The 87,785-nt window shown below is 68.1% G+C and carries 82 protein-coding genes, 4 tRNA genes and 3 pseudogenes; 35 read left to right on the plus strand and 54 right to left on the minus strand.

Annotated elements, in window-relative coordinates; genetic code table 11:
* Positions 1–162: 162 nt before the first annotated feature.
* From VGU65_RS13365 to VGU65_RS13375, 3 genes are read right to left on the minus strand one after another with little or no spacing between them, the layout of a single operon-like run.
* The gene (locus VGU65_RS13365; RefSeq protein WP_327476487.1) at positions 163–666 is read right to left on the minus strand and encodes a DUF7931 domain-containing protein; all 504 of its coding nucleotides are present in this window, start codon (positions 664–666) and stop codon (positions 163–165) included.
* Positions 663–1,847 carry a ribosomal protein uL16 3-hydroxylase gene (locus tag VGU65_RS13370; protein ID WP_327476489.1) on the minus strand — a complete coding sequence of 395 codons (1,185 nt, stop codon included), beginning with the start codon at positions 1,845–1,847 and terminating at the stop codon, positions 663–665. The genes VGU65_RS13365 and VGU65_RS13370 overlap by 4 nt, the downstream gene beginning before the upstream one ends.
* A gap of 59 nt (positions 1,848–1,906) precedes the next feature.
* The gene (locus VGU65_RS13375) at positions 1,907–2,656 is read right to left on the minus strand and encodes a sulfite exporter TauE/SafE family protein (RefSeq protein ID WP_327476491.1); all 750 of its coding nucleotides are present in this window, start codon (positions 2,654–2,656) and stop codon (positions 1,907–1,909) included.
* A gap of 160 nt (positions 2,657–2,816) precedes the next feature.
* On the opposite strand from VGU65_RS13375, the gene VGU65_RS13380 reads away from it, so the two are divergent.
* The 3 genes from VGU65_RS13380 to VGU65_RS13390 are packed head-to-tail and all read left to right on the plus strand — an operon-like array spanning position 2,817 to position 7,112.
* On the plus strand, positions 2,817–4,688 hold the full coding sequence (locus VGU65_RS13380; protein ID WP_327476493.1) for an assimilatory sulfite reductase (NADPH) flavoprotein subunit: 1,872 nt from the start codon (positions 2,817–2,819) through the stop codon (positions 4,686–4,688).
* A 1-nt stretch (position 4,689) separates the two neighbouring features.
* Positions 4,690–6,393, plus strand: a complete 1,704-nt coding sequence (gene cysI / locus VGU65_RS13385) for an assimilatory sulfite reductase (NADPH) hemoprotein subunit (protein WP_327476495.1) — start codon at positions 4,690–4,692, stop codon at positions 6,391–6,393.
* Positions 6,390–7,112 (plus strand): phosphoadenylyl-sulfate reductase, encoded by a 723-nt coding sequence (locus tag VGU65_RS13390; protein ID WP_327476497.1) that lies wholly within the window; start codon positions 6,390–6,392, stop codon positions 7,110–7,112. Before cysI ends, VGU65_RS13390 begins: the two co-directional genes overlap by 4 nt.
* 37 nt (positions 7,113–7,149) lie before the next feature.
* Here VGU65_RS13390 and VGU65_RS13395 read toward each other — a convergent pair whose 3' ends face one another.
* Positions 7,150–8,142, minus strand: a complete 993-nt coding sequence (locus tag VGU65_RS13395) for a LysR substrate-binding domain-containing protein (RefSeq protein WP_327476499.1) — start codon at positions 8,140–8,142, stop codon at positions 7,150–7,152.
* A 292-nt stretch (positions 8,143–8,434) separates the two neighbouring features.
* Between VGU65_RS13395 and cysG the strand changes: the two genes are divergently transcribed.
* Together cysG and cysK are read left to right on the plus strand one after the other, a co-directional pair.
* Positions 8,435–9,919, plus strand: a complete 1,485-nt coding sequence (cysG, locus tag VGU65_RS13400; RefSeq protein WP_327476501.1) for a siroheme synthase CysG — start codon at positions 8,435–8,437, stop codon at positions 9,917–9,919.
* Between the two features lie 47 nt (positions 9,920–9,966).
* Complete coding sequence (gene cysK / locus VGU65_RS13405) at positions 9,967–10,947, plus strand: cysteine synthase A (RefSeq protein WP_327476503.1); 981 nt, start codon at positions 9,967–9,969, stop codon at positions 10,945–10,947.
* A 97-nt stretch (positions 10,948–11,044) separates the two neighbouring features.
* Here cysK and VGU65_RS13410 read toward each other — a convergent pair whose 3' ends face one another.
* Complete coding sequence (locus VGU65_RS13410; protein ID WP_327476505.1) at positions 11,045–11,479, minus strand: winged helix-turn-helix transcriptional regulator; 435 nt, start codon at positions 11,477–11,479, stop codon at positions 11,045–11,047.
* 103 nt (positions 11,480–11,582) lie between these two features.
* On the opposite strand from VGU65_RS13410, the gene gstA reads away from it, so the two are divergent.
* On the plus strand, positions 11,583–12,209 hold the full coding sequence (gene gstA, locus VGU65_RS13415; protein WP_327476507.1) for a glutathione transferase GstA: 627 nt from the start codon (positions 11,583–11,585) through the stop codon (positions 12,207–12,209).
* Between the two features lie 102 nt (positions 12,210–12,311).
* On the opposite strand, the gene VGU65_RS13420 is transcribed toward gstA, so the two are convergent.
* The 4 genes from VGU65_RS13420 to purB form a co-directional block, all read right to left on the minus strand.
* A complete protein-coding gene (locus VGU65_RS13420) occupies positions 12,312–13,583 on the minus strand; it encodes a hypothetical protein (RefSeq protein ID WP_327476509.1) in 1,272 nt (423 codons plus the stop codon).
* 114 nt (positions 13,584–13,697) lie between these two features.
* Positions 13,698–14,930, minus strand: coding sequence for a M56 family metallopeptidase (locus VGU65_RS13425; RefSeq protein WP_327476510.1), 1,233 nt, complete (start codon positions 14,928–14,930; stop codon positions 13,698–13,700).
* The gene (locus VGU65_RS13430; protein WP_327476512.1) at positions 14,927–15,304 is read right to left on the minus strand and encodes a BlaI/MecI/CopY family transcriptional regulator; all 378 of its coding nucleotides are present in this window, start codon (positions 15,302–15,304) and stop codon (positions 14,927–14,929) included. Before VGU65_RS13430 ends, VGU65_RS13425 begins: the two co-directional genes overlap by 4 nt.
* A 44-nt stretch (positions 15,305–15,348) precedes the next feature.
* Positions 15,349–16,716 carry an adenylosuccinate lyase gene (purB, locus tag VGU65_RS13435; protein WP_327476514.1) on the minus strand — a complete coding sequence of 456 codons (1,368 nt, stop codon included), beginning with the start codon at positions 16,714–16,716 and terminating at the stop codon, positions 15,349–15,351.
* Between the two features lie 100 nt (positions 16,717–16,816).
* Between purB and VGU65_RS13440 the strand changes: the two genes are divergently transcribed.
* The 6 genes and pseudogenes from VGU65_RS13440 (at position 16,817) to VGU65_RS13460 (ending at position 23,423) form a co-directional block, all read left to right on the plus strand.
* On the plus strand, positions 16,817–18,199 hold the full coding sequence (locus VGU65_RS13440; RefSeq protein ID WP_327476515.1) for a class II fumarate hydratase: 1,383 nt from the start codon (positions 16,817–16,819) through the stop codon (positions 18,197–18,199).
* 502 nt (positions 18,200–18,701) lie between these two features.
* Complete coding sequence (hutU, locus tag VGU65_RS13445; RefSeq protein WP_327476516.1) at positions 18,702–20,372, plus strand: urocanate hydratase; 1,671 nt, start codon at positions 18,702–18,704, stop codon at positions 20,370–20,372.
* Between the two features lie 47 nt (positions 20,373–20,419).
* Positions 20,420–20,485, plus strand: a pseudogene (locus tag VGU65_RS15685) (SEC-C metal-binding domain-containing protein); the annotation flags it as partial.
* Between the two features lie 63 nt (positions 20,486–20,548).
* A complete protein-coding gene (locus tag VGU65_RS13450; RefSeq protein ID WP_327476517.1) occupies positions 20,549–22,057 on the plus strand; it encodes a hypothetical protein in 1,509 nt (502 codons plus the stop codon).
* Positions 22,058–22,148: 91 nt separating this feature from the next.
* Positions 22,149–22,586 carry a hypothetical protein gene (locus tag VGU65_RS13455; RefSeq protein WP_327476518.1) on the plus strand — a complete coding sequence of 146 codons (438 nt, stop codon included), beginning with the start codon at positions 22,149–22,151 and terminating at the stop codon, positions 22,584–22,586.
* 693 nt (positions 22,587–23,279) lie between these two features.
* The gene (locus VGU65_RS13460; protein ID WP_327476519.1) at positions 23,280–23,423 is read left to right on the plus strand and encodes a hypothetical protein; all 144 of its coding nucleotides are present in this window, start codon (positions 23,280–23,282) and stop codon (positions 23,421–23,423) included.
* A 123-nt stretch (positions 23,424–23,546) separates the two neighbouring features.
* On the opposite strand, the gene VGU65_RS13465 is transcribed toward VGU65_RS13460, so the two are convergent.
* Positions 23,547–23,960 (minus strand): BLUF domain-containing protein, encoded by a 414-nt coding sequence (locus VGU65_RS13465; protein ID WP_327476521.1) that lies wholly within the window; start codon positions 23,958–23,960, stop codon positions 23,547–23,549.
* Positions 23,961–24,127: 167 nt separating this feature from the next.
* Here VGU65_RS13465 and VGU65_RS13470 point away from each other — a divergent pair, with 167 nt between their 5' ends.
* Together VGU65_RS13470 and VGU65_RS13475 are read left to right on the plus strand one after the other, a co-directional pair.
* Positions 24,128–24,883: a nucleotidyltransferase domain-containing protein gene (locus VGU65_RS13470; RefSeq protein ID WP_327476523.1), complete on the plus strand. Its 756-nt coding sequence runs from the start codon at positions 24,128–24,130 to the stop codon at positions 24,881–24,883.
* The gene (locus tag VGU65_RS13475) at positions 24,880–25,284 is read left to right on the plus strand and encodes a hypothetical protein (protein ID WP_327476525.1); all 405 of its coding nucleotides are present in this window, start codon (positions 24,880–24,882) and stop codon (positions 25,282–25,284) included. The genes VGU65_RS13470 and VGU65_RS13475 overlap by 4 nt, the downstream gene beginning before the upstream one ends.
* Before the next feature lie 262 nt (positions 25,285–25,546).
* On the opposite strand, the gene VGU65_RS13480 is transcribed toward VGU65_RS13475, so the two are convergent.
* Positions 25,547–26,491, minus strand: coding sequence for a DUF5996 family protein (locus VGU65_RS13480; protein ID WP_327476527.1), 945 nt, complete (start codon positions 26,489–26,491; stop codon positions 25,547–25,549).
* A gap of 254 nt (positions 26,492–26,745) precedes the next feature.
* Complete coding sequence (locus tag VGU65_RS13485; protein WP_327476529.1) at positions 26,746–27,291, minus strand: DsbA family protein; 546 nt, start codon at positions 27,289–27,291, stop codon at positions 26,746–26,748.
* A 301-nt stretch (positions 27,292–27,592) separates the two neighbouring features.
* Between VGU65_RS13485 and VGU65_RS13490 the strand changes: the two genes are divergently transcribed.
* On the plus strand, positions 27,593–28,885 hold the full coding sequence (locus VGU65_RS13490; protein ID WP_327476531.1) for a sensor histidine kinase: 1,293 nt from the start codon (positions 27,593–27,595) through the stop codon (positions 28,883–28,885).
* A gap of 51 nt (positions 28,886–28,936) precedes the next feature.
* Here VGU65_RS13490 and VGU65_RS13495 read toward each other — a convergent pair whose 3' ends face one another.
* Positions 28,937–30,256, minus strand: coding sequence for a hypothetical protein (locus VGU65_RS13495; protein ID WP_327476533.1), 1,320 nt, complete (start codon positions 30,254–30,256; stop codon positions 28,937–28,939).
* 568 nt (positions 30,257–30,824) lie between these two features.
* On the opposite strand from VGU65_RS13495, the gene chrA reads away from it, so the two are divergent.
* From chrA to VGU65_RS13515, 4 genes are all read left to right on the plus strand, one after another.
* The gene (chrA, locus tag VGU65_RS13500) at positions 30,825–32,210 is read left to right on the plus strand and encodes a chromate efflux transporter (RefSeq protein WP_327476535.1); all 1,386 of its coding nucleotides are present in this window, start codon (positions 30,825–30,827) and stop codon (positions 32,208–32,210) included.
* A gap of 336 nt (positions 32,211–32,546) precedes the next feature.
* A complete protein-coding gene (locus VGU65_RS13505) occupies positions 32,547–33,026 on the plus strand; it encodes a hypothetical protein (protein ID WP_327476537.1) in 480 nt (159 codons plus the stop codon).
* A 234-nt stretch (positions 33,027–33,260) separates the two neighbouring features.
* A complete protein-coding gene (locus VGU65_RS13510; RefSeq protein ID WP_327476539.1) occupies positions 33,261–35,912 on the plus strand; it encodes a bifunctional diguanylate cyclase/phosphodiesterase in 2,652 nt (883 codons plus the stop codon).
* 185 nt (positions 35,913–36,097) lie between these two features.
* Positions 36,098–36,595 carry a lipocalin family protein gene (locus VGU65_RS13515; RefSeq protein WP_327476541.1) on the plus strand — a complete coding sequence of 166 codons (498 nt, stop codon included), beginning with the start codon at positions 36,098–36,100 and terminating at the stop codon, positions 36,593–36,595.
* A 346-nt stretch (positions 36,596–36,941) separates the two neighbouring features.
* On the opposite strand, the gene VGU65_RS13520 is transcribed toward VGU65_RS13515, so the two are convergent.
* The 3 genes from VGU65_RS13520 to VGU65_RS13530 all read right to left on the minus strand — a co-directional run bounded on the left by VGU65_RS13520 (position 36,942) and on the right by VGU65_RS13530 (position 41,044).
* Complete coding sequence (locus VGU65_RS13520) at positions 36,942–37,976, minus strand: YncE family protein (protein ID WP_327476543.1); 1,035 nt, start codon at positions 37,974–37,976, stop codon at positions 36,942–36,944.
* Between the two features lie 167 nt (positions 37,977–38,143).
* Positions 38,144–40,150 (minus strand): S1 family peptidase, encoded by a 2,007-nt coding sequence (locus VGU65_RS13525; RefSeq protein WP_327476545.1) that lies wholly within the window; start codon positions 40,148–40,150, stop codon positions 38,144–38,146.
* Between the two features lie 399 nt (positions 40,151–40,549).
* Positions 40,550–41,044 carry a hypothetical protein gene (locus tag VGU65_RS13530; RefSeq protein ID WP_327476547.1) on the minus strand — a complete coding sequence of 165 codons (495 nt, stop codon included), beginning with the start codon at positions 41,042–41,044 and terminating at the stop codon, positions 40,550–40,552.
* Positions 41,045–41,391: 347 nt separating this feature from the next.
* Here VGU65_RS13530 and VGU65_RS13535 point away from each other — a divergent pair, with 347 nt between their 5' ends.
* Positions 41,392–42,102: a hypothetical protein gene (locus tag VGU65_RS13535; protein ID WP_327476549.1), complete on the plus strand. Its 711-nt coding sequence runs from the start codon at positions 41,392–41,394 to the stop codon at positions 42,100–42,102.
* A gap of 59 nt (positions 42,103–42,161) precedes the next feature.
* Here VGU65_RS13535 and VGU65_RS13540 read toward each other — a convergent pair whose 3' ends face one another.
* Entirely contained in the window at positions 42,162–42,506 is a 345-nt protein-coding gene (locus tag VGU65_RS13540; RefSeq protein WP_327476551.1) for a YciI family protein, read from the minus strand.
* A gap of 124 nt (positions 42,507–42,630) precedes the next feature.
* Complete coding sequence (locus tag VGU65_RS13545) at positions 42,631–43,179, minus strand: DUF805 domain-containing protein (protein ID WP_327476553.1); 549 nt, start codon at positions 43,177–43,179, stop codon at positions 42,631–42,633.
* 266 nt (positions 43,180–43,445) lie between these two features.
* Between VGU65_RS13545 and VGU65_RS13550 the strand changes: the two genes are divergently transcribed.
* Both VGU65_RS13550 and VGU65_RS13555 read left to right on the plus strand, forming a co-directional pair.
* Positions 43,446–43,802: an ArsR/SmtB family transcription factor gene (locus VGU65_RS13550; protein ID WP_327476555.1), complete on the plus strand. Its 357-nt coding sequence runs from the start codon at positions 43,446–43,448 to the stop codon at positions 43,800–43,802.
* Positions 43,799–44,287 (plus strand): SRPBCC family protein, encoded by a 489-nt coding sequence (locus tag VGU65_RS13555; protein WP_327476557.1) that lies wholly within the window; start codon positions 43,799–43,801, stop codon positions 44,285–44,287. The genes VGU65_RS13550 and VGU65_RS13555 overlap by 4 nt, the downstream gene beginning before the upstream one ends.
* A 64-nt stretch (positions 44,288–44,351) precedes the next feature.
* Here the strand turns inward: VGU65_RS13555 and VGU65_RS13560 are convergent, their stop codons facing one another.
* From VGU65_RS13560 to VGU65_RS13590, 7 genes are all read right to left on the minus strand, one after another.
* Positions 44,352–44,888 carry a DUF2894 domain-containing protein gene (locus VGU65_RS13560; protein WP_327476559.1) on the minus strand — a complete coding sequence of 179 codons (537 nt, stop codon included), beginning with the start codon at positions 44,886–44,888 and terminating at the stop codon, positions 44,352–44,354.
* Positions 44,878–45,543: an OmpA family protein gene (locus tag VGU65_RS13565; RefSeq protein ID WP_327476561.1), complete on the minus strand. Its 666-nt coding sequence runs from the start codon at positions 45,541–45,543 to the stop codon at positions 44,878–44,880. The genes VGU65_RS13560 and VGU65_RS13565 overlap by 11 nt, the downstream gene beginning before the upstream one ends.
* Positions 45,540–47,639, minus strand: a complete 2,100-nt coding sequence (locus tag VGU65_RS13570) for a DUF802 domain-containing protein (protein ID WP_327476563.1) — start codon at positions 47,637–47,639, stop codon at positions 45,540–45,542. Before VGU65_RS13570 ends, VGU65_RS13565 begins: the two co-directional genes overlap by 4 nt.
* Before the next feature lie 11 nt (positions 47,640–47,650).
* Positions 47,651–48,310 carry a DUF3348 domain-containing protein gene (locus VGU65_RS13575; protein ID WP_327476565.1) on the minus strand — a complete coding sequence of 220 codons (660 nt, stop codon included), beginning with the start codon at positions 48,308–48,310 and terminating at the stop codon, positions 47,651–47,653.
* Between the two features lie 203 nt (positions 48,311–48,513).
* Entirely contained in the window at positions 48,514–49,437 is a 924-nt protein-coding gene (locus VGU65_RS13580; protein ID WP_327476567.1) for a hypothetical protein, read from the minus strand.
* Between the two features lies 1 nt (position 49,438).
* On the minus strand, positions 49,439–50,005 hold the full coding sequence (locus VGU65_RS13585) for a cytochrome b (RefSeq protein WP_327476569.1): 567 nt from the start codon (positions 50,003–50,005) through the stop codon (positions 49,439–49,441).
* A complete protein-coding gene (locus VGU65_RS13590; RefSeq protein ID WP_327476571.1) occupies positions 50,002–51,039 on the minus strand; it encodes a cytochrome-c peroxidase in 1,038 nt (345 codons plus the stop codon). The genes VGU65_RS13585 and VGU65_RS13590 overlap by 4 nt, the downstream gene beginning before the upstream one ends.
* Before the next feature lie 321 nt (positions 51,040–51,360).
* Here VGU65_RS13590 and VGU65_RS13595 point away from each other — a divergent pair, with 321 nt between their 5' ends.
* Positions 51,361–53,412 carry a M13 family metallopeptidase gene (locus VGU65_RS13595; RefSeq protein WP_327476573.1) on the plus strand — a complete coding sequence of 684 codons (2,052 nt, stop codon included), beginning with the start codon at positions 51,361–51,363 and terminating at the stop codon, positions 53,410–53,412.
* Between the two features lie 385 nt (positions 53,413–53,797).
* Here the strand turns inward: VGU65_RS13595 and VGU65_RS13600 are convergent, their stop codons facing one another.
* Complete coding sequence (locus VGU65_RS13600; RefSeq protein WP_327476575.1) at positions 53,798–54,565, minus strand: SH3 domain-containing protein; 768 nt, start codon at positions 54,563–54,565, stop codon at positions 53,798–53,800.
* Between the two features lie 274 nt (positions 54,566–54,839).
* Positions 54,840–55,697 (minus strand): PA4780 family RIO1-like protein kinase, encoded by an 858-nt coding sequence (locus tag VGU65_RS13605; protein WP_327476577.1) that lies wholly within the window; start codon positions 55,695–55,697, stop codon positions 54,840–54,842.
* A gap of 343 nt (positions 55,698–56,040) precedes the next feature.
* Between VGU65_RS13605 and VGU65_RS13610 the strand changes: the two genes are divergently transcribed.
* On the plus strand, positions 56,041–56,184 hold the full coding sequence (locus VGU65_RS13610) for a hypothetical protein (protein ID WP_327476579.1): 144 nt from the start codon (positions 56,041–56,043) through the stop codon (positions 56,182–56,184).
* Between the two features lie 86 nt (positions 56,185–56,270).
* Here VGU65_RS13610 and VGU65_RS13615 read toward each other — a convergent pair whose 3' ends face one another.
* From VGU65_RS13615 to VGU65_RS13645, 7 genes are all read right to left on the minus strand, one after another.
* Positions 56,271–56,480, minus strand: a complete 210-nt coding sequence (locus tag VGU65_RS13615) for a cold-shock protein (protein ID WP_327476581.1) — start codon at positions 56,478–56,480, stop codon at positions 56,271–56,273.
* A gap of 284 nt (positions 56,481–56,764) precedes the next feature.
* Complete coding sequence (locus VGU65_RS13620) at positions 56,765–56,968, minus strand: hypothetical protein (protein ID WP_327476583.1); 204 nt, start codon at positions 56,966–56,968, stop codon at positions 56,765–56,767.
* Between the two features lie 168 nt (positions 56,969–57,136).
* Positions 57,137–58,018, minus strand: a complete 882-nt coding sequence (locus tag VGU65_RS13625; protein WP_327476585.1) for a diguanylate cyclase domain-containing protein — start codon at positions 58,016–58,018, stop codon at positions 57,137–57,139.
* Positions 58,019–58,150: 132 nt separating this feature from the next.
* Positions 58,151–59,824 carry a hypothetical protein gene (locus VGU65_RS13630; RefSeq protein ID WP_327476587.1) on the minus strand — a complete coding sequence of 558 codons (1,674 nt, stop codon included), beginning with the start codon at positions 59,822–59,824 and terminating at the stop codon, positions 58,151–58,153.
* An 87-nt stretch (positions 59,825–59,911) separates the two neighbouring features.
* The gene (locus tag VGU65_RS13635; RefSeq protein WP_327476589.1) at positions 59,912–60,058 is read right to left on the minus strand and encodes a hypothetical protein; all 147 of its coding nucleotides are present in this window, start codon (positions 60,056–60,058) and stop codon (positions 59,912–59,914) included.
* A 92-nt stretch (positions 60,059–60,150) separates the two neighbouring features.
* A complete protein-coding gene (locus tag VGU65_RS13640; RefSeq protein ID WP_327476591.1) occupies positions 60,151–60,519 on the minus strand; it encodes a hypothetical protein in 369 nt (122 codons plus the stop codon).
* Positions 60,520–60,559: 40 nt separating this feature from the next.
* Positions 60,560–62,713, minus strand: a complete 2,154-nt coding sequence (locus VGU65_RS13645) for a TIR domain-containing protein (RefSeq protein WP_327476593.1) — start codon at positions 62,711–62,713, stop codon at positions 60,560–60,562.
* Between the two features lie 187 nt (positions 62,714–62,900).
* Between VGU65_RS13645 and bla the strand changes: the two genes are divergently transcribed.
* Positions 62,901–63,803, plus strand: coding sequence for a subclass B3 metallo-beta-lactamase (bla, locus tag VGU65_RS13650; RefSeq protein WP_327476594.1), 903 nt, complete (start codon positions 62,901–62,903; stop codon positions 63,801–63,803).
* 65 nt (positions 63,804–63,868) lie between these two features.
* On the opposite strand, the gene VGU65_RS13655 is transcribed toward bla, so the two are convergent.
* From VGU65_RS13655 to VGU65_RS13665, 3 genes are all read right to left on the minus strand, one after another.
* Positions 63,869–64,522 (minus strand): glutathione S-transferase family protein, encoded by a 654-nt coding sequence (locus VGU65_RS13655; RefSeq protein WP_327476595.1) that lies wholly within the window; start codon positions 64,520–64,522, stop codon positions 63,869–63,871.
* Positions 64,523–64,649: 127 nt separating this feature from the next.
* Positions 64,650–65,129 carry a VOC family protein gene (locus VGU65_RS13660; protein ID WP_327476596.1) on the minus strand — a complete coding sequence of 160 codons (480 nt, stop codon included), beginning with the start codon at positions 65,127–65,129 and terminating at the stop codon, positions 64,650–64,652.
* A gap of 155 nt (positions 65,130–65,284) precedes the next feature.
* Positions 65,285–65,839, minus strand: a complete 555-nt coding sequence (locus tag VGU65_RS13665; RefSeq protein WP_327476598.1) for a hypothetical protein — start codon at positions 65,837–65,839, stop codon at positions 65,285–65,287.
* A gap of 262 nt (positions 65,840–66,101) precedes the next feature.
* Between VGU65_RS13665 and VGU65_RS13670 the strand changes: the two genes are divergently transcribed.
* A complete protein-coding gene (locus VGU65_RS13670) occupies positions 66,102–66,569 on the plus strand; it encodes a YybH family protein (protein WP_327476600.1) in 468 nt (155 codons plus the stop codon).
* 18 nt (positions 66,570–66,587) lie between these two features.
* Here the strand turns inward: VGU65_RS13670 and VGU65_RS13675 are convergent, their stop codons facing one another.
* The 7 genes and pseudogenes from VGU65_RS13675 to VGU65_RS13705 all read right to left on the minus strand — a co-directional run bounded on the left by VGU65_RS13675 (position 66,588) and on the right by VGU65_RS13705 (position 71,883).
* A complete protein-coding gene (locus VGU65_RS13675) occupies positions 66,588–67,247 on the minus strand; it encodes a thiopurine S-methyltransferase (RefSeq protein WP_327476601.1) in 660 nt (219 codons plus the stop codon).
* A gap of 528 nt (positions 67,248–67,775) precedes the next feature.
* A complete protein-coding gene (locus tag VGU65_RS13680; protein WP_327476603.1) occupies positions 67,776–68,132 on the minus strand; it encodes a DUF1428 domain-containing protein in 357 nt (118 codons plus the stop codon).
* A 154-nt stretch (positions 68,133–68,286) separates the two neighbouring features.
* The gene (locus tag VGU65_RS13685) at positions 68,287–69,360 is read right to left on the minus strand and encodes a sugar-transfer associated ATP-grasp domain-containing protein (protein WP_327476605.1); all 1,074 of its coding nucleotides are present in this window, start codon (positions 69,358–69,360) and stop codon (positions 68,287–68,289) included.
* 156 nt (positions 69,361–69,516) lie between these two features.
* Positions 69,517–70,023 carry a peptide-methionine (S)-S-oxide reductase MsrA gene (gene msrA, locus VGU65_RS13690; protein ID WP_327476607.1) on the minus strand — a complete coding sequence of 169 codons (507 nt, stop codon included), beginning with the start codon at positions 70,021–70,023 and terminating at the stop codon, positions 69,517–69,519.
* The gene (gene msrB / locus VGU65_RS13695) at positions 70,020–70,475 is read right to left on the minus strand and encodes a peptide-methionine (R)-S-oxide reductase MsrB (protein WP_327476609.1); all 456 of its coding nucleotides are present in this window, start codon (positions 70,473–70,475) and stop codon (positions 70,020–70,022) included. The genes msrA and msrB overlap by 4 nt, the downstream gene beginning before the upstream one ends.
* Before the next feature lie 158 nt (positions 70,476–70,633).
* Positions 70,634–71,110 carry an Hsp20 family protein gene (locus tag VGU65_RS13700; protein ID WP_327476611.1) on the minus strand — a complete coding sequence of 159 codons (477 nt, stop codon included), beginning with the start codon at positions 71,108–71,110 and terminating at the stop codon, positions 70,634–70,636.
* Between the two features lie 291 nt (positions 71,111–71,401).
* A pseudogene (locus tag VGU65_RS13705) lies at positions 71,402–71,883 on the minus strand (pyrimidine dimer DNA glycosylase/endonuclease V).
* A 128-nt stretch (positions 71,884–72,011) separates the two neighbouring features.
* On the opposite strand from VGU65_RS13705, the gene VGU65_RS13715 reads away from it, so the two are divergent.
* Positions 72,012–73,025: a methyltransferase gene (locus VGU65_RS13715; protein WP_327476613.1), complete on the plus strand. Its 1,014-nt coding sequence runs from the start codon at positions 72,012–72,014 to the stop codon at positions 73,023–73,025.
* A 109-nt stretch (positions 73,026–73,134) separates the two neighbouring features.
* On the opposite strand, the gene VGU65_RS13720 is transcribed toward VGU65_RS13715, so the two are convergent.
* From VGU65_RS13720 to gloB, 3 genes are all read right to left on the minus strand, one after another.
* A complete protein-coding gene (locus tag VGU65_RS13720; RefSeq protein ID WP_327476614.1) occupies positions 73,135–74,460 on the minus strand; it encodes an amidohydrolase family protein in 1,326 nt (441 codons plus the stop codon).
* A gap of 110 nt (positions 74,461–74,570) precedes the next feature.
* The gene (locus tag VGU65_RS13725) at positions 74,571–75,821 is read right to left on the minus strand and encodes a transglycosylase SLT domain-containing protein (protein ID WP_327476616.1); all 1,251 of its coding nucleotides are present in this window, start codon (positions 75,819–75,821) and stop codon (positions 74,571–74,573) included.
* Complete coding sequence (gloB, locus tag VGU65_RS13730) at positions 75,818–76,579, minus strand: hydroxyacylglutathione hydrolase (RefSeq protein ID WP_327476618.1); 762 nt, start codon at positions 76,577–76,579, stop codon at positions 75,818–75,820. The genes VGU65_RS13725 and gloB overlap by 4 nt, the downstream gene beginning before the upstream one ends.
* Positions 76,580–76,778: 199 nt before the next feature.
* On the opposite strand from gloB, the gene VGU65_RS13735 reads away from it, so the two are divergent.
* The 3 genes from VGU65_RS13735 to dnaQ are packed head-to-tail and all read left to right on the plus strand — an operon-like array spanning position 76,779 to position 78,646.
* Positions 76,779–77,459, plus strand: coding sequence for a methyltransferase domain-containing protein (locus VGU65_RS13735; protein ID WP_327476620.1), 681 nt, complete (start codon positions 76,779–76,781; stop codon positions 77,457–77,459).
* 15 nt (positions 77,460–77,474) lie between these two features.
* Positions 77,475–77,918, plus strand: a complete 444-nt coding sequence (gene rnhA, locus VGU65_RS13740) for a ribonuclease HI (protein WP_327476622.1) — start codon at positions 77,475–77,477, stop codon at positions 77,916–77,918.
* Positions 77,915–78,646 (plus strand): DNA polymerase III subunit epsilon, encoded by a 732-nt coding sequence (gene dnaQ, locus VGU65_RS13745; RefSeq protein ID WP_327476624.1) that lies wholly within the window; start codon positions 77,915–77,917, stop codon positions 78,644–78,646. The genes rnhA and dnaQ overlap by 4 nt, the downstream gene beginning before the upstream one ends.
* Before the next feature lie 45 nt (positions 78,647–78,691).
* Here the strand turns inward: dnaQ and VGU65_RS13750 are convergent, their stop codons facing one another.
* The 4 genes from VGU65_RS13750 to ppsA all read right to left on the minus strand — a co-directional run bounded on the left by VGU65_RS13750 (position 78,692) and on the right by ppsA (position 82,577).
* Positions 78,692–79,396, minus strand: a complete 705-nt coding sequence (locus VGU65_RS13750) for a PP2C family protein-serine/threonine phosphatase (RefSeq protein WP_327476626.1) — start codon at positions 79,394–79,396, stop codon at positions 78,692–78,694.
* Between the two features lie 155 nt (positions 79,397–79,551).
* Positions 79,552–79,914: an LrgA gene (locus VGU65_RS13755; protein ID WP_327476628.1), complete on the minus strand. Its 363-nt coding sequence runs from the start codon at positions 79,912–79,914 to the stop codon at positions 79,552–79,554.
* 114 nt (positions 79,915–80,028) lie between these two features.
* A tRNA-Ser gene (locus VGU65_RS13760) sits at positions 80,029–80,118 on the minus strand.
* Positions 80,119–80,204: 86 nt separating this feature from the next.
* A complete protein-coding gene (gene ppsA, locus VGU65_RS13765) occupies positions 80,205–82,577 on the minus strand; it encodes a phosphoenolpyruvate synthase (protein WP_327476630.1) in 2,373 nt (790 codons plus the stop codon).
* Between the two features lie 224 nt (positions 82,578–82,801).
* Here ppsA and ppsR point away from each other — a divergent pair, with 224 nt between their 5' ends.
* Positions 82,802–83,617, plus strand: a complete 816-nt coding sequence (gene ppsR, locus VGU65_RS13770; protein ID WP_327476632.1) for a phosphoenolpyruvate synthetase regulatory kinase/phosphorylase PpsR — start codon at positions 82,802–82,804, stop codon at positions 83,615–83,617.
* A gap of 16 nt (positions 83,618–83,633) precedes the next feature.
* Complete coding sequence (locus tag VGU65_RS13775) at positions 83,634–84,104, plus strand: DUF1249 domain-containing protein (protein ID WP_327476634.1); 471 nt, start codon at positions 83,634–83,636, stop codon at positions 84,102–84,104.
* A 132-nt stretch (positions 84,105–84,236) separates the two neighbouring features.
* On the opposite strand, the gene VGU65_RS13780 is transcribed toward VGU65_RS13775, so the two are convergent.
* The 3 genes from VGU65_RS13780 to VGU65_RS13790 all read right to left on the minus strand — a co-directional run bounded on the left by VGU65_RS13780 (position 84,237) and on the right by VGU65_RS13790 (position 84,512).
* Positions 84,237–84,313: transfer RNA gene (locus tag VGU65_RS13780), tRNA-Asp, on the minus strand.
* 38 nt (positions 84,314–84,351) lie between these two features.
* Positions 84,352–84,427 (minus strand) — tRNA-Glu (locus VGU65_RS13785).
* 9 nt (positions 84,428–84,436) lie between these two features.
* A tRNA-Ala gene (locus VGU65_RS13790) sits at positions 84,437–84,512 on the minus strand.
* A 147-nt stretch (positions 84,513–84,659) separates the two neighbouring features.
* Here VGU65_RS13790 and VGU65_RS13795 point away from each other — a divergent pair.
* The 3 genes and pseudogenes from VGU65_RS13795 to VGU65_RS13805 all read left to right on the plus strand — a co-directional run.
* Positions 84,660–86,414: a cation:proton antiporter gene (locus VGU65_RS13795; RefSeq protein WP_327476636.1), complete on the plus strand. Its 1,755-nt coding sequence runs from the start codon at positions 84,660–84,662 to the stop codon at positions 86,412–86,414.
* Between the two features lie 154 nt (positions 86,415–86,568).
* Positions 86,569–87,324, plus strand: a complete 756-nt coding sequence (locus tag VGU65_RS13800) for an FKBP-type peptidyl-prolyl cis-trans isomerase N-terminal domain-containing protein (RefSeq protein WP_327476638.1) — start codon at positions 86,569–86,571, stop codon at positions 87,322–87,324.
* Between the two features lie 224 nt (positions 87,325–87,548).
* A pseudogene (locus tag VGU65_RS13805) lies at positions 87,549–87,785 on the plus strand (UDP-glucose 6-dehydrogenase); the annotation flags it as partial.

The following is an 87,785-nucleotide window of genomic DNA, read 5'->3' on the forward strand; positions in this document are numbered from 1 at the left end:
ACGAGCAGGGCTCGACCTCGGGGCGTAAGACGGGCATGTTTATGCAGGTTCATCCGGGGCTCCTGGTGTGCTGGTTGGGTCGCACCTCCAGAATCCCGGGATCGCCCCGGGTGAACAACCTACTGAGAGATCACACCTAGCCTCCTGTCCGTCCCGGGCCGCCTACAGGTCCAGCGGCTGCAGCATGCCGGCGCGCTGGGCGCGTTCCCATCGTTCGTCGAACTGCTGGCGCAGCGGCGCCCAGCCGGGACGGTCGGCCAGCGCGGCGCGACCCTGCGGGCGCTCGGCATCGGGCTGGAACAGGTAGCCGCCGGCATCGATGAGCAGGCAGGCCGAGATGTCGCCCAGGTCGATCTCCTCGACGGGCATGCGCACCTTCAGCACGCTCGGCAGCCGCTGCATCAGCAGGAGCAGGCGGTGGCCGTCGCGCAGCGCGGCGGCCGGATCGTGCAGCAGCAGTCGGATCTGCGCGCCGCGGCCGGCCGTGGCGATGCGCCGCAGCTCGGCCAGTTCATCCGCGCTCGAATAAAGCGAGTCGTCCAGGCGCGGCAGCCGGATGTCCACCTGGCGGCGCGCCTGGGCAAGCAGCGTCAGCCGCGCCGCGGCCAGCTCGTCGGCGCTGCCGGCCGGCAACGTGCCGCTGGGGTCCGGCGCCTGGCCGGTCACCGGCGGGCCTTGTGCGGCACGAGATGGCCGTCGTTGACCAGGGCGGTGAGCAGGTCCAGCGCGGTGCCGCCGGGTACGTCGTCGAAGGCAAGCGTGCTTTGCGCGCACAGCCGCTGCGCCAGTTCGCCGGTCGCCGGGTAGGCGTGGCCGTTGGCGAACAGCGTGGCGCCGCGCCGGCCGCGGCTCCAGGCCAGCCGGGACCACGGATGGCGCAGCAGCGTGGCGCCGCCTTCCATGCGCTTGCGCAGCGCCGCCGGCGTCATCGGCCGGGCCGGCGGCGCGGGAGTCTGCGCGTTGCGGTAGCGGGTGATGAAGCGGCCGAACCAGTCGCGCAGGCTGTCCTCGTCCAGCGCGGCGGCGAAGGGCAGCGCCGCGCGCAGGCGGGCGAGCGCGGCGGCGTCGATCTCGCCGGCGGCGCGTGCCGGGGCGAGGTCGGCGTCGGTGTAGCGCTGCGCCTCGTCCAGCCGCTCGGCGAGGTAATCGGCCAGGTCGCCGGTCAGTTCCGCCTGTGAGGGCGCGCGCATGCCCACGGAAAGCGTCATGCAGGGACCGCCGAAGGCGACCCCGTCGTGCGGCACGCCGGGCGGCAGGTAGAGCATGTCGCCCGGCTCCAGCAGCCATTCGTGGGTGGGCTCGAAATGCGCCAGCTGTTTGAGCTCGACGTCGGGACGGAAGTCCTTGGGCGCCGCCGGATCGGTGCTGATCGCCCAGTGCCGCTGGCCCAGCCCCTGCAGCAGGAACACGTCGTACTGGTCCACGTGGGCACCGACGCCGCCGCCCGGTTCGGCGTAGGAAATCATGATGTCGTCGATGCGCCAGCTCGGCAGGAAGCGGAACTGTTCCAGCAGCTGCGCCACGTCGGCGTCCCACTTGTCCACGTCCTGCACCAGCAGGGTCCAGTCCGTGCTCGGCGTGCCGGCGAAGTCGGCTTCGTCCAGCGGGCCGGTCTTCACCGACCAGCGGTCGCGCGCCTGGTCGTGGACGATCAACCGCGACAGCACGCCTTCCTCGCAGGCCAGCCCTGCGAGGTCGTCCGGCTGCAGCGGCGGCTGGAAATCGGGGAAGGCGTTGCGGATCAGCAGCGGGCGCTTCTGCCAGTAGTCGCGCAGGAACTGCGCCGGCGGCATGCCCAGTGGCTGCCTGGCCGAGCCGCGGACTTCGATGGGGAGCTTGTCGTTCATCGGTCCATTGTACGGCCGGGTCTGCGCCAGGAGCCCGCAGCGCGCGATAAGCGCATGCCTCAGCCCATCAGCTTCACCACGTTGTTCAGTCCCAGGCCCAGCACGGCGATGGCCGCCAGCACCGTCGCCACGCGCGCGGGCAGCCGTCGCGCGAACAGTGCGCCTAAGGGCGCGGCGAGGACGCCGCCGGCGATCAGCCCCAGCACCGCGGCGCCATGGCTGAGCCCGACCAGGTAAAGGAAGCTCGCGCTGGCCGCCACGCTCACCACGCACTTGGCCAGGTGCACGGTGCCGATCACCGTGCGCGGCGTCGCGCCGCGGGCCACCAGGGTGGTCACGGTCAGCGCGCTCCAGCCGCCGCCGGCCACCGCGTCGGCGAAGCCTGCGGCCAGGCCCAGCACCGGCGTGCCGCGTGGCGTGTCCGTGCCGGTCGGGCGGTTGCGTACGCCGCGCACGAGCAGGAACAGGCCCACGCCGAGCAGGTAGGGCGTCAGCGCCATCCGCATCCAGCCTGCCGGCACGTGCACCACGACCATCGCGCCGGCCACGGCGCCAACCACGCCCGGCACCGTCAGCATCCAGAACAGCGGCCAGCGCACGTTGCCGGCCAGCCAGTGGCTGACGCCCGACGCGCCGCAGGTGAAGGCCTCGGCCTGGTGCACGCTCGCGGTGGCGGTCACCGGCGGCACGCCCAGGCCCAGCAGCATGGTCGCCGAAGCCACGCCGTAGGCCATGCCGAGCGCGCCGTCGACCAGCTGGGCCAGCGCGCCGACGCCAGCGAAAGTGAGGAACTCCGAGAGGGGAAGCATGGCGCAAAGGATAAAGGCGGAGGCCGGAGTATCGGCAGTGCCGTGCGCGCGCCGGAAATAAGGCCTCGGCATAACCACATGCCGAGCTGTCCTTTCCCTGCCGTGACGGCGCCGCCTAGATTGGCCGGAACCCACACCGGCCGTCCAAAGGAAAGACGTCGTGAATGCCCTGGTCGCCCCGGAGCCGTTGCCCATCGCGCTGAGCGCGGAAAAGAGCGCCTTGCTCGCCAGGCTGGCCGAGGGGCTGGCCGCTGAGGAGCTCTACTGGGTGGCCGCCTGGAGCGCCGCCCGGGCCGGCCAGGCGCAGCGCGGCGTTCGCCGTGCGGAGGCCACCCCGGCCGGCGCGCCGGACGCACCACGGCTGACCATCCTCTACGGCAGCCAGACCGGCAACGCCAAGCGCCTGGCCGAGCAGTTCGCCTCGCGCGGCGAGGCGGCCGGCCTGCCGGTGCGGCTGGTGCGTGCCGACGCTTATCCGCAGCGCGAGCTGGCCAAGGAAACCCACCTGCTGGTGGTGATCAGCACGCAGGGCGACGGCGAGCCGCCGGACGACGCGCGCGGCTTCGTCGAGTTCCTCGCCGGCAAGCGTGCGCCCAGGCTGCCGGGGTTGCGCTATGCCGTGCTTGGCCTGGGCGACTCGAGCTATCCGCGGTTCTGCGCTGTCGGCCGCCAGCTCGACCAACGCCTGGCCGAACTGGGCGCGGCCCGTTTCGCGCCGCTGGGCGAGGCCGACGTGGACGTCGGGGCGGTGGCCACGCCATGGTCGGCGAAGGCGCTGGAGAAGGCCCGCGAGGCACTCGGCAGTACCGCGCCGGCCGCCGCCCGCAGCGCCACCGTGCACGCCTTGCCCAGCCGCGGCACGCATTCGCGCGAGCAGCCGTTCGCCGCCCCCGTGCTGGCCAACCAGCGCATCGTTTCGCGCGACAGCGAGCGGGCCGTCCACCACATCGAGCTTTCGCTGGAGGGCTCCGGCCTGCGCTATGCGCCCGGCGACGCTCTCGGCGTCTGGCCGGTCAATCCGCCCGCGCTGGTGGCGCAGTGGCTGCAAGCGCTGCACCTGGACGGCGAGCAGGAAGTCGTCCACGAAGGCCGCAGCCTGCCGCTGGCGCAATGGCTCTCGCGCGAGCGCGAACTGACCCGGCTCACGCGCGCCTTCGTCGCCGCGCAGGCCGCCGCCAGCGGTCACGCCGACCTGATGCGCGTGCTGCGCAAGGAAAACGCCGCGCAGTTCGCCGAGTTGCTGGACAGCCACCAGCCGATCGACCTGCTGCGCCGCTACCGCGCGGCGTGGCGCGCAGAGGAACTGGTCGCCGCGCTGCGCCCGCTCACCCCGCGGCTGTACTCGATCGCCTCCAGCCCGCGCGCCGTGGGCGAGGACGAGGTCCACCTGACCGCGGCCAAGGTCGAGTACGCGGCCTTCGGCGTGCCGCACTGGGGCGCGGCCTCGGCCTTCCTCGCCGCGCAGGAGGAGGACGCCCGGGTGCCGGTGTTCATCGAGGCCAACGACCGCTTCCGCCTGCCGGCCGACGATGCGCGCGACGTCATCATGATCGGCCCCGGCACCGGCGTAGCGCCCTTCCGCGCCTTCGTGCAGGACCGCCGCGAGACCGGGGCGCGCGGCCGCAACTGGCTTTTTTTCGGCAACCGCCATTTCACCCGCGACTTCCTCTACCAGGTCGAATGGCAGGAAGCCTTGAAGAACGGCTCGCTGCACCGCCTCGACCTGGCCTTCTCGCGCGATGGCGGCGGGATTTGTGTGAAGAGTCCGCCCATGGATGGGCGGGGTTTTGCGCAGGATGCGCGAAAGACCTATGTCCAGGACCGCCTGCGCGAGCAGGGCAGGGAGCTCTACGCCTGGCTGCAGGGCGGCGCGCACCTGTACGTCTGCGGCGATGCCAGCCACATGGCCAAGGACGTGCATGCGGCGCTTATCGATATCGCCGTGGCGCACGGCGGCCACTCCCCCGACGACGCCAGGGCCTGGCTCGCCGATCTCCTCACCCAGGGCCGCTACGCCCGCGACGTGTACTGACATGCCCCCCAAGCTTTCCGAACTCGAACACATCAAGGAGCGCAGCCGCCAGCTGCGCGGCTCGATCGCCGCAGGCCTGGCCGACCCGGTCACCGGCAGCATCAGTGAGGCGGACACCAAGCTGCTGAAGTTCCACGGCAGCTACCAGCAGGACGACCGCGACCTGCGCGAGGAGCGCCGCAGGCAGAAGCTCGAGCCGCTGTACGCCTTCATGCTGCGCGCGCGCCTGCCCGGAGGCGTGGTCACGCCGGCGCAATGGCTGGTGTTCGACCGGCTCGCCACTGACTACGCCTCCAGCGGCCTGCGCATCACCACGCGCCAGACCTTCCAGTTGCACGGCGTCCTCAAGGGCAACCTCAAGCCCACCATCGCCGCGATCCACCACGCCATGGCCAGCACCATCGCCGCCTGCGGCGACGTGCTGCGCAACGTGGTGGCGACACCGCTGCCGGAGCAGTCCGGCCTGCACGCCCAGGCCTATGCCTGGGCAGCGAAGCTGTCGGCGGAACTGGCCCCGCAGACCACCGCCTACCTCGAGCTGTGGCTGGACGGCGAAAAGCTGGTCGGCGAACCGGAGCCCGAGCCGCTGTACGGCAAGATCTATCTGCCGCGCAAATTCAAGATCGGGCTGGCGATCCCGCCCCTCAACGACATCGACGTGTTCGCGCAGGACCTGGGCTTGATCGCCATCGAGGAGGACGGCCGCCTGGCCGGCTTCAACCTGGCGATCGGCGGCGGCATGGGCGCCACCCACGGCGATCCGACAACCTATCCCCGGCTCGCCGAGGTGATCGGCTTCGTCACGCCTGAGCAGCTGCGCGCGGCCGCCGAGGAGGTGATCGCGATCCAGCGCGACTGGGGCGACCGCAGCGAGCGCAAGCACGCGCGCCTGAAATACACGCTGGACCACCGCGGCACCGAGGTGTTCAAGGCCGAACTGGAGAGGCGCCTGGGCTTCGCGCTGCAGCCGGCGCGCGCGTTCCGCTTCGACCACAACGGCGACCGCTACGGCTGGACCGGGGGCGAGGACGGCCGCTGGCACCTCACCCTGCACATCGAGTCGGGGCGGCTGCTGGACCGCGGCCCGCAGCGCCTGCAGAGCGGCATGCGCGAACTGGCCCGCGTGCACACGGGCGATTTCCGCCTCACCTGCAACCAGAACGTGATCGTCGCCAACGTGGATGCGGACGACCGGGCGCGCATCGACGCCATCGTCGCCGCGCACGGCATGGACGGCTACCGCCGGCAGAGCGGGATGCGCCGCCACGCCATCGCCTGCGTGGCGTTGCCCACCTGCGGCCTGGCCATGGCCGAGAGCGAGCGTTACCTGCCGACGGTCCTGGAAAGACTCGAGGCGCGGTTGGAGCACCACGGCCTGCTCGATGCGCCGATCCTGCTGCGCCTGTCCGGTTGCCCCAACGGCTGCTCGCGTCCGTACCTGGGCGAGATCGCGCTGGTCGGGCGCGCGATCGGCCGCTACGACTTGCGCCTGGGCGCCGACTTCAGCGGGCAGCGCATGAACGTGACCTACCGCGAGAACGTGGACGAGCCAGCCATCCTGGACGCGCTCGATCCGTTGTTCGCCGCCTATGCCGCCGGCCGTGAGCCGGGCGAAGGCTTCGGCGATTTCCTGTGGCGCACCGGCGTGCTCGCGACGCCCGCGCCACGGCCTGAGCGCCGCATCGCGGCGCAGGTGCCGGCATGAACGCGCGCCCCGTCGTGCAGCCGGCCTGGGAGCCACGCAGTCTGGAAGCGATCAACGCCGAGCTTGCGCGACTGGGCGCCGAGGATCGCGTGGCCTGGGCGCTGGAACATGTGCCCGGTCCGCACGTGCTGTCCTCCAGCTTCGGCGCGCAGGCGGCGGTGTCGCTGCACATGGTGAGCCGGCAGAGCCCGCGCATCCCGGTGGTGCTGATCGACACCGGCTACCTGTTCCCCGAGACCTACCGCTTTGTCGACGAGCTCACCGAGCGGCTGGATCTGAACCTCAAGGTCTACCGCGCCGCGCTCAGCCCGGCCTGGATGGAGGCCCGCCATGGCCGCCTGTGGGAGCAGGGCGTGGCAGGCATCGAGCGCTACAACCGGATACGCAAGGTCGAGCCGATGCAGCGCGCGCTGGCCGAACTGGGCGCCGTCGGCTGGTTCGCCGGCCTGCGGCGAAGCCAGGCGCGCAGCCGCGCCGATACGGGGTTCGCCGAGTACCGCCACGAGCGCTGGAAATTCCACCCGCTGGCCGACTGGAGCGACCGCGACGTCTGGCTCTATCTCAAGCGCCACGACATGCCGTACCACCCGCTGTGGGACCAGGGCTACACCTCCATCGGCGACGTGCACACCAGCCATCGCTGGGAACCGGGCATGGATCCGGAGGACACGCGCTTCTTCGGCCTCAAACGCGAATGCGGGCTGCACGACCTCCTCTGAGGCGACAGTCTGCTTCGGCCTCCGGATGCGGGCGCGGCTAGGCCGCGTCCGGCAGCGCGAGCGGCCGCTCGCGCCAGTGCGGCGCATCGGACCAGGTCGGGGAAACGGCGGCGCCGGTCAGTGCGCGCACCACGTCGCGCCGGTCCAGGTGCGGCGCGAACCGCCCGATGAACTCCAGCACGTATTCGCGCAGCACGGTTTCCCGCCGCAGCACGATCCACGTCGTGCATTGCGGGAACAGGTGGTCGGCCGGCAGCACGCGCAGGTCGGCGTCCGCCGGCAGCATTGCCATCTCGGCCAGCACGCCGATGCCCAGCCCGGCGCGCACATAGGTCTTGATCAGGTCCGCGTCGCCGGCCGTCATGGCGATCTGCGGGTCCAGGCCGGCATTCTCGAAGGCGCGGCGCAGCGACGACTCGGGCTTGAGTGAGGAGTCGTAGCTGATCAGCGGCTGCGCGGCCAGTTCGGCCAGCGTAGGCGGCAGGCTGCGCCTGGCCAGCGCATGGCCCGCGGGCGCCACCACCACGCGGCGCCAGCGGTAGGCGGGCAGGGCGATACCCAGGGCGGGCGGTGCGCCGGCGGTGCTGACCACGGCCATGTCCACCCGGCCGGCCTCCAGTTGCGCCAGCACGTCGGCGTCGTGGCCCGGCTGCAGGTGCACGCTCACCTGCGGATAGGCGAGGTTGAGCGCGGCGATGGACGACGGCAGGGCGAAGCGCGCCTGGGTGTGCGTGGTGGCGATGCGCAGCTCGCCATGCGCCTCCTTGCGCAGGTTGGCGGCGATCGAGCGGATGTTGGCCGCCTCGGCGAGGATGGCGCGCGCGCGCTCGAGCACCTGGCGGCCGGCATGGGTCACCGCGTCCAGGCTCTTGCCCTTGCGTACGAAGAGCTTGAAGCCGAGCTCCTCCTCAAGCTGCTTGAGCTGCTTGCTCAGGCCGGGCTGGGTGGCGTGCACGCGCTCGGCGGCGACGGTGATGTTGAGGCCTGAGTCGGCGATCGCGACCAGGTAACGCAGTTGCACCAGGGTCATGGCTCGGTATCCGTGTTCGTTCGGCGGAAGGGGCGGCTGCGGACGGGGCGCAGCTACATCGCGCGGGCGCGCTGTGCGCCCACCCTTCGACCGGGACGTCGTGATCGCGGATGAGGTGTTTTTCTGTATCCATAATTTGGACGTCTATACGTCCAATACATTCGACTGTCAAGAAATGGTCGATGCGCCGCGGTCCACATAACGTGAATGCATATGGTCTTGGCGACAAATCATTTGTCGCCCGCAAGGCGGCCGCCTAGCGTGGCCCATCCCCGTCTTGCAGGCCGCTCCCTTGAGGCTCTACCCGTTGTTCGCCGATCTTTCGCGCCGCGCCGTGCTGGTGGTCGGCGGCGGCGTGGTGGCCGAGCGCAAGGTGGCGGCGCTGCTGCACGCCGGGGCGCAGGTGACGGTGAACGCGCCGGAGCTGACACCCGCGCTGCGGCGCTGGTTCGAGCAGGGAACCATCGCGCATCGGCCCGAGGCCTTCCGCGAGGCCTGGCTGGACCGGGTCTGGCTGGTGGTGGCCGCCACTTCCGACCGTGCGGCCAATGCGCTGGTGGCCGAGATGGCGGGGCTGCGGCGATTGTTCGTCAACGTGGTGGACGACGCGCAGCTTTCGAGCTTCCACGTGCCGGCGGTGATCGACCGCGCGCCGCTGACCATCGCGATCTCCAGCGGCGGCCACGCGCCGATGTTCAGCCGGCTCCTGCGCGAGCGGCTGGAGGCGCTGCTGGACGATTCCCTCGGCGCGCTGGCCGAGCTGGCTGCGAGGTTGCGCCCGCGCGTGCGCCTGCGTTTCCCGGCTGCGGCGGCGCGGCGGCAGTTCTACGAGCGGCTGTTCGCCGGCCCGGTGGCTGGCCTGCTGCGCCAGGGGCGCCAGCACGAGGCGCGCGCGGCCGCGGAACGCGAACTGGCCGGGGATCCCACCCCGGACGCCGGCTGCGTCGTGCTGGTGGGCGCCGGCCCGGGCGATCCGGGCCTGCTGACCCTGCGCGGCCTGCGCGCGCTCAACGAGGCCGACGTGATCCTGCACGACCGTTTGGTCAGCGCCGAGGTGCTGGCGCTCGCGCGGCGCGACGCCGAACGCATCGAGGTCGGCAAGCAGGCAGGCAACCACCACGCCACGCAGAAGCAGATCCATCGACTGCTGCTCGAGCATGCGCAGGCCGGCCGCCGCGTGGTGCGGCTGAAGGGCGGCGACCCGTTCGTGTTCGGTCGCGGCGGCGAGGAACTGGAATTCCTGCGCACCCACGGCATCGGCTACGAAGTGGTGCCCGGCATCACCGCGGCGCTGGCCTGCGCCGCCTATGCCGGCGTGCCGCTGACCCACCGCGACCATGCCCAGTCCGTGCGCCTGCTCACCGCGCACTGCCAGTCCTCGCAGGGCACGCTGGACTGGGCCGCGCTCGCACAGGAGCGCCAGACGCTGGCGGTCTACATGGGCGTGGGCGAACTGGCCACGCTGCAGGCGCGGCTGCTGGAACACGGCCGGTCGCCGGCCACGCCCTTCGCGCTGGTCGAGAACGGTTCGCGCGAGGGTCAGCGGGTGGTCACCGGCGCATTGGCCCAGCTTGCCGAACGCGCCCGAGCCCATGCGGTTCGTTCACCCGCGCTGCTGATACTCGGCGAGGTCGCCGCGCTGGCGCCCACGCTGGCGTGGTTCGGCATGCCTCCGCTGGGCGCGGCGGCCCATGACACCGGCGATGCGGGCAGGGCGGCCCGCGCCCGCCCGGCAGCGCGCCCGGATGACGTGCTCGCCGCGCTCCACCAGGGTTGAACCTTCACGCCGGCGTGTTCGCCGGCATCCATTGCAGGAGCACTTCCATGATCTACGACAGCATCCTGGACACCATCGGCCATACGCCGATCGTCAAGCTGCACCGCCTCGCGCCCAAGCACGTCGAGCTCTACGTCAAGGTGGAGGCCTTCAATCCCGCCGGCTCGGTGAAGGACCGGCTGGCGCTGGCGATCATCCTGGACGCCGAGCAGCGCGGCGACCTCAAGCCCGGCCAGACAGTGGTGGAGGCCACCTCCGGCAACACCGGCGTGGCGCTGGCCGCGGTGTGCGCGGCGCGCGGCTATCCGTTCGTGGCGGTGATGACCGAGACCTTCTCGATCGAGCGGCGCAAGCTGATCCGCGCCTACGGCGGCAAGGTGCTCCTCACCCCGGCGGCCGCACGCGGCACCGGCATGGTGGAAAAGGCCGCCGAACTGGCCAAGCAGCATGGCTGGTTCCTGGCGCGCCAGTTCGAGAACCCGGCCAATCCCGCCTACCACCGCCAGACCACCGCCGCCGAGATCCTGGGCGATTTCGCCGGCCGCCGGCTGGACTACTTCGTCAGCGGCTGGGGCACCGGCGGCACGCTGACCGGCGTGGGCGAAGTGCTCAAGGTGGCGCGGCCGGAAGTGAGGATCATCGGCGCGGAGCCCGCGGGCGCCTCGCTGCTGGCGGGCAAGGAATGGCAGCCGCACAAGATCCAGGGCTGGACGCCGGACTTCGTGCCGGCCGTGCTCAACCGCAAGGTGATCGACCAGTTGCTGGGCATCGACGACACCGTCGCCCGCGACACCTCTCGCGCGCTGGCGCAGCAGGAGGGCATCTTCGTGGGCCTGTCCTCCGGCGCCACGCTGGCGGCGGCGCTGCAGGTGGCCAAGGACGCGCCGGAAGGCTCGGTGCTGCTGGCGATGCTGCCCGACACCGGCGAGCGCTACCTGTCGACCTTCCTGTTCGAAGGCGTCAACGAGGGCTCGGACGAGGTGGAAACGCCCAATACATCGTTGGGGCAGAAGGTGGCGGCGGTCTGAGCCGCGTCACGTGACCCTTCCCCCCGCTTGCGGGGGAGGGTGTCCGGAGGGCGGATGGCGCGAACGGGGCGCGCGCCATACATCCCCAATGGACAAGCTAGGCGGCGCGCCGCGACCGCGGCCGCGCGCGCGACGATCCCAGCTCCCACTGGTCGATCAGCTTGCGCCCCACTTTCGCCAGCGCCTCGATCGCCGGCAACAGCTCGCGGCCGAGCGGGGTGAGCGCGTACTCGGCCGACGGCGGCGAACTGTCCAGCACGCGGCGGGTCACCAGGCCGCGCGATTCCAGCTCGCGCAGCCGCGCGCTCAGCACCCGCGCGGAAATGCGCGGGATGTCGTGGCGCAGTTCGCCGAAACGGCGCGGCTCGGCGCTCAGGTACCAGATCACGTTGGGCGCCCAGGCGCCGCGCAGCAGCGCCAGGCTCTCGGTGAGCGGACACGCCGGCGGTGGCGCGGCGACCTTGCTCTTGCGCAGCGGCAGGCCCATGGGCGGGTTTTCCTCGTGCATGCGGTAACCGTGGGGATACCACATTCTGGCACTAATTCCCGGTTAGGTGGTATCCATGAGTAACCGTCGCGGCTAGGATGCCGGCCACGTCCCAGCGACGTCCACCACCCCCACAAGGAGTTCCCGCATGAAGCTCTATTACTCTCCCGGCGCCTGCTCGCTCTCCCCGCACATCGTCGCGCAGGAGGCCGGCATCGCCCTGCAGCTGGTGAAGGTCGATACCAAGACCAAGCGCACCGAGAGCGGTGCGGACTTCCTGGCGATCAACCCGAAGGGCTACGTGCCCACGCTGGAACTGGACGACGGCGAAGTGCTCACCGAAGGCCCCGCGATCGTGCAGTACCTGGCCGACCTCAAGCCGGCCTCGGGCCTGGCGCCGGCCAACGGCACGCTGGCGCGCTACCGCCTGCAGGAAATGCTGGGCTACATCAACTCCGAGCTGCACAAGTCCTACAGCCCGCTGTTCAAACCCGACACGCCCGAGGCGACCCGTCAGGAGCGCAAGGAATACCTGCGCAAGCGCTATGCGGTGATCGATGCCGTGCTGGCCAAGCAGCCCTGGCTGCTGGGTGACCGGTTCACCGCTGCCGACGCCTACCTGTTCACCGTGACCAACTGGGCGCGCCACGTGGATCTGGACCTGTCCGACTTCCCGGCGGTCCTGGCGTTCCAGAAGCGCGCGGCCGAGCGGCCGGCGGTGCAGGCGGTGATGGACGCCGAAGGGCTGGCGCGCCGCGCCACCGCAGCGGCCTGAGGCAGACCTCGAAAATGCCGCCCGCTTGAGCGGGCGGCATTTTTTTCGGCATCGCCAGCCGCAGCTTCAGTCCGCCCCGCGCAGCGTTCGATGGACCGGCAGTCAGTGCGGCATATCGCCCGCGCGCCTGACCGCGAGATCGCCCTTGCGCGCCCCGGGCACCACCGTCCAGCCGGGATTGAGCTGCAGCCGCCAGCCGGCGCCCTTCAGACCCGCCGGATCGGCGCCGACGGCCGAGACGGTGGCACGGTGCCCATTGAGCAGGATGCCGTCCTCGACTTCCAGCACGCCCCAGTCGTCGGACAGGCGCATGGTGGGGTAGGCGGTTCCGAAGTCGCCCAGCGGCTGCAGGGTTTGCGGGTTGAACTGGTGGCGCTCGTGCAGCAGCGGCAGCGCCAGCACCGGACCATCGACCAGCTTGGCCTTGAGGGCCGCGAGCCGCGCCTGCCTGGCCTGGTCGCGACGTACCTCGCTGGCGCGAAGCGTGCCGTCGTCGTAGGCCTTCTCACGCGCGGCGAGCGTGTCGAACGCCGGCGCAGGCAGGTGCAGCGCCGTGGCCAGCAACTGGTCCAACCGCTGGCCCGAATGGAGCTTGCCGCGCCACGCGGGGTCGGCCTGGTCCAGCAGCAGGCCGTAGGCGGGGCCAGTCGCGTAGGCGAACGAACGCACGAAGGTGGGCGCTCCGACGAAGGCGGACAGGTCCTGCATGGCGTAGTCGTGCCTCGCCTGCGGCGTGTCCAGGCCCAGGCGCACGCCGGTGTACTCGGCCACGCCCTCGTTCGACTCCAGCGCGTTTTCGTTGTCTGCCGCGCCGGGAAAGCGGCGGTAGCGCTCCTGCCGGAACAGCAGGGCATCGCCGATCGCGCCGCGCCGCGCGGCAGTGCTCGGCGCGCGCAAGGCCTCGGCCAGCGCGCGCCATTCGAGTTGCAGCAGATAGCGTCCCTCGAGGGTGTCCAGATGCTGGTTGTCGCCTTCGTGCAAGGTCACGCCCAGCTCGGGCTGGATGCGGTGGAACATCTCGTGCGCCAGCATCACGTGGCGCTTGGCCGTCTCCTGCGGCAGCGGCCAGAGGATTTCGCTCCAGCGCACGCCCGACCAGGAGATGCTGGTATTGGCGATGATTTCCGAGGCCGGCAGGGTGCCCGTGAATACCTCACCGGTGGCCTTCAGCGCGCCGCTGTCGTCCGCCTGGTTGGCGACGATCGCGCGGTCGGCCGGGTCGACCAGCAGCATCGGACCGCACAGGCTATGACCCCACAGCGCGCCGGCATCGCGCTGGCAGATAGCCTTGGCTTCGCTGAAGACGCGCTCGGCGCCCGCGTGGTCGACGGCGCCGAGCGCCGGCGCCGACGCCACCGCAAGCGTGATGGACATGGCCAGGGCGCGGAGGCCGGAAGGGGATGTCGCATGCATGGGGGGACTCTACGATGATTGTCGTACGGTTTGTACGACGCGCATCGTAGAAGTGTCAACCCGACCCGGGAGGCCTCAGCGGCGAGCCGTCCATTCGATGCGGTCCTGCGGCGTGACGGTGAGCGCGAGGATAGTCGTCCGTTCCGCATCGAGCAGGGCGACGCGGCTGCCTTGCTGCCGGATCCGTTCGGGCGGCAGCGGCTGGCGTTCCACCGACGCGCCGATGACGCGTCCATGGCGTATCTGCAGCGCGAACGAGCCGGCGCCATCGTGCGCATAGACCCACAGCGTGGAACCAAAGGCGCTGGCGTGGCACAGGTCCGCCAGCGCCGGGTCGGCCTGTCCCAGCCGTGCGGCGCCGAGCGCCAGCAGGCAGCAGGCCGACAGCACCGCGGCGGCGGCGCGCCGGCGCAGCGACGGCATGTCGCGGCGGCGGGACCCGAGCAGGCCGTGGACGCGCTCGGCAAGGTTGCCCTGCGCCGCCACCGGCAGGCCGGCGGCCGGACGCGCCGGAGATTCGGCCAGGCACACCAGCGCCCGCGCCAGCCCCGCCGCGGAAGCGCCGTGGCGCACCGCCAGCGCGTCGCAGCACAGCTCCCGCTCGCGCGACACGCAGCGGTAGAGCATCCACGCCACCGGATGGAACCACAGCAGCGCCAGCACCAGCCGCTGCAGCAGGTTCCAGCCGAAGTCGCCGCGCTCCAGGTGGGCCAGCTCGTGCAGCAGCACCGCGTCGCGTTCGTCGGCGCCAAGGCGCGTGGCGAAGTCGGGCGGCAGCAGCAGCACCGGCCGCCACAGGCCGGACACCTGCGGCGAGGCGACCTCGGCAACCAGCACGCGCAGGCGCAGGGCGCGGACGCGCGCGCTCGCCAGCCGATCCACCGCCGCGACCCATGCCGCCGGCGCGGGGCCGCAGCGCAGCCGCGCGGCGTGGCCTGCATCCTTTGCCAGGCGCAGCAGCATGGCGGCGACGCCGGCCAGCCATGCGGCCGCCAGCGCCAGCGCCAGCCACAGCACCGTGCGATAGCCGGCCATCTGCGCGGCAAGCCCGGCCACCGGCGAGCCGCGCGGCGGCGGCACGCCCATCGTCGCCACCGTGGCATGGAGGATCACGAGGGCCAGCAGCGGCAGCGTGAGCAGCGCCGCGAAATGCAGGCAGGCCAGGCGATGGCGGGATGCCGCCGTGGCGCCCGCCGCCGTGCGCTCCCAGGCCAGCCACGACAGCGCCACCAGGGCGCCCTGCAGACCCAGGGCCAGCAGCCCCCATAGCCCGAGGCGGGCGAGGTAGGCGGCGGTGAAGAAGTTCACGACTTGCCTTCGAGCTTGCGGATCATCGCCTTGAGCTGCGCCAGTTCCTCCGGCGCGACCGGGCGCGCATCGAGCGCCTGCATCGCCAGCGCCAGCGACGATCCGGCGAAGGCGCTGTCCATCCAGCCTCTCACCAGGCGGTTCAGGGTCGGCCGTTCGGAGACCGCGGCGGCGTAGACGTGCTGGCGGGCGTCCTCGCTGCGCGTCACCAGCCCTTTGGCCAGCATGTTCTGCATGATCTTGAGCGAGCTGGTGTAGCCGATGTCGGTGTCGGCGTAGACCGCCTCGTGCACGTCGCGCACGGTGCACGGGCCCCGGTCCCAGAGCACGCGCAGGATCGCCAGTTCCGCAGCGGTGGGCAGGGTCGGCTTCATCGGGCGAGCATGCATCCGGTGCGCAAGCCCAGGCAAGCGGCGGATCAGATGTCCTTCGCCAGCGCCGCCGCCAGGCCGGTGTAGCCGCCGGGCGTGAGCTCCAGCAGCCGCTGCCGGGCCGCCGCGGGCAGGTCCAGGCCCTCGATGAACTGGCGCATGGATTCGCGCGTGATGCCCTGGCCGCGGGTCAGCGCCTTCAACTGCTCGTAGGGCTCGGGCAGGCCGTAGCGGCGCATCACCGTCTGCACGGCCTCGGCCAGCACTTCCCAGCTCGCGTCCAGGTCCGCCGCGAGGCGCTCGGCGTTGACGGTGAGCTTGCCCAGACCCTTCTGCAGCGATTCCAGCGCCACCAGCGTGTGACCGAAGGCGGTGCCCAGCGCGCGCAGCACGGTGGAATCGGTCAGGTCGCGCTGCCAGCGGCTGATCGGCAGCTTCTCGGCGAAGTGGCCCAGCAGCGCATTGGCCAGCCCGAAGTTGCCCTCGGCATTCTCGAAGTCGATCGGGTTGACCTTGTGCGGCATGGTCGAGGAGCCGACCTCGCCCGCCTTCAGCGCCTGCTTGAAGTAGCCCAGCGAGATGTAGCCCCAGACGTCGCGCGCCAGGTCGATCAGGATGGTGTTGGCGCGGCGCACCGCATCGCAGTACTCGGCCACGCCGTCGTGCGGCTCGATCTGCGTGGTGTAGGGGTTGTAGTCCAGCCCCAGGCTCTGCACGAAGCGCTGCGAGAACGCGCGCCAGTCCACCTCCGGGTAGGTGATCGCATGGGCGTTGTAGTTGCCCACCGCGCCGTTGATCTTGCCGGGGATCTCCACCGCGGCCAGTTGCGCGCGCTGGCGCTCCAGCCGCGCCACCACGTTGGCCAGTTCCTTGCCGAGCGTGCTGGGCGAGGCGGTCTGGCCGTGCGTGCGCGAGAGCATCGGCAGGGCGGCGTTGGCGTGCGCCATCTCGCGCAGGCGGGCGATCACGCGGTCGAGCATCGGCAGCAGCACGCCTTCGCGCGCGTCGCGCAGCATCAGCGCGTAGGAGAGGTTGTTGATGTCCTCGCTGGTGCAGGCGAAGTGCACGAACTCCTTGGCCTGCGCGAGCTCGGGATCGGCGCCGATGCGCTCCTTGATGAAGTACTCGATCGCCTTGACGTCGTGGTTGGTGGTCGCCTCGATCGCCTTGACGCGCTCGCCGTCGGCCACGCTGAAGCCCTCGGCGATGGCGCGCAGCTGGTCCACCTGGGTGCCGGAGAAGGGCGCCAGTTCGACCACGGCCGGCTCGGCGGCCAGCGCCAGCAGCCATTCGATCTCCACCTTGACGCGCCGGTGCATCAAGCCGAACTCGCTGAAGACCGGGCGCAGGGGCTCGACCTTGCCGGCGTAGCGGCCATCCAGCGGCGACAGGGCGGTGAGGGCGTGGCTGCTCATCGGTGCGTTCCGGGAAAGGGGAAACGGCCATTTTACATTGCCGCCGCGGTGATGGCCGCCGGCCTATAGTGGCGCCTTCCCCAAGCCCGAGGAGCCACCGATGGCCGACTTCCGCATCGAGCACGACAGCATGGGCGAGCTGAAGGTGCCTGCCGACGCGCTGTACGGCGCGCAGACCCAGCGCGCGATCGACAACTTCCCGATCTCCGGCCTGGCCCTTCCGCGCGACTTCATCCGCGCGCTGGGCCTGATCAAGGCCGCGGCGGCGTCCGCCAATCTCGGGCTCGGTCACCTCAGGAAGGGGCAGGCCACGGCCATCCGCCAGGCCGCGCTGGCGGTGGCCGAGGGCCGCTACGACGCGCAGTTCCCGATCGACGTGTTCCAGACCGGCTCGGGCACCAGCACCAACATGAACGCCAACGAGGTGATCGCCCACCTCGCCGCGCAGGGCGGGGCCAAGGTGCACCCCAATGACCACGTCAACTATGGCCAGAGTTCGAACGACGTGATCCCCACCGCGATCCACGTCAGCGCCACGCTCGCCGCCAGCGAACGCCTGCTGCCGGCGCTCAGGCACCTCAAGAAGGCCATCGACAAGCGCGCGCGCGAACTCAGGAACGTGCCCAAGACCGGCCGCACCCACCTGATGGACGCCATGCCGGTGACCTTCGGCCAGGAGCTGTCCGGCTGGTCCGCGCAGATCATCTCGTCCATCGAGCGCATCGAGGATGCGTTGAAGCGCATGCGCCGCCTGCCGCAGGGTGGCACCGCCGTCGGCACCGGCATCAACGCCGACCCCAAGTTCGGCCCCGCGGTGGCGAAGGAACTCAAGACGCTCACCGGCGTGCGCTTCGAATCGGCGGAGAACTTCTTCGAGGGCATGGCCAGCCAGGACGCCGCCGTGGAACTCTCCGGCGCGCTCAAGACGCTCGCCGTCGCGCTCATGAAGATCGCCAACGACCTGCGCTGGATGAACTCCGGCCCCCTGGCCGGCCTGGGCGAGATCGAGCTGCCCGCGCTGCAGCCCGGCTCCTCGATCATGCCCGGCAAGGTCAACCCGGTGATCCCGGAAGCCACCGCCATGGTCGCCGCGCAGGTGATCGGCAACGACGCGGCGATCACCATCGGCGGGCAGTCCGGCAACTTCCAGCTCAACGTGATGCTGCCGATGATCGCCTACAACCTGCTGCAGTCGATCGAGCTGCTGGGCAACGTCAGCCGGCTGCTCGCCGACAAGGCCATCGCCGGCTTCAAGGTCAACCGCGAGCGCGTCAACCAGGCGCTGGCGATGAACCCCATCCTGGTCACCGCGCTCAATCCGGTGATCGGCTACGAAAAGGGCGCCGCCACCGCCAAGCAGGCCTACAAGCAGAAGCGCCCGATCATGGACGTGGCGCTGGAAACCACCGGCCTGTCGAAGGACGAACTCCAGAAACTGCTCGACCCCACCGCCCTGACCCGCGGCGGCATCCACGGCGAATAGACACCCAAGACGCCGCATCCACTCCCTCTCGGCGGCACCCCGGCGAATAACGCACAAGGCGAAGCCCGCTGAACTCCCTCTCCCCCGGCCCCGCCGGGGGAGAGGGCTGGGGAGAGGGGGAGGCCCTTGCTCCGGCCCAACAGCATCGCCACCCCACCGCCCGCCAGCAGAACAACCGGCAGCAAACGCCACACCCCCACGGGCGATTGGCCGCAAAACGCCCGATCCACTCCCTCTCCCTCACGGCGACACCCCCGGCGAATAACGCACAAGGCAAAGCCCGCTGAACCCCCTCTCCCCCGGCCCCGCCGGGGGAGAGGGCTGGGGAGAGGGGGAGGCCCTTGCCCCCACCCAGCAGCATCGCCGCCCGACAGCAGAACAACCGGCAGCAAACGGCCGCCTCCGCGCGCAACACATCACCTCGGCGCAACCCCGCCCACCCAAGCAGAGCCCCGCTGCCCGCTGGCTATACTCGGCCGTCTGCCTGAAAGAGAGCCCGGCCATGAACGCCCCCACCCGCATCGACACCACCCGCACCATCCGCGCCCCGCGCGGCAGCACGCTCACCTGCAAGAGCTGGCTCACCGAGGCGCCATACCGGATGATCCAGAACAACCTCGACCCCGAGGTGGCGGAGAACCCCGCGGAGCTGGTGGTCTACGGTGGCATCGGCCGCGCCGCGCGCAACTGGGAATGCTTCGACGCCATCCTGCGCAGCCTGCGCGAACTCGAGGACGACGAAACCCTGCTGGTGCAGTCCGGCAAGCCGGTCGGCGTGTTCCCGACCCACCCGGACGCCCCGCGCGTGCTCATCGCCAACTCCAACCTGGTGCCGGCCTGGGCCAACTGGGAGCACTTCAACGAGCTCGATAAGAAGGGCCTGATGATGTACGGCCAGATGACGGCCGGCAGCTGGATCTACATCGGCTCGCAGGGCATCGTGCAGGGCACCTACGAAACCTTCGTGGAAATGGGCCGCCAGCACTACAACGGCAGCCTCAATGGCAAGTGGATCCTCACCGCGGGCTTAGGGGGCATGGGCGGCGCGCAGCCGCTGGCCGCGAGCCTGGCCGGCGCCTGCTCGCTCACCATCGAATGCCAGCAGAGCCGCATCGACTTCCGCCTGAAGACCCGCTACGTCGACGAGCAGGCCACCGACCTGGACGACGCGCTGGCGCGCATCGAGAAGTACACCCAGGCCGGCGAAGCAAAATCCATCGCCTTGCTGGGTAATGCGGCGGAAGTCCTGCCCGAGCTGGTGCGCCGCGGCGTGCGGCCGGACGCCGTCACCGACCAGACCAGCGCACACGACCCGGTCAACGGCTACCTGCCGCTCGGCTGGACGGTGGAAGAGTGGTTCGAGCGCCGCAAGAGCGACCCCAACGGCACCCGCGACGCGGCCAAGCGCTCGATGAAGCAGCACGTGGAAGCCATGCTCGCCTTCCACGCCAAGGGCATCCCCACCTTCGACTACGGCAACAACATCCGCCAGATGGCCAAGGACGAAGGCTGTGAGAACGCCTTCGCCTTCCCCGGCTTCGTGCCCGCCTTCGTGCGCCCGCTGTTCTGCCGCGGCATCGGCCCGTTCCGCTGGGTCGCGCTCTCGGGCGACCCGGAAGACATCTACAAGACCGACCAGAAGGTCAAGGAACTGACCCCCGACGACAAGCACCTGCACAACTGGCTGGACATGGCCGAGCAGCGGATCAGCTTCCAGGGGTTGCCGGCGCGGATTTGCTGGGTGGGGTTGGGGCAGCGGGACAAGCTGGGGCTGGCGTTCAATGAGATGGTGCGGAAGGGGGAGTTGAAGGCGCCTGTTGTCATTGGCCGTGACCACCTCGACTCCGGCTCCGTCGCCAGCCCCAATCGCGAGACCGAGGCGATGAAGGATGGGAGTGATGCCGTGTCGGATTGGCCGTTGCTCAATGCCATGCTCAATACGGCGGGTGGCGCGACCTGGGTGTCACTGCATCACGGTGGTGGCGTGGGGATGGGTTACAGCCAGCACTCGGGGGTGGTGATCGTTTGCGATGGCAGTGAGGCGGCGGATAAGCGGATTGCGAAGGTGTTGTGGAATGACCCGGGGACAGGCGTCATGCGACATGCGGACGCGGGATATGACATCGCGGTTGAGTGCGCCAGACAGCAAGCGTTGAAGCTGCCTATGATCTAAGCACATCAAGCGGCAGGGCTGATCATCCTCATCGTTTTGGGGACGTTATGAAGATAGGTCGAAACGAACCTTGCTCTTGTGGGAGTGGAAAAAAGTATAAGCGTTGTCACGGCGGTATTGCCGGCAACCCTCCGTTAATTGATATGCCGCCCCACATCGAAGCAAAGTTGCGGGAGATGGAGACGCTTCAATTCCAACGTATCAAGCAGCAGGGATTGGGCAGGCCAATCATTTCGGAAGTGAGCAACGGGATGCGTTTCGTTGCCATTGGGGCCAGGGTTGCGTGGGGCAAATGGACAACCTTCCAAGATTTTCTGCTCTGGTATCTCAAACATTCATTCGGCTTGCATTGGGGGGAGGCTGAGCTCCAGCTCCCAGAGCAAGACCGGCATCCGCTGTTTGGATGGCTTACTGCCCTCGACACCCTCATACGAAGGCATACGACAGACCCCGAGGGCATTAATGAGATGCCGAACTATGGCGCTGCCATGGCTGTTTTTAGCCTCGCATACGACCTGTACCTAATTGAGCATCACGCGAATACGGACAGCGACAAGCGAGCGTTCGCACGGATTCTGTCGCGTATGAGGCACTCAGACCAATTTTTTGGAGCTCGGCATGAGGCGCGGGCGGCGGGAATAATGCTGCGTGCGGGATTTGACGTTCGGTGGGAGGAGGAGCGTGCGGGTAAAACGGGCGGGCATGCGGAGTTCGTCGCAACCTTTCCCAGCACAGGCCGCTCATTTTGGGTGGAATGCAAGATGCGCCAGCCCACATCGGACAAATCTCCGCCTTCTTTTGCGCATCTCTTAAGTGCCGCTTTGAAGAAAAAAACGAATCTTGAGCGGCTGATTTTTGTGGAGATGAATGCCGCTAATGCCTCTATGGACCGAATAAACGGTGGATGGGTCGGATGGGCCTTGAACCACCTGCGCACGTTTGAACTTCAGCCCAAGGCGGCAGAGCTGTCGTCTGCACTGGTCTTTATCTCAAACTTTGCGGAGCATTTGAAGCTGTATGAAGTGCTCGAAGGGTCCGCTACTGTTGGGGTAGCGCTAGAAGGATTCAAGGACAGCAGATATCGCACTGGCGAAATTATGGACCTTCGCGAGGCCATTAATCGTCGAGAAAGTGACCTGGAGATTGAAAGGTTGTGGCAGTCTCTGGAGCAGCACACAAGGATTCCCGTTACCTTCGACGGCGGACTCCCCTCGATTGACGAAGGTAACAGGTTGTTGATTGGAAGGTCCTATCAACTTCCTAGCGGCGAGGTGGGTGTTCTAGAAGAAGCGACAGTGGTCGAACAGGAGGAGTGCGCGGCAGCGATTCTTCGTCTGGCTGACGAACAACGGATCATGGTGAAGTTCCCCTTGTCGCAGCAAGAATTGTCTGCGTGGAACAGCCATCCCGAAACATTTTTCGGTGAGTTGCGCTCCCACCATCGCGAGGCCAAGAGCGCAATGGATATGTTTGACTTTTTTATGAGCGGGTACCGCACCACTCCGCGAGAAACCTTGCTAAACCTGATGGCCGCCGCTACGGACATCGATCGATTGCGCGGCATGTCGCAGCCTGAGTTGGCAAAAGAGTACGCCTACCGTTTGACGGTTGCGGCGGTCAGCGGCAGCCGAGGGTTCGATCCCCCGGTTTGGCACCATCGCCTTCGCGGCAGGAAGACGAAGTAGTGAACGAATGAGAGCGTAGTCGCGGAGCATTCGTTTAAAAGATTCAGGCAATAACATGGAGGGGGCAACTTATTAATGGACGAGGTGTTGGGTGCGCATTCGCTACGTGATACCAATAGACGACGCTAAAGCGCTCATTATTTCCGATCATTGGGAGTTCCCGATGCTCGGTGGTGTCTGTCTGGTTCGGGAAGAGGGTGGACTCGCAAAGACCATCGAGGTCGTTTTCAACGGTCGACCGCTGGGCGAGGCTCCCGCAATCGAGGAGGTGAGCGGCGGTGAAGCTAGGTATTCAATTTCGATCAGAGACAAATTGCTGCCATTCGTAAAAAATACGCTTAATGACGCAAAGAGCTTTCTACAGTGTTATTTTGGTATTGAATTTTTACTAGATGATATTGATGTAAGGTATGAGGGCGAGACGTCTGATGAGGAGGAACTAATACCCGTCAAATCAATGAGGGTAGGTAAGCACAATGAGCCGCTCTACTTGCCATTTGATATGTTGACGCGAGCAATATGGGCGTGAGAAAAGGCTGCTGGGCCCAAGTTCGAAGCGGCGCTGATCTCGGCGGCAAGGAGTGCGTTTTCGGAAGGGCGCTATATAGATTCGTTTAGATACTCATTTTTGCTGATCGAATTTGTCTATGGTGATGGTCAGTTTAAGGGGGCGGGGCTCAAGACTAGTTTGAAAGGCGAAATAAAGGGGACGTGGCCAATTAAATGTGCCGGTCATCGGATTAATTTGCCCAGTCTCCATTTTGACTCCTTGTTCTTGCCGACACGATCGTCTTCGATCAGTCTGCGATCGCAGGCCCCGTAGAAGGCCGCGTGGTCCGGCTGCTTCGTAAACATCCAATCCACTCACAAAACAAACGAGGATGCACTCATGAAAGGTATGGATCAGAAGAAGAGCGACAAAAAGAAGCCGCTGAAGACGCCGAAGGAGAAGAGGGCTGAGAAGGCCGCTAAGAAGGCTGACAAAAGATAAAAATCGGACATCCGGAACGGAGTCAGTGTCACTTATCTTGCGCTTAAAAATAGGGGACGGAGCCAATTAAATGGCAATAATTTCTTCCATCCCCGTTGAGGCAAAAAAAGGGGGCAATTAAGTTGTTAATCCCTCAGTTGAGCCTGCTAGGACTGGGGTCAGAGTTTAAAGTCGACTCTGATGATCCCATTGTTTGCGTCCTTGGACTGCTACAATGACGATCTGGGCTTGATGGACTACGCCGAAATTACTCAGGTGTTTTTTAGCCCATTCCTTGAGGTCGTCGGCCATGCGCTGATCGATCGCGCCCTTGGTTTCAAAGAAAATCGTTATGGTCGCAAAAGAAAAAAGGTGTCAGGGACAATTAGGCGTTGATGTCGCGTATGCGTGACCGACCGGTGCTCGTGTTTATCGGCTTGCTCATTGCGCGGCTGCAATAGGGAAAGCGAATACCGCGGCGCGCGACGGGCCCAGTCGGAGCCGTCGCGCGCGAAACGCTCAGTTCTGGAAGATCTTGAGCACCGTAGCGGCCGGAGAGGCGGCGCCGATCTTGCGGTCGGTCTTGGCCGCTTCGATGACTTCGACCAGCTCGGTGTACTTGTCCGCCTGTCGATCCTCCAGGTTGATCATGTTCATGCTCCAGCGACCGAAGGTGCGGAACCTGGCCGGCTCGTTGTAGATGATGCGGGTGTTCCTGTGCCGCGGGTCTTTTTCGATCCTGTGATACAGGCTGGTGAGGGTGACCAGCGGGCCTTCGAGGATCTGCAGGAACCAGCCCCCGTTGTAGAGCAGACTGCCCGTGACATCGATCGGCTCGTTGTTTTGTTTGGCCTGCTCCTGGATCGACAACAGATCCTGGCGGGACATCTTCTGCACTGCCTCGCTGAGGTACACGAGCTGGTTTATCGACATGACAGATCCTGGTTGGGGCGAGGTGACGATCCAGGGCGTCATACGAACGAGGCGCGGAATTGGATGACCGGACCGAACAGAGGAACAAAGGTGCCAAGGACATTTTTGGGACCTCGGCCCGGACGTCTAGCGGAGCTGAGAAAGGCGTCCATAGCGTTGCGTCGCTTGTGACCCGTCAACTTGCGACCTGGCAGGAACGTCAAAGCGCACGTGTTGCTTCGGCGGGTCAGGAGCGATCATGGGGATACTTGCTCGTGCCCAATCTGGGCATTAATATGCCCGATATGGGCACGAAGACTAGGGGGAGAATCAGCGAGGCGGCTGCGCTTTATGCGCAGGCCAACCTTTCCGATGCGCTTTTCACCACGACCCAGCAGCGCGTGCTCGGCTGCCTTTTCGGCCAGCCCGAGCGCAGCTTCACCATCAGCGACCTCAAGAACACCACCGGCGCGGGCAGCGGGGCGGTGCAGCGCGAGGTGGCCCGCCTGGCCGGCAGTGGGTTGCTCGCGCTGGAGCAGGTCGGCAACCAGAAGCACTACCGCGCCAACCCCGATTGCCCGATCCATGATGAGTTGGTGGCCATCGTCCGCAAGACCTTCGGGCTGGCCGAGCCGCTGCGCCAAGCCTTGGCGCCTTTGGCGGACCGCATCCAGGCGGCTTTCGTGTACGGCTCCGTGGCCAAGCGCAGCGATACCGCGTCCAGCGACGTCGACCTGATGCTGATTTCGGACACGCTGACCTATGCGGAGGCGATGGCCGCGCTGCACGATGTCTCCGACCAATTGGGGCGTGAGATCAATCCCACCATCTACAGCCTGGACGAGTGGCGCTCGCGCGTGGAGGCCGGCAACAGCTTCGTTACCCGGGTGCTTGCCCAGCCGCGAATCGATCTGATGGGGAGCGCTGATGGCCTCGGCGCTTGAAAACCTCCGGCTCCGGCAAGGCCCTGGCTGTCGAACCGCCGGATGCTGCCGAGATCGCCGGCCTGATCCGCTCCGGCCACACGCGCCTCGGTGATGCGCGCAAGGCCAGCCTCTCGCTGGAAAGTCGCTTCGACCTTGCCTATAACGCCGCGCATGCGCTGTGCCTTGCGGCGTTGCGTCGGAAGGGCTTTCGACCAAGGCACCGCTACATCGTGTTCCAGGGGCTGCCGCACACGCTGGGTCTCGGCCCGGAGGTCTGGCGCGTGCTCGCCAAGGCGCATGACGCGCGCAACCTCGCCGAGTACGAGGGACACGTCGATGTACCGGAACGGCTGGTGTTGGACGTGATTGCAGCCGCCGAAGTGGTGGCAGTGCAACTTGACGGCAAGAGGATGGAATGAAGTCGGTCGTTAGGTGAGCGCTGCTGCCTTGCTTCGTCCTTTCCGCGATCTGGTGTGCATGCTATGTGGCTACAGGTAGCGCTTCGTTCGCGACTACGGTTGGCGGGTTTGTCTTGTTAGTTGCGCTGATAGGTCTTCTGTACACCTAGCGAAGCGAAAATGCGGGTCATAGTGCACTTCTCGATCCGGACTGGCCGAGCGTCGACCCAAGAAAGGGGCGAAGCAATCAAATAGCAGTAATTGCCTCTGGGCTGGCCCGGGTTCATTTTTCCGTGTTGCTGAATGAACCTGGCTCCTTCGGTTCCTCTCCTTGCCGCCGTTCCAGTGCGGCACGATCCCAATGGCCCAACTCGGCTGCCTGATCCCAGGTGCTTTGCAGAAACGCCCGGAGCATCTGTTCGGGGGATGCGGCCTCCTGGACTGCCTGATAGGGCAGGATGAATTCGCTCAGCTCCGGGTGGAAATAGGCCTGTGGGGGCTGCACGGCTGCCTCGGCCAGTCCCGCCGGCTGTGGCACGGCATAGGCGTAGAACGCCGCTTCCGGGAGTCGTGCGTCGCCGGGCCAGAAGCCGTGGCTGATCACTTCGTGCGAGTAGGCGTCGCGCTCGAACGCCGGCCCGCTGCGCGGCGGCGCCCGGCGCCCGGAGAACCGGGTCACCGCCAGGTCGAAGCTGCCCCAGAAGAAATTGACCGGGCTGCTCTTGCCGGCATAGCCGCAGCGCCACGAGGCGAACACGCGGTCGACCCTAACCAGGATGCGCCAGAACCGCTGCGCCCAGGCGCCGTCGTAGATAGCCGGCCGGCTGTCGTCGTCCAGCCGTACCGGCGTGGGCATCTCGACCGTCACTGGCCAGATCCGCACCGCGAGGTCCATGTCCGCGAGCGCCTCCATCAGCGCTCTGTAGAACGCGCCGATGCTGTGTGATGCCAGCGGCAGCCTTCGTGTCGCACCGTCGGTGCAGTCGATCTGCAGGACGTGATCGAGGAAGTCGAAGGCGAGCGTAAACGAGCGTGAGCCATGCGGCAGCATGCCGGTGGACAGGCCGCGCGCAGTCACGTGCAGCGCCACGCCCCAGCAATGGTTGAGCGGCGGCGCCAGCGCCAGCGCCACCTTGCCCACCATCTGCGAATACAGATGCAGGGTTGCGTAGGTGTCCTTCCAAGAGGCGTATGGCAAGGACGGCCAGGCCCGGTCGTCGTCCGTCATGCGGCACCTCCGATACCCGTTGCCACAGGTCGTGCGGGAAGCTGAGGGTAGGGTGCTAGCCGTTACGGGGGCCGCATGGGATCGTGGAGAAGGACAAAGGGTGTCAGGGACAACTCCCTAAATCAGGCCCCTGGCTTCGCACTTTCTTGCACCTCGCGCTCGGAGTGAGCCTTGCCCGCTCCGCCGTTCCCGGATCGACGCTTCGCGGCCCCCGACCAGGACCATCCTTCCGCCTGGCTCCTTGGCCCAGGGAATCACCGCCCCGCCAGTGCCCCCTCGATCTGCCGACCCAGCGCGCGGGAGTCGCCTTCGAACAGCCGCCCGTTGACGAAGAAGGAGGGCGTGCTGTTCACGCCACTTCGCTGTCCGCTTTGCATGTCCCGGCCTACGCGCTCGGCGGGCTCGCCGCTTTCGATGGCTCGGGCGATGGCGGTCTCGTCGACGCCAAGCTCCCGCAGCCCTTGCTGGAGGCCCGGGACGCCTTCGGCCACCCATCGGTCGTGATTGTCGTAGAGCCAGTCGTGCATGGCCCAGAAGTCGCCGCGCAGGCCGACCGCCTCGGCGACCTGGGCCGCCGGCATCGCCAGCTCATGCATCCCGGTGAGCGGAAAGTGCCGGAAGACCAGGCGCAGGTCCTCCCCATACTGTTGCTGCAGCTGCTTGACCATGGGATGCGCCATCGCGCAGTAGCGGCATTGGTAGTCGCCGTACTCGATCACGGTGACCGCGGCGTCCGGGCTGCCCTGGACATGGTCGTCGTGTGAAACCGGATCAGTCAGCGTGGCGTCGTGTGCATTCATCGGTCGAGGGCCGTCTGGCCGTCCGCAGGACGAAAAGCACAGCCTGGAGGGGAGCGGGTTGTCGAGGCGTCGACTGGCGGTGAGGAATAGCAGAGGCGGGGAAACGGGGGCGGGCTCACTTCGCCGCGTGCCTTCAACATCCGGGAAGCGGTGGGTCGCCCGATCCCGTGCGCTGGGTCTGCGCCTGCGACGGACAGGATGCGGCCCCGTGTCCTTGTGGTCTCCTGCCAAACTGCCCCATCATGGTCGGCACGCGCGGCGCACCGGGCCGCGACCTCATGCCTGTTGCCCTTTCGTGGCAATGTCCGCATTGGCCGGTCGAGATCCTTGCGGTACCGAGGTCGCCTGTCGTGCCCACCGTTCTGCCGCGACCGACAAGGACCAAGGCATGTACCCGTCGCCTGCCGTACAAGCTGCCGATACCGAGGTCTTCATTACCCCCAAGTTGTACGCCCGGGTCCCCCGCAAGGTCGACTACCGGCAGGAGAAGGCCGCGCTGCAGGACCTGGCGGGGCGCATGGCCGGCAGCCCCGACGAGCTCCTTCCGCGGCTGGTCGACCTCGCCCTGGAGACGACAGGCGCGACGACCGGCGGATTGAGCCTCTACGAGGAAGCGTCCACGCCCGCCGTCTTTCGCTGGCACTTTTTGCGCGGCAAGCTGGCGCCCTTGGTCGGCGGGACGGCGCCGCGCGACTACAGCCCCTGCGGCATCACGCTGGACCAGCGCGCCCCCGTGCTCGCCCAGAACCCCGAAAAGCTCTACGACTGGCTGGCCGAAGCGGGCATGTCGCTGCCGGAGGTATTGCTCGTGCCGCTGTACGTCGGCAACGAGGCGCCGCTGGGTACGCTTTGGGTGGTCGCGGAAAGCAACGGGCACTTCGATGGTGAGCATGCCCGCGTCCTGAGCGAATTCGCCTCGTTCGTGGATATCGCCCTGCGCATGGTGCGCAGCGAGCAGCACCTGCGCCAGGCACTCGACGAGCAGGAGATGCTCACGCGGGAGATGAACCACCGCATCCAGAACCTGTTCGCGATGACCCACAGCCTGGTCCGCATGAGCGCACGCCACGCCGGCAGCGCAGGCGAACTGGCCGATACGCTGCTGGGACGGCTCGGCGCGCTGCAGCGCGCCCACGGGTTGGTGCGCCGCGGTTTCGCCTCGACCCAGGCCACCGCCACGGGATCGGACCTGGCTGGCCTGATCCGGGACATCATGAAGCCGCACGAAGGCCAGCCCGGTAACGAGTCGACGCGATGCATCATCCGTGGAGCGCCGCTTTCCTGCGGCCAGCGCAGCACGACGGCTCTTGCGCTCGTCTTCCACGAGCTGGCGACCAACGCAGCCAAGTACGGTGCCCTCTCCACCGAGGCTGGCCGGGTCGCCATCGAGTGGCGGGAAGAGGATGGCAACCTGCTACTGCGTTGGGTGGAGAGTGGAGGGCCGCTGATCGAGGCCGCGCCTGGCCATTCCGGCTTCGGGGCCACCCTGGTCTCGAACTCCGTGACCCGGCAGCTTGGCGGCACGCTCCGGCAGGATTGGCAGCCGGCAGGGCTGGTGCTGGAGATCGAGCTGCCGATGGCGGCGCTTGAATAAAAAAGGTGCCAGGGACAATTCTCGAAAGAACTGGAGTCGGAGCGCGCCTTTTTAGGGGTGGCTCGGCGATCTCTTCCGCAGAACCTCGCCCGCCTTGCCGCGCGTGGTCAGCACGGCGGCGAAGCCGCCGTGGGGCGTGCGCATGTTGGTGGTCTGGCCCTGGTACAGGCGCGCGGCGAACAGGATCACCCCGCGCTCGGTGGCGTAGCAGCGCACGTCGGTCTTGAGCGGCACGCCGGAGGCGCTGATCCGCACGCCCGGCGGCTCGAATGCCTGCGCGACGTAGTCCGCGCCGGCGATGGTCTCCCACATGCGTCGGGTGAGCTTGTCGCCGCGGTACGAGCCGCGGCTGCCGTAGCCGTTGGCCGGCTTGAAGAAGTAGTGCGCACGGTCGGCCCATAGCGCTTCGCGGTTGTCCGCCGTCACCTGCACCGTGGGAGGGATGCCGCCGGCCAGCACGGTGGCGTCGCCCGGGTTCAGGCCCAGCGAGAGCAGAAAGTCGCGGTTGCCCAGGACGGTCATGTTGCGCTTGTCCGCCAGCAGGGCGTGCGCGCGCGGGTGGGGCGAAAGGGCCACGGCGCCCTGGCGATAGGCCGTCGCGAGCGCGGCCGAGCCGGCCTCGCCCAGGGCGAAGTCGGTCAGGCGGTTGTAGACGAAATCCACGGCGCCGCCGGCGTCGCGCAACGCACGCCCGTCCCAGGACAGCGTGGCCGGCGCGTGGATCGTGCACGGCACGCCATGCTGTTCGAACGCCTGCCGGTAGAGGTGAAACTCCGGGTACAGGAACTGCGCCGGCGGGTCTTCATCGACGATCGCCATGCGTGAGGGTGGGTGCCCGAGCTGCGCCTTTGCCTCATCCAACCACGCCTGCGTGCCCGCCGCCACCGCGGCGTCGGTGGTGGTCGTCGTCGTCCAGGCGTGGGGCACGCAGGATTCCACGGCATCGAGCGCGAACGCGTTCAGCAACAGGCCGCCGGGGTTGGTGTTGATCTCGATGAGCCGCGGGCCGTGCTCGGTCAGGTGGAAGTCCAGGCCGATCACGCCGCCGGGCGAATGGGGATCGTGCCGGGCGATCGGCGGCGCCCAGGCGAGCACGCGCTCGGCATAGGCCGGCGCGTGGCCCACCGCGAACAGCGCGCGGGTGATGTGCTCCATGGTGGCCAGCGAGGCGCGATCGACGAACAGCGCCTGGGGCGCAAAGAGATGCGCGTGCCGGGTCGGGTCCAGCCCGGCGGTGTCCTGCAGGATGTGCACGATGCGCGCGTGCAGCTGCGCCGGCGCGACGACGGAACAGCCGCACTGCCGGTTCAGCGACGCGGCCGCCAGCGTGGCGTCGTCATCCGCGCAAGCGTTCCTGCAGCGTGTGCTCATGCGTCTCAGGCCCTTACTGTCCGGAGTGCAGGTTACCGGTCGCGGACTGAATGCCCAAAGAGAAACAGGGGCGAAAGCGCATTTCCTTGAACGCGGGGCACCGGAAGGCGGCGGTGGCTTCATTTGCGGTGCCGCGCGCCTGCGTCTGTTTTGGTATCGTGAAAAAGCATGCTCTGCCCCGAATGCCAATCCGCTGCGGATTCCGGTGATGGCCGAACACCGTTCCATGACGGTCTGGGCCGCGTCGACCGGCAGGCGTCCGCCATCCGCAAAGACGCGGATGTACTTGCGAGCACGTCCGCGTCGGAAGCGTAAGCGGACAAGCGATCTGCGAAAGGGGCGCGCGACGAAGCCGCAGGCCGGCTAAAGGAGATCGCCGGCGACAACAAGCCATATCGACCACCCGACCCGCCCACGGGCGCATGGTCGAATGACAAGACACCCACGCTTGGGCGAGTACGTAGGAATGTGCTTCACAGCGTAGTCCGGGCGACAATCACCGACCCGGCGCCCGTGCCATGCCGACCTCCAATATGTTGGCGGCGGAGCTGCGGTGGAACTTCCAGCCATGACCGAACAAGCTCCCATGTCGACCGAGCACACCCCTTCGGTTTCGCTGCGCGAAGCCACTCGCGTATGGACCAAGGTCGGGCTATTGAGTTTCGGCGGCCCCGCTGGACAGATCGCGGTGATGCATCGCGAGCTGGTTGAGACCCGTCGCTGGATCAGCGATGCGCGCTTCCTGCACGCGCTCAACTATTGCATGTTGCTGCCAGGTCCCGAGGCCACGCAGCTGGCGATCTATATCGCTTGGATGCTGCATCGAACGGTGGGCGGCTTGATCGCCGGCGTGCTGTTCGTCTTGCCGGGCTTCTTCACAATCCTTGCGCTGAGCATCGTCTACGCGCTCTATGGCCAAGTCCCGCTCGTCTTCGCAATCTTCATCGGGTTGAAAGCGGCGGTGCTGGCGGTGGTAGTCCAGGCAGTCATCCGGATCGGCCGCAAGGCGCTCAAGAACCGGATGATGGTACTTATCGCCGCACTGGCCTTCGTGGCGATCTACTTCTTCCGCGTGCCGTTCCCGTTGATCGTGCTTGGCGCCGGTTTCTGGGGCCTGCTTGGACGCTGGTGGATGCCGCGCAGCTTCCCGGCGCCAGCGTCGTCCGCGGCGGATGCATCGTCGGACTTCCTCATCGACCGCCTGCTGGGCCAGGGGCGGCTTACCCACACGCGGCCCTCGGCTGCCCGCGCACTTCGCGTAACGCTGGCCTGGCTGGCGCTCTGGTGGATACCGGTGATCGCAGTGATCGCCGCATTCGGCCGGCACAGCGTGCTTGCGGGTGAAGGATTGTTTTTCAGCCAAGCCGCCGTGGTCACCTTCGGCGGCGCCTACGCCGTACTTGCTTACATTGCCCAGCGCGCCGTGGTCAGCTTCCATTGGATCACGCCAGGGCAGATGCTCGATGGCCTGGCGCTGGCCGAAACCACGCCCGGTCCTTTGATCATGGTCGTGCAATTCGTCGCTTTCCTTGGCGCCTACCATCACGAGACCAACCTGTCGCCAATGCTCGCCGGCGTGGTGGGATCGGTGCTGACCACCTGGGTCACGTTTGTCCCGTGCTTCCTTTGGATCTTCCTCGGTGCGCCCTACATCGAAGCCCTGCGGAGCAACCGCGCGTTGCATGCAGCGCTGTCGGCGGTAACCGCTGCGGTGGTGGGCGTGGTGCTGAACCTGTCGGTGTGGTTCACCCTGCACGCGATCTTCGGACGCATAGATGAGCACTACTACGGCTGGTTGCGGCTGGAAAGCCCGGTCTGGGCCACGTTGCAGTGGCCATCGGCTGCGATTGCCGCTGCCGCGATGCTCGCCATGCTTCGCTTCAAGATTGGTATGGGTTGGGTGCTTCTGGCGAGTGGCCTGGCCGGCTTAGGGGTAGGTCTTGTCTTCAAATGAGCGCTCCGCAAGCCTGCCTTCGGTTGCGCTGATCCTGAAGAATGTCCGCTGGCGACGGCGGTTTCAATCGGCCAATGCAACAGCAGGGTGTTCAGCGCTCTGCGGAACGGATGTTCGATCAGTCCGGGAATCCGCAATCCAGCTACCACTCCCCTTACGCTCGCTTTGAGCGCGTCGCGGTCGACCCGCACGTGCCCAGTTTCCTGATGCGCTGCAGTAGTGTGGCGCCCGGTGGAACGAGACGTCCGGCGCACCGGAAGTGCTCACGCGCACCCACGCACGCGGGCTGTATCCAGGGGCCCGGATCTAGCCGACAAAACCAGGACGGGTGACAGAGTGCGCTTTTCAAAGCTGAAACCGATGCTCGTACGTAACGCGCCCCGTGGGCTGGCGCTCCTGCTGCTCGCACTCGCCGGTTGCGGGATCGCCAGGCCGCCGCCGACGAGTGTGCTGGGCCAGCTTGGGGTGGTGGCCGAGCCAGGCGCGAACGATGATGCGGCGACCGCGCTCGACGTCGTGTTCGTCTATGACCCGCAGGCCGGCTCCTTATTGCCACTTACCGGACCGGAATGGTTCGCGCGCAAGGTCGCCTATCGGCAAAACCTCGGATCGGCGATCGATGTGGTATCGCTGGAGCTTGCGCCTGCGACGACGGTACGGGACGTTGCGTTGCCGCCGCGCTACCGGCGGGCGGTGGCCGTCTACGCCTACGCCAGCTACCTTGCCCCTGCCGGCCAGCCCCGCCTGAGCTTGGGTGCGTACCCCCGCGCGGTGATCCGGTTGGCTCCAGACCATGTCGTTGTCGAGCAAAGGTAACGGGGCCTGAGCCCCTTCCTGGCTGGAGCAAAACACCTCCTTGGCCCGGCCCGGTGATGGCCGGCAAGCGGTTATGCGGCCAGTCGCCGCAATGGCTGCACCGCGATCGCTATCGGCCGGAGGCGTTCTTTTGTCCGTCGGGTGCTGAACGGGCTCCCGGAAACCTCACTTGCGCCCGCTATGATCGATGCGCCCCGCGTGACCGGTCAGGGCGGGGCCTGCCGAGGGGGATTCGTGCCACCTAAACCGATCGACGAGCGTCACCGCACACCGCACGCCGCCGCCCCGGAGGCGTTGCCGCTGGCTAGCCGGGTGCCAGGCGTGGCCTGGGGGCTGCTCGTGGTCGGCTGCGGGATTCTGCTGACGCTCTGGCTTTACCGTGTCCAGGCGCGGCAGTGGCAAGCGGCGCGGCATGATGCCGTGGTGGCGGAAGCGGAGAAAGGGCTCGTCCAGTTGAGGGCGAAGCTGCGCTCGGCCGAACTGCTGGTGCGGTCTTTGCAGACGATGTTTCTGGTCGCCGGTGATATGGATGAGCACCAGTTCGCACGCGCGTACGCCAACCTGGACCCGCGCCGGGAGTTCCCCAGCCTGCTGGCCGTGGCGTATTCGGTTCGCGTGCATGGGCACGACGGCGATCATTTCCCGACCACGCTGGTCGCGCCCTTGGATGGCAACCGCAAGCTGCTGGGGTTGGACGTGGTCGACCAGCCGGCCAACATGAAGGCGCTGGCCGAGTCGCGAGATACCGACCATCTGGCCGTGTCGGAACCGTTTCCGCTCGTGCAGGACACGGGTTCCCACGGACGCGGGCAGGGCATCACGTTGCGGTTGCCCGACTACGGGCCTGGCGCTTCGCTCGACTCGCTGGCTGTGCGCCGGCAACGGTTGCGTGGATCGGTCGCGGTTTCGTTCCGGGTTGCCGACCTGATCCGGACCGGCTTGCCGGCGCAGCTATTGCAGGTGGCGGGCATCTCAGTCACGGACGTCGCCCGGGCATCGCGCGTTCCCCTGTTCGATTCGGGCACCGGCGTGCCCTGGACGAAACCCTCGATCGTTTATCGCATAGCGTTCGGGGGGCGCCTGTGGGAGATGGCCGTCTTTCCGGGATCGACCAGCGACCCCTCCTGGTCGCAGTCGGTGGTGCCCCCTGGGCTGCTGGTCAGCGTATTGCTTGGCCTGCTGGTATGGTCGCTGACCGACACGCGGCGCCGTGCCGTGCAACTGGGGTGGCGCCTGGGTGAGCGCTACCGCGAAAGCGAGGAGCGCTTTCGCACGCTCAACGAACTGCTGCCCGCGCTCGTGGTGCTTGCCGACGCCGCCGACGGGCGCATCGTCTACGCCAACCAGGCCGCGCGCGGACGATTGGGAGAGGGCATCCAGGGAACGCGGTTGGGTTCGCTGTTGGGGATGGACGAGAGCGAGGTGGAGCGGCGCCTGGCCAATCCGCAGGCCGGTGCGACCGAGGTGGGCCTGCGCGACACGGCCGGCGGACGTTTCTGGGCCAGCGTGGCGATCTCCTGGCTGATGCTCGAGGGTCGCCCCCAGTGGGTGATGGTCGCCAGTGACGTGACCGAGCAACGCGCGCTGACCGAATTGCTCGGTTACCAGGCGACGCACGACGAGCTCACGGGCCTGATCAACCGGCGTGAGTTCGAGCGTCGCCTGCAGCGGATGACCCAGGACATGGGCGAGTCACCGCCTTATGCCGCGGTGCTCTTCATCGACCTGGACCAGTTCAAGCTCGTCAATGACACATCCGGGCATGTGGCAGGTGATCAGCTTTTGCTGCAGTTGGCGACAGTGATGCGTGCGAGGCTGGGCGAAGAGCATGTACTGGCGCGGCTGGGCGGTGACGAGTTCGGCGTGATCCTGGCGGGGCTGGACACGCCCGGGCGCGCGGTGGAGCTGGCCGAGCATCTGCGTCTGGGGCTGGACGGTTTCGTCTTCGTCTGGGAAGCCAAGAGCTACATGGCGAGCATCAGTGTGGGCGGCGTACTGGTCGATCGCCCGGGGATGCCACTGGCCGAGTTGCTCGCCGCCGCCGATACCGCCTGCTACATGGCCAAGGAGCAGGGGCGCAACCGCGTGCACTTCTACTCCGAACGGGATGAGCAGAGCGCGCTGCGGCGCGGCGAGATGGAGTGGGCCAATCGGTTGCGCTGGGCGGTACAGGAACAGCGCTTCGTGCTGACCTACCAGGAGCTGCGTGCGCTCGGCGCGGAGCCGTCGGCGATTCATGTGGAGCTGTTGCTGCGCTTTCGCAATGAACTGGGCGAGCTGGTGTCGCCCGGCGCGTTCATTCCCGCGGCGGAACGCTATGGCCTGATGCCGCTGATCGATCGCTGGGTGATCGAGACCGCGCTGGCCAACGTCGATCGGCTGCATCCGGCGGGGGCGGCGCTGCGCATGGTGGCGGTCAACCTGTCCGGTGCCAGCATCGACGATGACACGCTGGCCGAGCGGATCGTCGAACTGCTGCGCCTGCACCAGGTGGCGCCCGAGCGCGTCTGCTTCGAGATCACCGAGACGGTGGCAGTACGCCAACTGACCGACGTGATCCGTTTCGTGACCCGGCTGAGGGAGGCTGGCTGCCATGTCGCGCTGGACGATTTCGGCGTGGGCATGTCGTCGTTCTCCTACCTCAAGCATCTGCCGGTGGACATCGTCAAGATCGATGGCAGCTTCATCCGCGACATGCTGAGCGACCCGATCAGCCACGCGATGGTGCGCGCGGTGACCGACATCGCGCACCGGCTGGGCCTGGTGGTGATTGCCGAATGGGTGATGGACGAGGCGATCATGGGGTCGCTGCGGGAGCTGGGGGTAGACATGGCCCAGGGCTATGCACTGCACCAGCCCGAGCGCGTCATGTGGCAGCGCGACTGACTGCCGACACAGGTGCCAGCAACCAAGGAGCGGCGAGCGTCCCTTCCGCGGGCCGCCTGATCGCGGATTCCCAACGAGTTCTGCGGGGCGTCGGTGCGCGCTGCGGTCGCCATGGCGGCCGCGGACTTTGCCCACCCCTTCATGCGGGTGCGCCTAGGTTGGCGTCATCCCCAAAGGACGACCCCATGGATCGCCAACCGCCGCCCACCGTGTCTTCGCTGGACCTCGCCCGCTATCTCGGTACCTGGTACGAGATTGCGCGCCTGCCGATGCGCCACGAACCGGCCGACTACACCGACATCACCGCCAGCTACACCCGCGAGCCCGATGGCGCCATCCGGGTGGACAACCGCGCCCGCAACGGCAAGGGCGAGCTGAAGGAATCGGTCGGGGAGGCGAGGGTGGTCGACCCGGCCGAGCCGGGTCGGCTGGAGGTGACCTTTCTGCCCGAGGGCTTGCGGTGGATTCCCTTCACCAAGGGTGACTACTGGATCCTGCGCGTGGACGATGACTACCGCACCGCGCTGGTGGGCAGTCCCGACTTCGAATACCTGTGGCTGCTCCATCGCGAGCCCGAGCTGGATGCCGGCACGCAGGAGATCTTTCTGAAGTACGCGCAGTCACTCGGGTACCGGCTGGACCAGCTCATCCGTACGCCGCACACGGGGCGCCGCACGGCCTGAGCAGTGGTGTCAGGGACAATGTCTGAAGAATCGAACGATCTGGCTCAAGCGCGCGCGTCGCCCGCACCTGCGTCGCACGACGCCACCGTGAAGTGAAGGTTGCCCACGCCGAAGCGATCGCGGCAGGTGACGAAGCATCCAGGTGCTGAATGCAACGTCGAAGCTGCGTTCTGGAAACGGCAACGCCTCCGGCCGCGAGCCTGAAATTCGACGGCGCTCCGCGTCGTTGCACCTTGCGCGTGGGGCGCTGCCGCTAAAAAAAGAAAGTGGCGCAGGTTCCTTGACCTGGCGCTTGAGCCGGTTCCAGGGGCAAGGGGACAGGCCGCGCACAGGAAGGCCCGGCGCCTCAATGGAGCTGGGCGGCGGGCCGGGGTGCCGTGATGCGCAACACGGGGTGGCCCTTCCAGTCCTTCAGCGGAAAGTATGCACGGTGCGTAGCGGCATCCACCGCCACCACGTGGGCATCGGGAGCCAGCATGGCAAGGCCGAGGGGGTGTAGGGCGCGGCCCTTCAGCTCGAACAGCGCGACCTTGCCCGATTCGCTGGCGACATAGAGCCAGCCCAGCGCGGGGTCGAAGGCCAGCACGTCGGGATCTTCGCCGACCTCGTAGGACGCGATGACCCGGCGCGTGCCCAGATCTAGCACCAGCAACTTTGCGTTGTCCTCGCAGGCGATGAAGGCCAACCGCGCGGGCGCGTCGATGTAGAGCCCGTGGTTGCCCTTGGCGCCGGGCAGGTCGATGCGCGCGATCACTTTGTCGGTGCTCGGGTCGATTTCCACCAACTGCCGGCGGGTCTGCACGTTGGCAAAGATATGCTTGCTCGCCGGGTCGTATTGCGTGTTGCCTACCTCGCCGCCGAGCGGGATGGTGGCGACCCGCTGATGGGTGCGCACGTCGATCACCGTATCGCTGCCCCCGTGCTCGTCGGAGACGTACAGCTTGTGTGCGTCCGGTGCGTAGGCCATGCCGTCCGGATAGTCACCGGCGGGCGTGCGAGCCAAAATCTTGAAGGTCTTGGCATCGATCGCCACCACCTCGTCGGTGCCGGTGGCCGAGGCGTAGATGCGACCGAGTGCGGGAACCGCCAGCACGCCATGAACGTGGCTGACGTCTGGAATATCAGCGACCACCCGTCGGCCCTCGGTATCGAACACGGTGACCACGCTATCGCCCAGGTGGGCGAGGAACAGGTGGTGCTGGCCCGGGTCGAAGCTGGCGTAGTCCCACCGCGTGGTGCCGCCGGTCAATGGGACGTCGGCCACCGTGGTTAGCGGCAGCGGTGTGTCGTTCGTGCGGCCGCAGGCAGCGGAGGATGCGACCAAGAGGATGGCGACCATGCTGGCGAGCGCGGGCATGCTTCGATAGCCGGAAAACGACATAGTGGTCTCCTTCACCAGGTTGCATATAGAGCCGTGCGCGTTGTCGCGCGGTCTTCGTGTGAACCTATAGGGGCCAGAGCGCACTTGCTCCGAACTGATTGCTTCCGGCCCCTTGTTCCCGAGGTGGCGACACCGATCTTTCCTGGTGGCGGTCGAAGCGTACTTTCTTAGTGCTCGAGCACGTGCATGTCACGCGTCAGCAGGCCAAGCCTTTTCTTCATGAATGCCTGGGTCTGGTTCGAATCGACGCTGTAGTAGGCGGTGTACAACACATCGCCGGCGGCCTTGGGCGAAGCGACCGCACCGATGTTCATGGTGCCGTTTTCATAGCGCGCCTCGCCGCTGTAGGGGTACTGCCGACCGGACACGGTCTGCCAGTGGCTGGTCATGTCCGCGTCGAGGCCCGTGGGGGGCATGGCCTGACGTTGGACGGTCAGTTCGTCCTGGTTGTCGTTGGTCGATGTTTTCCAGACACCGATGTAGCCCACGTCCCAAGCGGGCCGTCCGTGGTCCAGCAGGAAACGAAAGCCGAGGTTGAGCACGCTGTCGGGCAGGATCGCCTGGACGGCAGGGGTGTAGGAGAACGTCACCCGTTGCGACTGGTAGGCGAAGCGGCGTCCGTAATCGATTTGCAGGTGGATTTGCTTGAACGCCGCCGGCAGGGCCGCTTCCTGCAGATACTGCGTCCATTGCGCCAGCGTGCCGCCGTAGGTGGCGTAGACGAAATTGGCAAGCTCGTCCAGGTCCAGCCGATGTCCGCTGACCTGCGCGGCAGGGGCCATGCGCAACATCATCACGCAGCCATCGGGTACCGGCAGGGTGTAGGTGACGACCTGATGATTGAGGTGAGGAAAGGGCCAGGTGGATACCTGCCACGGACGCTGCCAACGGTCAGTGTAGGTCGCTTCGAACGAGGGCTTGCCCAGGGAGGTGATCTTGATCTTCTCTCCGGCGACCACGCGTTGGAACACGCCGACACGGGCCAGCAGGTCCATGCGTGCCTTGGCGTCATGATAGAAAAGCGTCGCGTCCGTCTGGTCGGGTCGCCGGATGTGCAGGAGCAGGGTATGACCGGCCTGGCCGATATCCACGTAGCCGTTCGAATCCAGCGCGGCACGACGGCGGACTTCGCCCGTACGTACCCACTGCCCATTGCTGTCGCGCACGATCAGCGTGGGGAAGGCATAGATCTGCGTCTGTTGGACCAGTAGACGCGTGGATCCGTCGCCGCGAGGGAAAAGATTCGAGGACTCCTTGGCAAGCAGGGCCTGGAGTTGTTCACGGCTATTCGCATCCCCGCTGAGCTGCAAGTCGCGGTAGAAATCGGACAAGCTCAAAGGCAGCGCGAAGTCGGCTTTCCAACGGCCATTCTGCAAAGCCTGGAAGATGTCCAGCTGGTAGACGCTTTTGCTGTCGACCACAGCGTGACCTTCCGGTGCATCGAGCACCTGGGAGATCGGCAGGGCGTAATTGAGGTTCTCGTTCGGCGACTTCATCAGCACGATGCCGATCACCTTGCCGCGGCTGTCCAGCAAGGGGCCGCCGCTGTTGCCCGGCGAGGCCGGGGCGGAGAAGCGCATCCACTTCCAGAGGCCGTCCTGTTCTTCTGGCGTGTCGGAGGTGTACAGGCCGTCGCGGATCACCACGCCGGTTCCCAGCGCGTTGCCCACCGCATACACCACGCTGTTCAACGGCGGGGCGGGATTGGTTTCCAGCGCGGCTTTCCCGGAGTCGCCCGCCAGCGTGAAAACCACGAAATCCCTGCCCATCGAGAACTTTTCGATCTTGTCTATGGGGTACACGTGGCCGGTCGCATCCCGCAGCTGCGGCGGACCCCACAAGCTGTTCATGCCCGCCAGCAACACGTGCCCGGCGGTCACGTAGCGATGGTTGCCGATAGCGAAGGCCGTCCCTATCGAGTAGTACTTGTCGTTGCGTTCCTGATAGGGCAGCAGATCGAGCGGCAGCGGCTTTTCGTAACTCAACGGATCGACCGTAGGCTTGGCCTGCACCACCTCGAACGTGGCGGCCTGGATCTTGGGAAGCATGGATGGGTCGAGCGTGGCAGCGTGTCCTGCTGCCGAATGTCCCAGGCCTGCTGCGAACAGGATGGCCAATCCCAGTCGCGCCGCAACGATGCCGATGCGGCGCGTGGCCAAACGCACGATGTACATTCGTTTCCCCCCAAGGTGACGCCTCGGCATGGAGCCCCCCGGCCCCTCGCTGGCGACATCATCTTGACATGCTCTCCGGAGACATGGGGAAACGCCGCGAACCCGCCGAAGGCCCGTTTCATGCGCACGTTTCGGCGCCGATGGGGCGGCTTGCGGGCAACCTGCGGGCCTGCGCTCCACGGTTGTCGGTCACGACGCGGCCCGTCTTACCGCCACCAAATGCGACCGGTGAGCCATGACCTTCTTTGGCGACCAGGCCTCGCCCGGGCAAGGGTAGGGAGCAGAGTGCTTTTCCTCGAGCTGGCTGCCCGAACTCGCCACCTGTTCATCGCCGCCTGTCTACCGGGGTGGCGACTGGGCGACGGCGCTGCTCAAGGGTCGGAAGAGGGACGCGGCCATTCAGCGATGTGCCAGGGCCTGCGCAAGCTTCGCACCGGCGGCCAGGCCAAGCGCCAATACGCCATAGGTCACCGCCAGGCAGCGCCTGCCGAGCACGAGTTCCCAGCCCGGCGTGAGTCGTTTCGGAGTCACACCGTAGTCAACGGCCGCCGCGACGGCGGACGTTACGCAGGCGCCCCGCAGAAGTGCGCCGCCGGAAAGCGCGCGGCGCCTGACGCGCCAGTACTCGAAGGGCAGCGCCCAGAACACGGCCGATGCGTAATGGGTGACGAAGCCGACCCATGTATGCGCGGTATCGAGCTCGTCGCATGCGGCGGCTTTCTCGCCGTGCAGCCAGTGACTGGTCGCATTGATGGGTTGCAGGGCGCCCTTGCCTTCGGCTCTGGCCAGCAGCGCCAGGGTGGCCGCCGAGGCGAGGCTCGCCACGGTGCCGGTAAGCAGAGCGCTGGCAAGGAGTGGCGTGCGATCGCCGTGGCCGTTCGTTCGCGTGTGCATCCAGTCGCCTCGCTCGTTGCGTATTTCCAAGACTGCGGCGTCTCGGGTCGGGGCCATGTGACCCGCGCGCCGAACTTCCATGAAGGCAACCTCGGCCTTGTCGCACGGGGCGGCCGGAGGCATTCCAGGTCGATGTCGATTTCGGACGGCCCGCCTCGTCGTTCCCATGAGCGGTCGACTGCCCGCTCGAGTCTCGAACAGAGCCGGGCAGCCGGCGCCACACAGAGGACCACGCAATGCTTACGACGACGACCGCAGGGATGTCTGGCGGCAATGAACACGGCACTCGCCGGACCGTTCGCAGCCCGGCGAGTCCGCGCGTCACGGGCAGGCGTGTGGCCAGGCGGATGGCTTGCCTCGCCCTGGTCTCGCTCGCCTCGGTCGGCGCTGCGGCGAGGGTGGCCGAGCCCTACCCCCGCATGGCTCCCGTCAAGGCCTACCTGATGGAGCGTGCCCAGGAAATCGCCCTGGCCCGCAGTGCCGCACCCGCTTCCATTTCCAGGGACGCGACGGTCCTGGTGCTGACCCCGACGGGCTATGAATCCGCTGTCACCGGTACCAACGGGTTTGTCTGCTGGGTGGCCAGGGGCTTCAGCGGCGCGCCGGACTGGCCCGAGCGCTGGAACCCGAAGATTCGCGCCGCGGGGTGCGACAACCCGCAGGCCGCACGCAGCGTGACGCCGATCGCCAGGCTGCGCACGGCGATGACGCTCGCTGGCCGTTCCGATGCCGACATCGCCGAACGCATCAAGGTCGCCCTTCGCACCAAGGACATCCCACCGCTGGAGCCGGGCGCCATGTGTTACATGATGTCGAAGTCGTCCTATCTGTCGGACGACGGCGGCCACGACATGGCGCACGTCATGTTCTACGTCCCGCTCAAGGATGGCACCGACTGGGGCGCCAACGCATCCGGATCGCCCGTCTTCGGCGGCAACTACTGGTTCTATACGCCGGAGCACCGGGCCGACGCTGCCAAGCTGCCACCCCTGACGGTTCTACTGGTCGGGGTAGCCACCTGGTCCGACGGGACGCCGGCCGAGATGCCCTCGATGTGAGAGCCCTTTCGAATCTTGCTATCGAGCCAACTGTGCCGGGCCACGTCCCGCGATCGAGGCTAGGTTTTGAACCGCCGAACCTCCTGCGGCCAGCCGCAGGCTTCGGCCACCCTGCCTGCCCAGTGTCTTGCCGCCTGCTCGTCGGGCACGTCGATCACGGTGAATCCGCCAAGGAACTGCGGGTTGCGCACGTACGGCCCGTCGGTGAACGCCAGCGTGCCGCTGGTGGTATCCGCGCTGAAGGCTTCCTGCGGGTCTTCCACCAGGCCGCCGGCGAACACGTAGACGCCGGCCGCCTTCATATCATCCACGACCGCACGCGCAAGCGGACCGCGGGCGGCGAACCACGTCTGCGTGTGCTCGCCGACCCACGCCTGGTTGAAATAGATGAGGTACTTGCTCATGCCATGCCCCGGGGCCGCGCAGCCCAGCGGCTGCCATCGTCCTCACGACGGGCGGGTGTATAGCGATTCGACACAAGTGGGGCTCACGAACTGTCACGGGGTCGGAGCCGCCGTTTTGGAGCGCTCAGCCGACAGGCGCCTTGATCGGCTCCGCAGCCTTGGTGGGGTAGGTGAGCAGGTAGAGCAGCACCAGTATTCCTCCCACCGGCGCCAGGCTGATGAGCTGCCACCAGGGGCTCAAGCCCGCGTCGCGCAGGCGCCGGGTACACGCCGCAATCCATGGCAGCAGCACGGCCAGGGAGGCGATCTGCAGCGGCAACGGGCCGATGGCCTCGGAAAGCAGCTCGGCGAAGGCCAGCAGCATGGTCACGGCCAGTGCGAACCACCAGAACGCCGCGCGTGGGGTCGTGCCGGTGAATTCCAGGCCGCGCAGCACGCCTTCGCGCATGGCCTGGAGCGCCGGCTGACTGGGCACCGGGTGGCCCACCAGCAGGCTCTCGGCCGGCACCTCGAACACGGCGGCCAGTGCGCGCAAGGACTCGGTCGAAACCCTGGCACCCGATTCGAGGCGCTGGATGGTCCGCAGGTTCAGGCCGCTCAGCTCGGCCAACTGTTCCTGCGACCACTGGCGGGCGGCGCGCAGCTCACGGAGTCGGGCGCTATTGATCTGCATGGATGCTCCTTGGCATCGGGGGCTCGGGTTCCCGCCATCATCCTGCCGTACCCCGCTTTCCGCGACGACAGCGACCCGAAATGAGCACGACAGGAGCCCGACTGCGTGCTGTCGAGCCGCTGTATCCGGGCCATAAGGTCCTCCCCAACGCCAAGGTGATGCTTGGCGCGAGGGGACCCGCGCCCGGGCCCAGCAGTGAAACTTAGTTATTGACCTAAGTAAAATCGACTGCCAGACTCGGCCATCGCACTGAAGTCTCCCATCGAGTGGCCGGCATCGAGATGAATCCATCCGCCGTCGTTGACGACGTCTTTTATGCCTTGTCCAACGCGACCCGGCGACAAGTCCTGGAACAACTGTTCAGCGGGCCGGCCACGGTCAGCGAGCTTGCCGCGCCGTTCGACATGAAGCTCCCCTCGTTCGTGCAGCACCTGGCGGTGCTCGAGCAGAGCTGCCTGGTGAAATCCACGAAACAGGGAAGGGTGCGGACCTACGAGATCGCACCCGAGCGGTTCAAGGCCGCCGAAGACTGGCTCGCCGAGCGGCGCCAGCTGTGGGAAGCCCGACTCGATCGTTTCGATACGTACGTCCAGCAACTCAAGGAAAAGGAACCGCAAGCATGAGCAAGCCATCCGCGTTCGATCCCAAGCTCGATATCGTTTTCGAGCGGTTCCTCGATGCGCCGCCGCGCCTGGTCTGGGAAGCCCTGACCCAGCCGGAGCACGTCAGCCAGTGGTACATGCCCAAGGCCTGGGGGCGCGTGTCGCGCTGCGAGATGGACCTGCGGCCGGGCGGCGTCTTCGGCATCGATATCGTCGTGGGCAACGGCCCGGAGGTACCCAACCTCGGCTGCTTTCTGGACGTGGTTCCGATGCAGCGGCTGGTCTGGACCTCCATGCTGTTCCCCGGCTATCGCCCGGCCGTCTTCGACGACGTTCCGATCACGGCCATCATGACGCTGGAGCCGCAGGGGACAGGAACGCGCTATGTCTTCACGGCGCTGCACCGCAACGAGGCCGACGTTGCGGCGAACAAGGAGTCCGGCTGGAAGGAGGGCACCGATATCGCCCTCGATCAATTGGTCGCGCATGTCGCGTCGATGAAATAAGGGCGGTCGCATCCGTTCCATCCGAGTGGAACATTCCGCGTCGGTCAGTTGCAGTCGCGGCGGATCACACCTGCGGCTTGCGACGAGTGCGCTTCCTTGTCGCGGCCGCGCCCAATGGAGCCGCGGAGCCCGCGTCACCCAACTGCTCCATCCACGCCAGGTCATCGACGTAGGCGAGAAACGACCGCAGATAGTCCGGCGACAGCTCGCGCATCAGCGCGATGGCTCGGCTGGCCAGCGCGGTGGAGTTGAGCGGGCCGGCATCGGTGGGGGCGTGGGCGAGGGATTGCTGGAGCTGGCTGTCGGTGCGCAGGGTGGACCAGAGCTGGCGAAGGCCGACGAGCGCGGGTAGGTTCGGGTAGGCGCCGCGCTCCGTGCTTGCCTCGCGGTCCAGGCGTTCTACCAGTTCGCGCAGCGGACCCGGATGCGTCGGAGTGGCGTCGCGGGCGGATGTTTCGTCCCGCGCATCGGCATCGGGCGTTCGCAGTTCGGCCAGACGCGCATCCAACGCGCGTCGCGCTTCGCCGTCGAGGCTCGCGGCGCGCTGTTCCATGGCCGCGATCAGGTGCGCGCGGATGGCCGAGGCGATGTCAGGGCGCATGGCCGGCATCGGTGCCGTTCGGTGTGGCGTTGGCGGCCGACGAGCGGGGGATCGGAGCAATCTCCACGCGGCGGTTCTTCGCCCGGCCGGTTTCATCCGTGTTGGTGCTGACCGGCTGCTGCGCGCCGAAGGCGGCGGCGAAGACCGCGTCGGCGGGCACGCCGGCGGCGATCAGCGCGCGGGTGACGGTGAGCGCGCGCTGGGCGGAGAGCTCCCAGTTGTCGGCGAACTGGCGGTTGTCGCCGTGCACGGGCCGGTCGTCGGTGAAGCCGCTGACCATCAGCAGCTCGTCGCGCGACTGCAGGTACTGCGCCAGCGGCGCGGCGAGACTCTGCACGAGCTGGCGGCCTTCCGGCTGCAGCTGGTCGGAATTGAGCGCGAACAGCAGGCTGCCGCGGATGCCGATGCGGCCGTTGACCAGGGTCACGCGGCCCTGCGCCAGCGGCGTTGCCAGCGCCTGTTCCAGCGTGGTGCGGCGTTGCAGTTCGGCCTGGCGCTGCTTCTGGGCCACCTCCAGCTTGTGCGAGAGCTGCAGCTGCACGCCGATGACGCCGACCAGGATCAGCACGAACGCGCCCAGCAGCACCGACATCAGGTCGCCGAAGGCCCAGATCGGCGCGGTCGACTCGGCGTCGAACTCGACCTCGTCGCTCATGCCTTCGCCGCCTTACCGCCCGGCGCGCGGCGGCCGGCAAGCTGCTGCATGTCGGCGATGATCTGCTGCTGCGAGAGCACGCTGAGCTCGACCACTTCCCTGGCCTGCGCCACGTAGTAGGCGAGTTGCTCGTCGCTGCGCGCGAGCGAGGCGTCGAGCGCGCCGGCGATCTGCTGCAGGCGTTCCATCAGCGCGTCGTTGGCCTGGCCGAACTGCGCCACGCCCGCGCCGAAGGCTTCGCCCAGGCTGGCGACTTCGACGGCGCCGGCGGCGACCTGCGCCGCGGCGGTGTCGAGCTTGCCGGCCTCCGCTTCGACCTGCGCGGCGAAGCGGCTGCCGACGCGGTCGAGCAGCTCGGCCGAGGTGCCGACCAGCGCGTCGATCGCGCTGCGCTGTTCGGTGGAGGCGTGGTTGACCGCCTCGAGCAGGGTTTCCAGGGTGGCCAGCAGGCGGCTGCGTTCCTCCAGCATGGCGGTGTCGCGCACCATGCTGTCGGAGAGCTTCTGGCGCAGCTCGCCGACGACTTCGGCGGCGACGCGCGGTGCTTCCGACGCGGCCTCGACCAGGCGGGCGATCTCGGCGAGAGTCTGGCTGGCATGGGCCTGGGTACGCGCCACCACGGCGCCGGCGGTCTGCTCCAGCGTGTCGCAGATGGCCTGCTGGCGGCTCGCGGTGGCTTCGCCGGCCGCGTTCCATCGAGCGGCGAGGTCCGCGGTGATGGCGTCGAGCTTGTGCGTCCAGGCGGCCAGGCGCTCCTCGTCTCGTGATTGGAGTGCCGACTGCAGTTGCGCGTGCGAGCGGTCGACCGCCTGCACCAGCGCGGCCGCGTGCGACTCGAAGCTCGCGCCGGCGGCGGCAAGCGCCTGCCGGTTGCGCTCGGCGAGCCCGGCGTGCACGGCGTCCTGCTTGGACAGCGCGCTCTGCCATGCCTCGGCCGCGCGGTCGGCGCTCGCGTCCAGGCGCGTGGCGACGCCGGCCAGCAAGGCGGACGAGCGTTGCTCGAAGGTGTCGGCGAAGCGGGCCAGGGTGTCGCCCAGCGCCTGCGCGTGGGCCTCGTTGGTCTGCCGATGGTGGGCGAGCGCATCGTTCCATATGCCGGTGACGGTGCGCGCGGTGGTGTCGAAGCCGGCCGCCAGGCCGTCGAGCTGGCGTTGTACGGCCTCGCCCACGCTGGCCTGGATCGCGGCGCTCTCGCGGGCAAGGCTGGCCAGGGTGGATTCGACCACCGGCTGCAGCACGCCGGCGGCGGTGCGCGCACTGTCGGCCACGCTGGCCTGCAGCGACTGTTCGACCGAGCGGGCCAGGCGCGTATAGGCCTCCTCGGTGTGGCGGTGGAAGGCCGCGCGGTCGGCGGACTGGCGCTCGTGGGCGGCGGCGCTTTGCTGCTCCAGCGTTGCGGCCATCGCCTGCAGGCGGTCGACCAGAGCGGGCATCGCCGCGGCCTGCTGCTGCAGCAGGCGCAAGGCCTCCTCGCGCCGGTGTGCCTGCGAATGGATGCGCAGGGTGGTGGCGATGGCCGCGTCCAGCGCGTGCACCACCTGCAACCGCTCCCAGCGGACCAGCGCGGAGAGCAGGCCGAGCATCGCCGAGCTGGCGACGCCGGCGATGGAGGTGCCGAAGGCGAAGGCCAGTCCATTGACCGGCGCGGCCAGCGAGCCGCGGATCGCCTGCAGGTCGCTGGCGCTGCCGAGCGCCGTGCCGGTGCCGCGCAGCGTGGCCATCATGCCCAGCAAGGTGCCGAGCATGCCCAGCAGTACCAGCAGGCCGACCAGGTAGGGCGTCATCGCCGGCGCCGGCAGCGCGGCACGCTCGCCTTCGACGCGCAGGCGCACGGCGTGGCGCAGGCCGGGAGCCAGGCGCTCCAGCCAGCGGCCGAGCTCGGCCGGCGGCTCGGCCAGTTCGTCCACCGCCTGGCGCAACGTGGCGGTGGCCTGGCGGTAGCGGAACAGCTCGAAGGCACCGGCGAGGTAGCAGGCGCCGATCAGCAGGGCGACGGCCAGGCCGAGCGGATTGCTGCCGACGTAACCGGCGACGATCCAGCCGATGGCGACCAGGCCCAGCGCGAACACGCAAAGAAGGAGCAGACGTTTGAACATGGGGAACCGCGTCAGGGGGTGCGAAGCGCCGCGAGCAGCGCGTCGACCGGTTGGAAACGAAGATCCAGCTCCGCCAGCAACACGCTCTGCATGTCGCGGCGGAAGCCATCGAGCCACGGGGTGGAGGCCTGCCCGGCGGCACGCAGGCGTTCGAAGCGCCGGCCCAGCAGCTCGGTCACCTGGGCGAGCAGGGCGTGCTCGCGCGGGGTGAGGGCCGCTTCCATCACCGCATCCACCTCGGCCAGTCGCGCCATGTCGGGCGAAGCCTGGGCGAGCGCGTCACGCAGCGTGCCGCGCAGGCGGCCGACGGTGGCCTGCATGGTGCGCTGGCGGGCGAGGCAAAGCTGGCGGAAGGCGGCGTAGTCGGGTTCGGCCGGCGCCGATGCCCGGGCGGCGAGCAGCGGATCGTCCTTGATCGCCGTGGCCAGCACCTCGCGGGCCCGTTTGCATTGCCCGTGCAGGTCCTCTGGCGCCGGTGCGTCCACCGTGGGCGCGACCGGCCGGCCGTCGAGCGCGGCGGCGAGCGAGAGCGCGTGCTTCCAGTCCAGCCACTGGCCCAGTCGGTCGGGCAGCGACTGGCCGGATGCGGCCACGTCGACCTCTGCCAGGCGCGCCAGCAAACGAATGAACGTGGGCCCGCGAACCGTCGGGCGGAGTGCAGCTTGCGCCATGTTTTCCGGAGCAAAACCGGCAGTTTAGCGCGGCAGCGGTCCGGCGTGGCGCTCCCCCTGTACCGCCCTTTTCTTCGGCGCCGTCCGGGGAGGATCGGACGTGGCGCCGCGAGCCGCAGGGCGCCGGGCATGAAAGCGGTGCTGCGGTAGGAGCGGGAATGAACCTACCGGTCCGGCCCTTTGCCACCGGCCTGCGGGTAAGGCTAGAAGGCGTACTCCGCCGAGATGCCCGCGCCGCTGTCGTGCAGGTAGACCGCGTTGCCGTCCTCGCGGCTGCGCTCGTCCTGCGCGAACTCGGTGTGGAAAATGTAGGCAGCGAAACGCCAGTGCGGGTTCGCCCGGTAGGCCAGGGCGACTTGTTCCTCGCTGTCGGTCTGCGCCAGGCGCACTTCGCCACCTTCGGTGCGCAGGCTGTTTACCCACGGCAGGCGGCCCCAGCTGGCATCGGCCGTGAGCTGCAGGGCATCGCTGAGCGGGTAACGCAGGTGCAGCCCCAGCATGGGTACGGGAAGCTCCTGTACGTAGAAGTCTTCCTTCAGCTCGTGGCCGGGGCTGTCCGCGGCGATGGTGCCGTCCAGCTTGAAATTGAGCATGACGTAGCGGGCGCCCAGGCTGCCCCACAGGCTGCCGCCGCTGCCCACGTCCGCCAGGCGGCGCCAGTAGCTCGCGTCCAGTTCGATGAAATCCTGGAAGTGGGTGACGGTATCCAGCCGGCCGGGCGCCACCTTGGTGCCGTTGAAGTAGACCGGGGCGGCGAACCGGGCGCTGCCGTCCAGGCGATGGGTGGTCAGCCCCAGATGCAGTTCGCCGGCTTCGCCCAGCGGCGTCCAGGCGAGCACTCGCAACGACTGCATGTGACCGGCCCGGAGATCGTCGTTCAAGCGCAGGCGCGTGGTGGGCACGTCGTTCTCGCGTACCCGGATCCAGCCGCCGGTCCAGCCTTGTTGGGCGGCCAGCGCCACATGCCAGTCCGTGGCATGCAGCGGGCCGCAGCCCAGCGCACCGGCGAGCAGCAGGGAGAGCACCTGCAGGCGCCTGCTGCTTCGTCCGCAGGCGCCTGCAGATGCATCGGCGACGCGGTGCAGTCGCCGCCCGACGCGCGGGAACGAGGGCGCCTGCCTGCGCATCTCACAGCATCCTGCGCAAGGTGTTGTCGCGCACGATGAAGTGGTGCCACAGGGCCGCGGCGACGTGCAGGCCGATGATCCAGTAGAAGATTTCGCCGATGGCCTCGTGCAGTTCCCCGATCCGCTCGTGCCACGTGGCGTCCGGCGGGACCAGCGACGGCAGCGACCATCCCAGCACGGGCAGCGTCACCCTGTCGCCGGCCAGGTCGACCTGCACAATGCCCAGCAGCGGTTGCACAAGCAGGAAGGCGTAGAGCGCCAGGTGGGTGATCCGGGCGACCAGGTGCGTGAACCGTCCCGGAGCCGGCTGGATCGGGGGAAATCGTCCGATCGCCAGGACCGGCAGGCGGACCAGCAGCAGGAGCAGCACCAGCAGTCCGGCAAGGTAGTGCCACTGCAACGCCGCGCTGGGGCCGCCGGCCTCCTTGTCTTCGCCGCCGAATTCGACCAGCAGGTAGGCGGCAAACACGGCGAGCACGGTGAGCCAATGCGCAGCGCGCACGAGGGCGGGGTAGCGGCTGCGCGTCGCGACCCGAGCGGGGGTTCCAGTTCCGATGGTCGCGCTCATGGGTTCGGTTGCGGCGTAGTGGCCACGCTCGGTGGCAGGATCGGGAGGGTCACCTGCGGCTGGTCACCGGTGAGTGCGCCGAGGAAGGCAGTGATGCGGTCGACCTCCGCGTCGGTGAGCTTTGCACCGAGCTGGCTGCTGCCCATCACCGCGACCGCCTGGCGCAGGTCCCATACCTTGCCGGAATGGAAGTACGGCGGCGTCAGCGCCACGTTGCGCAGCGACGGCACGCGGAAGACGTACTCGTCGCTGACCGTCTTGGTGACGGCGAAGCGTCCCTTGTCGCCCGGCGGCAGGATGTCGGCGCCGGGGCGTTCCACCACGCCGAACGGGGCATACCGGCCGCCGCCGACGTTGATGCCGTTGTGGCACGCGGCGCAGCCCTTGTCGATGAACAGGGCCAGGCCTTGCATCTGCTGGGCGTCGAGCGCCTTGCCGTCGCCCTTGAGGTAGCGGTCGAACGGCGCGTTCGGGGTGATCAGCGTGGCCTCGAACAGGGCGATGGCGCGGCGGACATTGTCGAAAGTGATCGGATCGCTGCCGCCGAAAGCCTTCGCAAAGAGCGGTGCGTAGCCGGGAATGCCCTTCAATTGCTCGACCACGTGCGTGGCTGTGGCGTCCATCTCGATCGGGTTGACCAGCGGTCCGCCGGCCTGCTGCTCGAGGTCCTTGGCGCGGCCGTCCCAGAACTGGGCGACATCGAAGACCGCGTTGTACACCGTCGGCGCGTTGCGTCCGCCGTGTTGCCAGCGGTGCCCGAGCGACGTCTGCTGCAGGTCGACCCCGCCCATGCCGATCATGTGGCACGAGTTGCAGCTGATCGCGTGACTCTCGGACAGACGGGGGTCGAAGTAGAGCATCCTGCCCAGCGCCGTCCTGGCCGGCGAGGCGGGGTTGCCGGGCAGTGCCGGGGGCTGGGTCGGGATCGGCTTGAACAGGCCCCGAGCCTGCGCCACCCGGTCCGCCTGCGCCCAGGCCGGCGCCGTGCAGGCACCTGCCAGGACCAGACAGGAGACCAGCGTGAACGGTCGCATGTTCGTCTCCTTTTTTGCTGCGCAAGAAGAGGGGGAAGGGGGCTGGTCGGTGCCCGCGCGGAGCGTCCCGTGTCGCGTCCGCCGTCGCAGGCGGCGCGCAAGCCGAGCCTCGCCCGGTATCGGGGAGACTCGCCCGCGGGCAGGTGTGGCTTGTTGATCCAGGTCAACCTGGCGACGCGAAGCGTCATTCCGCGCACCGCTCTCACGCGACGAGGCCATCCGCCGGCCTCCATGCAGCGCGTCGTCCGGCATGACCTTCGGGGTTCCACGAAATGCCCGGCCGCATGCAAAGATCGCATTCCCTACGTCCCGGGAACCTCCATGACTCCTTTAGCGATCACCCTCCGTAACTCGCTGCTGTCCGTCGCGCTGGCCAGCGCCTGCGCCGGCGCCTTCGCCGCGGACGCCATGCCCAAGCAGGATTTCCTCGCGGCGCACATCGACAGCTCGGTCGATCCGGGCGTGGATTTCTTCCAGTACGCCAACGGCGCCTGGCTGAAGGCGCATCCGATCCCGACGTCCGAGGCAGCCTGGGGTATCGGCAACGAGGTGGACGACGAGCTGTATGCGCGGCTGCGCGGCATCAGCGAGGCGGCGGCCGGACAGAAGGCCGCGCCGGGCAGCGACCAGCAGAAGATCGGCGACTTCTGGGCCACCGCCATGGACGTGGCGAAGGCCGATCGGCTGGGCACGCGGCCGCTGCACGCCGAGCTGGCCCGCATCGACGCCATCGCCTCGCCCGCGGGCGTGCTCGACACGGTGTTCGCGTTCAAGCCGATCGGCGTCGGCGCGTTGTTCCGCATCGGCATCGGCCAGGACGACAAGGACAGCGCCACGATGGCGGTGCAGATCCGCCAGGGCGGCCTGGGCCTGCCCAATCGCGACTTCTACTTCAACCCGGAAGCGGGCGTGGCCAAGGTCCGCGGCGCGTACGTCCAGCACATGGCGCGCACCTTCGCGCTGCTCGGCCGCGACCCGGCCGCCGCCAAGGCCGCGGCCGCGAAGGTGATGGCGTTCGAAACGGCGCTGGCCAAGGCCTCGCGCAAGCTCGAGGAGCTGCGTGATCCGGAGAAGAACTACAACAAGATGACGCCGGCGGACTTCACCGCCAAGTACACGCCGTCCATCGACTGGAGCGCGCGGCTGGCCGCCTGGGGCATCCGACCCTCCTACGTGGTCGTCGGCCAGCCGGAGTTCTTCGCGGCCGAGGACCGCCTGCTTCGCGGGACGCCGCTGCCGGTGCTCAAGGACTACCTGCGCTATCACCTGGTCGACGACTACGCACCGTTCCTTTCCACCGCGCTGGACGGGGAGCACTTCGATTTCCACGGCCGCGCGATGTCCGGCCAGCAGGAGCAGCGCCCGCGCTGGAAGCGCGCGCTGGACGAGGAAAACGACGCCATGGGTATGGTGCTCGGGCGCATCTTCGTCAGGCAGTATTTCCCGCAGGCGTCCAAGCAGCGCTACCAGGCGATGGTCGAGGCGGTGCGCGGCACCTTCCACGACCGCATCGAGCGGCTGGACTGGATGGGCGCCGACACCAAGGCCAAGGCGCTGGCCAAGCTCGCCGCGGTCACGCCCAAGGTCGGCTATCCGGACAAGTGGAAGGACTATTCGGCACTCGAGGTCGGGCGCGAGTCCTATGCGGCGAACGTGATGTCGGCGCGCCGCTGGGAGTTCCAGGACAACCTGTCCAAGTTCGGCAAGCCGGTCGACCGCACCGAATGGGACATGACCCCGCAGACCTACAACGCCTACTACAACCCGTCCAACAACGAGATCGTGCTGCCGGCGGCGATCTTCATGGTGCCTGGCGTGCCCGACGATCAGGTGGACGATGCGGTCGCCTACGGCTACGTGGCGGCCAGCACGATCGGCCACGAGATCACCCATGGCTTCGACGACGAGGGCCGCCAGTACGACGCGCAGGGCAACCTGTCCGCCTGGTGGTCGGCGCAGGACGCCGCCCGCTTCAACGCCGCCGCGCAGGTGATGGTCAAGCAGTTCGATGCCTACGAGCCGCTGCCGGGCCTGCACATCAACGGCAAGGCCAGCCTGGGCGAGAACATCGCCGACTACGGCGGCGTGCTGCCCGGCCTGGAGGCGTTCGAGAAGACCGCGCAGTTCAAGGAAGGCAAGGCGATCGGCGGGCTGACCCCGACCCAGCGTTACTTCCTCGGCTACGCGCTGGGCTGGATGAGCCAGCAGCGCCAGCAGCAGCTGCGCCAGCGCCTGCTGTCGGACGTGCATGCGCCGGCCAAGTGGCGCGTGCTCGGCCCCATGTCGAACATCCCCGCGTTCTACGAGGCGTTCGGTGTCAAGCCCGGCCAGCCGATGTGGCGCGCGCCGCAGGATCGGGTGCGAATCTGGTAGGGCGAGAGCGGCCGGGGTCCGCGCGTAAAGCGCGTACTGCGGCCCGGGCACACCGTTCAAGGCGAGGCAGGCCAGCGCCAGACTGCAAGTGACGACCTCGCCGTGGTTTCCGTCGCTGTCGCTCAGCGCCAGTCGTCCCAACTGCCTGCGTCGGCGCCGGCCATCCCGATGCGGCCACCGCGATAGACCTGCGGCTTGAAGAACGCGAGGCCGTGGATCGCCAACGTCCGGAAAGAGGAGTCAGCGTGATGGGCATCGCGCCGCAGTGCCGCAAGCGGCTGGGATGGCTAGCGGAGCTCCCGGTACGGATGTCCAAGGGGATCGAGGCCGACCTCGGGGGCGCGCAATCCGGGATTGCGCGCCCGTTGGTCAGGCGCGTCCCGGGCTAGTGCTGATCGTCCCTGTCATGGTCCGACGGCGGGTGGTCGTCGCCGTGGTGCGCGTCCGTGCGGTGGCCTGCTGGCGCGTGGTCGCCGGGCGGGCGGCCGGCGGGCACGTCGCGCGGCTCCACGGTCGGAGTCGTTGCGGGCGACCGCTGCAACTGCTGCTCCGGCTCGTGCGGCGGCAGGTGCCGGTCGTCGGGCACATGGGGCGGCGCACGGTCCGGCATCGGCTCGGCCCGGCGGTAGGGCACGGGGGCGGCGTGCCTGTCGTCGCGGTCGTGGTAGTCGCGGTCGTGGTCGCCGCGGTTGTCCTCCCTGCGCTGCGGGTGCGACCAGGGCTGGCGCGAAGGCGGCGGCGGCGCGTGGTGCGGCGGCGGATTGTGATACCAGCGCTCGCGTTCGCGGTAGAACGGCCGGTCGACGTAGTAGCGGTCCCAGTACGTCACGATGGAGAACGAAACGATCGGGATGCCGAGACGCTCGCCGTACGCGGGAACCAGCACCGGCTGGTTGTCATACTCGTCCTGGATGAAGTTGCCGGCCACCCAGCCGCGCTCGCCGTCGAACACCACGTCGCACCATTCCCAGCCGTCCGTGCAACCCTCGATGCCGATGGGCGCACCCGCCGGAATCATGTCCACCGCCGGATAGTCGATGTCCGGCCCGGCGCGCAGCGTGGCGTCGCCGGTCACGTAGCCGTCCGCGGCCATGGACTGCACCGGAACGCCCACCAGCAGCGCCAGTGCGCCGTACCAGGCAAATCGCTTCATGGTTGCTCTCCTTATCGCAGGTTGGCCGCCCCTGGCCGGCCCGGCCAGCCTGTCCCGGCCAAACGGCGGCGCAAGCGCGCAGGCCGCGAGGGTTTATCCCTCATCCAGCGTGGTGGGGCGGGGGTGACGAAAACCCCAAATCCGGGTCAACCGGGCACGGCAAAAACGGCCGCTCCTGGTCGATGTACTGGGTTTTCGGCCACAGGCCCTTACGGGCCCGAGGTGGCCCTCTCAAAAGCGGCAGGGCGCCGAACGGGTCAGACCCCGGCCTCGCTCAGCCTTCGGCCAACGCCGCTTCGCGCCCCTGCTGGCGGATGGCCGCTTCCTCGCGGGCATCGATGATGGACTGCATCACGCTGTCGACGTCGACGATGCCTTCGTCGAACGCGAAGCGCCCGGTCAGTTCGCTCTCCGGCTGCAGCTCACCTTGTTCGAACAGCGCCCACATTTCCTCGGCGTAATACGTATCGAGGAGTTCCGGGGCGAAGCGCGAGAGGTTGATGGTGATGTTGCTCACGTCGCGCCGCAGCATGGTGCGGGCGGCGTTGTTGCCGGAGGCGCTGACCACTTGGGGCAGGTCGATGATCACCGGGCCGTCGGGCGCCACCAGGACGTTGTACGGGGAGAGGTCGCCATGGATGATGCCGACGCAAAGCATGCGCACGATCTGGCGGATCAGGATGCCGTGGTATTCGCGGGCGAGGTCGGCGGACAGCTCCACCTCGCCCAGCCGCGGGGCCGAGTGGCCGTGGGCGTCGGTGATCAGCTCCATCACCAGCACGCCGTTGAAGTAGCCGTGAGGCTGCGGCACGCGCACGCCGGCGCCGGCGAGCAGATACAGCGCGTCGACCTCGGCATTCTTCCAGGCCGCTTCGGCCTCCTTGCGGCCGAACTTGCTGGCCTTGCCGATCGCCCGCGCCTGCCGGCTGCCGCGCACCTTGCGACCTTCCTGGTATTGCACGCGCTGCTGGAAACTGCGCTGGGCCATGTCCTTGTAGACCTTGGCGCAGCGCACGTCCTCGCCGGAGCGAACGATGTAGACGGAGGCCTCCTTGCCGCTCTTGAGCGGACGCAGGACCTCGTCGATGACGCCGTCGTCGATGAGTTCGAGCAAGCCGGTGGGGGTTTTCATAAGCAGGTTGGGGCTAAGGGAAGCGTCGATTATGACGGGTTCGGTACGCCTGCCGGGCAGTCGTCTGCCTGGACGGCGTCGGGTGCCGCGCCTGCTCCGCCGAAGCCATGGGAGGGGCGAGGGTGTAGGATGCGTCGATCTGCGGCCTGTGTGCGCTGTCCCTGGTCGCCCGACGTCGGAAGCGCCGCCAGGCGATTCCGTTCGCTACGACACTTCTCGCCGCTCCGCTCGCTTGCCCGCATCGCTTGTGTCGGCGGCCACTTCGAGCGTATGCCGCCCGCAGCACGAGCATCGCCGCACGGCGGTGGCTACTTACGACTTAGCTCCCCAGAGGACTTCCCGATTGGCCAAGATCAACTATGCATTCGAAAAACGTCAGCGCGAGATCGCCAAGAAGAAACAGCAGGACGAGAAACAATCCAAGAAGCGCACCGTAAGCGAGGGCGACAAGCCGGCCGATCCACCGCGCGATCCGCCGCGCCGTTGACCGCGGCCGCTCGATAGCATCGGCGGCGCACCAAAAAGAAAAGCCCGGCACCGGGCCGGGCTTTTCCTGGAACGTGCGGCCGTCGCTTAGAGCGGCTGCACCTGGTCGGCCTGCAGGCCCTTCGGGCCCTTGGTCACGATGAAGGACACCTTCTGGCCTTCCTGCAGGCTCTTGAAGCCGGAGGCGGTGATCGCACGGAAGTGGACGAACACGTCATCGCCGCTGGCGCGGCTGATGAAGCCGAAGCCCTTGGCATCGTTGAACCACTTGACGGTACCGGTTTCGGTCTGGGACATCGTTGTATCTCCTTGGAACGGGTGAAGGCCGCGTGGCGCGGCAGGAGCTGGTCGCAAGGAGGAAACGGGTACAACGGTGTAGTGGAACTGCGTTCTACAGCATCGGGCCACAGTTCGGTGACCCCTGAAACTCAGCGCGGCCACATTAATGGCTGTCGCGCCGCGAAGCAAATGTTTTCGAGCGCCAGCATTCAGCCTGGTGCGGTTTCAGCCTCGGGACGAGCTGCCGGCAGCCATGCCGAGGGGCGCCGAAGCGCCCCCCGTTTCGCACTGCATTGGAAGGGTCAGTCGTTCTTGTGGCTCTGCTCACCGGCTTTCACATGCTGCTCGTGGCTGCCCCCTTGGCTGCCGCGGTTGCCGGAAGAGCTTCCGCCGGCCGACTTCGACTTGTCGTCGTTCTTGTGGCTCTGCTCGCCTGCCTTGACGTGCTGCTCGTGAGAGCCGCCACGCTCGTGCGAGCCGCCACGGTTGTCGTTGCTATTGGGCATTTCCGATCTCCGATCTGAAGAAAAACGACGCGGTGGTTACCGCGCCGGGATCACCATCCGACAACCGGCCTTACGCTGGAGTGAGGATGAAGTCACGAGCGCCAGCATGTTTGGCGAGGGTCGCCGACGTCGTACAGTCGAGTCCGCAGGATGCGCGTGGAAGCGGAGCTATTCGCCGCGCACCGGACTGCCAACGCCTTCGCTACGGCGGTCGCGCTTGGCTTCGTACATCGCTCGGTCCGCGCGTGCCAGGAGCGTGTCCGGGTCGCTCCCGCCGTCCGGGAAGCAGGCGATGCCTATGCTGGCATCGAGATGGAACGTGCCCTCCGGCAGGTCGAACGGCAGCCTGAGGCAGGCGCGCAGACCTTCGGCCACGGTGCCGGCGGCCTGCACGTCGCCGCAGCCGGGAAGCAGGGCGACGAACTCATCGCCGCCGATGCGGGCCATCAGGTCGTCCTGGCGCAGGCCCTTGTGCAGGCGCCGCCCGGCTTCGCGCAACAGGCGGTCGCCCACGTCGTGTCCGTATCGGTCGTTGATGCGCTTGAACCCGTCCAGGTCCAGGTAGAGCACGGCCAGGCCGTTCTCCGTCCGGGATGCGTGCTCGAGGGCGTACTGCAGTTCGTGCTGCAGCCGGTGGCGGTTGGGCAGCCCGGTGAGCGGATCGTGGGTGGCGCGGTGCTCGAGTTCGCGCTCGGCGCGGCGCAGCTCGGTCACCTCGTGCGCCACGCCGAGGCGCACGCCGTATTCGGGCAGCCAGCGGGCCGACCACTGGATGTCCACACTGTGGCCATCCTTGTGGATGTAGCGATTGCGGAAGTTGAGCTGCGGCACCCCGTTCATGACCTTTTCGGCCTGTTGCATGGTCGTCGCGCGGTCGTCGGGGTGGACTAGCCGGAAGATCGGCTGCCCGATCACCTCCACGGGCGCGTAGCCCAGGATGCGTCCGAAACCCGCGCTGACGAAGAGCACCTGACCCTGGGCGTCGACGACGCAGACCGCGTCGGGCATCAGGTCCAGCAACTCGGCGGGCGTGGGGAGCTTTGGGATCATGAAGGTCAGGGTTCGCGTTTGCAGGCGCAAGGCTATCGGTCCCAAGCCAAGCAAGAAAGAGGCCAGCAACTGGCGAGGAACGACGACCCAACGTTGACGCGCATGTGGCCCGCTGCGCAAGGCTCATCCACGCTACATCGGCCCGCGCTCGACCTGGCGCTCGCGCTGCATCAGCGTCCATTCGGCGTGTTCGGTCAGCGCCGCGTGGCCGAGCGCGCGCAGGATGGCGCGCTGTTCCGCGGAATTGGCCGCACGGTCCAACGCGGTGCGCGCGGCACCGAAGATGCGTTCCATGAAGCGATACTGCTTGAGCAGCACCTTGTCCGCCTTGCGGTAGGCATAGGCCTCGCGCACCGCGGCGATGATGGAGAGGATGCCCATCAGCGCCACCAGCGAGCCCTTGATCTGCTCGTCCAGGCGCAGCGCGAAGATCGCCAGCAGCACGCTGATCGAGACGCCGCCCCACAGGCTCAGCGCGCCCAGGGCTTCGGTGACGCGGTGCAGGCCGGCGCACTCGATGCTCTTGCGCTCGTAGTAATGCAGCTGGCCGGACCGGCCGGAGCGGCCCACCCATTCGTCGATGACGCAGGCCAGCGCCGCCGCATCGGCCGCGGGCGCGTGGCTGGGAGGCAGGCCGGCCGCGCGCATGACGTTGCGGATCCAGCCCAGTTCCACGTTCTGCTTCTGCAGGAAATCGTCGTGTGCGAAGGCGTAGTCCCGCGTCAGCGAGATGCCGGCCCGGCGCCAGTAGGACTGGATGCGCAGGCCTTCGGCCAATGCGCGGTAGTCCAGGTACTTGCGGTGCCAGCCGCGCCGGTTGGCCACGGCGGCGACCGCCATGCCCAGCGCGAACAGCACCAGGAACAGATAGATCAGGCCGTTCTGCGCGCGGAAGTGCGCGTAGCAGGTGAAGGCGGCGCCCATCAGCGCCGCCAGGGTGTAGATGGTGCGCATCGACAACAGCACGCGGCGCTGGTAGTGCACCGCCAGCCAGTCGGCCTCGCGGAAGGTGCGGTCGATGCCCATGTCGGCGGCGGCATCGCCGGCAGGTGCGGGCGCCGTTCCGATCGCGGCCGCGTGCGCCTTGCAGTCGGCGTTGAACTCGGCCATGTGCTCGAACATCAGCCGGAACAGCGCCGGCATGGCCGGTTCGGGCGCGTCGGCCGCCGCATGGCACCAGTGCGCCGTCACCGGCGGGCGCTGGCCTTCCGGCACGTCGGCGCGGGCGCAGCGGATGTGGAACAGCAGCCGCTCGTCGCCCGCGCCGAGGATGTGGCGCGGGTCGCGCTCCTGGCCAGGCGGCCCGGGCAGGGTGCCGGTAAGGTGGTAGCGCACGATCTGCGCGGTGCCGCCGATCCGGTCGGAGGGCTGCTCGTCCCAGATCGCCAGCAGGATGTGGCAATGGCTGGCGATGTACACCCCGGCCTGTGCGTACTGCCGGTCGCGCGCGTCGCCGGGGTTGCTGATCTCGTGGCGCGTGTGGCCCTGCCGGGTCGGCAGCACGATCGTCTCGGCCCGCGCGCACAGCGCCTCGAAGGCCTCGCGCGAGGCGGCACCGGCGAAGTCCTCCTCGTACAGCGCGGGCGGCAGCGGAAGCGGCGCGATGAGCCGCGCGCCGACCCGCAGCCCCTCCTCGGCGACCAGGCGGTCACCGCCTTCGGCCAGTGCGGAGAGCACGACCAGCGGCAGGCCCGGGAAGGCCTGCTGCAGTTCACCAAGGAACGTGCGCACGCGCAGGCGGATGGTCTCCGTGTCCCCGGGTGGCAGGTCGCGATGGCTGGTCACGCCGATCACCAGAGGCGTCATGGAAGCTCCCGGCTCCAGGATGCGCCGCGCTGGCCGGCGCGTGCCCGCGGCCCCGCGCCGCTTGCCGGCGGCGCGGGGCGAGGGTGCTCAGTTGTTCTTGATCGATGGGTGGGTGGTGGTGTCGGGCGTCAGCGTGCCGGAGAACTGGGGTTCGGCAAGCGGGGCCTGCTCGTCGGATGGCGAGTCGGGGGTGAGCTCCGGCGTGGGAGCCTGGGGTTCGCGTGGCTGGGACATGATTGCCTCCGCTGGGCGGGCGGCCGGGGACGGCCGCGGCTTGCGTGTACGTCGCGGGCCGTTACGGCCCGGTGACGCGGGCGCGAGGGTGGTCAGTTGTTCTTGATGGAGGGGTTGGTGTTGGTGCCGGTGGTGTCGAGCGTGGAGTAGGTCTGGCCATCGAGCGCCACGCTCAGGCGGTAGACCCAGTCGCCGCTGCTGGCCGCATTTTTGTTGAGGTCGGTCATCTGCATGCTTTTGCCGTTGGACGACGGTTCGGCCGGCCCGAAGATGCCGTCGGGTGGCGTGTCCACCCAGGCGAGCGGCTGCAATTGCCCGTTGGCGGCATCGCCCTCCAGCTGCCACACGATCGTCTGCGGCTGCGCGCTGCGGTCGATGTGGTTGGCATTGCCGTTCTGGTCGATGTCGACCGTCCAGGGCTGGGTCGATTTGTCCAGGGTGACGCGAAGCAGGTGCTCCATGGCGTTCTCCTTTGCTGGCGGGGGGAAATCGCGGTGTTCTTCAGCGCACATCGGCCAAGGCTGCGCCGTCGAGCGCGTCGCGCAGGCGTTGTGCGAAGGCCGGGTTGGGCGGGAAGGGGATGCGGGCCTGGCGCAGCTCCTGCATGAGCGCCGCGTCGCGGTAGCCGGACGCCCAGAGCTGGCGCGCGAGCGGCTGCGCCTCGGCGGTCCGGTCCAGCGCGAGCAGCGCGTCCACGCGCAGCGCGAGCAGGCGTACGTCGGCCGCGCCGCCGCGCACGCCGGCCAGGCGTTGCAGCGCCTTCTCGCGCAGTCGGCGGGCGCCGGCCGCGTCCTGCAGCTCGGCCAGTTGCAGGTCGGCGCGGGCGCTGGCGAGCAGCAGCGTGCGTTCTTCCGGCTGCCTGGCGAGCTGCGCCGCGAGCACGCGTGACGCAGCGCGTGCGTCGATCAGCGCCGCGCCCCGCGCGCCGCCGGCGAGCAGCACGGCGGCCCGTTCGGTCTGCGCCTGTGCCAGGTCCTGCTGCCAGTCGGTGTTGTCGGGATCGTGACGCGCGAGGGTCTGCAGCGTCGCGACTGCGCGCGCCAGCAGGCTGGCGGCGGTGCGGGAATCGCCCTGCATTCGCCGCAGCCGTCCGAGTTGGGTGGCGTAGAGGCCCACCTTGTCCTGGAAGTTCGCCTGCGCCGGGTCGAACCGGTGCAGATTCTCCGCGGTGGACAAGGCCTGGCTCAGCGCATCGGCGGCCCGCCCGTCCTCGCCGGCCAGCAGCAACGTACGGCCGAGGATGCCGCGCACCCGGGCCATGTTCTCGCGCTGGTCGTTGTCGTTCGGCCGGGCATTGGCCAGCCGCGTTTCGATCGCATCGTCGGCGGCGTATTCCGTGATCGCCTGGAGCAGCTGCCCCTGCACGAGCGCGAGCTTGCCGAGGTTGTTGTGCGCCTCGCCCAGGTGTTCCAGCCACTCGCGCCTGGGCGAGGGCTGCAGGGCGAGCCGGCGGCAGCGCTCGAGCATGCGACGGTAGTGCGCGCCGGCCTCGTCCAGCCGGCCGCGCGCTTCGAACACGTGGCCGATGTCGTTGTCCAGCGTGCTCAGTTCGAACAGCACCTGCGGGTCGCCGCCCGCCTCCGCGCCCATGCGCTCGAGCGTGGACTGCGCGCCACCGAAGGCCCGCGCCGCCTCGTCCAGGTCGCCGCGGTACCAATCGGCCATGCCGATGAACGCCTGCACGCGTGCGTAGGCGATCTGCCGCTCGCGGTCGGACGGCGCCGCCTCGGCCAGCCGGCGCGCGAGCGGGGCGGCCGCCCCGAAAGCGCTTGCCGCCGGCGCGAGCTGGCCCTGGTCCATGCGCACGCTGCCGATCTTTTCCAGCGCCTTGACGCGCTGCTCGAGCGCCTCGTCGGTGACGTCGGTCGCCGGCAGCGAGTGGAAGTAGGCCATCGCCTTGTCGTCGACCGCTTCCATGATGTCCAGCCGCTGCACCTGCGCGAGCTTGTCGTTGAGGTCGCCGAGCATGAAGCCGACCAGATCCTCGGCCTGCTTCTGGCGGCGCTCGGCGGCGTGGCGGGCGAGCACGGCCTCGATCGCCAGCAGGCTGGTCACCAGCATCACCGCCGTGGCCAGCGCAGCTATCGCGGTCAGCCGGCGGTTGCGCCGCTGCAGCTCGCGCCGGCGCAGCTGATCCAGTTCCAGATCCAGCAGCCCGGCGATCAGCTTGAGCCTTGCGCTGGGTTTGCCGTCCTTGCCCGGGCGCACGTCGGCGGCGAGGGGTTCGGCGCCGCCCTGGCGCAACGCGGGCGGCAGGCATTCCTCCGGCGCGCCGGCATTCGGTTCGCCGGCGACGATCAGGCAGAAGATGCGATCGCCCCGGCCCAGGCGCTGGAACGTCTCCAGTTCCTGCTCGACCCAGTGCGAGGCCGCCGCGGCCGGTGAGCAGATCACGATGAGGTTGGCGGACTGGCGTAGCGCTTGCGCGACCTTGTCGCCCAGATCGGGCGAGCTGGCCAGTTCATCGCGGTCGCGGAAGATCGGCGCGAGGCGGCGGGTCACCGTGCCGGCGCGGGTTTCCTTGCCCACCAGCCGCGTGGGTACGCGGTAGGTTTCCAGGCCACGGTGCAGCCACTCCGCCCACGCCTTGTCGTGGTGGCTGTAGCTGATGAAGGCGCGGTACCGGTACGCCTGTGCGTGGAATGCCTGGTCCATGACGCCGACCCCGATGCGGTCGCTGGCGGCTGAGCGAACCTAGCACCGCGGGCGTGACGGTCCGCTCACGGGCACCGTTGCCTTCGCCCACCGCCCGCCGCGGCTACCTGCCTGCGTGGCGCCCGTATTCCGCCGTCCGCCTGCCAGGGGCTTTGGCCATGCTTGCCGCTTCGCCACGGAGTCCGCCATGTCCTTACGCGTCCTGCCCGCCCTCGCAGTGGCCTTCGGCCTGATCCTCGCGCCTGCAGTGACGCGCGCAGCCCAGCCCTCGGGCAAGCCGCCCCAGGCCATCTACGGCCAGCAATGGAATGCGCCGCAGAAGCCTTTCCGCATCTACGGCAACACCTGGTACGTGGGCCCGCATGGCCTCTCGGCGTTGATCGTCGATACGGGCCACGGGCTGGCCTTGTTCGACGGCGACCTGCCCGCATCCGCGGCGCTGATCGAGGCGAACATCCGCACGCTCGGGTTCCGCGTGCGCGACGTCAAATGGATCCTCAACTCGCACGCCCACGCCGACCATGCCGGCGGCATCGCCGCGTTGCAGCGGGACAGCGGGGCGCAGGTGCTGGCCAGTGCGCAGGGCGCGCCCGCGCTGGAGCTCGGCGGAGCCGACCCGAGCGACCCGCAGTACAGCCTGGCGCTGACGTATCCCGCCGTCGAACATGTGAGGCCCGTGCGCGACGGCGAAACCCTGCAACTGGGCGACGTGGCGATCACCGCGCACTACACGCCCGGCCACACCCCCGGGAGCACGTCGTGGACCTGGGACTCGTGCAGCGAAGGCCACTGCCTGCACATGGTCTACGCGGACAGCCTCACCGCGCTCGGATCCTCCGTATTCCGCTACAGCGACCACCCGCAGCAGATGAACACATTCCGCCGGTCGATCGCCATCGTGGCCGCACTCCCTTGCGACATCCTGCTGACGCCACACCCCGACGCCAGCGGCTTCTGGCAGAAAGTGGCGCGGCGCAAGTCCGACACCGACAGCGCGCCGCTGGTCGATGCGGGCGCGTGCCGCGCCTACGCCGCGACCGCCACCGAAAAGCTCGATGCGACGCTGGCAGGAGAGCGGGCGAAGAAGTAGCAGGGTGAGAGCCTGGCGCGCACTCGCAAAGCACCCACGCCCGCGGTACGTGGCGCCACCGTTGTTTACACGCCTGGATTCGTGCCCGTAAACACCGCCAGCTGCGCGGCGAATGCGCGCTTGTAGGCGGGACGCGCTTCGCCGCGGGCGACGTAGGCGGCGAGGTTGGGGTACTCGTCGAGCAGGCCGGAGGCCTTCAGCCGGAGCAGCACGCCCACCATCATCAGGTCGCCGGCGCTGAAGGCGCCATCCAGCCAGTCGGCGTCGGCGAGCCGAAGCGAAAGCTCGCCCAGCCGCTGGCGAATGCGGTCCTTGATCAGCGGCAGGCGTTGTTCGGACCAGGGCTTGTCGCCCTCGGCGAACTTCGCCGTCTGGAGCTCGAGGATCGGCGCTTCCATGGTATTGAGCGCGGCGAACATCCATGCAATGGCCCGCGCCCGGGCGTCCGCGCCCTCGGGCAGCAGGCCGGCGTGGCGTTGCGCCAGGTGCAGCACGATGGCGCCCGACTCGAACAGGACCAGGTCGCCTTCCTCATAGGTCGGTATCTGCCCGAACGGATGAAGCGCGCGATGGGCGGGCTCCTTCATTGCCTTGAAGGAGAGCAGCCGGACCTCGTAGGGCTTGCCCACTTCCTCGAGCGCCCAGCGGACGCGCATGTCGCGCGCTAGCCCCTGGCCGCGATCGGGCGAATGTTCGAAGGCGGTGATGGTCGGTGTCATCGATAGGTTCCCAGGTGATGTCATGGTCATTCGGTGCATGGCAGGGTGCGGGCCGGCGAGCGGTATCGTCACACCGCGAGCCGCCACACCGATCGCAGGTTCTTCCAACGAGGCCACAAGCGCGGCATCAGCCGCGCCGCGCGGCCTCGATCGCGGCGATGTCGATCTTGGTCATTTTCATCATGGCATCGAACGCGCGCTTGGCCGCGGCCGCGTCGGGGTCGGTGACCGCGGCGGTCAGCGCGCGCGGGGTGATCTGCCACGAAAGGCCCCAGCGATCCTTGCACCAGCCGCAGGCGCTGGGCTGGCCCCCGTTGCCGATGATCGCGTCCCACAGACGGTCGGTTTCGGCCTGGTCGTTGGTGGCCACCTGGAACGAGAAAGCCTCGGTCTGCGGGAACCCCGGGCCGCCGTTCAGGCCCAGACACGGGATGCCCATGACCGTGAACTCGACGGTCAACACGTCGCCCTGTTGCCCTGCCGGATAATCGCCCGGCGCGCGATGCACTGCGCCCACGGCACTGCCTGGAAACGTCTGGGCGTAGAAGGTGGCGGCGTCCAGGGCGGTGCCGTCGTACCAGAGGCAGATCGTGTTCTTGGCGGTCATTGCGCGTCTCCAGGTTCAGGTCACGGTGCCCCTTATGCCTGCGACGAACGACCAGCGCAAAAATCGACAACGACCCTGGGGCCACGATCACGCGTGGCCCGCCTCATCCGCGGCAGCCTGGGTCGCCGGGCTGCGCGGTTGCCTTTTTTCTTGTGTCAGCGGACGGGCACCATCAGGTGCCGGTAGGGCGTGCCCGACCACATGACATAGGGCGCGTCGGTCTGGGGATCGGCCAGTTTCGGGTACTGGTCGTAGAAGGCGTCGTCCGCGCCGACCACCATGACGTGCGGGCCGGTCCTGATCCAGTGCTTCGAGCCGGGCGTCTTGGCATATGGATCGGTGTTGCTAGCGTCGGTGCCGCCCTCGAGCATGTACATCAATCCGACCTGGCCGGCCGGCGGTGTCGCATGGGTCAGCCAGGCATGCATCCAGGCCATCGCCGCCTTGTCGGCGCACATCGGGTCGGGGCCGGGCGTGGCGGGTGCATCGGGAATACAGGTGAAGCCATTGGTGCCCTGGCGCAGGGTGCGCATGCTGCCGTCGGGGGCGACGGCCATGACGGTGGCGTGCGGCCCCACGCCTGCGGGCGCCGCGCGCATGGCGCTTGCGATGAGCTTGGCATCGCTGGCTGCCTCGGGGTGGGCAGCTTGCACTGCGCCGGCGGCCAGGAGTGTGGTGGCAAATACGAGCGGGGCGATCGAAGTGCGCATGGCAACCTCCCGTAACAACTGGCACGGCCAGTCCGGGGTTCCCGAGCGAAGCGTGTCCCCCCTTGCGTTACCTGCGGATCAAGCGCGGGTCATGGAGCGGTGGTATCGACCGCTGCCGGCTTCCCGCGGACAACTCGGATGCTGATGACGCCGGCCGGGACGTGCCACCGCGGGCCGGGCACGACCGTGCGATAGGCGGCTGCGCGTGGATCCCGGGCTGGATGCTAGGCTGCCGCTTCATCCGGAGCGGCAGGAGCAGGCGATGTACAAGTCACGTCGTTGGATCGCATGCGGCCTGCTGCTGGCATGCGCCATCGGACCGGCCTTCGGCGGAGGCAGTGCCGACGAGGCGGCGGCCATCCGCCAGGTGATGGCCGCCCAGCAGGCAGCGTGGAACCGCGCCGACGTCGAGACTTTCATGCAGGGATACAAGGACGCGCCCGACACCACCTTCGTCGGCCGCTCCGTCCGCAAGGGCTATCGCGCGATTCTCGAAAGCTACCGCCGGCACTATGCCGGCAAGGCGCAGATGGGCCGGCTCACCTTTTCCGATATCGACGTGCGGCTGCTTCCCTGCGCCCATGGCGAGGCGCGCTATGCGGCGGTAACCGGCCGCTTCCATCTCGACCGCACGGCGCACGGCGAGGTTGCGCAGGACGACGGCGTGTATTCGCTGCTGTGGGAGAAGACCGCGCAGGGCTGGAAGATCATCCTGGACCATTCCAGCTGAGCGCCCGGCGGCGCGGGTTCAGGCGCGCCGATCGAGCCGGAAGACGTCGGTAGCCATGGCGCTCAGGCCCTGTTCGGCCCAGCCCGGATCGTCGGCGTAGATGTCGCGGTGTTCCAGCATCGTGACCTGCCAGTCGCGTCCGTAAAGCTCCCGCACTTCCGTCGGCGGCACGGCGAAGGGTGGGCCGTCCATTTCGTCGGGCGGATAATCGAGCGTGATCACCAGGCCGCGGCAACCCTCAGGCAGGCGCCCGTAGACCGACTGGGCGTATTGCCTGCGCATCGGTGCGGGCAACGCGATCAGCGCGGCACGGTCGTAGACGGCGCGGCAACCGGCCAGGGTCGCATCGTCCAGGTCGAACACGTTGCCCTGGATGATCTCGATGTCGCCCGCGACGTAGTGCTCGCCGCAGGCCGAAACATGCTGCTGCGGCCGCAGCCGATGTTCGGCGAAGAAGGCCTGCACCGCCAAGGGCGATAGTTCCACGCCCAGCACGCGCAGGCCCTGTGCCGCCAGCCAGACCATGTCCAGCGTCTTGCCGGCCAAAGGCACCAGGACGCGGCTGCCGCGCGGCACCTCCAGCGCAGGCCAGTGCTTGCGCAGCAGCGGCATGACGTCGGTGCGGTGGAAGCCGGTGCGGCCTTCGCGCCAGCGCTCGAGCCAGAAGTTTGCATCCATGGCGTTCTCCCGATGAAGTCCGTCGATTGTGCGTAGGCCGGCTCCCGCTGCCTAGGCATTCCCTGGCGCGCCGACGGGTGAATGGTCGTAAATCCTGCCCCTTATTTTGCGCCGACCCGACGTTGTCGCCGGTCGGTAGTTATCCGGCCAGTCGTTATCCGGCCAGTCGTTACCTTTGCGAAAGGCAGTAGCCCGCACAGGCAGAGTGATCGACGGAGGCCATCGTGGACGAGGGCCTCTTTTTTTCGGTTGCGACATACGGCGCGTCCAGTGCGGCGTGCGCGTAGCGCCGACGATCGGCGCGGTCACACCAGCTGGCGCAGCAGCCAGGCCCGGGCGACCCGTGCACGCGTGGCGCCGAGCCGAGTGGCCACGTCACCCATACGGTCGGCCACCACGCTATCAGCCTCGCGCGTGGTGGCCTACAGGTCATCGCCTCAGTGGGTAGAACTGCCGCGCACGGTGCCGGGTTCGTCCTCCCAGGATGCGCGCCAGGCATCCACGCGCCAGCGGGCCCCAACCCACACGCTACCCGCCCAACGTCACCACCGGCGCGAACCCGCCGAAGATCATCCGCTTGCCGTCGAAGGGCATCGGGGTGTCGGGGCCGATGCGCGGGTCCTCCATGACCTTCTTCATGCCGGCGTCGCGGCTGGCTTTGTCCGGCCACTCGATCCACGAGAACACCACCGTCTCCTCCGCCGTGGCCTTCACGGCGCGATGGAAGTCGGTGAGCTTGCCCTCGGGCACGTCGTCGCCCCAGCACTCGCAGATGCGGGTCGCGCCGAACTCGAGGAACAGCTCGTCGAAACGCCTGGCGTGATCGATGAACTGCTGCTTGTTGGCCGTGGGCACGGCGATGACGAAGCCGTCGATATAGGACATGGGGATCCTCCTGCGTTTCGCTCAGGCGGAATGCCTGCGCCTTAGGGAAGCCCCGGAGTGGATGCGGCGCCGAAGGCTAACCGGCGACGCACCGAGATCAGGGCTACCCATCGCGACGAACCGGCTATGGCGGAATCGACACCCCGCCCGGTCATCAGGCGGCCTCGCGCCTCCACAGATGCTCCCAGCCGAGCCCGCGGAAGCAGGGGCCGGTGGTCGCCTCGGAGAACTTGATGTCGTTGTAGCGCGCGTTCCATTCCATGATGCGCGGCCGCTCCTGCCGGTCGATGCACAGGTCCCAGCCCAGGCAGAGCATGTGCGGGCAGCTCTGGTGCAGCGTCTTGCACAGCTCTGCCGCCTCGTCGTAGCGCGGGATCGCCTGGCCGGCGAAGCGGAAGCCGGTGTCGGGGTGGGTTTCCGTGCGCTGCCAGTCGTGCAGGTAGCCGGTGTCGCCCAGCGTGCCGCGCGCGGCATCCACGGCCACGCGTACGTGGCTGCGGCAGCTCACGATGTCGTCGCTGGCGCGGCCCAGCCGCAGGTAGGCGGCCTTCACCGCGATGCGGCCGTCGAGCTCGCGCGCGGTGGTGATGCGCAGCGTCGCGGTGGAGCGCGGGCTCATCGCGGCGAAGAAATCGTGCTGGTGGATCGGCGCCTGGAACACGCCATCCGGAAGCCGGACCGCGCCGCCCGCAGGAAAATCCGCCCGCGTCATGAAGGTCACGCTGCGGCCCTGGTAGGAGTTGTCGGCCTTGAACACGGTGCGCTCGTCCTGGGCGAACAGGATCTCGGGCAGCTCCGCCGCCGAGACCGGACGGTAATCGCGTGCGTAGAAGATGCCGTCGATCACGTAGGCGAGGTCCGGCAGCGCGTCGGTGTCCAGGATGCGGTTGGTGAAGGACTTGACCAGCGCGACCTTGGCCACCTCGCCGCCCTTGAGCGGATCGACCACCAGGCCGTAGTAGTTGTCCGGAATCCAGCCTTCGCGGAAGCCACCGCTGACGGCGGTGTAGACCTGCAGCCAGGGCGCGTAGCGGGCGCTGCCCAGCACTTCCCGCGCGTACTCGTCCGCGCGACGGACGTGCGCCTTGTTGGTCAGTCCGCGCTGGCGCTCCACCGCGCGAAGCACGGTGTGTGCTTGGTGGTTGGAATGGATCTGGCGCAGCTCCGTGAAGACGCGGGCGGCGGCGGCGGCAGTGGAGTTCTTCAGCGATGTGGGCGAGAGGGGCATCCTGCGCTCCTTACGGTGGACGGCCGGGCAGGGCGGATGACCTGCGGAATGCGCCTGCGCGGGCGTCACCATGGTCGTCCGCGCCCACGGCAGGTGGCCACGCGTGATACCGGGGCGGTCCTCAAGAGGCCGTGAAAGAGCGTGGCGCGCGCCGCCTCAGCCCGCTTCGGCGCGCCGGGGCAGCTTCCAGCCGGGCCGCACGAAGTGGCAGGTGTAGCCGGTGGGGTAGTGCTGCAGGTAGTCCTGGTGCTCGGGCTCGGCCTCCCAGAAATCGCCGGCCGGCTCGACTTCGGTCACCACCTTGCCGGGCCACAGGCCGGAGGCGTCCACGTCGGCGATGGTGTCCTCGGCGACGCGCCGCTGCTCCTCGCTGGTGAAGTAGATCGCCGAGCGGTAGCTGCTGCCGCGGTCGTTGCCCTGCCGATCGGGCGTGCTCGGGTCGTGGATCTGGAAGAAGAATTCCAGCAACTGGCGGTAGCTGATGCGCTGCGGGTCGAACAGGATCTCCACCGCCTCGGCGTGGCTGCCGTGGTTGCGGTAGGTGGCGTTGCGCACGTCACCGCCGGAGTAGCCCACGCGGGTGGAGATCACGCCCGGCTGCTGGCGCAGCAGTTCCTGCACGCCCCAGAAGCAGCCGCCGGCAAGGATCGCTCGTTCATTCATGGCGTGGCCCTCTGCTCGAACAGTTTGCGGTAGTCGCCGTAGCCCTCGCGCTCCAGGTCATCGAGCGGCACGAATCGCAGCGAGGCGGAGTTGATGCAATAGCGCAGGCCGCCGGTCTCGCGCGGGCCGTCCGGGAAGACGTGGCCCAGATGGCTGTCGCCGTGGCTGGAGCGAACCTCGGTGCGGACCATGCCATGACTCATGTCGCGCTTCTCGACCACGTGCGCCGGCTCGACCGGGCGGCTGAAGCTGGGCCAGCCGCAATGGCTGTCGAACTTGTCCAGCGAAGTGAACAGCGGCTCACCCGATACCACGTCCACGTACAGGCCCGGCTCGCGGTGATCGTTGAAGGCGTTGTCGAAGGGCCGCTCGGTGCCGTTCTGCTGGGTCACGCGGAACTGCTCGGGCGTGAGGCGGGCGAGCGCCTCGGGCGTCTTGCGGTAGTCGGGCATGGGCGGCCTCTCGGGATGCGTCGGCGTGTGCGGGAGGACATGGGGGCGGGCCGATGCCATCCAAGCGTGGGCAAGAAAAAGACGGCCCGCCTCGCGGCGGGCCGTAACGATCACCGCAACCGGCGGCTCCGGCGCAAGGGCGGAGCCGGGCGGGCAGGTCAGGCGGCCTGCGCCTCGAGCTGGCGCTGGCCGGTCGATTCGAGCGCGGTGTCCGCGCCGCCGATGGCGATGCGACGCGGGCGCATCGCTTCGGGAATCTCGCGCTCCAGCTCGATGGTGAGCAGACCGTCGGCGAGATGGGCGCCGGTCACCTTCACATGGTCGGCCAGTTCGAAGCGCCGGGAGAAGGCGCGACTGGCGATGCCGCGATACAGGTATTCGCCGTCCTGATCGCCGTTCTTGCGCTCGCCGGTGACCACCAGCAGGTTGGGCTGCACCGAAATGTCCAGGTCCTCGCGGCGGAAGCCGGCGACCGCCATGGTGATGCGGTAGCGGTCCTCGCTGAGCTTGACCGTGTCGTAGGGCGGCCAGTTGTCCACCGCCTGTGCGCGCGTGGCGTTTTCCAGCATGTCGAAAATGCGGTCGAAACCGATGCTTGACCGATGCAGCGGAGCCAGATCGAACATCGTACGCATGACCATATCCTCCTCAAGAGCAACATGGAAAGGGAAGCCACCGGCCCATGGCCCGGGGGCGCCAGCCTGCCGGCTGGCGATCGGCATTTAGGGGCGTCGTGGCAGCTTTCAAGCGCCGAATTTCAGCGGACGTTTAGGCGCCCATTTGCGCGCATCGATCAATCGCGTGCGGTCAGGCCACCGGAGCGGGCGCTGCGCTGCGGTCGCGGGCATTGCCGTGGATGTGTTCGCCGCGGGGCCCTGCGGTGACCCGGCAAGGGACGCCGGCCCGCAAGGTGAGCATCGATGCGGTCAGCGCGCGTCCGACCGGCCGCGCGCGGCAGGGCGCTCCCACGGAGCCATCGGTCCGGGTTCGAGCAGGAACAGTGGATGGCAGGCAGGACGCTTGGTGCGCCAGCGCTCCAGCAGCGCCGGATCGCGCAGCGTCAGCTTGGCGAGAAGGTGCTGCCACTCGAACTCCAACTGGCCGGCCGTCACCACGATCCCGGCGGCGGGCACCAGCGGACCGAGCTTGCCGCGGTCGAAGGCATAGCCGCGTACGGCGGCCTCCTGCTGCACCACGGCAAGGTAGGCATCGATCGCCACCTCGGGCGCGGCGTGCGCCCGGAAACGCTCCAGTTGCGGATGGTGCCGGTAGCCGCGCGTCTGTCCGCGCAGCACGGCGCGCGCCAGCAGCCCTCGCGCCACAGGGCGAGCAGGCCCTGGCGGTCCAGGTGCTTGGGGTGCAGGGTCCAGAGGCGCATGTGAAGGCCGGTCGACGGAGCGGGTGGCATTATGGCTCGCCCCGATCCGCACACCGGGCAGGGACAACTAGCTGCTTCGCCGGCCCCGGTTCCGGTTACGCATGCCCTCGGGCCGACGCACCCGCACCGCTCGCGCGGTGCCTGCCGGAGCGACCCGCATGCAAGCGCAACCCACTCCTGACACCATCCTGCAGACCGGCCTGGCGTTCTGGGCCTCCAAGACCCTGCTCAGCGCGATCGAGCTCGGCGTGTTCACCGAGCTTGCCTACGGCCCGCAGGCGCTGGAGAGCCTGCGCGACGCGCTGGGCCTGCACCCGCGCGCGGCGCGCGACTTCCTCGACGCGCTGGTCGCGCTGGGCTTCCTCACGCGCAGCGACGGCCGCTACGCCAACACGCCCGACACCGAGCTGTTCCTCGACCGCGGCAAGCCGTCCTACGTCGGCGGCATCCTGGAGATGGCCAACGCGCGCCTCTATCCGTTCTGGGCCGGCCTGACCCAGGCACTGCGCACCGGCCTGCCGCAGAACGAAGTCGCGCACGGCGATCCGGACCTGTTCGACACGCTCTACGCCGACCCGGCGCGGCTGAGGCAATTCCTCGCCGCGATGACCGGCATCAGCCACGGCGCCAACCTGGCGATCGCCCGCCAGTTCCCATGGGCGGACTACCGCACCTTCGTCGACGTCGGCACGGCGCAGGGCGATCTCGCCGCGCAGATCGCGCTGGCCCATCCGCACCTGCACGGCACCGGCTTCGACCTGCCGCCGGTGCGCCCGATCTTCGAGGAACACGTGCGCGCCCTCGGCGTCGCCGACCGCGTCACCTTCACGCCCGGCAGCTTCTTCGACCAGGCGCTGCCCCAGGCCGACGTCGTGCTGATGGGTCACATCCTGCACGACTGGGACCTACCGACCAAACGCATGCTGATCGGCAAGGCCTACGACGCGCTGCCCGACGGCGGCGCGCTGTTGGTGTACGAGTCGATCATCGACGACGAGCGCAAGAGCAACGCCTTCGGCCTGCTGATGAGCCTCAACATGCTGATCGAGACCCCCGGCGGCTTCGACTACACCGGCGCCGATTGCGCCGGTTGGATGACGGACGCCGGCTTTCGCCAGACGCGCGTCGAGCACCTGGTGGGGCCGGATTCAATGGTGGTGGGGATCCGGTAGCTACGGCGGGTGTTGCGGTAGGGATATGGCCACAAGACGCCAATTGAACGGCTCGACGACTTATTCACTTTCAAGTGCTCGCCAAGGACAATCCGCCCTCCACCACCGATCAGCGCGAGGTTTCCGTCCCGCCCTGCTTGTAGATCACCCCACCCTTCATCACGAACGGCACGTGCTGCAGTGCGCCGATGTCGGTGGTGGGGTCGCCCTGTACGGCGATGATGTCGGCGTCCAGCCCGGGCTTGAGCTGACCGAATTTATCCTGCTGGCGCAGGATCTTCGCGTCGACGGCGGTGGCGGCGAGCAGGGCCTGGGCGGGGCGCATGCCGTCGCGCACCATCCACGCCAGTTCCTTGTAGTTGTCGCCGTGGGTGAACACGCCCACGTCGCTGCCGTTGCCGATGGTGACGCCGGCCTGCATGGCGAGCTTGAAGGCATGGGCGGACTGCTGCATGTCGGCATCGAGCGGCTGGCCGGGCTTCCAGCCGCGGAAGTATTCGGCGTAGGCGGCTTCGGCTTCCAGCGTGGGCAGGTAGGCGACGCCGTGCTGCTTCATCAGCGCGAACACTTCGGCGGTGCCGCCGTAGCCGTGCTCGATGGTGTCCACGCCGGCCAGCACGGCGCGACGCATGCCTTCGGGCGTGGTCGAGTGCACGGATACGGGCAGGCCCAGCGAGTGCGCCGTTTCGACGCCGGCCTTCAGTTCTTCTTCGCTGAAGGTGGGCACCGAGCCGTGGCTCTTGCCGCAGTGGTAGTCGGCGTAGATCTTGATCCAGTCGGCGCCGTGGCCGGCCTGATCGCGCACCGCGTCGATCATCTGCGGCACGCCGCTGACCGGGATGCCGCCTTGCGGCAGGTCCAGATCGCTGCGAACGCCCATCGGGCCGGGGCCGTAGCAATGGCTGGCGATGGTGGCGCGGGTGGCGACGAACAGGTGCGGGCCGGGGATCAGGCCCTGGTCGATGGCGCGCTGCACGTCCACGTCGGCGTAGCCGGCGCCCTCGGTGCCCAGGTCGCGCAGCGCGGTGAAGCCGGCCATCAGCGTGTCGTGCGCGTGCTGCACGGCCTCGACGGTGCGGTAGGGCAGGCTCTCCTTGAGCACCTGGTCGTTCCACAGGGTTTCGTTGTACGGGTGCAGGAAGATGTGCGAGTGCGCGTCGATCAGGCCTGGCAGCAGGGTGGTGCCGGGCAGCTCGATGGTCTGCGTGCCGGGCGGGGCCTGGACCTGGCCCGCCGGGCCGATGGCGGCGATGCGGTCGCCCTGCACCAGTACGACCCAGCCGGGGTGCGCCTGCTCGCCGCGGGCGTCGAAGACGCGATCGGCCTTGAGCAGCCAAGGGTGGTCGGCCGGCTTGCGCACCGGCGCGGCGACGGCGGTGCCGGCCAGCAGCAGGCCGAGCAAGGCGGCCAGGACGTGGCGTGGGCGATGGGGCATGGGCGTTCTCCGGAGGGGCCTGACGGGCCTTTGTATCACCGCCGTGGCGGTCGGACCCATCGGTTGGACGCAATGAAGCGCACGCGGAGGCCGAGCGGCCGCGAAGCGGATCAGTGCGTAGCGCTCACCGCCAGCTTCTGGCCGATCTGGATGTCGTCGCCGTGCAGGTGGTTCCAGTGCCTCAATTGGGCCACCCGCACGTGGTAGTGCTGCGCGATCTTGAGCAGCGTGTCGCCGGCCTTGACCACGTGCGTGTGCACCTGCGCCGTGGCGGCCGGCGCGGGCGGCGGCGGGACATTCTCCGGCCGACGTGTCGCCGGGGACGGGTCGTCGCCCAGGTCGGGCAGGGCGGGCGCGGCTCCCACGCTGGCCATCAGGTTGGCCGAGCCGCCGGTGGCCTGCGCCAGCAGGGCCGTGCGCAATTGCGCTGCCTGCTTGCGCGGCAGCAGCAGGCTGCCGCCACGGCGGGCGTCCACGACGCCATTGCGGTAGCCCGCGTTGAGGCTGGCCAGCGTCGAGGGCGACATGCCCGTCAGGCGCGCCGCCTTGTCCAGCGACAACCGCTGGGTCACGGCCACTTCGACCAACTGCTGCTCGTCCTCGAGCACCGGCAGGGTGACGCCGAAGCGTTCTGGCTCGCGCACCACGCAGGCGATCGCCAGCAGCTTGACCAGGTGCTCGCGCGTGCCCGCACGCACCTGCATCACCGGTACCGCCTGCCCGGACGGCGGCGCGCCGTCACGGGCCAGCAGGCGGTCGATGCTGAAGCGGCCGGCGTTGTACGCATAGTCGGCCAGCCGCCAGTCCTGGAACCAGTCGTGGTAGTGGCTGAGCAGGGCCATCACCGCATCGGTGGAGGCGGTGAGGTCGAGCCGGGCGTCGTAGGTGCGGTCGACCGCCAGGCCCATGTGGCGTGCCGTGTTCGGCACGATCTGCCACATGCCGGCCGGGCGGCTCTTCTGCGGCGGTACCGGCCGGAAGTGGCTTTCCACCCAGGGCAATAGCGCAAATTCGCCGGGCACCTCGTGGCGCGCGGCGATTTCCTGCACGTAGAGCAGCCGCGGCAGCACCGCGCGCATCTGCGACTCGAACCGCTGCGGGGAGGCGGTGTAGCGACGGGCCCAGGCCTCGATACCCGGGTCGCCGGCGCAGTCGGCCATCGCGAAGCTGCCGCGCAGGCGGTCCCAGACGTCGCTGCCGGTCGTGACCGTGGGGCTGGCCTGCTTGGCCGTGGCGATGTCGTGGATCTCGGCCGTCGGCGGCTCGACGCCGGGAGCGTGGGGCCGGGACGTGGGCGCGGTGGCGCAGGCGGTCAGCAGCAGCGCGAGCGCGAGCGGCAGGGGGCGCAGACGGTGTTTCATCCTTGGAAAGCGTCCTTGGCGGCGCGCAGTGCTGCAAAGCGCGCGATGCGGTCGCCGGCGGCGTGCCGCCGGCCCCACTGGACCAGCGCGTCGCTGTCGATGCGCAGGAAGGGATTGCAGGCCAGTTCGCTGGACAGCGGCACCGGCACGGTGGGCTGCCCTTGCTCGCGGACGGCCGCGACACGTTCGCAGCGCGCGGCCAGTTCCGGGTTGGCGGGGTCCACCTGGCGGGCGAAGCGGCCGTTGGCCGCGGTGTATTCGTGGCCGCAGCAGACCAGCGTATCGCCGGGCAAGGCGGCAAGCCGTTCCAGCGAGGCGAGCATCTGCGCCGGCGTGCCCTCGAACAGGCGCCCGCAGCCGAGGCTGAACAAGGTATCGCCGCAGAGCAGCACGCCGGCACCGACATAGGCGATGTGGCTGCGCGTGTGGCCGGGCACCGCGAGCACGTCGAAGCGGGCCTGCGGCTGTTCCAGCGTGAACGCGTCGCCGTCGCCCACGCGGCGGTCGGCGTCGGCGATGCGCTCGTCCCATGGCGCCACCACCTCGGCGCCGTGGCGCTCGCGCAGTGCGGCAGCGGCGCCGATGTGGTCGTTGTGGTGGTGGGTGAGCAAAATGGCGCGCAGCTGCAGCGCCCGCTCCTGCAGGGCGGCCTCGACCGGGGCTCGGTCGCCGGGATCGACGACGATCGCCTGGCCGCGGTCGTCGTGCAGCAACCATATGTAGTTGTCGGCGAGCGCCGGTAACGGTACGACGTGCAAGAACGGTCTCCGCAGCTTTTCGTATCGACTGGCGCAGGCAAGCGCTTGCGCGGGGCGCTCGACTATAGGCGGCGTCTGCGGGGCACGACGTTAGTGAGTCGTTAAACACGCGATTTGCGTTCAGCCTCGCCATGGCGATGCGTGACGCGCTTTCGGGCCCCAGCGGCTACACTCCCCTTTTGGGAGATCCGGGCGCGACATGGCACAGCGCAATCAAGACATCTATGCCAGCAAACCCATGCGCGGCCTGCTCGCCGCGGAGGCGCAGGCGCTGGCCGGAGAGCTGCAGCGTTGTGTCGGTGCCTATGCGCTGCAGGTTTCGGCGGTCGCGCACGCTCAGCCGCCCGCTTCACCGATGCTCGACCGCTGGGTGCACCTGCACCTGGACGGCAACCGTTGCGGCGGCGACCTGCACGCCCGCACCGACGAGCCGCTGCCGTTCCTCGACGATGCCTTCGGCCTGGTCCTGCTGAACCATGCCGTGGAAGTAGCGCGGGATCCGCAGGTGCTGCTGCGCGAGGCCGCGCGCGTGCTGGCGCCCGGCGGCATGCTGGCGCTGACCGGCATGCACCCGGCGAGCGGCTGGCTGCCCTGGCTGCTGTGGCGGGCCCGGGCCGGCGTGAATCCCGAATCGCCGTTGCGCATCGGACGCTGGCTGCGCAGCGCCGAGCTCAACGTCGAACGCGTGCAGCGGGTGGGGCCGCTGTGGCCCAGCTCTGCTACCGTGCCGCACCATGGCGGTCCGCTGGGTGGCGGCTATCTGCTGATCGCACGCAAGCGGCGCCAGGCCACCGCACCGATCCGGCTGCGTCCGCGGGCGATCGCCGCAGCGCCGGTGGCCGGACTCGCGCCCGGCGCACGCCGCAGCGCCGCCGCCTGAGGTCTCCGGGAAACGATGACCGAAGTCGAAGCGTTCACCGACGGCGCCTGCCTGGGCAACCCCGGGCCCGGCGGCTGGGCCGCGCTGCTGCGCGCCAAGGGTGTCGAGCGCCTGCTCGCCGGCGGCGAGCCGGACACCACCAACAACCGCATGGAGCTGATGGCCGCGATCGGCGCGCTGGAGGCGCTGACGCGCCCGTGCAAGGTCGTGCTCACCACCGATTCGCGCTACGTCATGCAGGGCATCGAAGAGTGGCTGCCGCGCTGGGTCGCCAACGGCTGGCGCACCTCCGACAAGAAGCCGGTGAAGAACCAGGACCTGTGGGAGCGGCTGGCGGCGGCCAAGTCGCCCCATCAGGTACGCTGGCAGTGGGTGCGCGGCCACAACGGCCACGTGGAAAACGAACGGGTGGACGTGGCGGCGCGCGAACAGGCCGAGCGTCACAGGGGCAGGGCATGAGGCAGATCGTTCTGGATACCGAGACCACTGGCCTGGAAGTGCGCCAGGGGCACCGGCTGATCGAAATCGCCTGCGTGGAACTGATCGAGCGCCGGCCCAGCGGGCGGCACTGGCAGACCTACCTGAACCCCGAACGCGCGATCGACGAAGGCGCGCGGCAGGTCACCGGCATCGAGGACGAGTTCCTGCTCGACAAGCCGCATTTCGCCGAGGTGGTGGAAGAGTTCCTGGCTTTCATCGGCGACGCCGAGCTGATCATCCACAACGCGAGCTTCGACGTCGGCTTCCTCGATGCAGAGCTGGCGCGCGTGGGCGCGCACCTGGGCTGCATCGCCGATCGCTGCCGCGTGATCGACACGCTGGCGATGGCGCGCGAACGCTACCCCGGCCAGCGCAACAGCCTGGACGCGCTGTGCAAGCGCCTGGGCGTGGACAACTCCGCGCGCGACCTGCACGGCGGCCTGATCGACGCCCAGCTGCTGGCCGACGTCTACCTGGCGATGACCTCGGGCCAGGTGGCACTGGACCTGGCCTTCGATCATGCGGCCGAGGAAGGCGGCGCCGCGGTGCTGGCGCCGGTCGCGCTGCTGCGCCGTCCGCGCGTGCTGCGTGCCGATGCCGCCGAACTGGCCGCGCACGAACAGCGCCTGGATGCGCTGGACAAGGCCGCCCAAGGCGGCAGCGTTTGGCGCCGTGCGCCGGCCGAGGTACTGGCCGCGGAGGCCTGAGAATCCGGCACACGCAACGGGCGCCGGGGTATTTGCATCCGCCGGTTACTTCACGCGCGCCAGAATCACCGTGATGTTGTCGTCCGCGCTGCCATCGAGCGCGGCGAGGAGCAGGTGATCGACGCATTCCTGTGCGGCGAGATCGTTGCGACCGACGATCCGAGCGATCGTGGCGTCCGCCAGGCCCTCGGTCAGTCCATCGCTGCACAGCACAAACGCGCTGCCTGATTCGGTCCGCCCGCGGGCCATGCCGACGTGCAGGTGCTCGATCGCGGTGACGCCGAGCGCCTGGGTCAATACGTTGCGCTGCGGATGGCGCTCGGCCAGTGCCGGATCGAGCTGGCCGGCGGCGACCAGTTCCTGCACCAGCGAATGGTCGTGGCTGACCTGGCGCAGCGTGTCCGCCTGCCAGAGGTAGATGCGGCTGTCGCCGACCCAGGCCACCTCGTAGCGGTCGCCGGACAGGCGCAGGGCGGCGACGGTCGTGCCCATCGGCGGCGCATCGGGCGAGCCGCCAGCCTGCCTGAGCAGGCGCTCGCCCGCACCGCGCACTGCCTCGACCAGGCCGCGCCCTTGCGCGACCTGCTCCACGATGGCATCGCGCACCAGCGCCGCGGCCACCTCACCATGCTGGTGCCCGCCCATGCCGTCGGCCACCAGGAACAGGCCCAGTGCCGGATCGGCGTAGTAGGTATCTTCGTTGCTCGCGCGGCGCAGGCCGACGTGGGTGCCGTGTCCGAACTCGATCATGGGGGCGATGGGTAGTCGAAGCGATGCCCAGCATGCCGGATGCAGGCAGGCTTCGCAAAAATGCGAATGTCGACGTCAGGCCTCCATGCCTTCGAAAAGCATGGCCTCCCCTTGAGCCTTAACCCTTTGACCCGTTACCTCATTTTGCCCGTCTATCAGTGGGCTGGTTTCTTCTTTGAGAGCGCTGCCAGACACACCAGCAGGACGGCTACAGGCACCAACGCGCCCACCAGCGGAAGGATCAATGCAGGTGTGCGGCATACCATCGGGACCAGTTGCGTGGCGCTCGCGTAGGCGACGACCCAAAGGCGCCAGCTGCGGCGATGGCGAGCAACCCATAAGCTTGCCGTGATGAGAGCGACGGCGATCGAGGATGCCACTAAGTCAAGGACCGGCATTGGCCACCAGGGCGCGAAAATCAAGCGGCACCCGATGACGGAGACGAGCACCACCAGAAGACACAGGCTGGTGATGGACTCCACTTTGTCCCAAGTGCGCTGCGGCTGAGCAGTGTTCATAGGCGATCCACCAACCAGTTTGAGTCCAAGCCACCAACGTGTGACGGTGCGGCGAATGGACATGATCGTACGGCAACAAAAAAGCCCCCGAAAGCAGGGGCTTAGATGCATTTCTGGCGGAGAGGGTGGGATTCGAACCCACGGTACGCTTACACGTACGCCTGATTTCGAGTCAGGTACATTCGACCACTCTGCCACCTCTCCGAAAAGGTGCGCGGGTCGGCGCGAGCCGGCGATTTTACGGGGAGCCGGGAGTTCTGACAAGCGCTCCCGGCATGACCGCTTGGGTCTCAGCCCGCCTTCTTCTTCGCCAGCCGCAGCCAAGTGTCGACGACCGTGTCGGGGTTGAGCGACACCGACTCGATGCCCTGGTCCATCAGCCACTCGGCCAAGTCCGGATGATCGCTCGGGCCCTGGCCGCAGATGCCGACGTACTTGCCCTTCTCGCGCGCGGTCTTGATGGCCAGGGCGAGCAGCTTCTTGACCGCCGGGTCGCGTTCGTCGAACAGGCTGGCGACGATGCCCGAATCTCGGTCCAGGCCGAGCGTGAGCTGGGTGAGGTCGTTGGAGCCGATCGAGAAACCGTCGAAGATCTCCAGGAACTCCTCGGCGAGCAGGGCGTTGGAGGGCACCTCGCACATCATGATGACCTTCAAATCGTTCTGGCCCTGCTTGAGGCCGTTCTTGTCCAGCACCTCGACCACCTTGCGGCCTTCGCCCAGCGTGCGCACGAACGGGATCATCACCCACACGTTGGTGAGGCCCATCGTCTCTCGCACCTTCTTGACCGCCTTGCACTCCAGCGCGAAGGACTCGGCGAAGCCCGGGTCGACGTAGCGGCTGGCGCCGCGGTAGCCGATCATCGGGTTCTCTTCGTGCGGCTCATAGCGCGCGCCGCCGATCAGCCCGGCGTATTCGTTGGACTTGAAGTCGGACAGGCGCACGATCACCGGCTTGGGATACACCGAGGCGGCGATGGTCGCGATGCCTTCGGCCAGGCGGTCAACGTAGAAGCTCACCGGGTCGGCGTAGCCGGCCATGCGCTCGTCGATCTTGGCCTTGGTCTCGGCATCCTGCCGGTTGTATTCGAGCAGCGCCTTCGGATGCACGCCGATGTGGCTGGCGATGATCATCTCCAGCCGCGCCAGGCCGATGCCGGCATTGGGCAGCATGCCGAAGTCGAACGCGCGCTCGGGGTTGGCGACGTTCATCATGATCTTCAGCGGGGCCTCGGGCATGGCGCCCAGGTCCGCTGTGATGCGGTCGAAGGCGAGCTTGCCCTCGTAGATGGTGCCGGTATCGCCCTCGGCGCAGGACACGGTGATCTCGGCGCCGTCGGGAATCGTCTGCAGCGCGTTGCCGGTGCCGACCACCGCCGGCACGCCGAGCTCGCGCGCGATGATCGCGGCGTGGCAGGTGCGGCCGCCGCGATTGGTCACGATGGCGGCGGCGCGCTTCATGATCGGCTCCCAGTCGGGATCGGTCATGTCGGCGACCAGCACGTCGCCGTTCTGGAACTCGTGCATCTGGCTGATCGACTTGACCACGCGGGCCTTGCCCGAGCCGATCTTCTGGCCGATGGCACGACCCTCGGCCAGCACCTTGCCCTTCTCGTTGAGCTGGAAGCGTTCCAGCTGCGTGGCATGGGCGCGCGACTTCACCGTCTCCGGACGCGCCTGGACGATGTAGAGCTTGCCGGTATTGCCGTCCTTCGCCCACTCGATATCCATCGGGCGGCCGTAATGCTGCTCGATGACCAGCGCCTGCTTGGACAGCTCCTGCACGTCCTCATCGGAGATGCAGAACCGGTTGCGCAGCTCGGCCGGGGTTTCCTCGATGCGTACGCGCTCGCCCAGCTTGTCCGAATAGACCATGCGCTGTTGCTTGGCGCCCAGGCTGCGGCGGAGCAGGGCGGGCTTGCCCGCTTTCAGCGTGGGCTTGAACACGTAGAACTCATCGGGGTTGACCGCGCCCTGCACGACCATCTCGCCCAGGCCGTAGGAGCCGGTGACGAACACGACGTCGCGGAAGCCCGATTCGGTGTCCAGCGTGAACAGCACGCCCGAGGCGCCGATGTCCGAGCGCACCATCAGCTGCACGCCGGCGGAGAGGAACACCTCCTCGTGCTTGAAGCCCTGGTGCACGCGGTAGGCGATCGCGCGGTCGTTGTAGAGCGAGGCGAAGACCTCCTTGACCTTGTGCAGCACGTCGTCGATGCCGACCACGTTCAGGAAGGTTTCCTGCTGGCCGGCGAAGGATGCGTCCGGGAGGTCTTCGGCGGTCGCCGACGAACGCACGGCCACGGCGATGTCGTCGGCGCCGGCGTCCTTGCACAGCCTGGCGTAGGCCTCGCGGATCGCCTGGTCCAGCTCCTGCGGCAGCGGCGTTTCGGTGACCCAGCTGCGGATCTCCTTGCCGGCGGCGGTCAGCGCCTCGACGTCGTCGACGTCCAGCGACGCCAGGCGCTCGCGGATGCGCTTGGCCACGCCGCTCTTGTCCAGGTATTGCTGGAAGGCGTCGGCGGTGGTGGCGAAGCCGCCGGGCACCGAGACGCCGAGCTTGGCGAGGTTGCCGATCATCTCGCCGAGGGAGGCGTTCTTGCCGCCCACCTTGCCCAGGTCGGTCATGCGCAGTTTGTCCAGCCAAAGCACCAGGTCGTTCAAGTGACTCTCCTTAGAAAAGCTTGGGGAAATGCGCTGCGCAGGTCCGGATTCCGGGCCGCAAAGGACTGGTATTGTCCGCTGTCGATGGTGCATGGCACAAGAAGACCATTTGTTCGCGGCGCCGGGCCAACTGCATACCAGTCAGCCGGGAGTCAAGCGAACACGGGCTTCGCCGCATGCGCTAAGGTTCCGGGCAGGCCACCTTCGGGCGAATGGACATCCGCATGCAACGCACGGTTTTTTTCATCTCCGACTCCACTGGTATTACCGCGGAGACGATCGGCAACTCCATCCTCGCCCAGTTCGAGGGCATCCATTTCGACAAGCATCGCCTGCCGTTCGTGGACGATCCGCATAAGGCCGAGGCCGCTGCGCTGCGCATCAAGACGCGCTACGCGCAGACCGGCGAGCGGCCGATCGTGGTCAACACCATGGCCGACCGCGGCTTGTGCGAGATCGTCGCCGCAAGCGGCGCGCTGATGCTGGACGTGTTCGCGCCCTTCATCGGGCCGCTGGAAGAGGAACTGGCCGCCAAGCGCTCGGGTGCCGTCAACCGCTCGCACGGCCTGGTCGACTTCGACAAGTACGAGGCGCGCATCAACGCCACCAACTATGCGCTCGCGCACGACGACGGCATCGACGTGGACTACGAGCAGGCCGACCTGATCCTGGTCGGCGTGTCGCGCTCGGGCAAGACGCCCACATGCCTCTACATGGCCTTGCATTACGGTGTCAAAGCCGCCAACTATCCACTCACCGACGACGACCTGGACAAGCTGGAGCTGCCCAAGCGGCTCAAGCCGTACAAGGATCGCCTGTTCGGACTTTCCATCGACCCGCAGCGTCTTGCGCAGATCCGCGAGCAACGCCGTCCGGGCAGTCGCTACGCCACCCTGCAGCAATGCCGCTGGGAACTGGAGCAGGCCGAACGGCTGATGCGCCAGGCGGGCATCTCCTCGCTCAACACCACCCACGTTTCGATCGAAGAGATCGCCAGCAAGATCTTCGAACGCTTCGGTATCGAGCGCACCATGTTTTGAGGTATCTGTAGAACCGATGAGTGCCGTATTGGACAGCCGCTCCGCCTTGCTCCCGGGCCGCTTCGAGTTCCTGATGGGCCTGTATGCGGAAAACTATCACCGCCTGGCGCACCTGTTCGCGCCGCAGACGCTGGCGCCAGGGCGCTACCGCTCCAGCGTGGACGATGGGCTGGACGTGCACATGCATGTGCAGGAGCGACATCCCTACACGCTGGAACTGGAGCTGACCTACGGCTTCGTGGATGCGAACACCGGCCACCCCTCGCCGTCGGCGCAGCTGCGCATGTACACCGACGCGCACGTGGCGGAGGCGCTGCACTGCCATCCGGGGCGCCACCTGTGGCAGGTGCTGGGACCGTTCCCGGAGGCGCACACGGTGCTGCAGCATCGCTTGCGCATGAACGGGTTCCTTTCCCGCTGGCTGGAATACCTGGCCGCGCAGGGGCATTCGGTCGGAACGCTCGAGCACATCGACGCGCAGGATTGACCGGATGCGATGCAAGGGCGAAGCCCTTGCGGGAAGTGCGGCCACGGATGGCCGCATCGGCCGTTGCGCTCAAGGACGAGCGCACGAAAAAAATCCCAACAAAAAACCCGCGCATGGCGGGCTTCTCGTAGATGGCGGAGCGGACGGGACTCGAACCCGCGACCTCCGGCGTGACAGGCCAGCATTCTAACCGACTGAACTACCGCTCCGCGTTGTCTTCCAGCTACACAAAGTGCGAGGCCAACCTTGGCGTCCCCACGGGGATTCGAACCCCGGTCGCCACCGTGAAAGGGTGATGTCCTAGGCCTCTAGACGATGGGGACGGGTAAGATTGGTGGAGCCAGGCGGGATCGAACCGCCGACCTCCTGCATGCCATGCAGGCGCTCTCCCAGCTGAGCTATGGCCCCGCCGCTGGAAGCCAGAAAGAATAGGCAGGGTTCGCAATTCCGTCAAGCTTTTTTTCGAAATTTCTGCGCGCCTCCGTCACGCCGGCGACGTCGCGTCGGCGACCAGGTTGTGACGTAAGCTGCTTGGCCACTCTTCGCGGAGCGCGCATGCACGAGATCGGTTTCATCGGTGACCTCGCCATGGTGATGATCGTGGCCGGCGCCACCACGGTGCTGTTCCAGCGCCTGCGCCAGCCCGTGCTGCTGGGCTACATCCTGGCCGGTGTGCTGATCGGCCCGCACACGCCGGGCATGCTGGTCGGCGATCCCCGTGCGATCGACGACATCTCCAACCTCGGCGTGGTGCTGCTGATGTTCACGCTGGGCCTGGAGTTCAGCGTGCGCAAGCTGCGCGAGGTCGGCCTCGGCGTGCTGATGGTCGCCGTGATCGAGGTAGGCCTGATGCTCTGGATCGGCACCGGCCTGGGTGAGCTGATGGGCTGGAAGAGCATGGATGCGCTGTTCCTCGGCGCACTGATCTCGTTGTCCTCGACCATGGTGGCGACCCGCACGCTCGCCGAAGGCGGACTGCGGCAGCTGCCGTTCGCGCAGCGGGTGGTGGGGGTACTGGTTGCCGAGGACGTGCTCGCCATCGTGATCCTGACGGTGCTGAGCGCGGTGGCGATCGGCGGCGCGATGGAGGCGGGCACTGCGCTGGCCGTGGTGGGGCAGGTCGGCTTGTTCGTGGTGGCCGGGATGATCCTCGGCCTGTTGCTGCTGCCCAGGCTGATCGATTATGTCGCCGGCTTCGGCCGGGACGAGACCTTGCTGGTCAGCGCCTTGGGCGTGTGTTTCGGAGCCAGCTTGTTCGCGGCATGGCTGGGTTTCAGCGTGGCGCTGGGCGCGTTCCTCGCCGGCGCGGTGATCGCCGAGGCGCGCAACGCTCATCGCGTGATGCAGCTGGTCGAGCCGCTGCGGGACATGTTCGCCGCGCTGTTCTTCGTGGCGATCGGCTTGAAGATCGATCCCATGCTGCTGTGGCAATACGCGCTTCCGGCGCTGGGCATCGCCGCGGTGGTGATGGTGGGCAAGACGCTGGCGGTCGGCATGGGCATGGTGGCGGTGGGGAAGGATCCGCGCTCGTCGATCCGTACGGGGTTGAGCATGGCGCAGATCGGCGAGTTCTCTTTCGTCATTGCGGCGCTCGGCGCTTCGCTGGGCGTGGTCAGCGAGTTCATCTATCCGATCGCGGTGGCGGTGTCGGTGGTCTGCATGGCCGCTTCGCCCTATCTGGTAGGACATGCCAACGGCATCGTCGACGGCATGCGCCGGATCGCGCCAGGGCCCCTGCGGCTGCTGCTGACGAGCTACTCGGGCTGGCTGGGTGGGCTCAAGCCGGTGGAGCAGAACGCGATGATCGCGGCCATGCTGCGTCGGCTGCTCTGGCACATCGGGATCAATGTCGTGCTGGTGGTCACCCTGTTCGTGATCGGGGCCTACGTCAACGCGCACAACTGGGCCTGGTTCTCCAGCTTCGGCGCGAACCGTGACACCCGCCATTCGCTGATCTTCGCCGCCGCGCTGTTTCTGTCGCTGCCGATGCTGATCGCCATCTACCGCAAGGCGGAGGCGCTGGGCATGCTGCTGGCGGAACTGGGCATCCGCGAGCACTTCGCCGGCGGCTATACCCACGCCATCCGCAGTCTGCTGGCGCGGCTGATCCCGCTGGGCGCGCTGCTGGCGCTGGGCCTGTTGGTGAGCGTGCTGGGCTCGGCGATCCTGCCGCCGCGGGGCGTGGCGATCGTCCTGGTGGTAGCTGGCGTGGCGCTTTCGGCGGTGCTCTGGCGGGCGCTGGTGAAAATGCACGCCAGGTTGCAGGCGGCTCTGCGCGAGACACTGGAACGGCCGCCGCCGCCGGGCTGACGGGGCCGGGTACACGGGAACCTTTCCCAAACGTGACGGTCGACAGCCGGTGTCGTTGCCAAGACCGCTCGACGCGCCTCACAATGCCTGGCCTGCCTCCATCGGGGAGGCCCGGTCGCATTGCCGGCACATCCAATACACGAGGGAGTTTTCGATGAAGCATTTTCTGCGTCCCACGCTGACGGCGGCCGCTCTGGCCGTTGCGCTGGGCATGACCGCGGGCGTCCACGCCCAGGCCGCCAAGTCTGGCGCCGCGGGCACGGTCGACAAGACCAAGGCCAGCTACGTGGTCGGCTGGGACCTGGCCAGCCAGCTGCCGCCGCTGGTGCGCGAGGAAGTCGATCCGGCGACGGTCGCCCGCGCCGTGCAGTCCGCGCTCTCGGGCCAGAAGCCGACCATGAGCGAGGCTGAGGCCAAGAGCGTGCGTGACGCCTTCGTCGCCAAGCTGCAGGCCAAGGCCAAGGCCCAGTACGAAAAGGTCGCCGCCGAGAACAAGACCAAGGGCGAGGCTTTCATCGCCAAGAACAAGAGCGCGCCGGGCGTGAAGACCACCGCCTCGGGCCTGCAGTACAAGGTGATCAGCGAAGGTACCGGCGCGCGTCCGGGCCCGAACGACACCGTGCAGGTGAACTACGTCGGTACCTTCGTCGATGGCCAGAAGTTCGATGCCTCCGCCGAACACGGCAATACGCCGGCCTCGATCCCGCTGCAGGGGGTGATCCCGGGCTTCCGCGAAGGCCTGGAGCTGATGAAGACGGGCGCGCACTACATGCTCTACATCCCGTCGAACCTGGCCTATGGCGCGCAGCCGCAGAACGGCTTCCCGCCGAACGCCACGATCATCTTCGACGTGACCCTGGTGAAGACCGGCCCGACGCCGGCTGGCGGCCAGGGCGAAGCCGGCAAGTAAGCGGTTTCGCTGAAAGTCGTACAGAGGGCGCGGAGCAATCCGCGCCTTTTTTTTCGGCCCCCGCTGGGCTGCCCCTCTGTGGTCCCCGTGTGGGATGCGCGCGCCGTGGTCTTCTGCTGTCGCGCACCTAAGGGCAGGCAGGCGAGCGGCGGCCTCTTCCCGCGATGCCCGTCCGCTGCTGCGCCCCTGCTAGAATCGGCGGTTCCTTCGGTGGGATTGGACGAATGAAAGTCACGCTCTTCGGCACCGGCTACGTCGGCCTGGTCACGGGCACCTGCCTGGCGGAGATGGGCAACCACGTATTGTGCGTGGACGTGGACACGGCCAAGGTCTCACGCCTGAAGCAGGGCGAGGTGCCGATCTTCGAGCCGGGCCTGGCGCCGATGGTCAAACGCAACTTCGCGGGCGGCCGGCTCGATTTCACGACCGATGCCGCCGCCGGCATCGCCCACGGCGAGGTG

Origin of the sequence: Frateuria sp., assembly GCF_035943815.1 — a bacterium.
In the GTDB taxonomy this organism is placed as follows: Bacteria; Pseudomonadota; Gammaproteobacteria; order Xanthomonadales; family Rhodanobacteraceae; genus Frateuria_A.

Coding starts and splice junctions, on each gene's coding strand:
- VGU65_RS13370 (WP_327476489.1), bottom strand. CDS start 1,847: ATGAACGACAAGCTCCCCATCGAAGTCCGCGGCTCGGCCAGGCAGCCA.
- VGU65_RS13375 (WP_327476491.1), bottom strand. CDS start 2,656: ATGCTTCCCCTCTCGGAGTTCCTCACTTTCGCTGGCGTCGGCGCGCTG.
- cysI (WP_327476495.1), top strand. CDS start 4,690: ATGCCCCCCAAGCTTTCCGAACTCGAACACATCAAGGAGCGCAGCCGC.
- VGU65_RS13390 (WP_327476497.1), top strand. CDS start 6,390: ATGAACGCGCGCCCCGTCGTGCAGCCGGCCTGGGAGCCACGCAGTCTG.
- VGU65_RS13395 (WP_327476499.1), bottom strand. CDS start 8,142: ATGACCCTGGTGCAACTGCGTTACCTGGTCGCGATCGCCGACTCAGGC.
- cysK (WP_327476503.1), top strand. CDS start 9,967: ATGATCTACGACAGCATCCTGGACACCATCGGCCATACGCCGATCGTC.
- VGU65_RS13410 (WP_327476505.1), bottom strand. CDS start 11,479: ATGTGGTATCCCCACGGTTACCGCATGCACGAGGAAAACCCGCCCATG.
- gstA (WP_327476507.1), top strand. CDS start 11,583: ATGAAGCTCTATTACTCTCCCGGCGCCTGCTCGCTCTCCCCGCACATC.
- VGU65_RS13420 (WP_327476509.1), bottom strand. CDS start 13,583: ATGTCCATCACGCTTGCGGTGGCGTCGGCGCCGGCGCTCGGCGCCGTC.
- VGU65_RS13430 (WP_327476512.1), bottom strand. CDS start 15,304: ATGAAGCCGACCCTGCCCACCGCTGCGGAACTGGCGATCCTGCGCGTG.
- purB (WP_327476514.1), bottom strand. CDS start 16,716: ATGAGCAGCCACGCCCTCACCGCCCTGTCGCCGCTGGATGGCCGCTAC.
- VGU65_RS13440 (WP_327476515.1), top strand. CDS start 16,817: ATGGCCGACTTCCGCATCGAGCACGACAGCATGGGCGAGCTGAAGGTG.
- hutU (WP_327476516.1), top strand. CDS start 18,702: ATGAACGCCCCCACCCGCATCGACACCACCCGCACCATCCGCGCCCCG.
- VGU65_RS13450 (WP_327476517.1), top strand. CDS start 20,549: ATGGAGACGCTTCAATTCCAACGTATCAAGCAGCAGGGATTGGGCAGG.
- VGU65_RS13460 (WP_327476519.1), top strand. CDS start 23,280: ATGGACTACGCCGAAATTACTCAGGTGTTTTTTAGCCCATTCCTTGAG.
- VGU65_RS13465 (WP_327476521.1), bottom strand. CDS start 23,960: ATGTCGATAAACCAGCTCGTGTACCTCAGCGAGGCAGTGCAGAAGATG.
- VGU65_RS13480 (WP_327476527.1), bottom strand. CDS start 26,491: ATGACGGACGACGACCGGGCCTGGCCGTCCTTGCCATACGCCTCTTGG.
- VGU65_RS13485 (WP_327476529.1), bottom strand. CDS start 27,291: ATGAATGCACACGACGCCACGCTGACTGATCCGGTTTCACACGACGAC.
- VGU65_RS13490 (WP_327476531.1), top strand. CDS start 27,593: ATGTCCGCATTGGCCGGTCGAGATCCTTGCGGTACCGAGGTCGCCTGT.
- VGU65_RS13495 (WP_327476533.1), bottom strand. CDS start 30,256: ATGAGCACACGCTGCAGGAACGCTTGCGCGGATGACGACGCCACGCTG.
- chrA (WP_327476535.1), top strand. CDS start 30,825: ATGACCGAACAAGCTCCCATGTCGACCGAGCACACCCCTTCGGTTTCG.
- VGU65_RS13515 (WP_327476541.1), top strand. CDS start 36,098: ATGGATCGCCAACCGCCGCCCACCGTGTCTTCGCTGGACCTCGCCCGC.
- VGU65_RS13520 (WP_327476543.1), bottom strand. CDS start 37,976: ATGTCGTTTTCCGGCTATCGAAGCATGCCCGCGCTCGCCAGCATGGTC.
- VGU65_RS13525 (WP_327476545.1), bottom strand. CDS start 40,150: ATGTACATCGTGCGTTTGGCCACGCGCCGCATCGGCATCGTTGCGGCG.
- VGU65_RS13530 (WP_327476547.1), bottom strand. CDS start 41,044: ATGCACACGCGAACGAACGGCCACGGCGATCGCACGCCACTCCTTGCC.
- VGU65_RS13535 (WP_327476549.1), top strand. CDS start 41,392: ATGGCTTGCCTCGCCCTGGTCTCGCTCGCCTCGGTCGGCGCTGCGGCG.
- VGU65_RS13540 (WP_327476551.1), bottom strand. CDS start 42,506: ATGAGCAAGTACCTCATCTATTTCAACCAGGCGTGGGTCGGCGAGCAC.
- VGU65_RS13545 (WP_327476553.1), bottom strand. CDS start 43,179: ATGCAGATCAATAGCGCCCGACTCCGTGAGCTGCGCGCCGCCCGCCAG.
- VGU65_RS13555 (WP_327476557.1), top strand. CDS start 43,799: ATGAGCAAGCCATCCGCGTTCGATCCCAAGCTCGATATCGTTTTCGAG.
- VGU65_RS13560 (WP_327476559.1), bottom strand. CDS start 44,888: ATGCGCCCTGACATCGCCTCGGCCATCCGCGCGCACCTGATCGCGGCC.
- VGU65_RS13565 (WP_327476561.1), bottom strand. CDS start 45,543: ATGAGCGACGAGGTCGAGTTCGACGCCGAGTCGACCGCGCCGATCTGG.
- VGU65_RS13570 (WP_327476563.1), bottom strand. CDS start 47,639: ATGTTCAAACGTCTGCTCCTTCTTTGCGTGTTCGCGCTGGGCCTGGTC.
- VGU65_RS13575 (WP_327476565.1), bottom strand. CDS start 48,310: ATGGCGCAAGCTGCACTCCGCCCGACGGTTCGCGGGCCCACGTTCATT.
- VGU65_RS13580 (WP_327476567.1), bottom strand. CDS start 49,437: ATGCGCAGGCAGGCGCCCTCGTTCCCGCGCGTCGGGCGGCGACTGCAC.
- VGU65_RS13585 (WP_327476569.1), bottom strand. CDS start 50,005: ATGAGCGCGACCATCGGAACTGGAACCCCCGCTCGGGTCGCGACGCGC.
- VGU65_RS13590 (WP_327476571.1), bottom strand. CDS start 51,039: ATGCGACCGTTCACGCTGGTCTCCTGTCTGGTCCTGGCAGGTGCCTGC.
- VGU65_RS13595 (WP_327476573.1), top strand. CDS start 51,361: ATGACTCCTTTAGCGATCACCCTCCGTAACTCGCTGCTGTCCGTCGCG.
- VGU65_RS13600 (WP_327476575.1), bottom strand. CDS start 54,565: ATGAAGCGATTTGCCTGGTACGGCGCACTGGCGCTGCTGGTGGGCGTT.
- VGU65_RS13605 (WP_327476577.1), bottom strand. CDS start 55,697: ATGAAAACCCCCACCGGCTTGCTCGAACTCATCGACGACGGCGTCATC.
- VGU65_RS13615 (WP_327476581.1), bottom strand. CDS start 56,480: ATGTCCCAGACCGAAACCGGTACCGTCAAGTGGTTCAACGATGCCAAG.
- VGU65_RS13620 (WP_327476583.1), bottom strand. CDS start 56,968: ATGCCCAATAGCAACGACAACCGTGGCGGCTCGCACGAGCGTGGCGGC.
- VGU65_RS13625 (WP_327476585.1), bottom strand. CDS start 58,018: ATGATCCCAAAGCTCCCCACGCCCGCCGAGTTGCTGGACCTGATGCCC.
- VGU65_RS13630 (WP_327476587.1), bottom strand. CDS start 59,824: ATGACGCCTCTGGTGATCGGCGTGACCAGCCATCGCGACCTGCCACCC.
- VGU65_RS13635 (WP_327476589.1), bottom strand. CDS start 60,058: ATGTCCCAGCCACGCGAACCCCAGGCTCCCACGCCGGAGCTCACCCCC.
- VGU65_RS13640 (WP_327476591.1), bottom strand. CDS start 60,519: ATGGAGCACCTGCTTCGCGTCACCCTGGACAAATCGACCCAGCCCTGG.
- VGU65_RS13645 (WP_327476593.1), bottom strand. CDS start 62,713: ATGGACCAGGCATTCCACGCACAGGCGTACCGGTACCGCGCCTTCATC.
- bla (WP_327476594.1), top strand. CDS start 62,901: ATGTCCTTACGCGTCCTGCCCGCCCTCGCAGTGGCCTTCGGCCTGATC.
- VGU65_RS13655 (WP_327476595.1), bottom strand. CDS start 64,522: ATGACACCGACCATCACCGCCTTCGAACATTCGCCCGATCGCGGCCAG.
- VGU65_RS13660 (WP_327476596.1), bottom strand. CDS start 65,129: ATGACCGCCAAGAACACGATCTGCCTCTGGTACGACGGCACCGCCCTG.
- VGU65_RS13665 (WP_327476598.1), bottom strand. CDS start 65,839: ATGCGCACTTCGATCGCCCCGCTCGTATTTGCCACCACACTCCTGGCC.
- VGU65_RS13670 (WP_327476600.1), top strand. CDS start 66,102: ATGTACAAGTCACGTCGTTGGATCGCATGCGGCCTGCTGCTGGCATGC.
- VGU65_RS13675 (WP_327476601.1), bottom strand. CDS start 67,247: ATGGATGCAAACTTCTGGCTCGAGCGCTGGCGCGAAGGCCGCACCGGC.
- VGU65_RS13680 (WP_327476603.1), bottom strand. CDS start 68,132: ATGTCCTATATCGACGGCTTCGTCATCGCCGTGCCCACGGCCAACAAG.
- VGU65_RS13685 (WP_327476605.1), bottom strand. CDS start 69,360: ATGCCCCTCTCGCCCACATCGCTGAAGAACTCCACTGCCGCCGCCGCC.
- msrA (WP_327476607.1), bottom strand. CDS start 70,023: ATGAATGAACGAGCGATCCTTGCCGGCGGCTGCTTCTGGGGCGTGCAG.
- msrB (WP_327476609.1), bottom strand. CDS start 70,475: ATGCCCGACTACCGCAAGACGCCCGAGGCGCTCGCCCGCCTCACGCCC.
- VGU65_RS13700 (WP_327476611.1), bottom strand. CDS start 71,110: ATGCGTACGATGTTCGATCTGGCTCCGCTGCATCGGTCAAGCATCGGT.
- VGU65_RS13715 (WP_327476613.1), top strand. CDS start 72,012: ATGCAAGCGCAACCCACTCCTGACACCATCCTGCAGACCGGCCTGGCG.
- VGU65_RS13720 (WP_327476614.1), bottom strand. CDS start 74,460: ATGCCCCATCGCCCACGCCACGTCCTGGCCGCCTTGCTCGGCCTGCTG.
- VGU65_RS13725 (WP_327476616.1), bottom strand. CDS start 75,821: ATGAAACACCGTCTGCGCCCCCTGCCGCTCGCGCTCGCGCTGCTGCTG.
- VGU65_RS13735 (WP_327476620.1), top strand. CDS start 76,779: ATGGCACAGCGCAATCAAGACATCTATGCCAGCAAACCCATGCGCGGC.
- rnhA (WP_327476622.1), top strand. CDS start 77,475: ATGACCGAAGTCGAAGCGTTCACCGACGGCGCCTGCCTGGGCAACCCC.
- dnaQ (WP_327476624.1), top strand. CDS start 77,915: ATGAGGCAGATCGTTCTGGATACCGAGACCACTGGCCTGGAAGTGCGC.
- VGU65_RS13750 (WP_327476626.1), bottom strand. CDS start 79,396: ATGATCGAGTTCGGACACGGCACCCACGTCGGCCTGCGCCGCGCGAGC.
- VGU65_RS13755 (WP_327476628.1), bottom strand. CDS start 79,914: ATGAACACTGCTCAGCCGCAGCGCACTTGGGACAAAGTGGAGTCCATC.
- ppsR (WP_327476632.1), top strand. CDS start 82,802: ATGCAACGCACGGTTTTTTTCATCTCCGACTCCACTGGTATTACCGCG.
- VGU65_RS13775 (WP_327476634.1), top strand. CDS start 83,634: ATGAGTGCCGTATTGGACAGCCGCTCCGCCTTGCTCCCGGGCCGCTTC.
- VGU65_RS13795 (WP_327476636.1), top strand. CDS start 84,660: ATGCACGAGATCGGTTTCATCGGTGACCTCGCCATGGTGATGATCGTG.
- VGU65_RS13800 (WP_327476638.1), top strand. CDS start 86,569: ATGAAGCATTTTCTGCGTCCCACGCTGACGGCGGCCGCTCTGGCCGTT.